The 115,343-nt window shown below is 61.9% G+C and carries 100 protein-coding genes (1 of these 100 running past the window's edge); 60 read left to right on the top strand and 40 right to left on the bottom strand.

The window, feature by feature from the left end; all coding sequences use genetic code 11:
• Nucleotides 1-928 carry the 3' portion of a beta-galactosidase BglA gene (bglA, locus tag AC0L26_RS21025; RefSeq protein WP_473634310.1) on the top strand. The gene continues 701 nt to the left of window position 1, outside the view, so the window shows 928 of its 1,629 coding nt (coding positions 702-1,629); its start codon lies off the left edge, out of view; it ends in the stop codon at nucleotides 926-928.
• A gap of 16 nt (nucleotides 929-944) precedes the next feature.
• Here bglA and AC0L26_RS21020 read toward each other — a convergent pair whose 3' ends face one another.
• The gene (locus tag AC0L26_RS21020; RefSeq protein ID WP_473634309.1) at nucleotides 945-2,729 is read right to left on the bottom strand and encodes a pilus assembly protein TadG-related protein; all 1,785 of its coding nucleotides are present in this window, start codon (nucleotides 2,727-2,729) and stop codon (nucleotides 945-947) included.
• Complete coding sequence (locus AC0L26_RS21015) at nucleotides 2,730-3,209, bottom strand: TadE/TadG family type IV pilus assembly protein (protein WP_473634308.1); 480 nt, start codon at nucleotides 3,207-3,209, stop codon at nucleotides 2,730-2,732.
• Nucleotides 3,210-3,586: 377 nt separating this feature from the next.
• On the opposite strand from AC0L26_RS21015, the gene AC0L26_RS21010 reads away from it, so the two are divergent.
• The 16 genes from AC0L26_RS21010 to AC0L26_RS20935 all read left to right on the top strand — a co-directional run bounded on the left by AC0L26_RS21010 (nucleotide 3,587) and on the right by AC0L26_RS20935 (nucleotide 23,431).
• Nucleotides 3,587-5,179, top strand: a complete 1,593-nt coding sequence (locus tag AC0L26_RS21010) for a peptide ABC transporter substrate-binding protein (protein ID WP_473634307.1) — start codon at nucleotides 3,587-3,589, stop codon at nucleotides 5,177-5,179.
• Nucleotides 5,180-5,358: 179 nt separating this feature from the next.
• On the top strand, nucleotides 5,359-6,282 hold the full coding sequence (locus tag AC0L26_RS21005; RefSeq protein WP_473634306.1) for an ABC transporter permease subunit: 924 nt from the start codon (nucleotides 5,359-5,361) through the stop codon (nucleotides 6,280-6,282).
• Complete coding sequence (locus tag AC0L26_RS21000; protein ID WP_473634305.1) at nucleotides 6,275-7,396, top strand: ABC transporter permease; 1,122 nt, start codon at nucleotides 6,275-6,277, stop codon at nucleotides 7,394-7,396. Before AC0L26_RS21005 ends, AC0L26_RS21000 begins: the two co-directional genes overlap by 8 nt.
• Nucleotide 7,397: 1 nt before the next feature.
• Complete coding sequence (locus AC0L26_RS20995; protein ID WP_473634304.1) at nucleotides 7,398-9,017, top strand: ABC transporter ATP-binding protein; 1,620 nt, start codon at nucleotides 7,398-7,400, stop codon at nucleotides 9,015-9,017.
• A gap of 368 nt (nucleotides 9,018-9,385) precedes the next feature.
• Entirely contained in the window at nucleotides 9,386-10,669 is a 1,284-nt protein-coding gene (locus AC0L26_RS20990) for a glycosyltransferase (protein ID WP_473634303.1), read from the top strand.
• A gap of 223 nt (nucleotides 10,670-10,892) precedes the next feature.
• The gene (locus AC0L26_RS20985) at nucleotides 10,893-11,924 is read left to right on the top strand and encodes a substrate-binding domain-containing protein (protein ID WP_473634302.1); all 1,032 of its coding nucleotides are present in this window, start codon (nucleotides 10,893-10,895) and stop codon (nucleotides 11,922-11,924) included.
• 91 nt (nucleotides 11,925-12,015) lie between these two features.
• Nucleotides 12,016-13,557, top strand: coding sequence for a sugar ABC transporter ATP-binding protein (locus tag AC0L26_RS20980; RefSeq protein WP_473634301.1), 1,542 nt, complete (start codon nucleotides 12,016-12,018; stop codon nucleotides 13,555-13,557).
• 19 nt (nucleotides 13,558-13,576) lie between these two features.
• Nucleotides 13,577-14,566: an ABC transporter permease gene (locus tag AC0L26_RS20975; protein ID WP_473634300.1), complete on the top strand. Its 990-nt coding sequence runs from the start codon at nucleotides 13,577-13,579 to the stop codon at nucleotides 14,564-14,566.
• Nucleotides 14,567-14,595: 29 nt separating this feature from the next.
• Nucleotides 14,596-15,576, top strand: a complete 981-nt coding sequence (locus AC0L26_RS20970; RefSeq protein WP_473634299.1) for a sugar-binding transcriptional regulator — start codon at nucleotides 14,596-14,598, stop codon at nucleotides 15,574-15,576.
• Nucleotides 15,573-16,568 (top strand): aldo/keto reductase, encoded by a 996-nt coding sequence (locus AC0L26_RS20965; RefSeq protein WP_473634298.1) that lies wholly within the window; start codon nucleotides 15,573-15,575, stop codon nucleotides 16,566-16,568. The genes AC0L26_RS20970 and AC0L26_RS20965 overlap by 4 nt, the downstream gene beginning before the upstream one ends.
• An 18-nt stretch (nucleotides 16,569-16,586) precedes the next feature.
• On the top strand, nucleotides 16,587-18,323 hold the full coding sequence (locus AC0L26_RS20960) for a glycerol-3-phosphate dehydrogenase/oxidase (RefSeq protein ID WP_473634297.1): 1,737 nt from the start codon (nucleotides 16,587-16,589) through the stop codon (nucleotides 18,321-18,323).
• Nucleotides 18,296-19,138, top strand: coding sequence for a class I fructose-bisphosphate aldolase (locus AC0L26_RS20955; protein ID WP_473634296.1), 843 nt, complete (start codon nucleotides 18,296-18,298; stop codon nucleotides 19,136-19,138). Before AC0L26_RS20960 ends, AC0L26_RS20955 begins: the two co-directional genes overlap by 28 nt.
• 25 nt (nucleotides 19,139-19,163) lie before the next feature.
• Nucleotides 19,164-20,678, top strand: a complete 1,515-nt coding sequence (locus tag AC0L26_RS20950; RefSeq protein WP_473634295.1) for an FGGY-family carbohydrate kinase — start codon at nucleotides 19,164-19,166, stop codon at nucleotides 20,676-20,678.
• The gene (locus AC0L26_RS20945) at nucleotides 20,675-22,297 is read left to right on the top strand and encodes a GMC family oxidoreductase (RefSeq protein ID WP_473634294.1); all 1,623 of its coding nucleotides are present in this window, start codon (nucleotides 20,675-20,677) and stop codon (nucleotides 22,295-22,297) included. Before AC0L26_RS20950 ends, AC0L26_RS20945 begins: the two co-directional genes overlap by 4 nt.
• 229 nt (nucleotides 22,298-22,526) lie before the next feature.
• Nucleotides 22,527-22,916 (top strand): antitoxin Xre/MbcA/ParS toxin-binding domain-containing protein, encoded by a 390-nt coding sequence (locus tag AC0L26_RS20940; protein ID WP_473634293.1) that lies wholly within the window; start codon nucleotides 22,527-22,529, stop codon nucleotides 22,914-22,916.
• Nucleotides 22,913-23,431 (top strand): RES family NAD+ phosphorylase, encoded by a 519-nt coding sequence (locus tag AC0L26_RS20935; protein WP_473634292.1) that lies wholly within the window; start codon nucleotides 22,913-22,915, stop codon nucleotides 23,429-23,431. Before AC0L26_RS20940 ends, AC0L26_RS20935 begins: the two co-directional genes overlap by 4 nt.
• 37 nt (nucleotides 23,432-23,468) lie before the next feature.
• On the opposite strand, the gene AC0L26_RS20930 is transcribed toward AC0L26_RS20935, so the two are convergent.
• The 9 genes from AC0L26_RS20930 to AC0L26_RS20890 all read right to left on the bottom strand — a co-directional run bounded on the left by AC0L26_RS20930 (nucleotide 23,469) and on the right by AC0L26_RS20890 (nucleotide 33,129).
• On the bottom strand, nucleotides 23,469-24,488 hold the full coding sequence (locus AC0L26_RS20930; protein WP_473634291.1) for an LLM class flavin-dependent oxidoreductase: 1,020 nt from the start codon (nucleotides 24,486-24,488) through the stop codon (nucleotides 23,469-23,471).
• 205 nt (nucleotides 24,489-24,693) lie between these two features.
• Complete coding sequence (locus tag AC0L26_RS20925; protein ID WP_473634290.1) at nucleotides 24,694-25,227, bottom strand: VOC family protein; 534 nt, start codon at nucleotides 25,225-25,227, stop codon at nucleotides 24,694-24,696.
• 32 nt (nucleotides 25,228-25,259) lie between these two features.
• Nucleotides 25,260-26,855, bottom strand: coding sequence for a GMC family oxidoreductase (locus AC0L26_RS20920; RefSeq protein WP_473634289.1), 1,596 nt, complete (start codon nucleotides 26,853-26,855; stop codon nucleotides 25,260-25,262).
• A 118-nt stretch (nucleotides 26,856-26,973) separates the two neighbouring features.
• Complete coding sequence (locus AC0L26_RS20915; RefSeq protein ID WP_473634288.1) at nucleotides 26,974-28,113, bottom strand: ABC transporter substrate-binding protein; 1,140 nt, start codon at nucleotides 28,111-28,113, stop codon at nucleotides 26,974-26,976.
• Between the two features lie 160 nt (nucleotides 28,114-28,273).
• Complete coding sequence (locus tag AC0L26_RS20910; RefSeq protein WP_473634287.1) at nucleotides 28,274-29,356, bottom strand: ABC transporter ATP-binding protein; 1,083 nt, start codon at nucleotides 29,354-29,356, stop codon at nucleotides 28,274-28,276.
• Nucleotides 29,353-30,156 carry an ABC transporter permease gene (locus AC0L26_RS20905; RefSeq protein ID WP_354491805.1) on the bottom strand — a complete coding sequence of 268 codons (804 nt, stop codon included), beginning with the start codon at nucleotides 30,154-30,156 and terminating at the stop codon, nucleotides 29,353-29,355. The genes AC0L26_RS20910 and AC0L26_RS20905 overlap by 4 nt, the downstream gene beginning before the upstream one ends.
• A gap of 2 nt (nucleotides 30,157-30,158) precedes the next feature.
• Nucleotides 30,159-31,037, bottom strand: coding sequence for an ABC transporter permease (locus tag AC0L26_RS20900; protein ID WP_473634286.1), 879 nt, complete (start codon nucleotides 31,035-31,037; stop codon nucleotides 30,159-30,161).
• A gap of 269 nt (nucleotides 31,038-31,306) precedes the next feature.
• On the bottom strand, nucleotides 31,307-32,170 hold the full coding sequence (locus AC0L26_RS20895; RefSeq protein ID WP_473634285.1) for a sugar phosphate isomerase/epimerase family protein: 864 nt from the start codon (nucleotides 32,168-32,170) through the stop codon (nucleotides 31,307-31,309).
• 134 nt (nucleotides 32,171-32,304) lie between these two features.
• Nucleotides 32,305-33,129, bottom strand: coding sequence for a helix-turn-helix domain-containing protein (locus AC0L26_RS20890; protein WP_473634284.1), 825 nt, complete (start codon nucleotides 33,127-33,129; stop codon nucleotides 32,305-32,307).
• 172 nt (nucleotides 33,130-33,301) lie between these two features.
• Here AC0L26_RS20890 and AC0L26_RS20885 point away from each other — a divergent pair, with 172 nt between their 5' ends.
• The 9 genes from AC0L26_RS20885 to AC0L26_RS20845 all read left to right on the top strand — a co-directional run bounded on the left by AC0L26_RS20885 (nucleotide 33,302) and on the right by AC0L26_RS20845 (nucleotide 44,409).
• Nucleotides 33,302-35,104, top strand: coding sequence for a thiamine pyrophosphate-binding protein (locus AC0L26_RS20885; RefSeq protein ID WP_473634283.1), 1,803 nt, complete (start codon nucleotides 33,302-33,304; stop codon nucleotides 35,102-35,104).
• Between the two features lie 91 nt (nucleotides 35,105-35,195).
• Nucleotides 35,196-36,506: a histidinol dehydrogenase gene (hisD, locus tag AC0L26_RS20880; RefSeq protein ID WP_473634282.1), complete on the top strand. Its 1,311-nt coding sequence runs from the start codon at nucleotides 35,196-35,198 to the stop codon at nucleotides 36,504-36,506.
• Nucleotides 36,503-38,026, top strand: a complete 1,524-nt coding sequence (locus tag AC0L26_RS20875; protein ID WP_473634281.1) for a GMC oxidoreductase — start codon at nucleotides 36,503-36,505, stop codon at nucleotides 38,024-38,026. Before hisD ends, AC0L26_RS20875 begins: the two co-directional genes overlap by 4 nt.
• 21 nt (nucleotides 38,027-38,047) lie before the next feature.
• Nucleotides 38,048-39,214 carry a Gfo/Idh/MocA family protein gene (locus AC0L26_RS20870; RefSeq protein WP_473634280.1) on the top strand — a complete coding sequence of 389 codons (1,167 nt, stop codon included), beginning with the start codon at nucleotides 38,048-38,050 and terminating at the stop codon, nucleotides 39,212-39,214.
• A gap of 15 nt (nucleotides 39,215-39,229) precedes the next feature.
• Nucleotides 39,230-40,312: a Gfo/Idh/MocA family protein gene (locus tag AC0L26_RS20865; protein ID WP_473634279.1), complete on the top strand. Its 1,083-nt coding sequence runs from the start codon at nucleotides 39,230-39,232 to the stop codon at nucleotides 40,310-40,312.
• A gap of 123 nt (nucleotides 40,313-40,435) precedes the next feature.
• Nucleotides 40,436-41,617 carry an MFS transporter gene (locus AC0L26_RS20860; protein ID WP_473634278.1) on the top strand — a complete coding sequence of 394 codons (1,182 nt, stop codon included), beginning with the start codon at nucleotides 40,436-40,438 and terminating at the stop codon, nucleotides 41,615-41,617.
• 102 nt (nucleotides 41,618-41,719) lie between these two features.
• Nucleotides 41,720-42,427 (top strand): hypothetical protein, encoded by a 708-nt coding sequence (locus AC0L26_RS20855; RefSeq protein ID WP_473634277.1) that lies wholly within the window; start codon nucleotides 41,720-41,722, stop codon nucleotides 42,425-42,427.
• A 494-nt stretch (nucleotides 42,428-42,921) separates the two neighbouring features.
• Nucleotides 42,922-43,929, top strand: a complete 1,008-nt coding sequence (locus AC0L26_RS20850) for a glycoside hydrolase family 3 N-terminal domain-containing protein (protein WP_473634276.1) — start codon at nucleotides 42,922-42,924, stop codon at nucleotides 43,927-43,929.
• Nucleotides 43,930-44,004: 75 nt separating this feature from the next.
• On the top strand, nucleotides 44,005-44,409 hold the full coding sequence (locus AC0L26_RS20845) for a VOC family protein (protein WP_473634275.1): 405 nt from the start codon (nucleotides 44,005-44,007) through the stop codon (nucleotides 44,407-44,409).
• Between the two features lie 160 nt (nucleotides 44,410-44,569).
• Here the strand turns inward: AC0L26_RS20845 and AC0L26_RS20840 are convergent, their stop codons facing one another.
• Nucleotides 44,570-45,952 (bottom strand): aminotransferase-like domain-containing protein, encoded by a 1,383-nt coding sequence (locus AC0L26_RS20840; RefSeq protein ID WP_473634274.1) that lies wholly within the window; start codon nucleotides 45,950-45,952, stop codon nucleotides 44,570-44,572.
• A gap of 142 nt (nucleotides 45,953-46,094) precedes the next feature.
• Here AC0L26_RS20840 and AC0L26_RS20835 point away from each other — a divergent pair, with 142 nt between their 5' ends.
• Genes AC0L26_RS20835 through AC0L26_RS20805 form a run of 7 tightly spaced genes read left to right on the top strand, consistent with a single transcriptional unit; the run spans nucleotide 46,095 to nucleotide 55,082 of the window.
• Complete coding sequence (locus AC0L26_RS20835; protein ID WP_473634368.1) at nucleotides 46,095-47,420, top strand: hydroxymethylglutaryl-CoA reductase, degradative; 1,326 nt, start codon at nucleotides 46,095-46,097, stop codon at nucleotides 47,418-47,420.
• Entirely contained in the window at nucleotides 47,417-48,424 is a 1,008-nt protein-coding gene (locus tag AC0L26_RS20830; protein ID WP_473634273.1) for an ABC transporter permease, read from the top strand. Before AC0L26_RS20835 ends, AC0L26_RS20830 begins: the two co-directional genes overlap by 4 nt.
• 37 nt (nucleotides 48,425-48,461) lie before the next feature.
• Nucleotides 48,462-49,478, top strand: coding sequence for a sugar ABC transporter substrate-binding protein (locus AC0L26_RS20825; protein WP_473634272.1), 1,017 nt, complete (start codon nucleotides 48,462-48,464; stop codon nucleotides 49,476-49,478).
• Nucleotides 49,479-49,492: 14 nt separating this feature from the next.
• Nucleotides 49,493-51,607 (top strand): ABC transporter permease, encoded by a 2,115-nt coding sequence (locus tag AC0L26_RS20820; protein WP_473634271.1) that lies wholly within the window; start codon nucleotides 49,493-49,495, stop codon nucleotides 51,605-51,607.
• Nucleotides 51,607-52,713 (top strand): SMP-30/gluconolactonase/LRE family protein, encoded by a 1,107-nt coding sequence (locus tag AC0L26_RS20815; RefSeq protein WP_473634270.1) that lies wholly within the window; start codon nucleotides 51,607-51,609, stop codon nucleotides 52,711-52,713. Before AC0L26_RS20820 ends, AC0L26_RS20815 begins: the two co-directional genes overlap by 1 nt.
• On the top strand, nucleotides 52,706-54,220 hold the full coding sequence (locus tag AC0L26_RS20810) for a sugar ABC transporter ATP-binding protein (protein ID WP_473634269.1): 1,515 nt from the start codon (nucleotides 52,706-52,708) through the stop codon (nucleotides 54,218-54,220). The genes AC0L26_RS20815 and AC0L26_RS20810 overlap by 8 nt, the downstream gene beginning before the upstream one ends.
• Nucleotides 54,204-55,082 carry a hydroxymethylglutaryl-CoA lyase gene (locus tag AC0L26_RS20805; protein ID WP_473634268.1) on the top strand — a complete coding sequence of 293 codons (879 nt, stop codon included), beginning with the start codon at nucleotides 54,204-54,206 and terminating at the stop codon, nucleotides 55,080-55,082. Before AC0L26_RS20810 ends, AC0L26_RS20805 begins: the two co-directional genes overlap by 17 nt.
• Nucleotides 55,083-55,126: 44 nt before the next feature.
• On the opposite strand, the gene AC0L26_RS20800 is transcribed toward AC0L26_RS20805, so the two are convergent.
• The 14 genes from AC0L26_RS20800 to AC0L26_RS20735 form a co-directional block, all read right to left on the bottom strand.
• Nucleotides 55,127-55,780, bottom strand: coding sequence for a nucleoside/nucleotide kinase family protein (locus AC0L26_RS20800; protein WP_473634267.1), 654 nt, complete (start codon nucleotides 55,778-55,780; stop codon nucleotides 55,127-55,129).
• The gene (locus AC0L26_RS20795; RefSeq protein ID WP_473634266.1) at nucleotides 55,777-56,670 is read right to left on the bottom strand and encodes a sugar phosphate isomerase/epimerase family protein; all 894 of its coding nucleotides are present in this window, start codon (nucleotides 56,668-56,670) and stop codon (nucleotides 55,777-55,779) included. Before AC0L26_RS20795 ends, AC0L26_RS20800 begins: the two co-directional genes overlap by 4 nt.
• Nucleotides 56,671-56,727: 57 nt before the next feature.
• Entirely contained in the window at nucleotides 56,728-57,498 is a 771-nt protein-coding gene (locus AC0L26_RS20790; RefSeq protein WP_473634265.1) for an SDR family NAD(P)-dependent oxidoreductase, read from the bottom strand.
• 45 nt (nucleotides 57,499-57,543) lie between these two features.
• Complete coding sequence (locus tag AC0L26_RS20785; RefSeq protein ID WP_473634264.1) at nucleotides 57,544-58,617, bottom strand: ABC transporter ATP-binding protein; 1,074 nt, start codon at nucleotides 58,615-58,617, stop codon at nucleotides 57,544-57,546.
• A gap of 45 nt (nucleotides 58,618-58,662) precedes the next feature.
• On the bottom strand, nucleotides 58,663-59,427 hold the full coding sequence (locus AC0L26_RS20780) for an SDR family NAD(P)-dependent oxidoreductase (RefSeq protein WP_352936408.1): 765 nt from the start codon (nucleotides 59,425-59,427) through the stop codon (nucleotides 58,663-58,665).
• Between the two features lie 36 nt (nucleotides 59,428-59,463).
• Nucleotides 59,464-60,288 (bottom strand): carbohydrate ABC transporter permease, encoded by an 825-nt coding sequence (locus AC0L26_RS20775; protein WP_473634263.1) that lies wholly within the window; start codon nucleotides 60,286-60,288, stop codon nucleotides 59,464-59,466.
• Nucleotides 60,281-61,213 carry a carbohydrate ABC transporter permease gene (locus AC0L26_RS20770; RefSeq protein ID WP_473634262.1) on the bottom strand — a complete coding sequence of 311 codons (933 nt, stop codon included), beginning with the start codon at nucleotides 61,211-61,213 and terminating at the stop codon, nucleotides 60,281-60,283. Before AC0L26_RS20770 ends, AC0L26_RS20775 begins: the two co-directional genes overlap by 8 nt.
• 98 nt (nucleotides 61,214-61,311) lie before the next feature.
• On the bottom strand, nucleotides 61,312-62,658 hold the full coding sequence (locus AC0L26_RS20765) for an extracellular solute-binding protein (RefSeq protein WP_473634261.1): 1,347 nt from the start codon (nucleotides 62,656-62,658) through the stop codon (nucleotides 61,312-61,314).
• A gap of 155 nt (nucleotides 62,659-62,813) precedes the next feature.
• Nucleotides 62,814-63,872, bottom strand: a complete 1,059-nt coding sequence (locus AC0L26_RS20760) for a LacI family DNA-binding transcriptional regulator (RefSeq protein ID WP_473634260.1) — start codon at nucleotides 63,870-63,872, stop codon at nucleotides 62,814-62,816.
• 444 nt (nucleotides 63,873-64,316) lie between these two features.
• Nucleotides 64,317-65,108 (bottom strand): N-acyl homoserine lactonase family protein, encoded by a 792-nt coding sequence (locus AC0L26_RS20755; RefSeq protein WP_473634259.1) that lies wholly within the window; start codon nucleotides 65,106-65,108, stop codon nucleotides 64,317-64,319.
• 3 nt (nucleotides 65,109-65,111) lie between these two features.
• Nucleotides 65,112-66,035, bottom strand: a complete 924-nt coding sequence (locus AC0L26_RS20750) for an NAD(P)-dependent oxidoreductase (RefSeq protein ID WP_473634258.1) — start codon at nucleotides 66,033-66,035, stop codon at nucleotides 65,112-65,114.
• 68 nt (nucleotides 66,036-66,103) lie between these two features.
• Entirely contained in the window at nucleotides 66,104-68,011 is a 1,908-nt protein-coding gene (locus tag AC0L26_RS20745) for a heterodisulfide reductase-related iron-sulfur binding cluster (protein WP_473634257.1), read from the bottom strand.
• A gap of 49 nt (nucleotides 68,012-68,060) precedes the next feature.
• Nucleotides 68,061-69,029, bottom strand: a complete 969-nt coding sequence (locus AC0L26_RS20740; RefSeq protein WP_473634256.1) for an electron transfer flavoprotein subunit alpha/FixB family protein — start codon at nucleotides 69,027-69,029, stop codon at nucleotides 68,061-68,063.
• A 3-nt stretch (nucleotides 69,030-69,032) separates the two neighbouring features.
• Nucleotides 69,033-69,812 (bottom strand): electron transfer flavoprotein subunit beta/FixA family protein, encoded by a 780-nt coding sequence (locus AC0L26_RS20735; RefSeq protein WP_473634255.1) that lies wholly within the window; start codon nucleotides 69,810-69,812, stop codon nucleotides 69,033-69,035.
• A gap of 257 nt (nucleotides 69,813-70,069) precedes the next feature.
• On the opposite strand from AC0L26_RS20735, the gene AC0L26_RS20730 reads away from it, so the two are divergent.
• The 15 genes from AC0L26_RS20730 (at nucleotide 70,070) to AC0L26_RS20660 (ending at nucleotide 87,766) form a co-directional block, all read left to right on the top strand.
• Entirely contained in the window at nucleotides 70,070-71,281 is a 1,212-nt protein-coding gene (locus tag AC0L26_RS20730; RefSeq protein ID WP_473634254.1) for a substrate-binding domain-containing protein, read from the top strand.
• 72 nt (nucleotides 71,282-71,353) lie between these two features.
• Nucleotides 71,354-72,895 (top strand): sugar ABC transporter ATP-binding protein, encoded by a 1,542-nt coding sequence (locus AC0L26_RS20725; RefSeq protein ID WP_473634253.1) that lies wholly within the window; start codon nucleotides 71,354-71,356, stop codon nucleotides 72,893-72,895.
• On the top strand, nucleotides 72,892-73,842 hold the full coding sequence (locus AC0L26_RS20720; RefSeq protein WP_473634252.1) for an ABC transporter permease: 951 nt from the start codon (nucleotides 72,892-72,894) through the stop codon (nucleotides 73,840-73,842). The genes AC0L26_RS20725 and AC0L26_RS20720 overlap by 4 nt, the downstream gene beginning before the upstream one ends.
• 2 nt (nucleotides 73,843-73,844) lie before the next feature.
• Nucleotides 73,845-74,813, top strand: coding sequence for an ABC transporter permease (locus tag AC0L26_RS20715; protein ID WP_473634251.1), 969 nt, complete (start codon nucleotides 73,845-73,847; stop codon nucleotides 74,811-74,813).
• A 38-nt stretch (nucleotides 74,814-74,851) separates the two neighbouring features.
• Nucleotides 74,852-76,525 carry a GMC family oxidoreductase gene (locus AC0L26_RS20710; RefSeq protein ID WP_473634250.1) on the top strand — a complete coding sequence of 558 codons (1,674 nt, stop codon included), beginning with the start codon at nucleotides 74,852-74,854 and terminating at the stop codon, nucleotides 76,523-76,525.
• Nucleotide 76,526: 1 nt separating this feature from the next.
• Entirely contained in the window at nucleotides 76,527-76,934 is a 408-nt protein-coding gene (locus AC0L26_RS20705; RefSeq protein ID WP_352929780.1) for a hypothetical protein, read from the top strand.
• A gap of 31 nt (nucleotides 76,935-76,965) precedes the next feature.
• A complete protein-coding gene (locus AC0L26_RS20700) occupies nucleotides 76,966-77,343 on the top strand; it encodes a carboxymuconolactone decarboxylase family protein (RefSeq protein WP_473634249.1) in 378 nt (125 codons plus the stop codon).
• Nucleotides 77,340-78,839 (top strand): aldehyde dehydrogenase, encoded by a 1,500-nt coding sequence (locus tag AC0L26_RS20695; protein ID WP_473634248.1) that lies wholly within the window; start codon nucleotides 77,340-77,342, stop codon nucleotides 78,837-78,839. Before AC0L26_RS20700 ends, AC0L26_RS20695 begins: the two co-directional genes overlap by 4 nt.
• 40 nt (nucleotides 78,840-78,879) lie before the next feature.
• The gene (locus AC0L26_RS20690; RefSeq protein ID WP_473634247.1) at nucleotides 78,880-79,794 is read left to right on the top strand and encodes an SMP-30/gluconolactonase/LRE family protein; all 915 of its coding nucleotides are present in this window, start codon (nucleotides 78,880-78,882) and stop codon (nucleotides 79,792-79,794) included.
• A 62-nt stretch (nucleotides 79,795-79,856) separates the two neighbouring features.
• Nucleotides 79,857-80,783 carry a LysR family transcriptional regulator gene (locus AC0L26_RS20685; RefSeq protein ID WP_473634246.1) on the top strand — a complete coding sequence of 309 codons (927 nt, stop codon included), beginning with the start codon at nucleotides 79,857-79,859 and terminating at the stop codon, nucleotides 80,781-80,783.
• A 219-nt stretch (nucleotides 80,784-81,002) separates the two neighbouring features.
• Entirely contained in the window at nucleotides 81,003-81,980 is a 978-nt protein-coding gene (locus tag AC0L26_RS20680; RefSeq protein WP_354491722.1) for an ABC transporter permease, read from the top strand.
• Between the two features lie 34 nt (nucleotides 81,981-82,014).
• Nucleotides 82,015-83,019 carry a sugar ABC transporter substrate-binding protein gene (locus AC0L26_RS20675; protein WP_473634245.1) on the top strand — a complete coding sequence of 335 codons (1,005 nt, stop codon included), beginning with the start codon at nucleotides 82,015-82,017 and terminating at the stop codon, nucleotides 83,017-83,019.
• Between the two features lie 24 nt (nucleotides 83,020-83,043).
• The gene (locus AC0L26_RS20670) at nucleotides 83,044-85,164 is read left to right on the top strand and encodes an ABC transporter permease (protein ID WP_473634244.1); all 2,121 of its coding nucleotides are present in this window, start codon (nucleotides 83,044-83,046) and stop codon (nucleotides 85,162-85,164) included.
• Nucleotides 85,161-86,276 (top strand): NHL repeat-containing protein, encoded by a 1,116-nt coding sequence (locus AC0L26_RS20665; protein ID WP_473634243.1) that lies wholly within the window; start codon nucleotides 85,161-85,163, stop codon nucleotides 86,274-86,276. The genes AC0L26_RS20670 and AC0L26_RS20665 overlap by 4 nt, the downstream gene beginning before the upstream one ends.
• A complete protein-coding gene (locus AC0L26_RS20660; protein WP_473634242.1) occupies nucleotides 86,273-87,766 on the top strand; it encodes a sugar ABC transporter ATP-binding protein in 1,494 nt (497 codons plus the stop codon). Before AC0L26_RS20665 ends, AC0L26_RS20660 begins: the two co-directional genes overlap by 4 nt.
• Nucleotides 87,767-87,849: 83 nt before the next feature.
• Here the strand turns inward: AC0L26_RS20660 and AC0L26_RS20655 are convergent, their stop codons facing one another.
• Genes AC0L26_RS20655 through AC0L26_RS20640 form a run of 4 tightly spaced genes read right to left on the bottom strand, consistent with a single transcriptional unit; the run spans nucleotide 87,850 to nucleotide 91,356 of the window.
• Nucleotides 87,850-88,587, bottom strand: coding sequence for an SDR family oxidoreductase (locus AC0L26_RS20655; protein ID WP_473634241.1), 738 nt, complete (start codon nucleotides 88,585-88,587; stop codon nucleotides 87,850-87,852).
• Between the two features lie 27 nt (nucleotides 88,588-88,614).
• Nucleotides 88,615-89,001: a carboxymuconolactone decarboxylase family protein gene (locus AC0L26_RS20650; RefSeq protein WP_473634240.1), complete on the bottom strand. Its 387-nt coding sequence runs from the start codon at nucleotides 88,999-89,001 to the stop codon at nucleotides 88,615-88,617.
• 28 nt (nucleotides 89,002-89,029) lie between these two features.
• Nucleotides 89,030-90,439, bottom strand: coding sequence for an MmgE/PrpD family protein (locus tag AC0L26_RS20645; protein ID WP_473634239.1), 1,410 nt, complete (start codon nucleotides 90,437-90,439; stop codon nucleotides 89,030-89,032).
• A gap of 23 nt (nucleotides 90,440-90,462) precedes the next feature.
• On the bottom strand, nucleotides 90,463-91,356 hold the full coding sequence (locus tag AC0L26_RS20640; protein WP_473634238.1) for an NAD(P)-dependent oxidoreductase: 894 nt from the start codon (nucleotides 91,354-91,356) through the stop codon (nucleotides 90,463-90,465).
• A gap of 210 nt (nucleotides 91,357-91,566) precedes the next feature.
• Between AC0L26_RS20640 and AC0L26_RS20635 the strand changes: the two genes are divergently transcribed.
• Nucleotides 91,567-92,493, top strand: a complete 927-nt coding sequence (locus AC0L26_RS20635; RefSeq protein WP_473634237.1) for a LysR family transcriptional regulator — start codon at nucleotides 91,567-91,569, stop codon at nucleotides 92,491-92,493.
• A gap of 45 nt (nucleotides 92,494-92,538) precedes the next feature.
• On the opposite strand, the gene AC0L26_RS20630 is transcribed toward AC0L26_RS20635, so the two are convergent.
• From AC0L26_RS20630 to AC0L26_RS20620, 3 genes are read right to left on the bottom strand one after another with little or no spacing between them, the layout of a single operon-like run.
• Nucleotides 92,539-93,552: an ABC transporter permease gene (locus tag AC0L26_RS20630; RefSeq protein WP_473634236.1), complete on the bottom strand. Its 1,014-nt coding sequence runs from the start codon at nucleotides 93,550-93,552 to the stop codon at nucleotides 92,539-92,541.
• The gene (locus AC0L26_RS20625) at nucleotides 93,549-95,096 is read right to left on the bottom strand and encodes a sugar ABC transporter ATP-binding protein (protein ID WP_473634234.1); all 1,548 of its coding nucleotides are present in this window, start codon (nucleotides 95,094-95,096) and stop codon (nucleotides 93,549-93,551) included. The genes AC0L26_RS20630 and AC0L26_RS20625 overlap by 4 nt, the downstream gene beginning before the upstream one ends.
• A gap of 34 nt (nucleotides 95,097-95,130) precedes the next feature.
• Nucleotides 95,131-96,060 carry a sugar ABC transporter substrate-binding protein gene (locus AC0L26_RS20620; protein ID WP_473634233.1) on the bottom strand — a complete coding sequence of 310 codons (930 nt, stop codon included), beginning with the start codon at nucleotides 96,058-96,060 and terminating at the stop codon, nucleotides 95,131-95,133.
• Nucleotides 96,061-96,484: 424 nt separating this feature from the next.
• Here AC0L26_RS20620 and AC0L26_RS20615 point away from each other — a divergent pair, with 424 nt between their 5' ends.
• Nucleotides 96,485-97,267 (top strand): SDR family NAD(P)-dependent oxidoreductase, encoded by a 783-nt coding sequence (locus AC0L26_RS20615; RefSeq protein WP_473634232.1) that lies wholly within the window; start codon nucleotides 96,485-96,487, stop codon nucleotides 97,265-97,267.
• Nucleotides 97,268-97,448: 181 nt separating this feature from the next.
• On the opposite strand, the gene AC0L26_RS20610 is transcribed toward AC0L26_RS20615, so the two are convergent.
• Both AC0L26_RS20610 and AC0L26_RS20605 read right to left on the bottom strand, forming a co-directional pair.
• Nucleotides 97,449-98,327: an N-acyl homoserine lactonase family protein gene (locus AC0L26_RS20610; RefSeq protein WP_352929732.1), complete on the bottom strand. Its 879-nt coding sequence runs from the start codon at nucleotides 98,325-98,327 to the stop codon at nucleotides 97,449-97,451.
• A 24-nt stretch (nucleotides 98,328-98,351) separates the two neighbouring features.
• A complete protein-coding gene (locus AC0L26_RS20605) occupies nucleotides 98,352-98,939 on the bottom strand; it encodes a hypothetical protein (protein WP_473634231.1) in 588 nt (195 codons plus the stop codon).
• 107 nt (nucleotides 98,940-99,046) lie between these two features.
• Between AC0L26_RS20605 and AC0L26_RS20600 the strand changes: the two genes are divergently transcribed.
• From AC0L26_RS20600 to AC0L26_RS20555, 10 genes are all read left to right on the top strand, one after another.
• Complete coding sequence (locus AC0L26_RS20600; protein WP_473634230.1) at nucleotides 99,047-100,027, top strand: LacI family DNA-binding transcriptional regulator; 981 nt, start codon at nucleotides 99,047-99,049, stop codon at nucleotides 100,025-100,027.
• A gap of 206 nt (nucleotides 100,028-100,233) precedes the next feature.
• Complete coding sequence (locus AC0L26_RS20595) at nucleotides 100,234-101,010, top strand: SDR family NAD(P)-dependent oxidoreductase (RefSeq protein WP_473634229.1); 777 nt, start codon at nucleotides 100,234-100,236, stop codon at nucleotides 101,008-101,010.
• A gap of 59 nt (nucleotides 101,011-101,069) precedes the next feature.
• Entirely contained in the window at nucleotides 101,070-101,870 is an 801-nt protein-coding gene (locus AC0L26_RS20590) for an N-acyl homoserine lactonase family protein (protein WP_473634228.1), read from the top strand.
• A 50-nt stretch (nucleotides 101,871-101,920) separates the two neighbouring features.
• Nucleotides 101,921-102,829: an NAD(P)-dependent oxidoreductase gene (locus AC0L26_RS20585; RefSeq protein ID WP_473634227.1), complete on the top strand. Its 909-nt coding sequence runs from the start codon at nucleotides 101,921-101,923 to the stop codon at nucleotides 102,827-102,829.
• Between the two features lie 32 nt (nucleotides 102,830-102,861).
• Nucleotides 102,862-104,250, top strand: coding sequence for an MmgE/PrpD family protein (locus AC0L26_RS20580; protein ID WP_473634226.1), 1,389 nt, complete (start codon nucleotides 102,862-102,864; stop codon nucleotides 104,248-104,250).
• A 185-nt stretch (nucleotides 104,251-104,435) separates the two neighbouring features.
• Nucleotides 104,436-105,476 carry a substrate-binding domain-containing protein gene (locus tag AC0L26_RS20575; protein ID WP_473634225.1) on the top strand — a complete coding sequence of 347 codons (1,041 nt, stop codon included), beginning with the start codon at nucleotides 104,436-104,438 and terminating at the stop codon, nucleotides 105,474-105,476.
• Nucleotides 105,477-105,559: 83 nt separating this feature from the next.
• The gene (locus AC0L26_RS20570) at nucleotides 105,560-108,100 is read left to right on the top strand and encodes an ATP-binding cassette domain-containing protein (RefSeq protein ID WP_473634224.1); all 2,541 of its coding nucleotides are present in this window, start codon (nucleotides 105,560-105,562) and stop codon (nucleotides 108,098-108,100) included.
• A 39-nt stretch (nucleotides 108,101-108,139) separates the two neighbouring features.
• Nucleotides 108,140-109,093, top strand: coding sequence for an ABC transporter permease (locus AC0L26_RS20565; RefSeq protein WP_473634223.1), 954 nt, complete (start codon nucleotides 108,140-108,142; stop codon nucleotides 109,091-109,093).
• Nucleotides 109,094-109,104: 11 nt separating this feature from the next.
• Nucleotides 109,105-109,821 (top strand): amidohydrolase family protein, encoded by a 717-nt coding sequence (locus AC0L26_RS20560; RefSeq protein ID WP_473634222.1) that lies wholly within the window; start codon nucleotides 109,105-109,107, stop codon nucleotides 109,819-109,821.
• Between the two features lie 31 nt (nucleotides 109,822-109,852).
• The gene (locus AC0L26_RS20555; RefSeq protein WP_354491676.1) at nucleotides 109,853-110,830 is read left to right on the top strand and encodes a sugar-binding transcriptional regulator; all 978 of its coding nucleotides are present in this window, start codon (nucleotides 109,853-109,855) and stop codon (nucleotides 110,828-110,830) included.
• Between the two features lie 43 nt (nucleotides 110,831-110,873).
• Here the strand turns inward: AC0L26_RS20555 and AC0L26_RS20550 are convergent, their stop codons facing one another.
• From AC0L26_RS20550 to AC0L26_RS20530, 5 genes are read right to left on the bottom strand one after another with little or no spacing between them, the layout of a single operon-like run.
• Complete coding sequence (locus AC0L26_RS20550) at nucleotides 110,874-111,551, bottom strand: DUF1028 domain-containing protein (protein WP_473634221.1); 678 nt, start codon at nucleotides 111,549-111,551, stop codon at nucleotides 110,874-110,876.
• A gap of 39 nt (nucleotides 111,552-111,590) precedes the next feature.
• A complete protein-coding gene (locus tag AC0L26_RS20545; protein ID WP_473634220.1) occupies nucleotides 111,591-112,880 on the bottom strand; it encodes an NAD(P)/FAD-dependent oxidoreductase in 1,290 nt (429 codons plus the stop codon).
• Nucleotides 112,877-113,536, bottom strand: a complete 660-nt coding sequence (locus AC0L26_RS20540) for a VOC family protein (RefSeq protein WP_473634219.1) — start codon at nucleotides 113,534-113,536, stop codon at nucleotides 112,877-112,879. Before AC0L26_RS20540 ends, AC0L26_RS20545 begins: the two co-directional genes overlap by 4 nt.
• Nucleotides 113,536-114,345, bottom strand: a complete 810-nt coding sequence (locus tag AC0L26_RS20535) for an ABC transporter permease (protein ID WP_473634218.1) — start codon at nucleotides 114,343-114,345, stop codon at nucleotides 113,536-113,538. The genes AC0L26_RS20540 and AC0L26_RS20535 overlap by 1 nt, the downstream gene beginning before the upstream one ends.
• Complete coding sequence (locus tag AC0L26_RS20530; RefSeq protein WP_473634217.1) at nucleotides 114,342-115,208, bottom strand: ABC transporter permease; 867 nt, start codon at nucleotides 115,206-115,208, stop codon at nucleotides 114,342-114,344. Before AC0L26_RS20530 ends, AC0L26_RS20535 begins: the two co-directional genes overlap by 4 nt.
• Between the last annotated feature and the right edge of the window lie 135 nt (nucleotides 115,209-115,343).

Genomic DNA, 115,343 nt, shown 5'->3' with positions numbered 1-115,343 from the left:
TCTTTATCAGGAGCATCTGTTCGACAAGACGCAGCCCGAAAACCTCGCTTTCCTCAAGCGTTTTCGGGCGCTGCTCGACGAATATAAGAGCCGCGCCGCCGTCGGCGAAGTCGGCGACGAGACCCGTTCGTTGCAGACGCTCGCCGCTTACACCGCCGGCGGCGACAAGCTCGACATGTGCTACACATTCGACCTGCTCGGTCCGCAATTCTCGGCGGCGCATGTGCGTGGATGCGTTGAGGGCTTCGAGAATGCGGTTTCCGACGGCTGGGTCTGCTGGGCGTTTTCCAACCACGACGTCGTTCGCCACGTGACCCGCTGGACAAAACCCGGCGGCGATCTGAAGGCGGTGGCGAAATTCTCGATCGCGCTGCTGTCCTGTCTGCGCGGATCGATCTGCCTGTATCAGGGCGAAGAGCTTGGACTGGAGGAGGCCGAACTGGCGTTCGCGGATCTGCGCGATCCCGTGGGCATCCGCTTTTGGCCGGGCGTCAAGGGCAGGGATGGATGCCGCACGCCGATGGTCTGGGAGAAAGGTGCCGACAATGCCGGTTTTTCCACCGGCAGGCCGTGGCTTCCGGTGCCGGATAGCCATCGCGCCTGTGCGGTTGACGTCCAGAACGGCGACGAGAAGTCGGTTCTAGCCAGCTACCGGGCGATGCTCGCCTTGCGCAGGCAGCATGTGGCCTTGGTGCAGGGCTCGATCCGGTTTCTCGATGCAGAGGGTGATGTGCTTGCCTTCATTCGCGAAGGCGGCGGCGAGAAGCTGCTCTGCGTCTTCAATTTCGCCGTCGAGCCGGCCAACTGGCCGTTGCCGCCGGATGTAGATGTTGCAGAGACAGTCGATCATGGCGGCACTGCTGCCGTCTTGCAGGATAAGATCCTGTCGCTGCCGCCCTTGGGCTGCTTCCTGGGACGAGCCGGCTGATCTCTCTACTTGGCCATCATTGAACGAGCACGGAGCGCCCGCAAGTCGCACCCAAGACCCGGACATCGGCCTCACCGACGCGCACGCCCAGTGCCGCAAGCACGTTATAAACCAACTCGTCGACAGGCGCAGTCACACCGTTCAGCAGCGCCACAACCGCGGGCTTCACCGTTCCAAGCAGGGCGGTTACATCAAGCCCGAGGCCCAGCGCACTGACCGAAAGCGACAAATTGTTGACCAGCGATGTGGTGAGGGATTGCGTCAGGTTTTTCGTGGAAGCTGTCTTTATCGTCTTGTTTGCGATTTCGGTGCTGTTGAAGGTCAGTATCGTCGGCTCGGTGTTGGCGATCTCAAAGGCCGCAGAGCCATTCACGCCGAGCAGACTCAGGGTGAGAAACAGAAGCTTCACGCTGACCTGCGCGATTTCGGCATTTTGAAACGACTGTGGGTTGCTGAAATCGGCGAAGGCGGAGGGACTGTTGTCGGCATCGCTGGCGCCAAGGTGCAGCGATGCTAGGCCCGGCCGCGCGGCTATAGTAACCTTCAAACTGTCGGGGCGCCCAGTTGGGCAACTGATGTCGGTCAGCTTGGCTTCGGCAGAGGCCACCTCGACATGCAGCGGCAGTTTGACGGATAGGAGGCTGATGCCGCCACCGAGGTTCGCGTTGGCGCCGCCGACGGACGCCACCAGCTTGACCCGCGTCTGCGCCGTACGCACCACGGCGCCCTTCTCGCCGATTGTCAGCCACGGCGAGAATTGCGCAGGTTCGCCGATGGCAATGGCAAGCGTGGTGGAGAGAAGCCCCGGAATGGTGGCTCCGAGATTGAGCTCGACCTGCTTCGAGCCGTTGGCCAGTGCAGCGGCGGTGGTCAAAATGCCCATGGCGCTAGCGTCGACCGAGAAACCAGCCGACTTTTGCCCGAGCCCCAATTGGCCCATTGATCCAAGGTCGACAAGGTGATTGAGCGGTATTTTGACCGTGCTGGTGGTCCTTGACGCGATTGTCTGCAAAGCAAGCTTGCTGGTGCTGCCAACGGGTGAAACATTAGCCATGGCGGTCGCTATCTGGCCCACCGTCGCTTTCGAAGCCAGCACCTCCGAATAGCTGACACCTGTCAGTTGCATCTCAACGGCAAGGGCATCGAAGAACGAAAGCAGGTTGACGTCGGCAGCGATCAGAGCGTTGTAGTCCATGACGCTGAGCGCGATGTTGCCGCCCAGGAACTTGCTGAGAAGAGCGTTGAGGATGCCGCCATTGACGCTGAGAAGCCTGGATCCGATCGAGAACATTGCCTGCGGCGCCACGCTGGCAATGGCTTGGGTGCCGATGACCGGAGTCGCGATAAGCGAACTTGCGAAATAGCGGGCAGGTATCTTCTTCAGCGTGACACGGGCCGCATTGTAGGGCGTCTTGCCGGCCTCGAAGCGCTTGTCGACGCCGAGCGACGATGCTGGTGAATATCGGCCGGCGGTGACCGACACGACGGTTTTTCCGAGGGCAGGAGCGATCGTCTGTCCTGCCTTCTGGACGACGATACCCGGCATCCCGTTGTCACCGAGTGCAGCCACCACCGCTGCCTCTATGTTGTTGATGTTGGAGGCGGCTGTGATTGCCGCCAGATCGGTCATTGCCTGCGCCTCCCGGCGCTCCACATAGATGGAACCTTCATCGATGGCGAACGCAGCCAGCGCCAGCCCAAACGGTGCGCACAGCGCCGTCATGACGGTGAAGTTCGCCTTCAGGTCGCCGAGCATTGAGCGGGCGCTCCGGCCGATCCTCCACAGCAAAGTGTCCGACATTCAGATGCCTCCGACCCGTATGGTCGAGTTGCGCGAGATTGTGGTTCCAGGCATGGGCAGCGCCGGGAATAGGTTCCAGATCGGCAGGTTGCGGGCATCGTATTGGACCGACACCACGAACTGATTACCGTCGGCCGTGCTGTCCTTTGCCTGATAGGTCAGCTTGCCGGAATCGACGAAAGGATATCCACCGGCATTGTTGTTGACGAAACTCGTCACCAGCGCCTGGCGCTCGGTTTCGTTCAGGCCGGCAATTGCCGTGCGAGCGGCGTCCGCGGCGATCTGCTGCACTGAATTGCTTGCACCAAAATAAATACCATATGCAACCATACCGAGTAACAGCAAGATAAAAATAGGCGAAAGCAGCGCAAATTCGATCGCGGAAGTTCCGGATTGGTCTCTAAATTGGCGTGGTTTGAGTGTTAACTGGTGTATTTTACACCACTTTATAGAGGTTTTCTTATTTCTTGTACTGTCCATGTCCTTCGTCCGTCGAGACATACCGGAGCCCATCGAGGAATATAACCCATGGTTGCTTAAAGGCGGCTTAAGACATTTCGGCAAAGTGGAATCGACGCCAGGTTTTTTCGCCTGGACCGAAAACCCTGTAGTGAAAAAAAATGCAAACCAAGCCCGCAGTTTCAATTGCTGTTCTGTCGGCCGCGAAGTGGCTGTCGGCGCGGCTTACTTTGGGTGACCCCTAGAGTCTGTTGAAATAAAAAATCTCCACGTTACTGTTTGCCCACCAGTCGCCGGAAAGGGAACCGGCGGCGCGCTCAAAGGGGCCATCTGATCGGTTTCGGGGCGTCAACACTCAAGAGGCGTAGCTGTAGGGCCGTCTCGACAGGGAGAACTTCATGCTGAAAAATATGCTGAAGGCGACGGTATTCGCCACAACCATGGCCTTGGCCGCCGGCACGTTCTACACGCCGGCTTTCGCCGAGACCGTCTATAACCGCGGATCCGCCGCCGAAGCGGAGACACTCGATCCGCACAAGACCTCGACGGTCTACGAAGCCGATATCATACGCGACCTGTTCCAGGGCCTCGTCATGCATGACCAGAAGACGAACCTCATTCCGGGCGCCGCCGAAAGCTGGACTGTATCCGACGACGGCACTGTCTACACCTTCAAGCTGCGCAAGGACGGCCTCTGGTCAGATGGCAGCCCGGTGACGGCGGACGACTTCGTCTATTCGTTCCGTCGGCTGGAAGATCCGGCCACCGCTGCCGAATACGCTTCCATGCTCTATCCCGTGAAGAACGCCGAGGAAGTCAACACCAAGAAGGGCAAGCCGGAGGATATGGGCGTCAAGGCGATCGACGCAAATACCCTCGAAGTCACGCTCAAGGCGCCAACGCCTTACTTCCTGGAGATGCTGACCCATCAGGCGACCTATCCGGTTAACAAGGCGTCTATCGAAAAGCTCGGCGCCGATTGGATCAAGCCGGGCAACCTGGTGTCCAACGGCGCCTACACGCTTGCCGAATGGGTTCCCAACGACCATCTCAAAATGGTCAAGAATCCGAAATTCTGGGACGCCGCTACGGTCAAGATAGACGCAGTCAACTACATCCCGACCGAGGACCGCTCGTCGGCGATGAAGCGCTTTGAGGCCGGCGAACTCGACAGTTACGGTGACCTGCCGACCGAACAGCTTGCAGATCTCAAGACCAAATTCGGCGACCAGATCCGTGTCGGGCCATATCTCGGCACCTACTATTATGCGATCAAGACGGACAAGGCGCCGTGGGACAATGTCGAGCTGCGTAACGCCATCTCCATGGCGATCGATCGTGACTTCCTGGCCGAAAAAGTCTGGCAGAACTCGATGCTCCCAGGCTATTCGATGGTGCCTCCGGGCATCGAGGGCTACACGCCGGCACTGGCCAAATACGCCGACATGTCGCAAATCGACCGTGAGGACGAGGCCAAGAAGGTGCTGGAGAAGCTCGGCTATACGCCCGAGAAGCCGTTGAAGATGGAGATCCGCTACAACACCTCGGAAAACCACAAGAACACTGCGGTGGCCATTCAGGAACAGTTGAAGCCGCTCGGCGTCGAAGTCACGCTGCTCAACACCGACACCAAGACCCACTATTCCTTCCTCGAACAGAAGGGCGACTACGACGTGGCGCGCGCCGCCTGGATCGCCGACTACAAAGATCCGGAAACGTTCCTCGGCATCTCGCGCAAGGCCAGCGGCAACAACTATTCGATCTACAATAGCCCGAAATACGAGGAGGCTATGGACAAGGCGGCGGCCGCCGGCGGCAAGCCCGAAGAGCGCATGAAGGAACTCGCCAAGGCCGAGCGCATCCTCGTCGATGAGGTCGGAAACATCCCGCTCCTCTACTACAGCTTTCACGACATCGTCTCCTCGAAACTGCATGGCTTCGACGACAATGTGATGGACATCCATCCGTCCCGCTTCATCTCCAAGGACTGACAATCATCCTTGGCTGGACCGCCGCGCTCCTCTCCGGGAGCACGGCGGGCCGGTCGGTCGTCGCACGGTCCGAAAGTCGTGGTCGATTTTCGGCACACACGATGCGAAGATTTGAAGGCGCTGGAGCGTGGTTATGCGTCCGCATGGACGCGTGTCGCTCTGGCCGAAGCGGGGCGCCGATGCTGCGTTATGTATTCCGGCGGCTTCTGACCGCCATCCCGACGCTGCTGGTCATCGTGACCGCGGCGTTCTTCCTGATACGCGTCGCGCCGGGCGGCCCGTTCAACCAGGAGCGGGGGCTCAGCCCCGAGATCAGGGCCAATCTTGAGGCTCAGTTCGGTCTCAACGACCCGCTCTGGCTGCAATATGTCCACTACCTCGGCAATTTGTTGCGTGGCAATTTCGGTCCCAGCTACAATATGCCGGACTTCACCGTCGGCGAATTGTTCAAAGAGGGCCTTCCGATCTCGGTCCAGCTCGGCGCTTCGGCCCTCATTCTGGCGCTGCTGCTCGGTAGCATGCTCGGCACCGTTGCCGCGCTCAATCAGAACAAGCTTGCCGACTATTCGGTGATCGCGCTGGCGACGGCAGGCAGCACCATCCCGACCTTCGTCACTGCCCCGGTGATTCAGCTCTTGTTCGGATTGACTTGGAAGCTTTTGCCGATCGGCGGCTGGGGAGATGGCGCGCTGATCAACAAGATTGGCCCAGTGCTGACGCTCGCTCTGCCGCAGATCGCGATCGTCGCCCGCCTGATGCGCGGCTCCATGATCGAATCGCTGCGTTCAAACCATATCCGCACGGCCCGCGCGCTCGGCCTGTCCGACTGGTCGGTGGTGGTGAAGCATGCTCTGCGCGGCGCCATCCTGCCGATCGTCTCCTTCACCGGTCCGGCTGCGGCAGCACTGCTCACCGGCTCGATCATCGTCGAGACGATCTTCTCCATTCCAGGCATCGGCCGCCATTTTGTCGTAGCCGCGCTCAACCGCGACTACACGCTGGTGATGGGAACGGTGGTGGTGATCGCTCTCTTCACCATCATCTTCAATCTGATCGTCGATCTCATGTATGCCGTCGTCGATCCGAGGGTGCGCTATGACTGACATCGCCGTCACCGCTCCGGCCGTCGTCGGTCGTTCGCTCTGGGGCGATGCCTGGGCGCGCCTCAAGGCCAATCGCGCCGCCATGTTCAGCCTCTACTATCTTGCTTTCGTCGCGGCCATCAGCATTTTCGGCCCCTGGTTCGTGCCGCATCAATACACCACCATCTACGCCGACTATGTGCGCACGCCGCCGAGCTTTTCGCCATATCCGAAAGCCGACATGATCGAGACCGCGCTCGACGAAGCGATCAAGCGCATGCGAGTCGACATCAAGGAGTGGCGGCAGGAAGGCAACAAGGTCTTCGTCACCGTCAAATCGACCAGGCCGATCGACGACCGCAACATCCGCTATCTCGACCGTTCCGATGCGTTTGACGGCACGCAGATCGAGAGCAAATCGTCGGACGGCCTCGAAGTGACGATGAGCGCCTCGGTCAAGCAGCAATATTTCGTGTTCGGTACCGACAACACCGGCCGCGATCTCCTGTCGCGAACGCTGATGGCGGGACGCATCTCGCTGGCCATTGGCCTGCTTGCCGGCGTAGTGGCGGTGGTGATCGGCGTGCTCTACGGCGCCACCGCCGGTTTTGCCGGCGGCAAGGTCGACGAGGTTATGATGCGCATCGTCGACGTGCTCTATTCGCTGCCTTTCATCTTCTTCGTCATCATGCTGGTGGTATTCTTCGGTCGCAACTTCGTGCTGATGTTCCTGGCGGTGGGCGCCGTGCTGTGGCTCGACATGGCGCGCATCGTGCGTGGCCAGGCGCTCTCGATCCGGCGTCAGGAATATGTCCAGGCGGCCGAAGCCCTGGGCGTCGGCCAGCGCGGCATCCTGATCCGCCATGTCATACCCAACCTGCTTGGGCCGGTGGTGATCTACATGACGCTGCTGGTGCCGCAGGTCATCATCCTGGAAAGCTTCCTGTCGTTCCTCGGCCTCGGCGTTCAGGAGCCGATGACCAGTTGGGGCGTGCTGATCTCGGTCGGCGCCCAGAACATCGGCACCGCCAACTGGTTGCTCCTGTTCCCGGCCTTTTTCCTCGTCTCGACATTGTTTGCGTTGAACTTCGTCGGTGACGGCCTGCGCGACGCGCTCGACCCCAAGGACCGCTAAGATGGCTGCTTCCGAAACGATCCTCAGCGTCAAGGACCTTCGCGTCCGCTTCCGCACGCTCGACGGCGCGGTCGAGGCCGTCAAGGGCATCAACATCCACGTCAATGCAGGCGAAACCGTTGCCGTTGTCGGCGAATCCGGATCCGGCAAGAGCCAGACCATGATGGCGGCGATGAGCCTGCTGGCCTCGAACGGCGAGGCATCAGGCGCTGTCGACTACCGCGGCCGCAACCTTTTGACGCTGAGCAAATCCGAATTGAACGAGGTTCGCGGCCGCAAGATCAGCATGATCTTCCAGGAGCCGATGACCTCGCTCGATCCGCTCTATTCGATCGGCAACCAGCTGATCGAACCGATCCGCCGGCATCGCGGCTTGAATGCGGCCGACGCGCGCGAAGAAGCGCTCAAGCTGTTGCGGCTGGTCCATATTCCCGATCCCGAACGGCGGATGAAATCCTACCCACATGAAATGTCGGGCGGCCAGCGGCAGCGGGTGATGATCGCCATGGCGCTGGCCAACGATCCCGATATCCTGATCGCCGACGAACCGACGACGGCGCTTGACGTGACCATCCAGGCGCAGATCCTCATGCTGCTCGCCGAACTGCAGCGCAAGCTCGGCATGGCGATCGTCTTCATCACCCACGATCTCGGCATCGTCCGGCGCTTCGCCGACCGCGTCTATGTCATGCGCTACGGCGAAGTCGTAGAGGAGGGCAACGCCGAGGCGATCTTCGTCAACCCGCAGCATGCCTATACCAAAATGCTGTTGGCCGCCGAGCCAACCGGCACCAAGGCGCCGCCACCGCCAAATGCGCCCGTCCTGCTCGAAGGCAGGAATGTCGAGGTGACATTCAGGATCGGCGGCGGGTTTCTTGCCGGAGAACCGCTGATCCTGCGCGCGGTCGATCACATTTCGATCCGGCTGAAACGAAACCAGACCATCGGCATCGTCGGCGAATCCGGTTCGGGAAAATCGACGCTTGGCCGGGCCTTGCTGCGGCTCCTGCCAAGCGATGGCCTCATTCGCTTCGGCGATCGCGATATTTCCAACGCCGACCGTCAGGCGATGCGGCCGCTGCGTCGTGAATTGCAGCTCGTCTTCCAGGACCCGTTCGGTTCGCTGTCGCCGCGCATGACCGTCGGCCAGGTCATTACCGAAGGGCTCCTGGTGCATGAGCCGACCCTGTCTGGCAAGCAACGCGATCTGCGCGCGGTCGAGGCATTGCGCGAAGTCGGGCTCGATCCGAATGCGCGCAATCGCTACCCGCACGAATTCTCCGGCGGTCAGCGCCAGCGCATCGCCATCGCGCGCGCGATGATCCTCAAGCCCAAGGTGGTTGTCCTCGACGAGCCGACGTCGGCGCTCGACCGCTCCGTCCAGAAGCAGATCGTCGAGCTGCTGCGCAAGCTGCAGGCCGACCATGAACTGTCCTACCTATTCATCAGCCACGATCTCGCTGTCGTGCGTGCCATGGCCGACTACATCATCGTCATGAAGCAGGGCAAGATCGTCGAGGAAGGACCGACCGAGGCCATCTTCAGCAATCCGCAGGCTGCATACACGCAAACGCTGATGGCCGCGGCGATCGACGTCACGCGGTTTCGCTTGAGCGCCTAGCGCCGCCGATCGCGGGCTGCAGCGGATAAGGTGTTTCGGAAGCAAACGAGCTCGCGCGCGACGAGCTGTCGGTTGAGCCAAGTCGCGTCGGAAGCCTGGGTATGTTCTCCGATCGAAAGGCACGTCCCTCAGTTGCCGATATCAAGAGACGCGCGGCAGTGCTGAAGCGCGAGGCAGAAACGGAAGCTCAGACTATCCGCGTTAACGTTCAGGGTGGTAGGGTAACCCTTGAGGGTAAGGTCAAGGCTTGGCCCGAGCGCCAGCTACCGAGCGTGCCGCCTGGTCGTCGCCGGCTCGACAAGCTGGATGCGGCGATTGCTTGAAGGCCGCCCCTTCCATCGATAGGCGCGGTACTCGACAGGCCCTGCATGAACATTGTGATGTTTACCAACACATTCGTCCCCCATGTCGGCGGCGTTGCACACAGCGTTGCATCGTTGTCGGAAATGCTTCGTGAGTTGGGGCATGCAGTCCTGATCGTCGCGCCGGACTATGCGGAAGCAGCTCGATCGGAAAGCAACATCCTTCGCGTCCCTGCGATCCAGAATTTTAACGGGAGCGATTTTTCGGTGCCGATCCCGTTCGCCCGCTCGCTCGAAAAGACATTGAACGGCTTCGAACCGGATATCGTCCATTCGCATCACCCGTTTCTTCTCGGCGACACCGCTCTTCGCATCGCGGCGTCGCGAGCACTGCCGACGATATTTACCTATCACACCCGCTACGAACTCTACGGCCACTACGTTGCGCAGGATGCGCCGGTTCTCCAACGGCTCGTGCTCAGCCTGGCGGCCGGCTACTGTGATCTATGCGACCATATCATCGCTCCAACCCAGAGCATTGCCGACCTCTTGCGCCATCACGACGTCACCAAACCGATCAGCACAATCCCGACAGGGATTGACCTAGCCAGGTTTGCCGATGGAGATCGGCTGAGATTGCGGAGCCGGCTGGGAATAGTGGAAACCGATTTCATCGTCGGGCATGTGGGCCGGCTGGCGCCGGAGAAGAACCTGACTTACCTCACCGAAGCAGTTTGCTTCTTTCTTTCGCAACATGAGCGCGCGCATTTTGTTGTCGCTGGCGACGGTGCGTCGGCGTCCGAAATGCGCCGAATGCTGGAAGAGGCGGGTCTTCAGGACAGATGTCATCTGCTAGGTATGGTCGAAGGCGCCGATCTGGCCGACGTCTATGCCGCGATGGACGTCTTCGCCTTCCCGTCGCGTTCCGAAACCCAGGGCCTTGTGCTCGTCGAGGCGATGGCGACCGGCGTTCCGGTAGTCGGGCTTGATGAACCTGGGGCTCGTGAAGTGGTACGCAACGGAAAGAACGGCTATCTCCTGTCAGCCGATGCATCCCCAGGTCAATTCTCCGAAGCTCTCGCCAGAGTCCGCGCGCTCACTCCGCCGAACCGAGCAGCATTGCAAGAAGAAGCCAGACTGACTGCGGCCTCCTATGCACGATCTTCGACCGCGCGCCAGACCGTCGATCTCTATTCGCATGCTGTCGCGAGCCTTGCCGGTGCCCGAGCTACTCGCACGCGTTCGTTTGAGGCGACGCTCGAAGGTCTCAAGCAGGAATGGAGAATCCTCGCCAACCTTGCCAATGCCGTCAAGGACGCGGTCGCGACGCGCAGTGACTCGGCAAAGTGACGGCTGTGCACGCTGCGTTGGCAAAGCGTTGTTGTCTCGGTCGGCCGGGTGCATTAAGTGGCATGAAATATATTTCAGATTATGAATTTTATTGACAGTTAAGCAAACCCCTGCCAATGATCGACCGCTGGGCCTCGGGAGGAGGTTCGGTGTCAGCAACCACAAGCGGCGGCATGGAAGTGTCCGACCGCCCATTGACCAGGCTTCGGCCGAGGGAGGATTCTTGCGCAAATTTTTGAGCATGCTCGCCATTTCGGCAGCAGCCACCACTGTGTTGGGGGCAAGCCACAACGCGGCCCAGGCCGCTAACCCGTTCAAATGCGAGCCGGGTGAAAAATACGTCATGAACGTCATGGTGTCCGGCGTCGAATATTGGTTCCCGGTCTACGAGATGTTCAAGCAAGCCGGACAGCAGTTCGGTTGCGAGACGGAATACACCGGAACGCCGGAATACGACGTGAACAAGCAGATAGCGACATTCGACCAGGCGCTGGCTCAGAAGCCGGCTGGTATCCTGGTGCATCCGATGAACTCCGACCCATTCATCGAGCCAATCAATCGGGCTATCGACCAGGGAACGGCGGTAGTCACCTTCGCCGCAGATTCGCCCAACTCCAAACGAGTGTCCTATATCACCTCCGACAACGTCGCCGAAGGCACCTATGCCGCCGATGCGGTTGCCAAGGCGATGGACGGCAAGGGTGAATATGCGGTCCTCGAAAATCCCGGACAGGATAATCACGACAAGCGCATCGCCGCTTTCATTGCCCGCATGGAAGCCAAATGGCCTGAGATGAAGCTCGTCGGCCGCGCGGCGTCGAACCAGGATGCGACGAAAGCCTATCAAGCCGTACTCAGCCTCGCCCAGGCGCATCCCGAACTGGGCGCAGTGTTCATGCCGGAAGCCAACTCGGCAATCGGTGCGGCGCAGGCCGCGAAGGAGGGCGGCGGCAAGATCCGAGTTATGCTGGCCGACGTCAACGCCAAGATCCTCGATATGATCAAGGCGGGCGAAATCTTTGGCTCGGTCAACCCGAACCAGGGCATGCAGGGCTACATGGGATTCATGCTGCTATGGCTGGCCAAGCATCCTGAGCTGATCGATCCGATGAACGACGCCCGGCGGTCCGGATTCAATGGCATGGGCGTGCCTTTCGTCGACAACGGCTTTTCCATCGTCACCGCGGAAAATGCCGATGATTTCTATTGGGATGCCTACCTCAAGCGCCGCGGCACCAAGGGCATCGAAGAATAAAGCTCTTCGGAAATGCTCGAACCGGACGGGGCGCGCTGGCGTCCCGTCGACCGGGCCATTATCGTCAATACCAACGCTGCAGGGGGACGGAGTGACTGCCGCCGCCATTCTTGAAATCCGCGACATCTCGAAATCCTTTGGCGCCATCAAAGCGCTGACCGGGGTCGATTTCACGCTGCAGGGGGGCGAAATTCACGCGCTGTGCGGCGAGAATGGCGCGGGCAAGTCCACGCTGATGAATATCATTGCCGGCATTGTGCAACCCGACGAAGGCACCATTCGGCTCGACGGCAAGGACGTCACCATCGCATCGCCATCGGCCGCGCAGCGGCTTGGTATAGGTCTCGTCCATCAGGAAATCGCGCTGTGCCAGGATGCCACGGTCGCCGAGAATATTCTCATGGCGGCCATCAACAACCGGCGCGCGCCGCTGATGAATTTTCGACAACTCTACGCCGATGCTCAGAAGATAATGGACCTGCTGGCGCCGATCCCGGTCGAGACGCCGGTCGCCGAGCTTTCGATTTCCAACCAGCAACTTGTGGAAATCGCCAAGGCGTTGACACTCGAATGCCGGGTGCTGATGCTCGACGAGCCGACAGCCGCCCTGACCGAGACCGAGGCGCGGCGCCTTTTCGCAATCATCCGCGATCTCAAGGCGCGCGGAATTTCAATCATCTACATCAGCCACCGTATGGCCGAGATCTTCAGCCTGTGCGACCGCGTCACAGTCTTTCGTGACGGCAGATATGTGGCGACTGATTTGATCGCTTCCGTCACTCCCAATGATGTCGTGCGCAAGATGGTCGGGCGCGAAATCACGCAGCTCTATCCGCAGAAGCTCTCGCCTGAACAGCGCAGCGATCGTCCTGTGCTGTCGGTCCGGAACCTCTCCTATCGAGAGGGTTCGGGCGGCGTCAGCTTCGCGCTCCGGGCCGGCGAAATTCTTGGCATCGGCGGTTTGATCGGCGCTGGCCGCAGCGAGATGGTTCAGACCGTTTGTGGCTTGCGCCCGAAAGTGTCGGGATCGGTCGAACTCAATGGCGAGCCGATCAGCATCAGCACCTACAGCGATGCGGTGCGCGCGGGCCTGGTCTACCTCTCCGAGGACCGCAAGGCGTCTGGCCTGTTCCTGGACCTGTCGATTGCGTCTAACATCTCCGCGCTGGACCTTAGGAAGCTGACCACACCCCTTGGGCTGCTCGATCGCCGCGCCGAGGCAAAGCAAGCCACCGACCTGGTGGAGCGCCACGGTGTGCGCATGGGCGGCATCGACACACAGGTGTCGACGCTCAGTGGTGGCAATCAGCAGAAAGTGGCCATTGCCAGGCTTCTTTCGGTTAGCCCCAAGGTGGTCATCCTGGACGAGCCGACACGCGGGGTCGATGTCGGCGCCAAAGTGGAAATTCATCGCCTGCTTCGCGATCTTGCCGAGCGGGGCGTCGGCGTCATCGTGATTTCATCCGAGCTTCCGGAACTGATCGGGCTCAGCGACCGGGTGCTTGTCGTGCACGAAGGGGCCATCGCCGGCGAATTAGGAGCGGACGAATTGACCGAAGAGGCAATCATGCTGCTGGCTTCGAGTGTCCCGCAGCAACGATCAAACGCAAGGCAGGCTCAGAATGTCGCTTAGACAGACCGGAGGAACCCTCATGGACGCTGAAATCAAGGCGAGCGCCCCGAGGCTTGGCGGGCGCAACTGGCTGCGTCTGGGGTCAATGCGCGAGGCCGGGCTGATCGCAATCATGCTGGCGCTGTGCATCGCCATGACATTTGCCTCGCCGCACTTCCTGACCTGGGGAAATTTCCGGGCGATGCTGATGAGCTTTTCCATTGAAGGCATCGTCGTGGTCGGCATGACGATACTCCTCATAGTCGGCGGCATCGACCTTTCCGTCGGGTCGGTGGTCTGCTTCTCCATGGTTGTCTCAGGCGCTCTCTTCCTGATGGGACTGGACCCGTGGACCGCTAGCCTTATCGGCATAGCCGCCAGCGCGCTGATCGGCGCGGTGATGGGCTTCTTTGTGACCGTCATCGGGCTCAATCACTTCATCACCTCGCTGGCGGCGATGGTGATCGTGCGCGGCCTTTGCCTTGTCATCACCAAGGGAACCCCGCTGTCGCTGTTCACCCTGCCGCCCGGGTTCAAGGCGATCGGCCAGGGCAGCTTCGGCAATTTGCCTTATGTCATCGTCATCTTTGTCGTGGTCGTGGCGATCTTCGATTTCCTGCTTCGGCGCGCTACCGCGTTCCGCAAGGTCTTCTATACCGGCAGCAACGAGAAGGCGGCCCAATTTTCGGGCATCAAGACCAAGCATGTCAAATTCTGGGTCACGGTCCTCTGCTCGACCCTCGCGGGTTTTGCCGGCGTCATCTATATGTCGCGCTTTGGCGCTGCGACCCCGACCTTCGGCGCTGGCATGGAGCTCAACATCATCGCCGCGGCCGTGATCGGCGGGGCATCGCTCAATGGCGGCTCAGGCACCATCTTCGGCGCCATACTGGGCATGGCGCTGCTCTCCGTCGTCACAAGTTCGCTGATCCTGCTCGACGTTTCCGTGTATTGGCAGGACATGATCAAGGGATGCATCCTGCTCGCGGCAGTATCGATCGACCATTTCCTGCATCGCAGGAAATCCTGAGCCGCAGCGCGAGAGTTGAGCATCCAATCATGTCACCAAGCAATCCGCGGGACGACATCACGATCGTCCGCCAGATGTACCAGGCGCTTGTGCTTCATTACATGGAAGCCAAGACGCAGGCTGAAATCGCAAAGGAGCTCGGCATCTCGCATGCGACCGTCAACCGGCTGATCAAACGCGGTCATCAACTCGGGCTGGTCGAGATCAAGATCAAGTCGCCGGTCGAGCAGCTGGTCGACATCGAGACGCGACTTGTCGCGATAGGCGGCATCCAAAGGGCCGTCGTCGTCCCTTCCGTTTCGGACAATCCGCAGACCGCGCTCCAGCGCGTCGGCGAGGCTGCGGCCAGGCTGGTGCTCGAGACGATCAAGGACGGCGATACGATTTCCATAACGGGAGGCAAGGGGGTGAGTGCCGTCGTCGCCGGTCTCAAGCCGAACCGCAGCTACGACGTCGAGGTTATTCCCGCGACCGGCCTGGTCCAGGGCAAGCATTACACCGACGTCAATCATGTCGCGTCGCTGATGGCCGACAAGCTCGGCGGGCGCGCCTTTCAGATTCACGCGCCGTTGTTTGCCGACAGCCCGGCCCAACGCGACATGTTGATGGGCGTCCGGGCCGTTTCGGACGTCTTCGGCAAGGCGCGGGAGGCAACGCTTGCGGTTGTCGGCATCGGCTCCATCCTGACCGACGATTCGAGCTACTACGATTTGCACCCGTCCTCGAGCGCCGACCGGCTGGCCATCGAGCGCTCGGGCGCGGCGGGCGAGCTGCTCGCCCATCTCATAGACGGCAGCGGCAAGCTCGCCGACTACCGCCTCAACCACTCACTCGTTTCGCTGACGCTCGAGGAATTCGCGACCATTCCGCAGTCGATCGGGGTTGCAAGCGGCGCAAGCAAGGTGGTTCCGATCCTCAGTGCCATGCGCGGTTCTCACCTAGATACCCTCGTCACCGACGAAGCCACCGGCTTGAAAATCCTCGAGCTCGCCGAAGGAAACGCAGCATGAATTCTCGACAAATTACCCGCTCGATCGGCAAGTCCGGCGTTGTCACGTCGGCAGTCGGGCTCGGCACCTGGGCCATCGGCGGCTGGATGTGGGGTGGCACCGATGAAGCAGAATCGATCGCTGCGATCCAGGCGTCCATCGATGCCGGCGCCTCGCTGATCGACACCGCGCCGGCTTACGGTCTCGGCCGCAGCGAGGAGATCGTCGGCAAGGCCATCAAGGGCCGGCGCGACAGCGCGGTCATCGCCACCAAATGTGGCCTGAACTGGCATTCGAAAAAGGGCAACCACTTCTTCGATCAGGACGGAAAGCCGGTGAACCGATATTTGGGCGCCGACGGCATCGCTTATGAAGTGGAGCAGAGTCTGAGGCGGCTCGGCACCGACTATATCGATCTCTACATCACCCATTGGCAGGATCCGACGACCTCCATTGCCGAAACAATGGGAGCGCTCGAACGCCTCAAATCAGATGGCAAGATCCGCGCCATCGGCGCAAGCAATCTCAACGCCGCCGAGCTGCAGCAGTATGTAGGAGCTGGCCAGCTCGACGCGATCCAGGAAAGGTATTCGATGCTGGATCGCGAGATTGAGCAGACATTGCTGCCGATCGCGCGCCAGCATCAGGTGGCTGCGCTCAGTTACTCGTCGCTTGCGCTCGGCCTGCTTTCGGGCGCGATCGATCCGGCGCGTGAGTTCAGCGGCGACGATCAGCGCAAAGACAATCCGCGCTTCTCTCAGGCCAACCGGCGCAAGGTCGCGGCTTTGAAGCATGCCCTGACCCCGGTCGCGGAGATCCACCAGGCGACCATGGCGCAGATCGTCATCGCCTGGACGCTGGCGCAGCCCGGCATCACCTTCGCATTGTGTGGAGCGCGAAACGCCAAGCAGGCGCTCGACAACGCCAGGGCAGGGGAGATTTTGCTGAGCGCTGCGGAACTGGCGGCCGTCGATGCGGCGGTGGCCGGGCATCTCGTGGCGATAGATGCGTGATCGAAAGCGCATCTCGAGATGAATCGCATCCAGACGATCGCCGGCTTGCGCGAGAACCCCAATGTTGACGTGCTCGTCATAGGCGGCGGCATCAACGGCATCAGCGTGTTTCGCGAGCTCGCTTTGCAGGGCGTCGATGTGCTGCTCGCGGAAAAGGGCGATTATTGTTCCGGCGCCAGCGCAGCCCTCTCGCGCATGGTTCATGGCGGCTTGCGCTATCTTGAAAATGGCGAGTTCAAGCTGGTCCGCGAGTCTCTTCTCGAACGCGATCGGCTGTTGAGGAACGCGCCGCACTACGTTGCGCCACTGCCAACCACGGTGCCTATCTTCGATCTGTTCTCAGGCATGGCAAATGGCGCAGTCCGCTTCCTTGGGCTAAGCCGTCGTCCGGGCCGGCGCGGCGCATTGGTCATCAAGACCGGCCTGGCGATGTATGACTTCTTCACCGCCGCACGGCGTGTCGTCCCGACGCACAAATTCAGAAGCCGCGCTGAAACGCTCAAGGTCTGGCCTGCAATCAATCCTGCTATTCGCAATTCGGCGACATATTATGATGCCTGGGTCAGCCACCCCGAGCGGCTGGGTACCGAGATGCTGCGCGATACCATGAAGGAGAAGCCGTCGGCCCGGGCGCTCAACTATGCACGCGTGTCGCTCGACGACGCCAGCCTGGTGCTTAACGACGGACTATCCGGCGAAACGATGGCCGTGAAGCCGCGGCTCGTCGTCAACGCCACAGGCGGCTGGATTGACTTGACCAATTCGGCGATCGGAGCCGTTGCACCGAAGCTTATGGGCGGCACCAAAGGCTCACATCTGATCGTCGACAATCGCGAGCTTCATGACGCGCTCGACGGTCACATGATCTACTACGAGAACGAGGACGGCCGGATCTGCATCCTGTTCCCCTATCTCGGCAACGTGCTGGTCGGCTCGACGGATATCCGTGTCGATGATCCCGACCAGGCGCGCTGTGTGGATGACGAGCGGCAATACATCCTGCAGTCGTTGTCCTTCGTGTTTCCTGAGATCGAGATCGCCGATACTGACATCGTCTTTCAGTTCACCGGGGTGAGGCCGCTGCCGATAAGCCAAGACAGTTTTACAGGGCGCATCCCCCGCGATCATTTCTGCGAACTCGTCGAGGGCGCCGGTACACTACCGCCGACGCTCTGTATGATCGGCGGGAAATGGACAACCTTCCGATCGTTTGGCGAACTGGCAGCGGATATCGTGCTTGAGCGATTGCGCCGACAGCGCGTCGTCGGCACCGAAAACATGCCGATCGGCGGCGGCCGGGATTTTCCCATTGCGCCGGCAAAATGGTGCGCAGAACGCGCAGGGGTGCACGGCCTGTCGCTTGACCGGATGCGCAGCCTTTTCAAGCGCTACGGTACCGCGGCGGATGCCGTCGCCGCCCATATGGCCGCGGGACATGACGAGCTCTTGCCCGGCAGCGACTACTCGGCCCGCGAGATTCAATATCTCATCGCCAATGAATATGTCGAGAAGCTGGAGGACCTGCTGCTGCGCCGCACGACAGTCGCCATCACCGGTGCTCTCTCGACCGACCTTCTCGATGTGGCTCTCGATATTCTCGCTGTCGAAAAGAACTGGGACGCCGCGCGCAAGGCATTCGAGCGCACCGATTTCCTTGCCCTGTTGCAACGCCGGCACGGCGTCGATCTCGACCAGCTATCCCAAAAAGACCAAGGAAGGAGCGCCGAATGCGCATCAACAAGAAAGTCCGCATGAACCGGTTGTTCGGCGGAGCGCGCTGTCTCGATGTCGCAGTCGACCATGGCGTGTGCAACGAGCCGTCATTTCTGGAAGGGCTCGAAGATATGGCCGGCGTCGTCACCCAGCTGGTCGCCGCGGGACCGGACGCCATTCAGATGAATTATGGCCAGGCCGATCTGCTGCAGTGCTTGCCTGGCAAGGACAAGCCAGCATTGGTCATGCGTATAGACATGGGCAATCCATACAACAAAACCCGCCATCGCTCGATGTGGGCGATCCTGCAGAACGAAGCCGAGCCACTGATCGGCGCGCTGGAAATGGACGCGGCCTGCGTGGTCGTCAATCTTTTCATGCTGCCCGATGAGCCGGACCTATTCCGGCAATGTGTCCACAACATTGCCCGCGTTCGCGCCGACTGCGAGAAATACGGCCTGCCGCTGATGATCGAGCCGCTGGCAATGCTGCCCAATTCGGAGCGCGGAGGCTATATGGTCGACGGCGACCCCGAGAAGATCGTCACCCTGACCCGGCTCGCAAGCGAGATGGGCGCCGACATCATCAAGGCGGACCCGACCACCGATCCGAACGACTTCCACCGGGTCGTGGCGGCGGCACGCTGCCCTGTCCTTGTGCGCGGTGGGGGCAGGGAGGATTTGCGCGCTGTCTTCGACAAGTCGGCGGCGCTGATGGCACAGGGCGCGGCCGGCATGGTCTATGGCCGCAACATATACCAGCATTCCAACCCTCGCGCCGTCGTGAGAGGATTGATGGCGATCATCCATGACAATGCGGACGGCGCGGCAGCCTGGGAGCTCTACCAACAAGAATAAGTTTGGCAGCTTGGGAGGAGCTTCAATGCAGCAATACATTTTGGGTCTTGATGCGGGCAACACCGTCATCAAGGCCATCATTTTCGACACCGCCGGTCGCGAGCTCGCGCTCGCCGCTCGGGACGGCCGCTCCTGCATGTCAAAGCCCGGCCATGTCGAGCGGGACCTCGGCGAATTGTGGCGCAACGCCGTCGAGGTCATCCGCCAGTGCCTCGACCAGTCGGGCATCGACCCTAGCGACATCGCAGCAATCGGCTGCGCCGGCCACGGCAACGGGCTCTATGCGTTGGACCGCGGCGGCGACCCGCTGCTCGGCATCCAGTCGCTCGACACACGCGGCGTCGGCATTGTGAGCGAATGGGCGGCCGCGGGCGTTGGCGACCGGACCTATGCCCACTGCCTGCAACGGCCCTGGGCGGCGCAGACGCCGACGCTACTGGCGTGGCTCAAGCGCCACGAACCGGCGCTTTTCGCCCGAATAGGCACCGTCTTCCTGTGCAAGGATTTTGTCGTCAACCGCCTCACCGGCGCACGCTCGACCGAGACCTCGGACATGTCGGGCTGCGGGCTTTTGCAGATGCCCGGCCGACGCTACGAGCATGAGTTGCTGGCCGCCTACGGTCTCGACGATTGCATGGAACTGCTGCCGAGCGTGCTGGAGGCCTCTGACATCGCCGGCCATATCACGCGCGATGTCGCCGCCGCCACCGGCCTTAGGGCGGGCACGCCTGTGGTGGCGGGCCTGTTCGACGTCGTCGCCAGCGCCATCGGTTCGGGCGTCACCAGCACCGGCGCCGCCTCCATCATTGCCGGCACCTGGAGCATCAATCAGGTTATCACCGACGAGCCGATCCGGGATCCGTCGATCTTCATGCTGTCGACATTCGATCCGGTGCGCTACCTCGCCATCGAATCGAGCGCCACTTCGGCCGCAAATCTCGAGTGGATCGTGCGTGAGTTCTTCGAGCATGCACCGCCGGCAGGTGGATCGCCATTCGATATCTGCAGCCAGCTTGTTGCTTCCGTCGATCCCGCGGGAGACATGCCGATCTTCCATCCATTCCTTTACGGCTCGCAGCAGAATGGCAAGGCGCGTGCAGGTTTCTACGGCATCGCCGGCTGGCACACGCGGGCGCATATGCTGCGCGCACTGTTCGAGGGCGTCGTCTTCGAACATCGGCGCCATGTCGAGACGCTGCGTCGAGCAGGAGCCACGGTCAGCCAGGCGGTTCTTTCGGGCGGCGGCTCGCGCAGCGCCATCTGGCCGCAGATATTCGCCGATGTGCTTGATGTGCCGGTGACCGTAGCGCGCAGCCGCGAGACTGGTGCGCTGGGCGCTGCAATTGCAGCTGGGACAGGCGTCGGCCTGTTTGTCGACTTTTCCGCGGGCGCCGCCGCGATGACCGCGCCCGACCGCTGCTATCAGCCTAATGGCGAGATCGCACCGGTCTATGAGCAGCGGTATCGTCTGTATGGCGAGATCAACCAGGCCATGGGTCCGCTATGGGACAGGATGGCAAGCGAACGGACCTTTAATTGACACAGACCGCTGCCGATTTTGGACAATATGACTTTATCATCGTCGGTGCGGGTTCAGCCGGCTGCGTGCTGGCCAACAGACTGTCGGCCAATCCAGGCATGCGCGTGCTGCTTCTGGAGGCCGGCGGCAGTGACCGCTACCACTGGGTCAACATTCCCATCGGCTATCTCTATTGCATGGGCAACCCGCGCACCGATTGGCTAATGAAGACCGAGCCGGAGACCGGGCTGAACGGTCGTACGCTCAACTATCCGCGCGGCAAGCTTCTGGGCGGCTGCTCGTCGATCAACGGCATGATCTACATGCGCGGCCAGGCGGCCGACTATGATGGCTGGCGGCAGGCCGGAAATCTTGGTTGGGGCTGGGACGACGTGCTTCCATATTTCCGCAAGTCCGAGGACCATTTTGGTGGCGCCAACGATCTCCATGGTGCCGGTGGCGAATGGCGCGTCGAGCGGCAGCGCCTGTCCTGGCCAATCCTGGATGCATTCCGCGATGCTGCCGAGGAACTCGGCATTCCCCGGACCGACGATTTCAACGGCGGAACCAACGAGGGGTCGGGCTATTTCGAGGTCAACCAGAGGAAGGGCGTGCGCTGGAATACCTCGAAAGCGTTCCTGCGGGGCGTGCTGCGGCGGCCGAATTTGCGCGTCGTGACCGGCGCCGAGACCGAGACCCTGGATTTCGACGGAGCTTGCGTCACTGGCGTTGTCTTCCGCATGGGCGGTCGGTTGCATCGTGCGTGGGCAGGCGAGACGATACTTGCCGCTGGCGCGATCAATTCGCCGAAGCTGCTCGAGCTTTCTGGCGTTGGCCGGCCTGACGTGCTTGGCGCCGCAGGTATTCCGGTTCGCCACGCGCTCGAAGGCGTCGGCGAGAACCTGCAGGACCATCTACAAATCCGCACAGTCTTTAAGGTCGCCAATGCCTCAACCCTAAACCAGCGCTACCACAATCTGTTCAGCCGCGCGGCCATGGGCGTCGAATACGCCATCCGTCGCACCGGACCGCTGTCGATGGCGCCGAGCCAGCTTGGCATCTTCGCCAGAAGCGACCCACGCCTGGAGACGCCCGATCTCGAATATCACGTCCAGCCGTTGAGCACTGACCGGCTGGGCGAGCCGCTGCATCGCTTCCCCGCAGTCACGGTTTCGGTCTGCAATCTCAGACCGGAAAGCCGCGGCACTGTCCACATAGGGGTGGCCGATCCGCAGACTGCCCCAAAAATCCGGCCGAACTATTTGTCTACCGAGGTAGACAAGACCGTGGCTGTAGCCTCGCTCCGCCATGTCCGTCGCCTGATGAAGGCGCGTGCAGTTGCGCCTTTCGCGCCTCAGGAAGTACTGCCTGGTACGCAATATGAAAGCGACGAAGATCTCGTCCGCAAGGCCGGCGATATCGGTACTACGATTTTCCATCCGGTTGGCACCTGCAAGATGGGCACAGGCTCGATGGCGGTGGTCGACGGCCGGCTGCGGGTGCACGGCATTTCCGGCCTGCGCGTCGTCGACGCTTCGATTATGCCGACGATCGTTTCCGGCAACACCAACTCTCCAGTGGTGATGATCGCGGAGAAGGCATCGGAAATGATCTTGCAGGACGTCAACCATGAGAAATGATCGTCGGTGGCGCATCTGAGCTAAACTGAAACGAATGAGCAGTGCATGCGATTCTCAGCGTCCCGCCGATCGATGTGTTCGACAGACGTACGACAAGTGCTTCGAAGCGCAGCACGTCACGTGGACACATCGGACGGCCCGTGGCGGCTTCCGGGACTTGAAGACGGTCGATAGTTGTCATATGTTTTGCACAGTGAATGCGACTATGGATATGACAAGAGAGAGATCTATGGGTCAGGCCCTTAAGAGACCGGTGCAGAATGAACCTCTGGTTTTGTCATATATGGACCGGGCCGGGAAAATTGCCATTGACCAGGTCGCGGGCGGTTTTGGAATGTCCAAGAGCCAACTGGCGGAGACCGCCGGTCTTGCCCGCGAAACCCTCTATCGGCTAGAGCGGAGCCGCACGGCCAAGACACAGGGGCGTCTACGGGAAATGCTCGAGATCATCAGCCGCGTGGTCGATTGGGCGGGCGGCAAGGAACAGGCCATGGCCTGGTACCGAGCCCAGCCGCTGCCGGCGTTCGGCGGACGCACCGCCGAAGCCCTCGTGAAGGAAGGCAAAGCCGCCGCCGTTCGCGACTATCTCGATCATATGGCTTTGGGTGGCTTTGCTTGAGGTTTGTCGGAACCTGCTACAGGGCGCATGATCCACGTTGGGCATTCAAGCCGACTTCCGGTGACGGAGCGGCGATCAGGGGTGCCCGATTCAATCCCAAAGGTGTGCCGGCGCTTTATCTGGCGCTGACCGTAATGACAGCGGTCAAGGAAGCCAACCAGGGTTTCGCGCATCGGATCGACCCCTGCGTGCTGTGCTCTTATGAGGTGGACTGCGGGGACATCACTGATCTGACGACGGAGCAGGGGAGGGGAGAATCTTCTGTCACGTTCGAGGACATGGCCTGCGTCTGGGCGACAGCTCTCAGCGGGGGAGAGCGTCCTGCATCCTGGTTCATCTATGACCGACTGCGGCCTCAAGGCATTGCCGGTATTCTGGTTCCGAGTTTTGCTCCAGGCGCCGAGACGGAGGACCGCAATCTGGTGCTGTGGGACTGGGGTCCGGATCTTCCGCACAAGGTGAACGTGTTCGATCCGAGCGGTCGGCTGCCGAAGGACCAGCTGTCCTGGCGATGAAGCATTCGCGGAAGGGCAGGGGCTTTGGCCGCAGGCGTCAGCGCCAGCCCAGGGCCGGGGCGACATGGGTCAGGATCGCCTCGATGACATGCGCGTTGTAATCGACGCCGAGCTGGTTGGGAACGGTGAGCAGCAGCGTGTCAGCCTCCGCAATCGCTTCGTCCTTCTTCAGTTCCTCGATGAGGCCGTCCGGCTCGGCGGCATAGGTGCGGCCGAACACGGCGCGCCTGTCCGCTTCGATGTAGCCGAAATGATCCTCGCTCTCATTGCTGCCGAAATAGGCGCGGTCGCGATCGTCGACCAGCGCGAAGATGCTACGGCTCACCGACACCCGTGGCTCGCGTTCGTGACCGGCCGCTTTCCAGGCCGCACGAAAGGCCCGGATCTGTTCGCCCTGCTGAATGTGAAAAGGCTTTCCGCCCTCGTCGAATTTGAGCGTAGAGCTCTGCAGGTTCATTCCCAGTTTCGCCGCCCATTCCGCGGTGGCATTGGTCGCGGCGCCCCACCAGATCCTGTCGCGCAAACCCTCCGAGTGTGGTTCGACGCGAAGCAGGCCAGGCGGGTTTGGAAACATCGGCCGCGGGTTCGGCTGGGCAAAGCCTTTGCCGCGCAAGACTTCGAGCAGCACTCCCGTGTGCCGCCGGGCCATGTCGGCGTCGCTCTCACCCTCTTGCGGGGCGTAGCCGAAGTAGCGCCAGCCGTCGATCACCTGCTCGGGCGAGCCGCGGCTGATACCCAGCTGCAGACGCCCGCCGGCGATCAGGTCGGCGGCACCGGCGTCCTCGGCCATGTAGAGTGGGTTCTCGTAGCGCATGTCGATCACCGCTGTGCCGATCTCGATGCGGCTGGTCTTGGCGCCGACTGCCGCCAACAGCGGGAATGGCGAGCCGAGTTGCCGTGCGAAGTGATGCACACGGAAATATGCCCCGTCGGCGCCCAGCGCCTCGGCAGCAACGGCGAGCTCGATGGATTGCAGCAGAGCATCGGAGGCTGATCGCGTCTGCGACTGCGGTGAGGGCGCCCAGTGTCCGAACGACAGAAATCCGATTTTTTTCATGAGAATGCCACGTCAGAGTGAAAGGCGTCCTCGTTATCTAGTTATTGAACCGCCCGCTTGCCACGCCAATTCGGACCGGCAGATGGGAAGAAGGATAGGGAGGGGTTTTTGCCCTCTGGAACCTGGAAGCATTGGTCAGGCTGCAAAATACTCCGAGACCTCTGCGGCTCCGAACGGCGCGTGCCCCAAATGCTGCGAGCGTCCGCTACCGAGCCGGCTTCCAGAGCAGCTTTGGTGCATCCGTCTCGTAGGCCTTGCCGTTGGGGTAGCTGATCAGTTCCATCTGCAATCCCCAGGGTGCCTCGAAATAAACCCAGGATTCGCCGGCTCCCGGTCCTTGCTTTTCGAGTTCGGGCCGGTCGAAGACCTTGACGCCCTTAGCTGCCAGATAGTCGGCGGCCGCCTCGACATCCTCCACATAGAAGCAAAGATGGTAGCCGCCGATGTCGCTGTTTCTCGGATAGATTCGCTTCTGGTCGGGCGCCTCGAAATCGAACAGTTCGATGTTGCTGCCGTTCCCGCAGCGCATGAAGACGACTTCCTTCATGTTGGCGCGCGGATGGATGTTCATCTTGTCCTGCATGAAGGTGCCATTGTCGTCCTTCATCGAGCCGCCGGAATAGATGAAGTCGCAGCCGATCACATCTCCGAAGAAGGCAATCGCCTCCTTCATATCGGGCACCACGAGACCGATATGGTCCATGGCGGCTAATGCCGGCATTCCTTTTCTGTCGTTCATCTATGCCTCCTGCATAAGAAAATCGCTTCGGTTTAACGCGCGTTGCGGCCGCGGCGAATGAAGTCGGCGACACGTTCTCCGACCATGATCGATGGCGCGTTGGTGTTGCCTGAGGGCACACTCGGCATGACCGAGGCGTCAGCGACGCGCAGGCCGCCGAGGCCGTGCAACCGCAACTCGCTGTCGACCACTGCCATCCGGTCGTTGCCGATCCGGCAGGTGCCGGTCGGATGCAGAGCGCCTTGCGCCATCTCCTTGACGTAATCGCGATAGTTCTCTTTCGTCTGCATCGGCCGGCCTGGGTACTGCTCGCGCTTGATCACGGGGGCAAGCGCCGCCTGCGCCATGATCCGCTGTCCTAGCCGAACGCCCTCAGCCATCGTGTCGAGGTCATAGGGATCGGAAAGATAGTTCGGCACGATGCGTGGCGGTGCGAACGGATCAGGCGAACGCAATTCGATGAAGCCCCGCGACCGTGGCCGGGTTTGGCAGACGTTCAACGTGCAGCCGTTTCCACTTTCAATCCGCGCAACGCCTTCCTCGATGCCGGAGCCGGCAAGGAAAGCATATTGCAGGTCGGGGTGCGGGTCGTCGGCGTTGCCCCACCAGAACGCACCGCCCTCGATGATGTTTGAGCAGACTGGCCCTTGTCGGAACAGTGCGTATTGAAGGCCGGCCCAAAGCTTCCAATGCAATTTCTTGTATTTGTCGTAGCCGTCTGGTCCGTTGAGTTCATAAATCAGGTAGCAGTCCATGTGGTCCTGCAGGTTGCGGCCGACGCCCGGTAGGTCATGCACGACGGGCACGCCGACCTGCCGCAGATGCTCGGCCGGACCGATGCCGGAAAGCAGCAGCAGGCGGGGCGAGTTGATTGCACCGGCCGACAATATGACCTCGCGCTCGGCGCGTGCGACGAGCGTGCGCCCACCTTGGACGTATTCGACCCCGACGGCGCGATTGTTCGCGACCAGGATGCGCATAGCTCGGGCGCCAGTCTGCACCTTGAGGTTTGGCCGCCTGCGCGCTGGCTTCAAATAGCAGATAGAGGCGCTGGCGCGGCGGCCGTTGCGCGCCGTGATCTGGTAAAGGCCCGCGCCGGCCTGCACGCCGCCGTTGAAATCGGCGACATAGGGGATCCCCGCCTGCTGGCAGGCCTTGAGCCAGGTCCGCGTCAACGGGCTGACATACTGCGGATTGGAAACCTTCAGCGGCCCGCCGGATGCATGCGCCTCGCCGGCTAGCGTGTCGTTGTCCTCGGCGCGCAGATAAAAGGGCAGAACGTCCTTGTAGGCCCAACCCTCGGCGCCTTGCTGGGCCCAGCCGTCATAGTCTGATGGAATGCCGCGGATATAGAGCATCGCATTGACGGAACTGCCGCCGCCCAGCACGCGCGCTTGCACCATGGTCGGCGGCGTTGCCTTTGGGTTCTCGGCGGTCGGCTCCTGTTCGAACCGCTGCAGCAGACTGCCGGTCGCGGTCTTATAGACCATCACCGGAAGATGGATTTCGATGGCGCGGTCCTCCGGCCCTTCCTCCAGGAGAAGCACGGAACTGCCGGCATCCTCCGAGAGCCGCGACGCGGCTACGCAGCCGGCGGAGCCGCCACCGATGACGACATAGTCTGGCATGAGGCTGTCTCTGTTGCACAAGCGGTACGATGGGCGGACGGGCAGCCGCGCAAGCGCAGCTGCCGTCCGTAGAGAGCGCCGGGGAGGATGCGCCTTCTGGCTGGATGTGACGGAAGCCTCAGCCCGCCTTGAATTCGTTCCAGGCGGCGACCCAGTCGGCATAGGTCGCATACTGCTCCGACTCGAGCGGCGGAATGCCGAGGAGCGGAGCAGCTTTGAAGATCCCTTCGACATCGGAATAGTCGAACAGCGCCTTGGTCTCGGGCGGCAGCAGATCGACCGCCTTCGACGAGACGACACCGGCTGCATTGCGGGTGACGACCTTGGCCTGCACTTCCGGCGAGATCGCCTGGTTGAAGAATTCGTAGGCGGCTTCCTCATTGTCTGCGCCAGGCGGCATGAACCAGGCGTCGCACCAGGTTGCGGCGCCTTCCTTAGGAATCGTGTAGATCGTCTCGACCCCTTGCTTGGCCGTCTCCGTTGGGATGCCGGTCCAACCCGCGAAACAGGCGGCGACCTCGCCCGAAACCATGAGCGACACCACGTCGCCGTAGGTCAGGCTGATGGTGCGGGCCTGATCGCGGTAGAGCTTCAGGTGCTCGAACGTCTTGGCCATTTCGTCCTTGGTTAAGTTCGGGAAACTTGTGAAGCCGGCCAGAACGGCAGCGACCGGCCACGTGACAAGCGTGTCGTCAACCAGAACGATTTTACCTTTCAGCTCAGGCTTGAGCAGGTCCTTGTAGCTGGTCGGCTTGTCCATCAGCTTGGGATTGTACACGATGGTGTTGAGGCCCCAGGCATAGGGCACACCATGGAGTTCGCCGTTCCGGAACCAGGTCGGCTTGTCGTAGAAGACGTCGAAGAGGTTGTCGGCGCTGTAGTTCGGCAGCTTGGACCTGTCGAGCGGCTTGGTGATCTTCAAAACGTCGAGATACAGGTCGGCGTAGCCCTGGTTGTATTCGGCGGCGTCGAAAGGCGGCGGGTTGGGCACGCTAAACTTCGTGGTGACGTCATCCTGGTTGCCCATCGCCGAGACTTCGACGTTGAGGCTATTTTTCGAAATCCAGTCGGCAAGCTCGTCGGTCAGCTCCCAGCCTTCCCAAGCCATGATCTGCAAGTCGCCAGAGGCGGCGTGTGCCAGATTGGGGATGAAAGGCGCGAGCATCGCGCCGCCGGCAAGGGCTGTTGCGCCGCCAAGAAATGATCGGCGGCTCGTTGCGAATTGCATGACTTCGTCGGTGGACCAGATTTTTCTCATTGTCGAATTCCCCTTTTTGAGATCCGTTAAGAATTTGATTGTGTTGGCATCCGCGCCGCCAAACAATTTCGCATGGTATCGAATGCCGGCGCTTCATGGCGCGTTGCGTGCGTCAATGTGCGAATGCCCTCGTCGGAAGGTGCACAATTTCGGCGCCGCGTCAGGCGTGCGGCAGCATGATGACATTGGCCGAATCCCAATAGATGCGGGTTCGGTCGCCAACTGACGGCAAGGCGAGATGGCCGTTGCGCTGCACCTGGATACGGACCGGCGACTGGTCGTCCAGGCGCACGGTGTAGAACGAGCGGCTGCCGATGAAGACGACATCCTCGACTGTGCCTTCGGCCGACTGCGCCGCCTCACCGCCCTGGAAACTCAAGGACTCCGGGCGAATGGAGACGATGATGCGCTCCGATACCTGGCGATGCTCAGTCTCGGCGCCGAGGAAGGGAATCCCGGCCGTCGTGACCGCAGTGGTGCCGATGCCATTGACCGCGCTGACGGTCGCATCGAACAGATTGGTTTCCCCGAGGAATTTCGCGGCGAACAACGATTTCGGTCTGGCGTACATGTCCTCGGGCCGGTCGATCTGCACGATGCGGCCCTTTTCCATCAGCACGACGCGATCCGACAGGATCATCGCCTCGTCCTGGTCATGGGTGACGTAGACGAAGGTGGCTCCCGTCTCGGCATGGATGCGCTTCATCTCGGCCAGCATGTGCTGGCGGATTTTCAAGTCGAGCGCGGCGAGCGGCTCGTCGAGAAGCAGTACCTTGGGGCCGTTTACCAGCGCGCGGGCCAGCGCCACGCGCTGGCTCTGGCCGCCGCTGATCTCGTCTATGTAACGGTTGGCGAAGTTGTCCAACTGCACGATGTTCAGCATGCGATTGACCCGCTCCTTGACTTCGGACTTCGGCAAACCCTTGACCTTCAGGCCGAATGCGACGTTCTCGAACACGTCGAGATGCGGAAAGAGTGCGTAGCGCTGGAACACCATGTTGACAGGCCGGCGTTCGGGCGGCGTGCCGGCGCAGTCGTTGCCGTCGATGCTGATCGTCCCCGAAGTCAGCGTCTCGAACCCGGCGATGAGGCGCATGAGCGTAGTCTTGCCGCACCCGGATGGTCCGAGCAGCGTCAGGATCTCGCCTTGGCGGATCGACAGATTGATGTCGGTCAGCGCGGTAAAACTACCGAAGACTTTCTTGCCATCGCGGATATCGATGATCGTCTTGGGATTGGTCATGGCAAAGGCTCCAACTGTTCCACGCGGCCGGCGATCGCGGAGCGGCGGCGCGCCTGACCGATCAGCCAGGACGCAACCAGGATTGCGATCGAGAAAAAGAGGGCGAGCGTCGAGATGGCGTTGACGAGTGGCGTCACCGTGCGGCGCATCATCGACCAGATATACATCGGCAGCGTGGTTTCTGTGCCGGCGACGAATGACGTCACCACGAATTCGTCGAAGGAAACCGCGAAGGCGAGAATCGAGGACGCAATCAATGTCGGCGCGATCAGCGGCAGCGTAACGCGGGCAAAGGTCTGTATCTGCGAAGCGCCCAGATCGCGCGAAGCCTCCTCCAGCGAAGGATCGAACAGGGCAAGACGCGCCTTCATGGCGACGATCAGGATCGGGATGGCGATGACGACATGGGCGATCACGATCGTGACGGTCGAGAGCTGAGTGCCTGACTGGGCGAAGAGGACGAGCAGCGACACGCCGACGAACAGGCCCGGCAGCGCGATCGGCGTCACAGTCAGCGCTTCGATCATGCCGCGGCCGGCACGGCCAAAGCGCAGCCAGGCCAACGATGCCGTAGCGCCGAGCAGCAGGGTCACCAGTGCTGTGAGAAGGGCAACCGTTAGGCTCTTGATCACCGCGGAAGCCAGTTGCGCATTGCCGAGCAACTCCTCGTACCAACGCAGCGAAAATCCCGCGAAGGGGAAGGACAGCGACGGCGACGCATGGAATGAGAACAGTACGATAATCAAGAGCGGCGCGAGCAGGAAGGCCAGGATGGCCCAGACGATGATCCGCAACAGCACAGTCAGATCTCCCGCTCGGTTTTCGCCCGCCGCTTGACGATCAGGCCGGTGGCGCGGCCAAACGCCGTGATGAACGCGTAAAGGACGATCGAAATACCGAACATCAGGAAGGCCTGCGCCGCACCGAGCGGCCAGTTGCCGGTTTTGCGGAACTGGTCAGCGATCAGGAGGCCCGTCGTCTGTCCAGATGAACCGCCCAGCATCTGCGGCGTCACGTAGTCGCCCGCGACAAGGATGAAAGTCAGCATGAAGGCGCCGATCAGGCCGTTGGCAGCGTTGGGGGCGATGACCTTGAAGAACGCGCCTATCGATGACGTGCCTAGGTCGCGCGCCGCATCGATCAGGTCGCGCTTGATCTCGCTCAATGAGGACACGACGAGCAGGATGCAGAACGGCAGGTAGATATGGACCAACGTGATCGTCACCGCGAACGGGCTGAACAGGAAAGCCGAGACCGGGTGATCGATGACGCCGAGCTGCAGGAGCACAGTGTTGAGCACGCCATTGGTGCCGAGCAGCGTGCGCCAGGCGTAGATGCGCACCAGATAGCTCGAGAACCACGTGATGAGGATGAGATAGAGGATGGTCTGCGAACGGCTGACATAGACAAGATAGTAGCCGACCGGGATCGACAGGATCAGCGTGACCGTGGCGGTGAACAGGCCGATGCGAATGGCGTTGAAGGTAACCTTCCAGAAGACGGGCGAGGCTAGCGAGCCGAGATAGTTGTTGAACTGGAAGTCCGGCACGATGCGGTAGGATGCGGACGACCAGAAGCTGTAGGCGAATAGGGTCAGGCTCGGTACAATGAAGAACACGAGCATGTAGAGTATCGCCGGCGTGGCCAGCAATGTCCCCGTTCTCGTGCGTGTAAGAATCATTTGCAGCACTCCCGCAGGGCTTCGTCCATCGCCGCCCATCCGAGCCGGCTCCGTCCGAGGCCGTCGGCGCCGATCAACGGCGCAGTCATGGTTCCCGTCGGCAGGTCGTCAGATTGACCGATCCGTCGCCTGCTCTTGCCAGGTGATAGTCCGCAGTTTCGCGCCGGTTAACAATTTCGCACGACAGGGTTTCCTGAAGCGATCTTGCGCACGCCGCGCGAAGTATTGCTTCCAAACCGAGGTATCTGCCACCGGGATAGATTGGGCCATCAGGCCCTTATGTCGGCCGCATCGAGAACTGCAGAGATCGAGGCCGCGGATTTCGTTGCGATCTCTTCGACCGACATGGCGGCCAGCATCGGGGAAAAGACCTCCGGTCCGACCTGGTTGAGGCCGCCGCCCTCCGCCAGGATCCGGATGATCTCCACATTGGGAAAGTCGCCGTCGCCCGGAAAGAGCCTGTTGTAGCAATCATCCTTGATCGAGATGCCGGCCGGAAGATCGAGCGGCCCGTCGTTCAGTTGCAGGCAGTGGATCATGCCGCTGGGAATCTGGCGAAGCGTGTCGAGCTTCGAGCGACTGCGGACGAAATGCCAGACATCGAAGACCAGACCGGAATTCGGCTGGTCCGCTGCACTGACGATTTGCCAAGCCATCTCCAGCGTCGGGACGCCCCACAATGGTATGAATTCGAGATCGCAAATTACCCCGTAGGTCGCGGCGCGACGGCATATGGCGGCGTATTGCTGGGTGATCTCGTCGATCGACATCGCATTCAACGGGAACGTGGCATTCAGGCTCATATGCGTGCAACCCAGTCCATCGATCAGCCGAAAGAAGGCGTCCGGCGCCGTGTCGACGGTGCGGATATAGGCTTCGTCCATGTTGTCGGGACGCCAGATGCGCGGCCAGGTGTTGAGCGGATCGAGCCGGGTGATCGAGATGCTGTCGTCGGCTGCTCGTGACTTCATCTCGGCAAAGCTCATGCCGCCTTCCAACAGCCGCTCGACCTCCAGCGGCATTAGCGAGAGTTCGCCGAATCCGGCCAAGCGCGTAGCGCGAAGCTTTTCCTGGAGTGGCAGGTGCGCCACGTTGGAAAACGGCATCATGGTCGAATTGACGGGGCCTGCCAAAATTCGCGCTCCTTCTGACCAGACGTTCGGCGCACTGCCGGACCGCGCCAATTGACACGGCCGCGCACGCTCCCGCAATTTCGTGGCGGACACATTGGCGAGCGTGTTTGACGCTTTGGCCGCGTCGGATTGCGTCAGCCGAGCTGGATCATTTCCGAGCCATCGCCGAGGAATTGCAAGGCCTCGCGTGGGATTGAAGGGTCGCCGCGATCGAGCACGGTCAGTGCGTTGAGGTGCTCGCGTTTGAGCAGCCCGGGCCCCCGGTAGTGCAGTGCCACCTTGGTCGAATAGGGCTGGCGGAACATGGTGGCGGCGATGCCTGTGGCGATGCCGAACATGAATTTCGATGAGCTGCGCTTGACCGGCGCATAGACGCCGAAGGTCAGCTCGTTACGTTGGATGCCCTCGAAGTCGGCGGTGAAAAGTCGGCCTGCGACCGGAAAAACGAAGCCATAATACTTAAAAACGTACTCCGTCTTCGTTGGATCGTCGTAGCTCGGAAACCGCTCGATGTAATAGTGCTGCAGGAACTGATTGTTCTTGTAGATGCAGAACGCCGAGCGCAGGACGAACCCCTTGTAGATCGACGAGTACTGGTAGCGGTCCCAGACGCCGAGTACCTCTTTCTGGTCACCGCTCGATTCGACGATCATCGCTTCGACGAACTTGTTGAGCTCGGGCGAACGGCGTACATTTTCCATGGCGTGGAAAAAATTGCCCTCCACGAGGGTGCGGAACTCATCCGGCTGCGAGAACAGAATCGGCACGCTGAGGCCGAAGTAATTGGCGATCAGCCGCAGGTTCTGCGGCGAGGGCATGTGCAGCCCGGAAAGATATTTGTTGAATTGCTGACGGTTAAGATTGATCTTGCGGCAGACGGCCGAGATCGAGCCGTGGCGCTCGCAGAGCAGGCGCAGGTTGGCCGAAAAGTGAGCTACCTGGTTTCCATCGTGTTCCATCAATCCCGCCCACTTTAAGTCACATGCCGCATATGTTGCGTCATGTCGCGTCAATATTCAAGTGTCTGCGAAATTGTGCGTCAAGGACAATTTCCTGAAACTCTGCCTCAATCCTGCTGCCGGGCACCGAGATCGAGCGGTCGCCGGCCACACGAAAAACGAGGTGGAATCCATGAAGTTGACGGGCGGACAGATCGTAGCACGAGCTTTGAAGGAATACGGCGTCGAATATGTCGCCGGCGTTCCCGGTCACGGCATCTGGTCGTTATTCGACGCATTCCTCGAGTCCGGCTCGCAGATCCCGTTTATCCAGGTCATGCACGAGCAGAGCGCGGTGCACATGGCTGATGGCTATTTCCGGGCATCGGGCAAGCCGATGGCGTGCTCGACCTCGATCGGCCCGGGCGCGACCAACACCATCATCGGTCTGGCGACCTGCTACACCGACTCCATTCCGGCCTTCTATGTTTCGGGCGGTCCGGCGACGCACATGAAGGGCCACGGCGTCATGCAGGAGCTGGAGCGCCAGCAAGAGAACGCGTTCCCGCGCATCACCGAGCAGGTGACGAAGCGCGTGTACAAGGCGGGCCGCGTCGACGAACTGCCCTTCATCATGCACCGTGCCTTCAACACCATGCTGTCGGGTCGGCCCGGTCCGGTGCATGTGGAAGTGCCGATGGACCTTCAGACCGAGGCGGCCGACGTGACCATCCACCCGCTCGCTTCGCGCATGGCGATTGGCGTCGCCTATCCCGATCCCGTCGCAGTCGAAAGAGCGGCGGCGTTGCTGTTGTCGGCCGAGCGGCCGGTCATCATCGCAGGCGGTGGCGCAATCAGCGCCAACGCCTCGGAGGCATTGCTTGCGCTGGCTGAGAAGGTTGGAGCCGCCGTCTCCTCGACCTGGAACGGCAAGGGTGCCTTCCCCGAGGATCATCCGCTGTCGATCGGCGCTGTCGGCCAGACCGGCACGGCCTGCGGCAATCGGATCACGGCCAGCGCCGACGTCGTCATGTCGGTCGGCTGTCGCTTCACCGACTGGTCGGCGTCCAGCTATCGCAAGGGCGCATCCTTCTCCATCCCGCCCGGCAAGCTTATCCATGTCGATCTCGACCATCATGAGATCGGCAAGAACTACCCGACCGAAGTCGGTATCGTCGCCGACGCCCGCGCCACGCTCGAGGCGATGCTGGCGCTGATCTCGGACCAGCAGGCTAGCCGCGCGCTCAGCCGGCGCGACCGCTTCCATGCCGATGTCCGCAAGGCTAAGGCGGAATGGGAAGAGATGCTGGCGCCGCGCCGCGACTCGAACGAAAGCCCCTTCACATCGCAGCGACCGCTCGGCGCATTGCGCAAGGTGATGGACCGCTCGGGCATCATCCTTGCCGGGTCGGGCAACACGCAGGGCGCAGTCAAGCAGACCTTCCCGGTTTATGAGCCGCGAACGCATCTCACTTCGGGCTCGTTCTCCCCGATGGGATGGGCGGTCCCGGCGGCCCTTGGCGCAAAGCTGGCGCAACCCGACCGCCAGGTCGTTGCAGTGGTCGGCGACGGCGATTTCATGATGTCGCTGCCGGAAATGGGCACGGCCGTCATGAACGACATCCCTGCCGTGTTCCTGGTCCAGAACAACCGCGGCTACATGTCGATCCGCGGCGGCCAGCGCAAATTCATGGGCCGCCACGTCGGCAGCGAGTTCAACCACCACAAGGGCAATGGCGAGCCATACACCGCCAACATTGCCGAAGTGGCCAAGAACTTCGGCATGGAAGCCTGGAAGGTCGAGGACTCGGCCGACCTGGAAAAGACGCTGAAGGCTGCGCTCGATTCCAACGCGCCGGCGCTGGTCGAGGTGACCACCTCACGCGATGCGGCCGGGCCGTTCGTCACTGGCTGGTGGGATTTCCCGTCGCCCGCCTACTACGAGAAGGAGCAGGCGGAATACGCCGCCGGCCGCGAACTCGAACAGCATATGTGATTTCGCAAAAGCGGTTGTCTCCCGAAAACGCGCCGCTCCGGCCTCACTCTCGAATGAGGGGCGATGAAACGCCTCGCCAAAAGGTCCAGACATGATCAGACGGCTGAAATCGTCCAAGGCTGCTGCGGGGTTTGCGCGGGACGCGAAGCTGACCGCGACCGTGGAGGCGCTGCTGGCGGATGTCGCGGTTCGCGGCGATGCGGCGGTTCGGGAACTGTCGATGAAATTCGACGGACTTGACCGGCCGTCCTACCAGCTGAGCGATGCCGAAATCCGAGCCTGTGTCGACAGCCTTACGACTCGCGAGCGTGACGACATCGGCTTCGCGCAGGACCAAGTGCGCAACTTCGCACAAGCGCAACGCGATTCTCTGCTCGACATCGAGGTCGAGACGCTGCCCGGCGTGATCCTCGGCCATCGACATATCCCGATCGAAAATGTCGGCTGCTACGTGCCAGGTGGGCAGTACCCGCTACTGGCCTCCGCACATATGTCGGTTTTGACGGCAAAGGTCGCCGGTTGCGACCGCGTCATCACCTGCGCGCCGCCGCTCAAGGGGCGACCGGCGCCGATGATCGTCGCCGCCCAGCATCTTGCCGGTGCAGATGAGATCTACTGCATGGGCGGGGTCCAGGCGATCGCGGCGATGGCTTATGGCACAGAGACGATAAAATCCGTCGATATGCTGGCCGGCCCGGGCAACGCTTATGTCGCGGAGGCCAAGCGATTGATGTTCGGCCAGGTCGGCATCGATCTCTTCGCCGGACCGACGGAGACGCTGGTGATCGCCGACGATACGGCCGACGGCGAGCTGTGCGCTACCGATCTGCTCGGCCAGGCCGAGCATGGCGTGAATTCGCCGGCGGTGCTTCTGACCAATTCCGAAAAACTGGCTCGTGACACGATGCGTGAGATTGAGCGGCTGCTGACGATCCTGCCGACCGCGGCCATTGCCGGCCAGGCCTGGCAAGACTGTGGCGAGGTGATCGTCTGCGACACACTGGACGAGATGGTCGCGGAAGCCGACCGCATCGCTTCCGAGCATGTCCAGGTGATGACCGCCGATCCTGACTACTTTCTCGACAACATGACCAACTACGGCGCGCTGTTCCTCGGCCATCGCACGACCGTTGCCTATGGCGACAAGGTGATCGGTACCAATCACACGCTGCCGACCAAGACCGCCGCGCGCTATACCGGCGGCCTTTGGGTCGGCAAGTTTCTGAAGACCTGCACCTATCAGAGGATCACGACTGACGAGGCTTCGGCCATGATTGGCGAGCGCTGCTCCAGGCTTTGCATCATGGAAGGCTTTGCCGGCCATGCCGAGCAGGCCAATGTCCGGGTACGCCGCTTCGCGCGCAAGAACGTCGGCTATGGGCAAGCGGTCGAGGCCGCATGACCAACATCCGGCCAGCAGAGCTTTCCGCCGACATCGTCATCATCGGATCGGGTATCGGCGGCGCAACGGCGGCTTCGGTGCTTGCCGATACGGGCGCCAAGATCCTCATCCTCGAACGCGGCGAGCAGCTTCGGGACACGCCGGAGACGCGCGACGAGCGCGCTATCTTTCAGCGCGGACATTTCCGCACGAAGGAAGTCTGGCTCGACGGCACGGGAGCGCCCTTCAGCCCCGGCAATTTCTACAATGTCGGCGGCAACTCTAAATTCTATGGCGCAATCATGTACCGCAACCGCGCGGAGGATTTCGCCCCGCAGCGGCATATGGAAGGCAGCACGCCCGGTTGGCCTTTTGATTACGACGAGATCGAACCGTGGTACGGCAAGGCAGAGCGCCTGTTCCGCGTGCGTGGTCAAATCGGCGAGGACCCGACGGAGCCGCCGCATTCAACGGCCTACGATTTTCCCGCCATTCCGGACGAGCCCTCGATCGGCAAGGCTCGGCAGCGGCTGAAGAACGTCGGCATCCACACAAGTTCACTGCCGGTCGCAATCGATCATGTCGCGTGGCTGAAGCGCGCACCGACTCCATGGGATGCCTTTCCCGACACTTTTACCGGGAAGATCGACGCGGAGACTGGCCCGCTCGCGGCAGCACTCGCGCACGACAATGTCGAGCTCTTGACCGGCGCGGAGGTGCTGCGCCTCGACACGGACGCCTCGGGCAAGACGATCACGCAAGCAACGATCCGCCACAACGGGCAGGACATGCCGGTGCGCGCGAAACGTTTCATCCTGGCGGCAGGCGCGGTCAATTCCGCGGCGCTCCTGCTGCGCTCGGCCAACGGGCAGCATCCGAACGGTCTCGCCAACGGCTCCGACCAAGTCGGCCGCAACTTTATGAACCACAATTGCACCGCGATGATCACGCTCGATCCCCGCCTGCGCAACACCGCGGTCCATTCCAAAACCTTCGGCTTCAACGACTTCTATCTGCACGATCCCAAGACCGGCTTTCCGCTCGGCAACGTGCAACTGCTCGGCAAGATATCGGGACCGATCTTCAAGGCCAACATGCCCAGCGTGCCGGAGTTCGTTACGGGGCTGATCGCCCGCTATTCCTTCGACTGGTACGTCATGAGCGAGGACCTGCCCAATCCCGCAAGCCGGGTCATGGTTGACGGGTCGGCGATCGTGCTCGACTGGCAGCGCTCCAACATGCTCGGCCACAGGACGCTGGTTGAGCGGGTGCGTGGCGTGTTCAAGGCGGCCGGCTTTCCAGTCGTGCTTTCGCGCGCTTTCGATCGTCGTACGCCGTCGCATCAATGCGGCACGGCCAAGATGGGTACCGATGGGGCGACCTCGGTCGTCAATACCCATTGCCGATCGCACGACGTCGAAAACCTTTACATCATGGACGCGAGCGTGCTGCCGACGTCGGCTGCTGTGAATCCGGCACTGACCATCGCCGCGGTCACACTGCGCGCTGCGTCAAAGCTGCGTGCCGAACTGGTCCGTTAATTCGAGTGGACAGGAGGACCAATGAGTAGATCCGTGAAAGTAGCCGTTCTGGGTGCCTGCGGCTGGATGGGCAAGGTCCACACTATGTCCTACCAGAACATCCCGTTCATCTTTGGCTCGGACAAAGGCACGGCAGAAATCGCCTGGCTCGTCGATGGAAGTGCACCCGCACTGGAAAAGGCCGGCAGGCTGGTCCCGAATGCGCAAACGTCGACCGACTGGCGCGCTGCCGTGGCCGACCCGTCCGTCGAGTTAATCGATATCTGCCTTCCCGATAGCCTGCACCACCAGGTCGCCAAAGCAGCGCTTCTCCAGGGAAAGCATGTCTATTGCGAAAAACCGCTTGCCAATACGGCGACCGAAGCGCGCGAGCTCGCCGACATCGCGGCCAAGAAGGGCGTCATCACACGCGTCGGTCACGCGTTTCCGCGCAATCCGATCCACGACGTTGCCAAGGACATCATCGATTCCGGCGAGATCGGTGACATTAAGCTGTTCAAGGCGTGCCAGCATGTCGATGTGCTGGGCGATCCGAACGCACCCTTCATGTGGCGCGCAGACGGCAAGCTCGCGCCGACGGGCATCGTCGGCGATACCGGCAGTCACGTCTTTTCGTTCATGGAGCGGCTGGTAGGGCGCGTGTCCGAACTCATCGCCGACTGTGCGATCATCACGCACAAGCGTCCCGTAGTCGCCGGGTTCAACTACGGCAGCGCTGCCGCGCTTTCCGGTACCGAGGACATGGCCGAAGTGACCAACACCGATGCCACGAACCTGCTCTGCCGCTTTGAGAACGGTGCGATGGGCATCGTCGATTTTAGCCGCGTCGCGACCGGCCGCAAATTCATGCAGACCTATGAAATCTACGGCACGACGGGCAGCATCGCCTACGACTATGATGAGGTAAACCGCCTGCGCTTCTACACCAACGAAGATCGCGTCGGCCGCCGGGGTTTTCGCGAGATCGACGTCGGGCCGGAGAACGCCACCTATGCCGCGTTCCTCCCAATCGCGAACTTCGCGCTCGGCTACAATGAATCAAAGCAGATCGAGATCGCCGAGGTGGTGCGCTCCATCGTCACCGGCGAGCAAATGTGGCCGACCTTCGAGAGCGGCCATCATATCACCCAGATCGTCGACGCCTGCCTCGATTCCTCGCGGCGTCGCCAATGGGTCGCGATCACCTGACTGGAGCGTGTTTCGATGGCCCTGCGAAAAGCGAAAAATACCATAGTGTCGGGTTTGGCCGCGGCTGGGCCGCGCCCTTCGACGGTTGAGGCCCTCGACGGCTTTGGCTGGGGCCTTATCGGAGCCAGCACCATCGCGCGCGAATACATGGCCGACGCGATCCGCCGCACCGGCGGCCGGCTGCTGAGCGTGATGAGTCACGACGGCGCCCGGGCCGCCACCTTCGCGCGCGACCTCGACATTCCGGGCTCCTGCTCCGATCTTGACGTGCTGCTCACCGACCCGCAGATCGCTGCGGTCTATGTCAGCTCAACCAACACCCAGCACCGGCATCAGGTGCTGGCCGCAGCGGCGGCCGGCAAACACGTGCTGTGCGACAAACCGCTGGCCACCCGTTCCGCAGACGCGCTGAGGATGGTGCGTGCCTGCGACAAGGCCGGCGTGGTGCTTGCCGTCAATCACCATCTGCGATCGTCGCCGGTGCACCAGACGATGCAGCGGATGATCGCGGCCGGGGAGATAGGCGTCGTCCGCTCGCTGATGATCGTCCATGCCGGTTATCTCCGGCCCGTTCTGCAATCTTGGCGCATCAAGGACGCGGCCGAGGGCGGCATCTATCTCGATCTCAGCGTCCACGACGTAGACCTGGCCTCGTTCCTGCTGGAGCAGATCCCGATGACGGCGGTCGCGTTGGGCGCGGGCGTGGCGCTCGGCTCCAACACCGTCCACGATCATGCGATGTATGCGCTGAAGATGAGTGGCGGGGCTTTCGTTCAGGTGCATGAGAGCTTCGTCACGCCCGACGTGGAAAGCCAGGTCGTAGCGCTCGGCTCGGAAGGAGCGCTGATCGCGGCCGGCACGCTGGCGCAGCGTTCCACGGGAACGCTGACGCGGCGCGTGAATGGACACAACGAGTCGATCCCGCTGCGCGCCAACGATCTCTACGCGGATACCGTCAATCAATTCCTGGGCGCCATCGCCGGAACCGGCAGCCCCCGCGCCACGGGACGCGACGGATTAGCGGCGCTCGCCGGCGCCGAAGCGGTGGCAAAGGCCGCCACGACCGGCAAGGCGGTGGCGGTCCGGCATTACGAATAGAGGAGCTGTGGTTCGACGGGTCCGGCTTGAGACGCCTCGGTCTTTGCGTCCCGGCCATGAATAGCGGCCGCGGCGCGACCAGCCATGCCGTCTTCCAGACGCGGCGCAGCTAAAGGGATTTAGATGACCTTCGCCGAAATCCGAGCACCGTCCCGCACGGCATCCTTCTTGATCTTTCTTGCTGGCGGCGTTGGCATCGGTGCGTGGGCTGCCAGCCTGCCGTCGATCAGTGCGGAACTTCAGCTCGACACGGGAACACTCGGGCTCGTGCTGCTCTGCTTCGCGGCAGGCGCCATTCTGACCATGACCAATGTCGGCCGGCTGGTGCCGCGGTTCGGCACGCGCACCCTATGCTCGGTAGCCTGTACCGGCTTCGGGCTGGCGTTGATCGTCGCACCGCATGCGCCGAGCGTGATGTCGCTGGCTCTCGTCATCGCCTTCGCTGGCGCCTCGTTCGGAACGCTGGATGTGGCGATGAACACCGAAGCGGCTTTTCTGGAGCGACGTGTCGGGCGTCATATCATGTCGTCCTTCCACGCATCGTTCAGTGTCGGCAACCTGGCGGGCGCCGGCATCTGTGGGCTGATCCTATATTCTGGCGGCAATGTGCAGGCGTGTCTCGGCGTTACGGGAATGAGCGTGATCCTGTTCGGTGCGGCCGGTTGTTGGCTGAGCGAACCGCACATGTCAGCTCACAAAAATGCGAACCAAGGCTCCGCGCGGCTTGACCCGATCCAGCGGAGACGGCTGTTGCTCGTCGGCGCGATCGCGTTCCTTGCGCTGTTTGCGGAAGGGGCGCTGATGGACTGGACAGCCGTCTATCTGGTTGGCAATGCTGGTGCGTCGGAGAGCATCGGCGCTTTTGGTTTTGCGGTCTTCGCCGGTATGATGGCGATCGGTCGCATGGTCGGCGATGCCATGGCCAATGCGTTCGGGCCGGTACGGCTGTTGCGGCTCGGCAGTGCAGCAAGCGCTGTCGCGCTGGCCGCGATCCTTGGCATCCCGACGGTGCCGGTTATCTTCCTAGCGCTCATCTTGTGCGGCTTCGGCATTGCCAATGTTGTGCCTGCACTGTTTGCCGCAGCCGGCCGGATCGGCGGCCATTCGGCGGGTTCGGCGATGTCGCTCGTCGCCGCGCTCGGCTATGCCGGCCTGCTCGTAGGCCCCGCTTTCATCGGCATGCTGGCCCAGGCCACCTCGTTGAGCGCCAGTCTGTGGGTCGTGTTCATTGCCCTTCTTGTTGTCGCGCTCGGCGCCCACGCAACCCGCCCGCAACAGCTCAGACCGACGCAAACTGACGCATGATGCGCTTACTTCCACGCCGGGAATGCGTTCGCCGCGAAATTGAACGGCGATGTGGAGCGTGGTTCTATTCACCAGCATTGAGTTTGTGGAATTAGGATGCCCATGGCTGATCAAGAGAACGCACGTCGCAATCTCGCTTTTGCCGACGATTTCATCTCTGCGACACTGATCGACAACGTGCGCAACTTCGCCGTGGAGGATGGCGTCGTTGTCAACCTTTCGCCGGAGCCGATGGTGACGTTGGGCTCGGCCGTGCCTGGCATCGTGCCGGCCTGGAAGTCGACCACGCTAAAAGGTGCGAAGATCGTCAGCGCAGAGCGCGTGGCGGTGCTGAAGATGAACAAGGTCACCAACCTCGGCGGCGTTGGCCTGCGTGGCTGGGACTGGCTCGGCAACCGGATCAAGAGCTTTCCGCGCGACACCCCCCTCTACAGTTCGGCACAGGACACGGTCGGCACCGTGATGACCGACCCTCTCGCCTTCACCAACGAAAACCCGGCCGTCGCGGCAAATCAGGAATTCACGCTGAAGCTGAACCTCTGGTGGTCGCCGGGACAAACCGACTGCTTCATCCACAACGAGCACCCCTTCCTCGAAGTGCACACCCAGATCCATGGCCTCGGCCGCATGCAGAAATTCCATGAGCGGGAACAGTCCACGCTCTACGAGGATGTCATGATGCCGGTCGGCTATACCCATGACCCGTTCTGCCGCGTCGCCGGCAAGAACCGGTGGGAGTATCCGTGGCATCGCTATTATGCGGACACGGACTCGATCTGGTTGGCTATCGAATTGCACCCGATTTCCTAGACGGCCGCCGCGGCGCCCGAAAGGCCTGATGGGGTCCGTGTTTTGCCTTTCGCATGGAAAAGCCAATGGTGAATCGAGCCCGAAAAAAGCGTTCAGTTCCAATCGTAGCTCTGGCGAGCCTGATGCTATTTTCGTTGGTGGGGTACTATTTTTTCGGAGGAAAAATCGTGGCTTTCATAAACCGCACAAATCAGGAGAACGTCGAGTTATCCAGAATTAAGTGCTTGGCGTATTCTGAAGTGTCCCATGCGTATAGCGCGCAACTTTGCGAAGCGGCCGACGACGCGGAATAAGCGCGAGAAGAAGTCTGCGGTCGACGCAAGGCCAGCGCCTCGGGACGGGATGGGTTGATATCGCTCAGACCTGCGGCTGCCACAATGCCGGGCGGAACCTCAGAAAACCCGTGACTGTATCCAAGCTTCAGGCCGAAGCATTCTTCTGTGCATCGGCCGCGGCAAATTCTCTGGTTCGAACACATTTGCAAGGGACAAGACGTGGACATTATCGAACGCAACGCCCGCGCGGTTCTCCTTCCCGCTATCGACGGTCTGGAATTGACTGATGATTTGAAGCGCTATCTCGATGAAGGTGGTCGATCTCTGTTGCTCGGCGAGACGCGGGCCGAATATGTTGCGCGTCGAATGAGCGATGCCAGACGCGCCTGTGAAACAGCGGAGGACTTCCACCGTCTGGCTGGCGAGGTGGCCAGCCACGCCGACGGGGTGATGATCGCGCTCGATCAGGAGCCGGCCGGGATCGAACGTCTCCATGGTCTGGCGCCGAGCTGTGGCGATCGGGCGGAACTGCTTTCGATGCCGGATCAAACAATTCGCCAACGGGCGCACGATATAGGCCGGAAGGCGAGGGAACTCGGGGTCGGAATGTTCCTCGGTCCGGTGGTCGATGTCCTCACTGGTCACAATCCTTGGCTGCGCGGACGCACCCTCCATGCGGATTCAGTTCAGGTCGCTCGCCTCACGAGGGCGTTCATCAGCGGTGTCCAGAGTGCTGGCGTCGTGGCGGTGGCCAAACACTTTCCCGGCCACCATGACATTACGGGCGACCCGGCAATCGAACTCGCGGACGTTCGAGGGACAGCACAAGACCTCCTCCCCGGATTTGAGGTTTTCCGCTCGGCAATCCAAGCAGGCGTCCGTGCGATCATGACCGGCCCGGCGCTGGTACCCGCCATTGATTCGGAATTTCCATCCTCTCGCTCGAAGAAAACCATCGACATGCTGCGCCACGATTTTGGCTTTACCGGCATCATCGTCAGCGACGATATAGATGCTGTTGCAATGCTGCGAGGCCTCTCTGATGGCGAAACCGCGGTCGCCGCGGTGAAAGCGGGGGCCGATCTCATCCTGCTTCCGGCAAGCAGGATAGACGAGGTCGCCAAGCACATCGTTGCAGCAGTTAGATCGGGCGATTTGCCTGACCACCGGTTGGCAGACGCAATGCGCAATGTGGAGATCAACGCCGATGCTCTGGTCGCCCAATAGACCGTGTTCGACCGTGGTGGTGAACGGACGTGACGTTTCAAATACGTTTGAGGCGTTTCGGTCCGGATCGTCGGCATGGCTGCCAATCCAATGAAGGTAACGCATGTCGCACTTTGGACAGCTGACCTGGAAACATCCGCAGCTTTCTGGTCAAAATATTTCAACGCCAGGATCGGCGAGCGCTATGAAAGTCGGCGACGCCCAGGCTTTGCATCTCGGTTCGTGGAATTGAACGTAGGACCATCCATCGAATTGATGACCGGCCCGTGGGTTCCCGACGACGTCGGGCGGGGCGCCCCAGAAATCCCAGGCTGGGCGCATGTCGCGGTTTCCGTCGGCTCACGTGAAGCCGTGGACACCCTTGCCAGGCGATTTGACGAAGACGGTTTATTGGTCTCGCAGCCGCGCATGACCGGAGATGGTTACTATGAAGCGGTGACACGAACACCTGATGGCTCGCTGGTGGAGATCACATCCTGACGGCTGGGAACCGTGTGCAAATCGCGGGCAGCGAACATGATGCCAGCGGTTACGTAGCTGTCGCGCGTGAAGAGCCGTTAGATTCCTATTCATGTGCATACCGCGAACGGGGTCCAAAGCGACAATTGGAGAAGGCCTGTTTTTTACGGGCGCTGTATCGTCACGGCTGAATTGGGTCCGCGGTTGTTGCTCGAAGCAAAAAATCAAAAAACTGAGGATCTGAGGCCCACGCGACGTTGACGCGGATACCTGCCTTGGCCGGTTGACGTTCCGGTGAAAACACCGTGCCCGGCGCGATGAAAATCCCCTCGCGAGCTCCTTCCCGAGCAAGTGCGATGTCGCTGATTTGATCCGGCAGTTCCAGGTAAACGTAATATCCGCCGGTCGGCTCGGCAAAGAGCTTCATGCCTGTCTTCTGGAGACGAGGTACGACCATCTCGGTCGCCTGGCGCACCCGCTGTCCAAGGCGCTTCAGGTGTCTGCGATAATGGCCCTGGTTGATCAGCTCATGGATTAGCCGCTCGACATGTCCCGAGCTGTTGACGGTCGTCAGCATCTTCAACTCGGCCAGTGAAGCAATAACGTCGGGACGCGCCGCGATATAGCCACAGCGCAAGCTGGCAGAGAGCGTCTTGGCGAAGGTGCGGACGCAGATGACGTTCTGCAACTGATCGAGCGGTGCCAGGCCAACGCCCCGCACCGTTGGAAGATCGATGAACGGATCATCCTCGACCACCAGCATGTCGTATCGCGAAGCGATGGTCAGGATCGAATGGGCCGTCGGAAGGTTGGTCGAACTGCCGGTTGGATTATGCGCAAGCGATTGCGTAAAAAAAAGTTTCGGGCGCTCACGCTCAGCCTTGCCGGCGAGATCCTCGGGGTCTGGACCGGTCGGAGTTCTCGCCACGCCCACCATGCGGACCTGCGCCAGCTTCAGTTTGGCGAACAGCGGATAATAGCCGGGATCGTCGACCAGCACCGTATCGTCGGCAACCAGGAAGCGGCGGATGATCAGGTCCAAGGCATGGTTGGCGCCGAACGTCAGCAAGATCTGCTCAGGCGTCGCCTGTACCTCGCGTTCAATGAGGTCGAAGGCCAGCCGCTCGCGTAACGCCGGCAGCCCCATCGCCGAACCATATCCGTCGCTGCTGGATCGATGATTTCTGCCCAGCAGCCCGAGATGACGCCGCACCTCCGATTCCTCCATCCACGACGCCGGAGGGCGCCCGTCGCCGACGCGAATGGAAAAGCTCTCCTCCAATTGTGCGTTGAGCAGCGAAGCGATGTCTACTGCCTCTGCAACATGACGCGGACGCTCGCCCGGCTTCTGTCGGCCGCGTTCCACGACGGTGAAGCCTGCGCCTGGCCGAGACAACGCGATTCCGGCGGATACCAGGCGGTCGTAAGCGTCGACAATCGTGTTTTTCGAAACGTCGAACTGCTCGGCCGCCTTGCGTATCGATGGAAGTTTGGCGCCGGTGGTGAGGGAACCCGTCTCAATGCGCCTTCTGATCTCGTTGGCTACGGCTTCGGCGCGCGTCATCTTCGATCCCTTTTTGACAGTGTGCCCGAAAATGCGCTGGTACGGCGCGCGACTGTTTCTTAAAACTGTACCTTGCCTGATGGTATCAGTTGGACGATAGCTGGCTCAACAAGAAAATAGCATTCCTAGGGAGGCGTAGGTGATGGGGACTGTCCAGGAAGGCGTTGAGCCGCGGCTGAATTCCCGCATCGAAAAGTTCCGTGATCTGTCGCCGGCCGATCGCCTGGGGACGGTCGGCGACCTTGCCGGGCTCTCTCGGATGGACCGCGATGCCTTGCGTGGGGGAGGCGCGCTGCCGCTTAACATTGCCGACGGCATGATCGAGAATGTGATCGGCACGTTTGAGATTCCGCTCGGCGTCGCCACCAACTTCACCATCAATGGACGCGATTGTCTCGTCCCGATGGCAGTGGAAGAGCCCTCCGTGGTCGCCGCTGCATCGTTCATGGCGCGCATCGCCCGCGGCTGTGGCGGTTTCGAGACGTCCAGCACCGCGCCGATCATGCGAGCGCAAATACAGATACTTGGGCTGTCCGATCCTCATGGAGCACGTGCCCGGCTTTTGTCGGGCCGCGACGAGATCGTAGCTGCGGCCAACGAAAACGACCTGGTCCTGATCGGGCTCGGTGGTGGTTGCCGTGACATCGAAGTGCAGGTGTTTGAAGACACAACCGTCGGGCCGATGGTGGTGCTGCATCTTCTCGTCGACGTACGCGATGCAATGGGCGCCAACACAGTCAACACCATGGCCGAAGCCGTTGCGCCGATGATCGAGAGGATATCCGGCGGTGTCGTGCGGCTGCGCATACTTTCCAATCTGGCCGATCTGCGACTGGCGCGAGCGCGGGTGCGCCTGACGCAGGATGCGCTGGCGACGAAGGAGTTCACCGGCGAGCGGATGGCTGCCGGCATTGTCGAGGCCTGCGCGCTCGCAATCGCCGATCCGTACAGGGCGGCCACGCACAACAAGGGCATTATGAACGGCATCGACCCGGTCGTGGTCGCGACTGGCAATGATTGGCGCGCGATCGAAGCTGGCGCGCATGCCTGGGCTGCGCGTAGCGGGCGATACACATCGTTGAGCCGTTGGGAAATCGATGCCTCCGGCGCATTGGTCGGCACGCTGGAGATGCCCATGGCGCTGGGCCTCGTCGGCGGTGCCACAAAGACGCATCCGGCCGCGCGCGCCGCACTGAAATTGCTCGGCGTGAAGACGGCGCAAGAGCTTGCCGAGGTTACGGTCGCCGTTGGTCTTGCGCAGAACATGGCAGCGCTCAGGGCGCTGGCAACCGAAGGCATCCAGCGCGGGCACATGGCGCTGCATGCCCGCAACATCGCGATCGTGGCCGGCGCAACCGGCGCGGACATCGATACGGTTGCGAAGGAACTTGCTGCCAACCATGACGTCCGTGTCGATCGCGCGAAGGAAATTCTCCTGCGACTTGGCAAAGGGAAGGCTGAGCGGTGAGCGAAGCAACCGCAAACCATGGTCCTGCAGGGCTAAAAAACCTGCTGAAAAGCCAGGAAGGCATCGTCCTTCTACTGGCCGTCCTGGCTTTCGTGCTGTTCTCGCTCCTGCTGCCGTCCTTTTTCAGCGCCGGCAACATTCTCACTCTGGTCAGGAGCGTCTCTATCCTCGGCATCTTGGCGCTGGGTATGGCGCTGGTCGTTGTTGCCAGAGGCATCGACGTCTCGATGATCGCGACGATGGTCGTGTCGGTGTCTTGGGCGTTTGTGATCGCACGCTCGGGCTATTCGCTAGAGTTCGCATTGCTGATCGGCGCCCTGTTTGCGGTCGGTGCCGGAGTGCTGATCGGGACGTTGATCGCTTTCGGCGAAGTCGCCCCCATTTTCGCGACACTTGCTGCCGGCTCCGTCATCTACGGCCTCGGCAGGACCTTTTTCTTCACGCTGGAGATGCAGAACGTACCGTCAGGCGCCGCATGGTTTTCGCTGATCGGCCAAGGCCGCATCCTCGGCGTTCCGGTGACGGTGGTGATCTTCGCCATGCTTTGCCTGGCGCTGCACCTTGTGCTCAGCCGCACGCGGTTCGGCTGGCAGACCTATGCCATTGGCAACAATCCGGGCGCGGCCAGGATCACCGGCATCTCCACCCGGCCGATGATCGTTGCGCAATACGCGATCAGCGCGCTGATCGCCTACGGCGCCGGACTGGTGCTTGCCTCGTCGGCATCGGCGATCAACGCCCGGCTTTTCAATTCGACGATGATCTACGACATCCTTTTGGTCGTCGTTTTGGGCGGGATCGGTCTGAATGGCGGCCATGGCAAGGTCCGCAACGTCATTCTGGGTACGATCTTCGTCGGCATCCTGCTCAACGGCATGACGATCATGAACATCGCCTACACGATCCAGAACCTCGTCAAGGGCGTGGTCCTGCTCCTGGCCATCGTCATCGATTCGCTCGTCAATCCGCGCGACGAGCAGACATCCCAACAAGGGGATCTCTGACAGCAATTTCAACGCCACAATGCAATGGGAGGAAACCATGCGACTTCTGAAAACGACAAAATGGCTCGCCGCGGCCTGCATCGCGCTTGCAGGCATCGTCGCTGCCAGCGCCCAGGACAAAGGCCTGGAAAATCCGCGCTCTACGACGTTCCGCAAGACGCTGGAAGGCAAGAAGGTCGTCTTCCTGCCGCTGTCGATGGGCTTCGATCTGACCGAAGGCTGGGCGGCGGTGATGCGACAGCAGGCCAAACGCCTGAAATACAGTTTCGAAATCCGCGACCCCGCCTGGAGCACCGATGCGGGAACCCGCGCGCTGCAGTCGCTGATCAGCGAGAAACCGGACCTGATCGTCGCGCATAATCCCGACATCCAGTCCTATGCCCGCCTGCTCGCGCAGGCACAGGCCGCTGGCATCAAGGTGGTGCAGATCAATCTGGAATCGAACACGCAGACCGATTCCTATGTCGGCGCCGACTGGACCGAGATCGGCGAGCAGGCGGCGCAGGCCGTGGTCGACAAATGCAGCCCCGGCAAGGGCGCTTCGACCAAGGTCGCGATCGACACCGGGGTGCCGACGGCGGCGTCCGACGTGTTCCAGCTCGACGGCATCTATCGCGTGCTGAACCAGCATCCCGACATTCAGGTGGTTTCGCAGCAGGCCACCGAATACAATCCGGAAAAGGCGCGCTCGATCATGGACACGGTGCTGCAGCAGCATCCGGATCTGTGCGGCGCCATCGGCATCTGGGACAATCAGGATACCGGCACGGCGTCGGCCATCCAGCAGGCCGGCAAGGGCGCCCAGGTCTTCCTCGTCACCAGCGGCGGCGGCAACAAGGTCGGCTGCGAGAATGTCGAGAAGGGCCTGTTCAATCTCTACATCAGCTACAATGTGCCACAACAGGGCGAGATCCTGAATGCCGAGATCGCACGGCTGCTGCTTTCCGACAGCGCCGCGGGCGAGACCAAGACGCTCTACTTCAATCCGCTGACCCAGATCACCAAGGCCAACGTCAACCAGCGCAATTGCTGGACGCTGGACGACCTGAAGTAGGGAATTCCTGATTTATGGCCACCAGCGATGCGCTTTCGCGGCTGCGGTACCGGCTTTTGCCCGACCGCCTGTTCGGCGAGTTGCTGACCAAGAGCTGGATCGACAACGTCATTCCGGCTTTGGCGCTGGTGGTCACGATTCTCGTCATGATTTGGATCATTCCCGGCTATCTCTCAGTCGGGAATCTTACCGATCTCGCACGCCAGGTATCGGAATTCGGCCTCATCGCATTGGCGCTCACCATCGTCATCCTGTCGGGCGGCATCGATCTCTCGGTTGGCTCGGTGTTCGCTCTGTGCGTGCTGGCCGCCCTGGTGTCGATGAATGTGCTCGGCCTGCCGGTCGGCGTCGCGCTGGTTGCGACGCTCGCCACGGGCCTCGTCTGTGGGCTGCTCAACGGGGTCCTGATCGGCTATCTCAGGCTGCGCGCCTTCATCACCACGCTGGTGACGCTGGTCATCTACAGGGCGCTCTACGACATCATCTTTCCCCGGCTTGCCAGCGCGATCGTCGGTTCGATGCCGGTCTCCCCGACATGGGACCTGATCGGCTTCGGCGCCTTCTCCGGTATACCCGTTTCTTTCGCCATTTTCGCCGTCATTGCCATCGGCGTGCATATCGTCCTGTCGCGGCTGAGGCCGGGATGGCGTTTGCGCGCCGTCGGTGGTGCGCGCCGCTCCGCCTACAATGCCGGTGTCAACGTCAAGCTGACCGTCTGCCTTGCCTATGTCGCATCGGGCCTGCTGACCGCGATCGCTGCCTTTCTCTTTTCCGCCCGCCTCGGCAGCACCGGAGCCGACACCGGCATCGGGCTTGAGATTTCCGTGCTGACCGCCGTGGTGCTCGGCGGCGTTTCGCTGGGTGGCGGCCGCGGTTCGGTCGGCAATGCGGTGATCGGCTCAATCCTGGTGCTGATCCTGACCAGCGGCCTCATCCGCCTGTCGATGCCGGGCTCGGTCAACCAGCTGATCCTCGGCCTGGTGCTGATCGCAGCGGTGCTGTTCGATGCGAAATGGGTGAAGAACCGCGGCAAGCTGCTGAGCAAGGTCTATGTCTCGCCGACCTATCTGAAGTTGCCGAATTTGACGCCGCAGACCGGAACCGACGTGCTTGCCGTCAACGACAGGCTTGGTGCAGCGCAGCTCATCGGACTCGGCGTAGTTGAGGGTCCCGAAGACGTCTTGCTCGACCGCGACGACAATCTCTATACCGGCACACGCCACGGTACGGTCGTCCGTTTTCTTGCACCCGACTATACACGGAACGAAGTCTTCGCCCGCATTGGCGGTCATCCGCTGGGTCTCGCCTTCGCGCCGAATGGCGATCTTCTCACCTGCGTCGGCGGTATGGGCGTCTACCGTGTCTCGCCGGACGGAAAGGTGGCGAAGGTCACCGATGAAACCAATCGCAGCCTGCTGTCGGTGATCGACGATTCGCGCCTGCGGCTTCCCGACGATCTCGACATCGCACCGGATGGGCGCATCTTCTTCAGCGAAGCGACGATCCGCTACGAGATGTCGGAATGGGCGGTCGATGCGCTGGAGGGCAGGGGCAATGGGCGGCTGATCTGCCACGATCCCAGGACCGGCTCTACCCGCACCGTGCTGCGCGGCCTGATCTTCCCCAACGGCGTCACCATTTGCCGCGACGGCCATTCACTGCTCTTTGCCGAGACATGGGCGTGCCGCATCAGTCGCTACTGGTTCGATGGACCAAACAAGGGCAAGCGTGAAATCTTCCTCGACAACCTGCCGGGCTATCCGGACAATCTCAACCGCGGCTCCGATGGCACCTACTGGATCGCGCTGCTCGGCATGCGCACCAGGACCTTCGATCTGGCCATGCGCAAACCGGGTTTTCGCCGCCGCATGGCCAAGCGCATCGCCGCCGATGAATGGCTGTTTCCCAACATCAATCGCGGCTGCGTGCTGCGCGTGTCGGAAACAGGCGAGATCATCGATGCGCTCTGGGACGAGACCGGCGAAAACCATCCCTCGATCACGTCGACCTGCGAGCACAAGGGCTGGCTCTATCTGGGCGGCGTCTCCAACAACCGCATCGGCCGCGTCCGCATCGCCGGCGCCGATCCCCAATGGACGGCGCATGACGATTATTGGAGGAAGCGCTGATGGCGGGCTTCAGCGCATTCGTCCGCCGGCTGTTGGCGGCTGATGATGCCGGCATCAGCGTGCCCGCCATGGACGGCGTCTTCAAGCCGGACAATCGGCTGGAAGAGGCGGAGCGGCTCGTGTCGCTCTCTGCGATCGACAATCTTGTCTCGTCGCCGGGTGGGCTGCTGTGCAGCAGCGGCGGCACGCTTTTCCGGGTCGACCTTGGCGGAGCGAGTGCTTTGCCTGTCACGATAGCGGAGTTCGCGGCGCCGATCAGCTTTGTCGCATCGTCGCTCGATGGCCGCCTTGCCGTAGGCATCGAGGGTGACGGCCTGCAGATCGGGCAGCCAGGCGCCTGGAAGCGCATCGATCTGCCGGGCGACGTCGCGTCCTGCCTTACCGCCGGTGTCTTTGCAGTGGACGGCACGCTCTTCGTTTGCGTCGGTTCACGCAAGCACCCGGCGCGCGACTGGAAGCGCGATCTGATGGAAGGCGGCAAGAGCGGCATGGTCCTCGCCATTGATCCGGCCGAGGGTTCCCATCGTGAGCTTGCGGCTGGACTCGCATTTCCAAACGGCGCGGTCATGCTCGGCAATGGCCGTCTGGCGGTCAGTAAAAGCTGGCGCCACCGCATCGTTGCCATCGATCCGAAATCCCCGCGTCCGGTGGCAATCCTGGAGGACCTGCCGGCCTATCCGTCACGCCTGTCGCCCGCCTCCGAGGGCGGTTTTTGGATGGCGCTGTTTGCGCCGCGCCGCCAGCTTTTCGAACTGGTGCTGCGCGAGGACGACTATCGCCGCGAGATGATGGCGACGATAGATCCCGGCGAGTGGATCGGACCGGAGCTCGCCGGGTCGGCGCAGCCGGACCAGCCGTTAAGCCAGGGCTCGGTCCGGCAGATGGGCGTGCTGAAGCCGTGGGCGCCGTCACGCTCCTATGGCCTCATCGCGCGCTGCGACGACAGCGGCCAGCCCAGGGAAAGTTGGCACAGTCGCGCCGACGGCAGCATGCACGGCGTCACTTCCATCTGTGAACATGACGGCAGCGCCTACGCCGCCTCGCGCGGCTCCGGCACGCTGCTGCGCCTGCCCGGCGCGACATCTGGCGGGGTTGCACATGACTGACCCTTGCGCGACCGACGTCGTCCATTTCCGCAGGGCCACCAAGGCCTTCGCCGGAAACGCGGCCGTGCGCGACGTCGATTTCACGCTGCAGCATGGCGAAGTTCATGCGCTGCTCGGCGAGAACGGCGCCGGCAAGTCGACGCTGACCAAGGTGCTGGCCGGCCTTTATCCGCTGACCTCCGGCGAAATGCTGATCGACGGCAAGCCGGTCAGCTTTTCGTCGCCGGCCGATGCCATGAAACACGGCATCGCCATGGTGTTCCAGGAGACCAATCTCATTCCGTCGATGAACGTCGCCCAGAACATCTTCCTCGGCGAAGAGAGCTTCTTCAACCGGCTGCGCGGCGTCAACATCAAGGCGCAGCAGCACCTGCAGCGGCTGAACTTCCATGTCGAGCCGACCGCGCTGGTATCGACGCTGGGCGCGGCCAAGAAGCAGATGGTCGAGATCGCCCGCGCCGTCCACCACAACGCCCGCATCTTCATCTTCGATGAACCGACGGCGACGCTGACGCCGGAGGAAAAGCAGCACTTCTTCGCCCTGGTCGAACGGCTGAAAGGCGAGGGCGCCTCCATCATCTTCATTTCGCATGCGCTGGAAGAGGCGCTGTCGATCGCCGACCGTATCAGCGTCCTGCGTGACGGCGCGCTGATCGTCACCGACGACGCCCGCAATCTCACCCGGGAGAAAATCGTCCAGGCGATGGTCGGCCGGCAATTGACCGATGCGCTCTATGGCGACGCCGCAGCCAAACGCGTCGCGCGCCGTCCGGGCGAAAAGGTGCTGGCGCTCGAAAACGTCTCGATGGGCAAGGCGGTGCGCAGCGCCACGCTGTCGGTGTTTGCCGGCCAGGTGACCGGGCTGTTCGGCCTGGTCGGCGCCGGCCGCACCGAGATGATGAAGATCGCTGCGGGCGTTTTAAAGCGCGATTTCTTCCATGGCGGCCGTATCATGCTGCGTGGCGAGGCGGTGCGCTTCCGCGTTCCGCGGCAGGCGGTGCGGCGCGGCGTCACCTACATCACCGAGGATCGCAAGCTCGACGGCCTGTTCGACACGATGGGCATCGCCCAGAACGTGTTCCTTGGCAAACTGGCCAAGGGCTCCAATCCGGTCTCGGTGATCGGCCTCAATGAGGCGCGCCGGCAATCGGCCGAATGGATCGAGACGATGAACGTCCGCTCGATTGGCGCCAATGCGCGCGTGGTCGAGCTTTCCGGCGGCAACCAGCAGAAAGTGGTCATCGCGAAATCGCTGATCCAGGCGCCGTCGCTGATCATCTTCGACGAGCCGACGCGCGGCGTCGATGTCGGCGCCATCGCCGAGATCCACCAGATCATCGAGCGGCTTGCCGATGCCGGCGCTGCCGTCGTCGTCATCTCGTCCTATCTGCCTGAAATCCTCAATCTGTCGGACCGCATCCTGGTGGCGCGCCAGGGCCGCATCGTCGAGGAGATGACCATCGACGAGGCTTCCGAAGAAAAGATCATGTATGCCGCCGTCCATTGAACCGCCCGGCAGCGACCGGCAGGTCACCATCGTCGAAGTCGGCCCGCGCGACGGGCTGCAGAACGAAAAGCGGCTGGTCTCGACCGATGGGAAGCTGCGCCTGATCGGCCTCCTGGCCGATTGCGGCTTTGCCCGCATCGAGGCAACAGCGTTCGTCTCGCCGAGATGGGTGCCGCAGATGGCCGACCACGACGCAGTCATGCGCGGTGCCGCGCGACGTCCGGGGCTTGCGCTGTCCGCACTGGTGCCCAACGAGCACGGTGCCCGCGCCGCGATCGCGGCCGGCGCACAGGAGCTTGCGGTGTTCACCAGCGCTTCGGAGACGTTTTCGAAGCGAAACACCAACTGCACCATCGAAGAGGGGCTCGCCCGTTTCGTGCCGGTGATGGCGCTGGCCGCTGAGCATGCCTTGCCGGTGAGGGGTTATGTTTCCTGCGCCGTCGACTGTCCCTATGAAGGCCCGATCGAACCCGGCGCGACCGCGAAAATCGTTGCCCGCCTGCGCGATCTCGGCTGCGCCGAAATCGCCGTCGCCGACACGATCGGCAGGGCGACGCCGGAGCGGGTGCATGCCATGGTTCTGGCGGCCCTCGAGGAAGCAGAGGCTGCACGGCTTGCTGGCCATTTCCACGATACCAGCGGCCTGGCGCTCGCCAATGTCGATGCCGCCTGGGACATCGGGCTCAGGGTCTTCGATTCCGCTGCCGGCGGCCTGGGTGGCTGCCCCTATGCTCCCGGTGCCGCCGGCAATCTGCGAAGCGGTGCGCTGGTGGAGCACTTCGCTTCGAGGCGCATCGCAACCGGAATTAACCGAGAGTTGCTGGCCGATATCGAAAACATGCTTGCCGGGCGACGTATTTGACCGCCTGAAGTCTTCTGCGAGCGCGGCCGCGTCCCGAAGGCCCGTCAAAAATTCCGCACCACGTAATTCGCTGGCCTGCTCCTGGCTATCACAAGATCTGCGTTGCGCAGATCGTTGGCCTCCACTTTGGCTAAGACTTCTTCGGGACAAAGCCCAAGGTTCTGCCATCGTGCCGTCAGTCGTTCGGCGAGTATCGACCGCGGAACGCTAAGCGATATCTCAACGTCGAACCGCGACATCAATGCCGCCCATTTCGGATCGTCGAGCAGCAGATAGTTGCCTTCGACCAGGATGATCCGCATTGAGGGCGACACAATCTCCGCACCCGCACGCGAAATCTCGAGTGCGCGATCGAACACGGGAATAGCGACGTCGGTGCCATCATCGGCGCGCAGCCGATCGAGCATGGCAAGGAGACCATTTACATCGAACGTATGCGGAGCACCCTTGCGTGCGCGATCCCCTCTCTCCTCCAAGACTCGGTCATCGAAATGGAAGCCGTCCATCGGCACGATTTGGCTGATCCCGCGCCAAGCAGTGTTGAGTTCCGCGCGCAGCCGGTTCGCGAACGCGCTCTTGCCCGACCCAGGTGCTCCGGCAATGGCCACCAGACGCCGTGCAGGCCCCTGGCTTTCGCGCAGGTAGCTGGAGAGCGACGGGAGATCGATGTCCACTGGCCGGAACGGCGCACTGTTCATGGCAGACGACTGCGCTCCGCCTGCCTCAGACTCTCCTGAGCGGATTTCAGCTGCGCGCGCGTGTACATCAGTGCGTGCGACGCCAAGTCGTGCCCGTCTTCCCAAAGGTTGCGCCAGATGCCCAGAATACCTTCGAGCGGCTGACCGACGACGCGTGATGAGAAACTCTCGAATGCGATCGGACCGTCATAACCGGCAGCCACTATGGCTCGGAACACTTCGGCGAGGTTGATACTCCCGGATCCCATGTAACCGCGATGCGAATCGCCGGTATGGAAGTAGCCGAGATAGTCGCCAGTTTCCTTGATCGCCGAGGGAATATCGGATTCCTCGATATTCATATGGTACACGTCAAGGTGCACCTTGACGTTGGGGGCGCCGATACGCTTGCACAGCTCGACACCCTGGGAAGCTGTGTTGAGCACGTTGGATTCGTAGCGATTGACCACCTCGAGACCGAGTGTGATGCTGCTCTTGGCGGCCGTTTCAGCGACTTGCCGGAGTATGTCGGCTGACATCGCGACACCGTCGGCGGTGGTCGGGCCTGCGTTCTTTTGAAAGGCCGAGTGGAGAATACCGCAGACATGCGTCGCGCCGACATCGCGTGCGACGCTTAGCGCCTGTTCCAACTTCGCCTTGCCGCGGGCCGCCTTTGCTTTGTCGCCGCTCGATATGTCGGTGTCGGCGTCCAGGCCCAACGAAAGATTGATGCCGATGCCGTTCTTCTCCAACTGGCGACGCGTAAAATCGACGTCGATGGAGCTCGGATCAAGCGCCGGCGCCTCGATGTAATCGAACCCAACCTCAGCAGTTTTTGCAATGGCACGCGCGCACTCGTCATGGCTCCAGCCTGCCTCCCAAACAAGCGCATGAACCCCCAGCTTATTCATTGTCATTCCTTTCGATGTTTCTTGAAATCAGGTGCTGTTTACTGCCGCGATACTGGCTCACCAGCAGGTGAAGCCGCCATCCACCGGCACGATCGCGCCAGTGACGAGACTGGCGGCATCGGACGCGAGAAAATGCACGACGCTTGCAACCTCGTGGGCCTGCCCGAAGCGGTGCATCGGTGTGTCCCGACGCCATATATCAGCCAGGCCACTCGCCTCGGCATGCGCTATCAGGGGCGTCTCGATGTAGGTCGGAGCCACCGCATTGACGCGGACACCACGCCCTGCCCATTCGGCCGCTAACGACTTGGTCAGGTGGTGAACGGCTGCCTTCGAGGCGTTGTAATGGGATTGTCCTTGCGGACGGTTCACGATCGATCCGGACATGGAACCGATATTGACGATCGCACCCCGTTGGCGCGCGAGCATATGATGGCCGAAAGCGCGATTGCACCAAAACACGCCATTGAGGTTCACGTCGTTGACGGCCAGCCAGTCTTCGTCCGAGACATCTTCGGCCGCAGCGGGCGGACGACCGATCCCGGCGTTGGCGACGAGGACATCGATCACACCATGTTTCTCGGCAATTCGATCCGCGACCTGGCGCACCGCTTCTGAATCGGTGACGTCGACGAGATGGGCTTCTGTTTCGAAACCATGTCCGGCCAATTCGGCACGACCGCCGGCGAGCACGTCGGGGTCGCGGTCCAGGAGAACAAGGCGAGCGCCTGCCTCTGACAGGGCGTGCGCGATCGCCAGCCCGATCCCGCGAGCGCCGCCGGTAACGACGGCCAATCGTTGATCTAGCCGAAGCTTCTCCATGTACATGTCTAGGACCTCTTCTGTGGTGGAATGAATGAAACAGCCGCGATGTTAGACTTCGCAATGCGACAGGGTTGCACCAGCCTCATCGAAGACATGACTGCGTGCAGCGTCCGGGGTTAGGAATATCATGTCACCTCGCCGGTAACCGCGCTCGCCAACGGCTCTGACGGTCAACGGGCCGAGTCCGTCGACCTCCACAGTGAAGAAGGCATCGCTGCCAAGCTGTTCCTCGATCAGGATTCGGCCGCGCCAAAGGCCGGACGTATTGCTGTAGCGCAGGTGCTCCGGCCGCACGCCGAAGGAGACCTCGCCCGCAGGGAGCGGCGATTTGAGGCGCGGTATGTCGACCGTGCCGCGCGCAAATTCCACCGTCCTCTGGCCAGCGGCGCGGGCCGGGATGAAGTTCATCTTCGGTGAGCCGATAAATCCGGCCACGAAGCTGTTTGCCGGCGTGTCGTAAAGTGCGATCGGCGTGTCGAACTGCTCGACGCGGCCGCCGTTCAGCACGACGATCCGATCCGCCATCGTCATCGCCTCGACCTGGTCATGAGTGACGTAGACCATGGTGGTCTTGAGATCATCATGGAGACGAATGAGCTCGAGGCGCATCTGCACCCGTAGCGCCGCGTCGAGGTTGGAGAGCGGCTCGTCGAACAGGAAAGCCTCCGGCTCCCTGACGATCGCGCGGCCGATGGCGACGCGCTGACGTTGGCCGCCGGACAATTGACGCGGATAGCGTTCCAGATAGGGCTCCAGGGCGAGCGTCTGCGCGGCCGCGCGGACCTTGCTTTGGAGCTCCTTCTTCGGGGTTCCAGCGACGCGAAGACCGAAGCCGATATTCTGCGCAACGGTCATGTGCGGAAAAAGCGCGTAGGACTGGAAAACCATCGCGAGGTGCCGTTCGGAAGGCGGCCTGCCCGAAACATCGACCCCGTCTATCAGGATGCGGCCGGCGGAAAGCTCCTCCAAGCCCGTGATCAAGCGAAGCAGCGAGGACTTGCCGCAGCCGGAGGGTCCTACGAACACGACGAACTCGCCGTCCTTCACCGTCAGGCTCACGTCCCGGATGACCTCTTGCGCTCCGAAGCGCTTGACTACGCCGTCCAGTGTGATCTCGCCCATTCCTGGTCTCCCTTATGCTGCCGGCCGACTCGACGAAGCCGTCGGTCAGTGGAAAATGATCCCGCCATCCACGTTGAGCGATTGGCCGGTGATGAAAGCAGCGTCGTCGGAGAGGAAGAACGCCACCGCGCCCACCACGTCGGCCGGGTATCCCAGGCGGCCCATCGCCGTCTTCTCCTCGACCCTTCGCAAAGATTCGGCGTCCCGGTAATTGTTGCGCCCCATATCCGTGTCGATGATGCCGGGGCAGACCGCATTCACCGTAATTCCGTCCCTCGCAACCTCCATCGCCAGAACATGGGTGAAGTTGATGACGGCCGCCTTCGATGCGCAGTAATGCGACTGGCCGGGCCCGCCGCGCTTTCCTCCGATGGACGCAATATTGACGATGCGGCCGGCGCCTTTCGCGCGGAAATGCGCGAGCAGCGCCTTGGTGACGAGGAACGTGCCCTTGACATTGACGTCAAACATCCGGTCCCATTCCTCGGGCTCGATTTCGTCCACGGGATGGACCGACAGCACGCCGGCATTGTTGACCAGGACATCCAAATTGCCAGCCTTGGACAGGCAGTCGTCTGCCATCGCGCTGACGGAAGCCGGATCGCTGACGTCGCAAAAAACCGGTTCGCATAGACCGCCGCTGGAGCCGACCGTCTTGACCAAGTCGTCGAGTTCCGCGCTGCGTGCCCGCAGGTCGTTGGCGAAAACGCGGTACCCCTCGGCAGCCAATCGTTCTGCAATGGCACGGCCGATGCCGCGCGAGGCGCCTGTGACAAGCGCCGATTTGTTCTTTCCGCGAATTGGGATCATGGCATGTCTTTCCGTTGCGTCGCTTGCTTGGATGGCTCAGTCCTTCACCGCGCCCATGGTGATGCCGGACACGATGTGTTTTTGCATGAAGAAGGAAAACAGGACGGGCGGCAGACACTGGATGACGGACGCGGCCGTGATGTACTCCCAGTAGACGCGGCCGGTTCCGATGAATGACGAGATGACGACCGGGAAGGTCTTGGCCTCTCGGGTGGTCAGGAACAATGCGAGCATGAATTCATTCCAGGCGAAGATGAAAACGAAGGTTGCCACCGCGGCGAGGCCGCTGCGGCTCAGCGGCAGCACAACCTCCCACAGCACACGCCACCAGGAGCACCCTTCGAGGCGGGCAGCCTCGATGAGCTCCTTCGGGACTCGCCGCACGAATGACATCGACATCCACACGGCGAATGGAAGATTGAAACCGGCGTAAGCGATGATCAGCGCAGGCAAGGTGTCGAGGAGGCCTGCGCCACGGAAGATGACAAATAGCGGAACAGCTGCGGCGATGGGTGGCATCATGCGCGTCGACAAGATCCAGTCGGCGATCGCCTCCCTGCCTGCAAACCTTGATATAACCAGACCGAAAGCAGTCGGAACCGCCAGCACCAGTGCGAGCGCGGTGGCGCCGACCGTCGCGATCAGTGAATTCAGAATGAAGGGCGAGAATTGGGTGAGGACATCGCGAAAATTCTGCAGGTAGGTGAAATCGGGAATCCACACCGGCGGAATCGCGATGATCTGCGCGGTCGGCTTGAAAGCGCCAAGCGCCATCCACAGCAGTGGTGCGATCGAGATGAATACGAAGAGGAGAACCAGAGCCAGCGGTGCCAAGTCGCGACGGCGAAGGGGACTATTCATCTTCGATCCTCCGTAGCAGCCGAACTGCGAATGTTGTGATGACGATGGAGATAGCGAGAATGATCACAGCCGCAGCCGATCCGACCCCTGCCTGGAAATACTGGAAGTTCTGCTGATAGGCATACAGCGTCAGCACCATGGTGGAATCGCCCGGCCCCCCTCTGGTGGTGACGTAGATTATGTCGAAGAAGCGCAGCGTATCGATTACGCGAAGAATGATGCCGAGCAGCACGATGCCGCGAATGGACGGGATCTCCAGAAACCGCAGCACATGGTGCCATTTTGCACCGTCGACGCGGGCGGCTTCATAGAGATCGGAGCGGATCGAGAACAGTCCGGCCATGATCAGCAGCATCATGAACGGTGTCCACTGCCAGACATTGATCAGGAGGATGGAGAACATCGCCGTCGTCGAGGCGCCGAACCAGGATACGGGGGCGATGCCGACGCCGCCCAGGATGTAGTTTGCTATGCCTAGAACAGGGTTGAAGATATAGGAGAAGATCATGCCGACGATCAGCGGCGTGACCATCATCGGCATAAGAAAAAGCGAACGCAGGCCGTTCGCCCATTTCAGGTGGGCCAGGCTTACAAACGCCTTCGCGACCACGAAGCCGATCAGGATTTCAAAGATGATCGAGACGACCGCCAGCAGCGCTGTGTTCCACATCGCCCGCAGAAAAAGTCCGTCCGCGAACAGGTTCACATAGTTGTCGAGACCGACGAAGACGGCACGCTTGAGGGCGGTCAGCTTCACAGAATGCAGGCTGAGATATACGGAATAGAGAAACGGCCAGACGGTCAGAAGCGCGAGGAACACACAGGTCGGCCCGATGAACGCAGCCATTTGAAAGCGATCGCCCAGGTAGAAGGCGCGACGGCTCGCATGGCTTGAGATTTTCACGTTCGATGGCGCCAGGGTCATGGTCGATGATCCTCATGTGGAAGATGGCGACCGGACCTTGAAAGGTCCGGCCGCCCGCTCTGCGGTCAGGCGGGAGACCCTGCCGCAGTAGCAGCAGGCTATTTCAGCAAACCGTTCTGCTTCAGCAGATTGGTGACCTGGCTGTTGGCGTTGTCCATCGCCGCCTGTGGGGTAACCTCGCCGATGATCGCCTTGTTGACATCTGCTCCGACCGTATCGATCAGTTGGAACGCCAGCGGGTGACGCGGACGCACCTCGACCCAGGAATCCTTCTGCGCCTCGAGCAGAACTTCAGTCCACGGATACTTCGCTTGGACATCCTTGTCGGCCATTGCCGAGAGGCGGCTCGGGGGTCCGCCCGCCAGCACGAAATCCTTGTGCACCTCCGGGCTGCCGAACCATTTGAGGTAGTCCCACGCGGCGTCTTTCTGTGCGCCGTGGGCATTGACGCAGGCGATCCAGCCGCCGACGGGCGAGACTGTCTTGCCGCCGTCCTTGTGTGGCATCAGGGCAGCCTTGAACTTGCCGGCTATCTGGCTCTGACTGGGATCGTTCGCGATCTGGGCGCGCACGGACCAGTCGTTGATCATGGCAAGCTTGCCAGCCGCAAACGCGTTGGCACGTTCATCCCACGCGAAGGATTCGACGCCCGGCGGCCCGTAGGCGACCATGTCCTTGAAGAACTGGACGAGGTCGACCGATTCCTTGGAATTGAAGAGCGGGGTCTGGTCTGCATAGGGTTCTGTGGAGCCGATGTCGTTGGAGGCCCAGGGCTTGCCGCCCGCGCTATAAATCCACTCGAACCACTGCTGTCCGGCAGCGGCGCCGCGCTTGTTGTTCATCGCGTAGCCATAGACGCCAGGAAACTTCGGGTTGTTCGTGAAGGTTTGTGCCGCCTTCTTCAGGTCTTCGAAGGTCTTGGGCACCTCGATCCCAGCCTGCTCGAAGAGATCGGTTCGATAATACATGAGTTCGTAGTAGATGCCGACGGGGACGCATATCCGCTGCCCATCCCAGCTCGCCTGGCCCGCTGCCGAAGGTGTGAAGTCGTCCCAGGCAAACACTTTGGGGTCGCCGCCGGAAATCTGCTCTTCGGCGCTGTCGATGCAGCCGGCCTCGACGAATTCACCGATCCAGATGCCGTCGATCAGCAGCACATCGTAGCTGCTGTCGTTCTGCGAGCAGACGATCAACTCCTTCTCGTGCAGCGCGTCGTAGCCATAGCCATCGATCTCCACTTTTGCGCCGGTGAGCTTGGTGAAGCCGTCGGTCGTCTTTTTCATGGAGTCGATGAACGGATCCGTGATCGTCATCACTCGCACGGTCTTTCCGTTGTGGTCGCCGAGTTGGCTTTTCCAGTCGATGCCCTGTGCCTGTCCCGTTACCGTCGACGCTGCTAGCAGCGCCGCCCCGGAAATCGAGCCGAACAGTGTCGCCTTCTTCATGTCATCCTCCACTTGCTGGCGCTTTGCGATTCAAGCTTCGCGACGGCGCCTCGGCGTCGGCAAAGCTCAGCCCTTCGCGGGAATCTCCCCCGCGTCCGGAATTGCTGATGTGTTCAGAGTTGGCTCGCCCGAGCACAGGCCAGGCGAGTGCGTTCTCAGTCTTGCGCCGGCAGTCTCCTTCCAGACGGATCTCCGCGCGCAGCTTGCGGTGCGCGCGCGGCCAGTTGCGCGGTTGACGCGCGTACCACAAGTTCGCAGCTCAATTTCAGACGGAAGCCCGGCTCGGTGGAGCCGCCGATCCGGGCCCTCAACCGGCTCCAGATTTCGCGGCCCATTTCCTCGACCGGCTGTCGAATCGCCGTCAGCGGGGGAACGACCGCACGCATCCAGGAGTAATCGTCGAACCCCAGCACAGATATGTCGCGAGGAACGCTCAGCCCCCATTTCTGGAGCGAGGCAAGAACCCCCAGCGTGCCGAAATTGGTCAAGGCGAGAAAGGCAGTGGGCTGCTGATCGCCCTCCATGAACCCGGCCAGCCGATCGGAGGCCGTTTCGAAATCGAGGCCGACCTCGATCAATGTCGGCTTCGCCAGGCCGCGCGACGCGAATACCTGCTCGATGCCTTCGCACCGCTCGCGGATGTTCTTTAACTTCAGCGTAGAAGCAGCGACGACGATGTCGCGATGCCCAAGTCCCACCAAATGTTCGGCAGCTTTTCGCCCGGCATCGATGTTATCGACGGTCACGGCGTCGCCGTCGAATAGATTGGGCACGCGATCTGCGACGACACATGGCACGCTGGCTCGGGCGATAAGATCCCGGCAGGCAAAATCGTCGGTGCAAGGCACTGCGACCAGGCCGGCCGGACGCCACGCCAGCAGCGCCGACAGGCGCGCTTGTTCCTCAAACGGATCTCCGTTCGAGCTGGCCACGATGATATCCATCCCGTCATCGCGAAGGCTCGCTTCGATGGACGCGATCAATCCGGTGAAAAATGGGTTGTTCAGGTCCGGCACGAGCGCAGCGACAACACGCGCCTTGCCGGCACGCAGCTGCGACGCAGCGCGGTCGGGCTGATAGCCAAGATCCTCGGCCGCCTTCCGCACACGAGCAACAAGATCGGGACGCACAGCGCGATTGCCGCTGAACACGTTCGAGACGGTTCCAGGGGAAACGCCAGCCTGTCTCGCGACATCCTTTATCGAAGCGGTCACGTTACCCTGTCTCCTCCAGGTCGCCTCTCGCACAATCGCGTAAAACGATTTCCGAAAATCGTTTTACACGAACGGAAAATCGACGCAAGGCGCTTTTTCGCTTGCTTCGCTTCAGTTGGCGATGAGACGGGTTGCCAGAGCCGCGGTCTGGTTCGGACGAACAGGGGGAAAGGCATTTTCGTGTGGGAAGCCCGGCTACCGCCTGTCGGAACGGACGCGTTTCTTGGCGTCGCCGACAGGGACCGATCGGTTTTTCCAACCTATTCCCATGCGCCGCTCCCAGGTTTCGATACATCCGAATACGGGCTCGCCGACTATACCCGGTTGCACACCGATATCATCGTGCGGCTGCCGACCAATGAAGAGGCACGACAGCTCGCACAATCTAAAACGTAGCCGATCGTGCTTCTGAAATCAGTCGAAAAATCATCGAGGCGAGCAAGCTCAGGGCGTGGGGTGAGCAAGGCTTACGATGTCTTCAACGTCGATGCGGGTGCGCGCGAAGCGCTTGAGCACCAGCGGGTCATGCCCTGGGACGATGTGAGCCGGGGAACTGGCAAGTTGTTTCATATGCTCGACCCCAAAGATCACGTCGCTCAGTCGATCGAAGACCGGGAAAGGCTTTTCGCGCTCCATATTGGCGTAGAAATGGGCGGCATCGGAAGCGACTACCACGGCGCCATTGTCGGTCTCCACGCGTACCACTTGAAGCCCGCGCGAGTGGCCTCCGATCTTGTGAAGCGTGATGCCAGGTGCGATCCGCGACTCCGGATCGTGAAAGCAGACCTTGCCGTTATAGACGCGCCGCACCATGGCGGCGACATCTTCAGCCTCGAATGGATGGCGCATCGCATGGTGGCACATGCAGCGGCCGGTCGCGAATTCCATCTCGGCATCCTGCAAGTGGAACATCGCGTTGGGGAACAGATGATGGTTCCCGCAATGATCATAGTGCATGTGTGAGATGATGACGTCGGTCACATCCGCATGGTTGATACCGATGACCGCCAAGCCCTCGTCGACAGGCCTGACGATACTGCGGCCGCGTCTGTCGCCGGTCGGCTTGTCGAAGCCTGTGTCGACGATGAAGGTGCGCTCTTCGCCGACGATCGCCCAGACGAAATAGTCGAGTGGCATGGGCACGTCATGCGTGTCGCCGCCGAGGAAATTCTCTCCTGAGCGGCGCTCGAAATGGCCGTAGCGTACGGCATGGATTTCATAACGTCCGGCGCTCATCGTTTAGCTCGCTTCGGCAGTATTCGGCTTCTCGGCCGAGCCAACCTCCACATGGGCCCATGTTTCGACGGTCTTTACCATGCAGGTGAAATCCGAGTCGGGCCCGTAGAGCTGGTTCGTTACGCTCAGCAACTGACGAACGGCACTGCCCACCACCATCGGCACGCCGATCGCCTCGGCCTCATCGACGCAAAGCCGCACGTCCTTGAAGGACAGGCCGGTCGCGAAACCGAAATCGAAGGTGCGAGGCAGCACCGACTTGGGGAACTTGTCTTCAGTCGCGCTGTTACGGCCGCTGGAGGCGTTGATAACGTCGATCATGACCTTGGGATCGAGGCCTGCCTTGACACCCATGACGATCGCTTCGGAAGAGACGGCGAGCGCTGCCGCCGCAAGCAGGTTGTTGGCAAGCTTCATGGTCTGGGCGGCACCTTGAACCTCACCCATGTAAAAGATCTTTCCGAAATTCTCGATCACCGGCCTTGCGATCTCAAAAGCCGGCTTCGGTCCTGATACCATCACGGCAAGCGTGCCGTTGCGGGCACCCTTCAAACCGCCGCTGACCGGCGCATCGATCATGGCTATCTTCTTCTCGGCAAGGCTCGTGGCAACTTTGGCTGCTGTGCGCGGGCCGGTCGTTGATATGTCGATAAAAATCCGAACCGCCTTACCCTCGGCGATGCCAGCCTCGCCGAGTGCGACCTTTTCAAGAATCTGCGGGCTCGGCAGGCTGGCAAAGACTATCTCGGCAATATCGGCGACCCCGCTCGCGCTGGTGGCGACCTTCGCCCCCGCGGCTGCAAGGTCCTGCACCGCCTTGCGGTCGACGTCATAGACCGTCACGTCACAGCCGGCATTGATGAGGCGAGTCGCCATCGGCGTGCCCATTTTCCCGACGCCAACAAAGCCGATTTTCATCGTCGACATGACCGCTCACTCCTCGTTCGGGACATATTGCCCATGGTACTTGCCTCGATCTCCGGGATCGCATTCCGTCAGGTCGTTCCCACCGCTACCTCTTCGAGCGCCGCGCCTGTGCGCAGCACTAGAAGTTCCGCTATGTCCACGACCTTCAATTGGTCGGCCACGCCGAGGGCATCGACCGCGGCGGTGTACATCACCTTGTCCTTCGGGCAGGCGACGGCGAAATATGCGACGTCTCCCAGGCTCAGCGCTTCGCGTATCCGGTTCTCGCTTGGCCGCTCGGTCACCCCGTCGTCGTTCTGCCAGATGCGGCCGCCGCCGGCGCCGCAGCAAAAGGAATTCTCGCGGCAGCGCGGCATGTCGTGAAGCTGATAACCGGCGGCGCGGATCAGTTCGCGTGGTGCATCGAAACCGCCATTGTAGCGCCCGAGATAGCAGGGATCGTGATAGGTAACTCTGGCGCCGTCGGCCACGACAAGGTCGAGCTTTCCTACCGCGATCAGTTCCGCGAGTAGCGCCGTATAATGCAGAACCTCGAACGCCGCGCCGAAGTGCCGGTAGTCGTTCTTCAGCGCGTTCAAACTGTGCGGATCCGTGGTCATGATCCTGTTGAAGCTGCACGCTTTGATCTCATCGATATTGGACTGAGCCAGCGTCTCGAACAGGCCCTCTTCTCCGGCGCGCCGCACATCGTTGCCGCTGTTGCGCTCGGCGTCGAAGAGAATGCCGAAATCAACATTGGCGGCAGTCAGCAGCTCGGCAACCTTGCGGGTGATCTCCTGAACGCGCGGATCGAAGGACGCGTAGTCGCCGACGAACCACAGGACGTCGACAGGTTCGCTGCGCGCGTCCTTGACCGGAAAGCCGAGCTCCCTGGTCCAGCGCGCCCGCATCTTCGACGGCTTGCCCATAGAGTTGCCGAGACGGGTCAGGTTCGACAACGCGTCCTGAAGCCCGGGGCTGACATGGCCCTCGTCAATCAGATGGCGGCGCATGTCGATGATCTTCGGCAGGTGCTCGATCTCTACCGGGCACGCCTCCATGCAGGCGCGACAGGTGGTGCACGCCCACAGCGTGGCCTCTGAAATCACGCCGCCGACCAGCGTGGCCTTCGACGGCACGCCGCCAAGGGCGTCGCGCATGTCGGTGATCAGCATCTTGGGACTGAGCGGCAGGCCCGCCGAATAGGCGGGACAGACTGCCTGGCAGCGTCCGCATTCGGTGCAGGAAAGAAGGTCGAGCTGCTGTTTCCAGTCGAACTGGGAGAGCTTGTCGACGCCGGGGCTTTCACGCTCGCGCGGTACCGCCGGCGCGGTGCCGCGCGGTTCAAGATTGCGGAAATAGATGTTCGGCGCGGCCAGGAACATATGCCGATGCTTGGAGCCGGGAATATAGACGAGAAAGGCGAGGATGGCGCCGACATGCAGCCAGTAGCATATCTCTTGCATGACATGCGCCGGCGCACCGGCGCGGCCGAGCAGGCTGGCAAGCCAGGAGGCGACCGGCCGCCACGAACCGTCCGCGCCGCCCAGAATGCGCGCCGCCGCTTCAAACAGCAGCGAGCCTACGATCAGCACGATCAGCACGTAAATGATCGCCGCGTCGCTGCCGCTCGATCCCTTGAACCGAGCAGGTCTCAGGACATAACGCTGATAGAGCGCAAGCCCGACGCCGATCAGCATCAGCACCGCGAAGAAATCCTGCAGGCTGGCGATCCAGGTCTCGCCCCCAATGGGCGTCAGTGAAAATCCCGGAAACAGGCGCGAGCCGAAAGCCTCGATCGTCGCGGTGAACAGGACGAAGAAGGAAATGAAGATGATCGCGTGCAGCACGCCGGCGAGCGGCTTGCGCAACATCTTCCTGTGCAGGCCGATGGCGGTTGCCACGCCCTCCAGGCGCCGCATCGGCTGGTCAAAACGGGCAGATTTCGGCGCATTGGCAAGCGCGGTCACGTAATGGCGCGCGCGCCAGCCTGTCATTGCGATTGCCGAGGTCAGTAGTATCCAGAGGACTAAAGTCGATGCCATCTCAACGGCCCGGCGGCGCCTGCAGCCTGTCGCTCAGGCTCGCGACGAGATCGAACAGGTCACAGGTTGCGCCGTAGTGAGCAACGTTGAAGATGGGCGCCTTCGGATCGGTGTTGACCGCGATGATCAGATCGGCATGCGACATGCCCTCGAGATGCTCGGGCGCGCCGGAGACACCGAGCGCCAGATAAAGCTTGGGCTTGACCTTCTGGCCCGATTTGCCGACCTGGCGCAGCTTCGGCAGCCAGCCATTGTCGACCACGGGGCGGCTGCCGGCGATCTCGGCGCCGAGGATCGTCGCCAGGTCGCGGGCAATGTCGATGCTCGCCTCGTCGCCAATGCCGCGACCCACGCAGACGATCCGTTCGGCGGTCGTCAGGTCGACATCGGCATAGTCCGGCACATCGATGGCCACCATCTTGACCTTGCTGCTTTCGATGGCAGGCATGGCATCGAATTGCTGCACCCTGGCGGCGTTGACAGGGCTTGGCACGGCCACCTCGAAGGCGCCCGGATTGACCATCAGGACCGCGGGGAGCTTGACCACGCATTCGGCAAGAACCTTGCCGCCATACATCTGCGCGACGACATTCAGACTTTCGCCGTCCCGCTTGATTTCATTGACATAAGACAGGAGCGGCCAGCCGGTGCGCGCGGCGATGTCGGCCGCGACATCCAGTCCGTTCGCCGAGTAGGGCACCAGCACCAGATCGGGCTGTTCGGCCGCGACCGTATCGCGCAACAGGCGCGCATAGGCTTCGGCAGGGATCAGATCGGATCCGACGGCGTCAGCGGCGATCAGCCGGTCGGCTGCCCCCAGGGAAGAAGCTGCCGCGTTGGCGGCCTGGCCGGCGAAGAAGGCAACCACCTCGTCGCCAGCCGCTGCCACGGAACGCGCCGCGGCGATCATCTCGAGGGAGAAGGCTTCGATCTTGTCGGAGCGGCCTTCGGTGCAAGCTATCATCTTCATGGCTTACTTCCTTGCCAGACCGTTGGCGGTCAGACCGTTGACGGCCAGGATAGTGACCAGTCGATCGGCGACATTCTCGGCGTCGTTGCCGAGGTCTTCACCCGAGCCGCCCTGCGCTGGCAGGCGAAGCTCACGAATCTCTGCGGAACGCGCGAAGCCGGACGGCTCGATCGTGGCCCGACCGATCGGAGTTTTCGACGCTTCGCGCAGCTTGCTGCCGGAGACGTAGCGCGGCGCCTTGGAAGCGGTCTGCACGCCGAGCACCGCGGGCAAGGCCATCTCATAGGTGACGGCAACGCCCGCGCCACGCTCTTGCGTCACCCGCAATCCGGCACCGTCGGCGACAACACGGTTGGTGCCGGAGACATGCGGCCAGTCGAGCAGCGCGCCGACATAGGGTGCGAGCTGGCCGAAGACATCCTCGGTCGACTGCACGCCGCAGAGAATGAGATCGGCGGATTTGCCGCGCGCCGTCGCTGCGATCGTGGCGGCTATAGTGCGCGAGGAGATCATCGCATCGTCCTCGGTTTGAAGGGCGATGACTTCGTCGGCGCCTCGGGCGGCAGCCATTTGCAGGACCCGGTTGGCCCCTTCGCCAATGGCAACCGCCGTCACAGTCGCGCCGCTCGCTTCCTTGAGCAAAATCGCTTCTTCGAGTGCATGATCGTCGAAATCGTTGAGCTGGAAATCCAGCCACTCGCGATCGATGCCGCGCCCGTCCTCGGCAAGCTGAAGCTCGCCGGCGGAATCCGGAATCATGCGCAGGACAACGAGAATATTCACGGCCTCTCCTCCGACGGAACGCACCTCAAGCGCCCGGCACCCGTTTTAGATCGTATTTTCAATCCTTCCCAACAGGCAAAAATGTAATAGCAGCTATTACAAGACCGAAGGTTGACCTTTCCCGGCTATCAATTGTTAATTTGAGCCCAATCGTGGTCAATCCGCAATGTTCTGAACGGGAGAGGATTCAGAATAATACTTCAATTATTATCAGGATAACTACCAACATTCTATTGAATGTTCAGGAGGAGGAACAAATGTCAGTAAAGAGCATACTAGATCAAAAAATCTCGCGCAAAAGCTTCATCAGGGGCATGCCGGCCGCAGCCGCGGCCATCGTCGCGGCGCCGGCCATCCAGCTCGCCCAGACCAGTGCCGCCGTCGCCGCCGAACCGGAAACCAAGCCCGGTTACTATGGCGCGCCGCGCACCTGGATGTGGAATCCCAATGCCAACACCATGGTCGACACATCGAAGTGGAAGAAGGACGGTCCCTATACGATCGGTTTCTCCAACGCCTCGATCTCGAATGCCTGGCGCGTCGCCTTCCAGCATGGTGTTCTCTGGTCCGCCGGCCAGCATCGCGATGAGATCGCCCATCTGCTGGTGACCGACGCCAATGACGATCCTTCCAAGCAAATCGCCGATATCCAGGATCTGATCAGCCAGGGCGTCGACATCCTGCTCATCGCCGCTTCGACCGAGGACGCGCTCGATTCAGTCGTCGGCCGCGCCATGGAGCAGGACATTCCCGTCGTCATGGTCGACCGCAAGGTGAAGACGGCGTCGAATTACATCACCTATGTCACCGCGTCCGACTGGGCGCTTGGCCGCCTCGAGGCTCAGTGGCTGTGCGAGACGCTCGGCGGCAAGGGCAACATCGTGATGCTGCCCGGCATTGCCGGTTCCAGCGTGGCGGAAATCCGCATCAAGGCCAACGAGGAAGTGTTCTCGAAATTCCCTGACATCAAGGTGCTCGAGAAGCAGTATTGCGACTGGAATCCGGCCACAGGCAAGTCGGTCATGGCGGCGCTGATTCAGAAGCACGGCAAGAACATCAACGGCGTCCTGGCCGACAGTGCGCTCCAGGGTTATGGCGCGATCGAAGCGTTCCTCGACGCCGGCTACAAGGCCGGCGAATTCCCACCGATGACCGGTGGCGACGTCGCCCGGATGTATCAGCTGGCCAACCAGCACAACATCAAGATGGTCGGCATCGACTATCCGACATCGATGGGCATCACCGGCATCGAGACCGCGCTCGACGTGATGAAGGGCATTTCGGTGCCGGACAAGGTCGAGGTGAGCTTCCAGGTCGTCACGTCGCCGGGTGCGGACACGGTGTCGGTCAAGGGCGACAGGCATCTGCTCGATCACGTCAGCATGGACGATCCGGGCGACCTGTCGCCAAGCAACGGGCTGCCCGCCGGCTATAATCCGAGCACATTCAATCCCGACTATCCGAAGTAGCCTCCCAAGCGACCCGGTGCGCGCCAAGCTTGGCGCGCACCGGACGTGAATTGAACAGTTCGAGCGCCGGATATGTCAGCGTCTGTTATTGAGCTCAGCCAGATCGAGAAGGACTATCCTGGAGTCAAACCCCTGGACAAGGTCGATTTCGCCGTGCAACCAGGCGAGATCCACGCACTTCTGGGCGAGAACGGCGCGGGCAAATCGACGCTGATCCGCGTCATGGGCGGCGTGACCAAACCCAATTCCGGCACCATCACCTATCTCGGCAAGCCGGTTTCCTGGCAGTCGCCGAAGGCAGCGCGCGCTGCCGGTATCCATGTCATCCATCAGGAGCTTGCGCTCTTTCCCGAACTTTCGGTTGCCGAAAACATTCTGGTCGATGCCCAGCCCCGCGGCCTGCTGGGGCTCATTTCGAACCGCGCCCGCCACGCTCGTGCCGCCGAAATCCTCGCACAGCTCGGCGTCGATATTCCAACCCACGCCAAGATCGACGAATTGCCGCTTGCCGATCAGCAGATGGTCGAGATCGCAAAAGCCCTGGTCGGCAAGGTGCGACTGCTCATCCTGGACGAACCGACAGCGGTCATCGCCGGCCGCGAGGTCGATCTTCTGTTCGAGAATATGCGCAGGCTGCGCAACGAAGGCGTCGGCATCGTCTACGTCTCCCATCGGCTCGACGAGATCTTCGAAATCGCCGACAGGGTGACGATCCTCAAGGACGGCCAGCTCGTCGGCACGAGCCCGGTGAGCGCGCTCACGCGCGAAGAGATGATCACCAAGATGGTCGGTCGCCGGCTCAGCCAGATCTATCCGCCGCGGCGTGCAGCACCTGCGGACGGTCCGGATGTGCTCACGGTTCGCAATCTCAGGGCCGGCCCGCGTGTCCGCGACGTCAGCCTCAACGTCAGGGTTGGCGAAATCGTCGGCGTGGCCGGGATGGTCGGCTCGGGACGCACGGAGGTTGCCGAGGCTATCTTCGGCACGCGGGCCGTCGAGAGCGGCGTCATCGAATTCGATGGCAAGCCATTTGAAAGAAAGCTTCCCAAGGGCTCGATCGGCCATGGGCTCGGTTTTCTGACCGAGAGCCGCAAGGACGATGGCCTGTTTCTCGGTCTGCCGATCTCCGCCAATATCGTGGCGCCCGATCTCGACGCCATAACGAAACGCGGGCTGATCGACCGTAAGCAAGAACGTGCGGTGGCCACGCGGCAGATCCAGGATTTTTCGGTGGCGACACCGTCGCCTGACGTGAAGATCGGCAATCTCTCGGGTGGCAACCAGCAGAAGGTGCTGTTCAGCCGCTGGTCGCGGATCGCCAGCAAGCTGCTCATTCTCGACGAACCGACGCGTGGCGTCGATATCGGTGCCAAGGTGGAGATCTACCGCATCGTGCGTCGGCTGGCGGATTCGGGCGTCGGCGTGCTGATGATCAGTTCGGAGCTGCCCGAAATCGTCGGTCTCTCCGACAGGGTCTTCGTGATGGCGCAGGGCCATATCGTCGGCGAGATCAAGGGCGATGCCCTCGGCGAGGAGGCGATCATGGATCTCGCGGTGCGATCGGTCGAACACCGCAAGACAGACATGGATCAGCATGCGGAGCCGGTCGGATGAGGGCGATCGCCATGGACATTCGCCGCAACCGGCTGATGCTTTCCTACCTGATCGTGGCAGTGCTGCTGGTGCTGCTTGCCGTTGCCGGCGGCTTTTTGTCCGACCGGTTCCTGACCTGGCGCAACATCGGCAATCTGCTCCAGCAGCTCATCGTGCTCGGCATGGTCAGCCTTGGCCAGACTTTCGTCGTGTTGATGGGCGGCATCGATTTGGCGATCGGCTCGCTGGTCGGCGCGCTCACCGTCTTTCTGGCCAACTTCCTGGAATGGCGCCCGGATCTGGTCTGGCTTGCCTTGCCGCTGGCGCTGATCGCCGCGACCGGGGTCGGCGCGATCAACGGCCTGTTGACCGTCGTGCTGCGCGTCCATCCTTTGATCGTCACACTCGGCATGTCCTCGATCATCTTCGGCGGCACGCTGATGTACCGCAAGGAGCCCGGCGGCTCGGTACCGCGCGCCTTTGCTGACATCGCCTATACAAAAATCGGCGGCATTCCGATCAGCGCCATCGTGCTCGTGGTGATTTTCGCGCTTGCCGGGCTTTGGTTGCAGCGGACGCGCACCGGCCGCAGCATCTACTTCGCCGGCGGCGACCGGGAAGCGGCGCGGCTGAACGGCCTGCCTGTCGACCGCATCGTGGTGCTCGCCTATGCGCTGTCGGGCCTATGCGCCGGCATAGCGGCGATTTTCCTGACCGCGCGAACCGGCGTCGGCGACCCGCGCATCGGCGTCGCGCTGACATTGCAGTCGGTGACGCCGGTGGTGGTCGGCGGCACCATCCTGGCGGGGGGCAGGGGCGGCGTGCTCGGCACGTTCCTCGGCGTGCTGCTTGTCACTATGCTCAACAGCCTGCTGAATTTTGTGAATATCTCGTCCTACTACCAGTGGGTCATTCAGGGTCTCATCATCCTCATCGCGGTCGGCATTCACAGCGCGAGGCGGAAATAGCGATGACGCCTCTCGAGACCCCGCTGCAGCGATCGCAAAGCATTTCCATAGCGTCCGTTTTCGAACGCTATGGACTGGTGATCTTCCTGGTCGCGCTTATGGTCGTTGCAGCCATCGCTTCACCGACCTTTCTGCGGCCGGCCAATTTGGTCAATGTGCTGACGATCGCCGCACCCCTCGGCATGGTGGTCGTCGGCCAGACTTTTGTCATCCTGGTGCGCGGCCTAGATCTTTCTGTGGCTTCATTGATGGCGACGGTGGCCGTGCTGGCGACCGCATTCAAGGCCACGACCAACGAGGCGATCCCGATGATCTTCATCGTCGCGATCGCCCTGTCGGCGGTGGTCGGCCTGGTCAATGGCTGGCTCGTGGCCAAGCGCAATGTCAGCCCGTTTCTCGCGACGCTGGCGATGATGATCATCCTGCAGGGCGCACGCTTCGCCTACACCGGTGGCGCGCCGATTAGTACCCTGCCGCCCGGCATGGGCTTTTTGGCCTCCGGACGGATTTTCGGTATTCCGGTCAATCTGATCACCCTGGCCTTTCTCGCCATTGCTTTTGGCATTGTGCTGCATCGGTCGCGCCTCGGCCGGGAAATATTCATGGTAGGCAGCAATCCAAAAGCCGCGTTTCTGAACGGGGTCGCGCCGGACCGCGTCGTGATCCTCTGCTACGTCATCTGCTCGGTCTGTGCCGGGATAGGCGGGCTCTTCCTGCTCGGTTATGTCGGCACGGTGTCGAACTGGGTCGGACAGGGCTACGAGCTGGATTCGATCGTTGCGGCGGTGATGGGCGGGGTCGCGCTTTCCGGCGGGCGCGGCAATGTCTTCGCCGCCCTGCTCGGCGTTGCCGTGCTAGTGGTGATCAACAATCTCGTGCTGCTGCTCGGCTTCCCGATCGAGATGCAGCTCATCATCAAAGGCATCATCATCATCGGCGCCGCGGCCTTTTACCGAACGCGGCTCGCCTGAGAAATGATGTGGTCGTTGGACCTCGAGGGAGGAAAAGAATGACGGTTGAAATTCTGGCGGACCGTAGTGCACGGGCGAGACGTGATGAGGAGGTGGATGTCGTGATCGTCGGTGCCGGACCTTCCGGTTCGGTCGCGGCGCTTCATCTGGCGCGCGCCGGCATCTCCGTCGTCGTGCTCGAGCAAGGAGAATGGCCGGACTATGCCGACTATACCGGGGCGCGGCCGGAGCACGAACTGGTCAGCACCAAGCTCTGGCATCCCAATCCCAACGTCCGCGATAATCCGAACGACTATCCCGTCGATACGTCGACGACGGACATCAACCCGTTGATGTTCGCCGGCGTCGGCGGCAGCGCCACGCTCTACGGCGCGCAGTGGATGCATTTCCTGCCGTCCGATTTCCGGGTGCGCTCGATGGATGGCGTGGCCGAGGACTGGCCGTTCACTTACGAGGACCTCTTGCCCTATCAGCTTGAGATAGAGCGCGAGGTGGGCGTATCGGGTCTTGCGGGCGATCCCGCCTTTCCGCCGCGCGGCGCTTATCCCTTTCCGGCGCTGCCGATGGGGTCCGTCGGCCTGCGCGGCGCGCTCGGGATGGAGAAGATGGGCTGGCACTGGTGGCCCGGCAGCAACGCCATCCCGTCGGAGAAGTTCGGCGAACTCAATCCGTGCGTGCGCCGCGGCACCTGCCTTACCGGCTGTCCCGAGGGGGCGAAGTCGACGACCGACCGGTCACACTGGCCTTTGGCGCAGAAAGCCGGCGCACGACTGATCACCCGGGCCCGGGTCAAGGAGATCGAAACCAATGACCAGGGGCTCGCCACCGGCGTAGTCTATGTCGACGCCAATGGTCGCGACCGACGCCAGCGCGCCAAGGTCGTCATCCTGTGCGCCAACGGCGTCGGCACGCCGCGGCTGCTGCTGATGTCGGGCGGCTCAAGGAATCCGGATGGGCTCGCCAATTCCTCGGGCATGGTCGGCAAGCGGTTGATGATGCATCCCTTCGCCAGTGTGCTTGCGTCCTACGAGGACCCGCTCGATTCCTGGCGCGGCCCGTTCGGTCAGCAGGTCTATTCGCTGGAGTTCTACGAGACCGACGAAAGCCGCGGCTTCGTGCGCGGCTCGAAATGGAACTGCATGCCGTCGGGCGGACCGGTCGGCGTGTCCGGCGCGATCGGCTCCAAGGTCTATGTCGCCGAGGAAGGCCGGTTCCAGGATTTCTGGGGCGCCAATCTGCATGAGAATGTCGCCCGCCGCTTCGGTCATTCGCTGATCTGGGGCATCGTCGGCGAGGACCTTCCGGAGGAGAGCAACCAAGTGGTGCTGTCGAAGGATCTGGTCGATTCAGATGGCCTGCCGGCGCCGCAGATCATCTACAAGGTCAACGAGAACTCCAACCGGCTCTTGCAGTTCAATATCGATCGTTGCCTGGAATCGGTGCGTGCCGCCGGCGCCATCGAGACGCTGGTTTCGACACCGGTGCGCGAATCCGGCTGGCACCTGATCGGCACCACCGTGATGGGCGACGACCCCAAGCGTTCGGTCGTCGATCAATGGGGCGCCTGCCATGACGTGCCGAACCTCTATGTCATGGACGCCTCGACTTTCCCAACCTCGGGCGCCACCAATCCGACGGCGACCATCATGGCCGTCGCGCTGCGCAACACGCAGCGCATGATCGCCGAGCGCCGCAACCAGAAGGTGGCCTGAAATGTCGAAAGAGAACGCCTTCTTCGCGCTCGCCGATTTCCTGATCCCGGCGCATGGCAAGATGCCGAAGTTCAGCGATGTCTGCACCTATGCCGATGTCGAGAAATCCCTCGATTTCCGCATCGATCTCAAGGAAGGCTTTGCCCGCGCCATCGCCACCGATCCGTCCACCGGCGCGGAGGCACATCTGGAAAAAATCAACAGGCAAGACGGCGAAGCCTTCTCCGCGATCACCACCATTGCCATCGCCACCTACTACATGAACCCGCGCGTGCGCGAGCTGATCGGCTATCCCGGACAGGAAAATGTCCAGTACGATTCCAAGGCAACGCAGATCTACCTGACCAATGGTTCGCTCGGTCATGTGATCGCGCGCGGCCGCAAATATCGGCCGACCCCCGGCCTCTGACCTCCCAAGCAAACAGGAAAGGACTACCCAGATGGGCAAGGACGTATTCGACAAGGGTTTTGAGATCCGCAAATCGGTTCTGGGCGCGGAGTTCGTCGAGAAATCCTTTGCCAGCGCCGACGATTTCAATCGCCCGATGCAGGAACTGGTGACGGAATATTGCTGGGGCGCTGTATGGGGCCGCGATACGCTCGACAGGAAGACGCGCAGCATGCTGAACCTTGCCATGCTCGCTACGCTCAACCGTCCGCACGAGCTGAAAATGCATGTAAAGGGCGCGCTTCGCAACGGCGTCACCAAGGACGAGATCCGCGAAGTGCTGCTGCAGGTGGCGATCTATGCCGGCGTGCCGGCAGGGGTCGACGCCTTCCGGCTCGCCCGCGAGGCCATGCAGGAAGCCCAGGCATGATTGCGCGTCCGCAGCTCGCCGCGGAAGAACTTTCAATGCTGGTAGGCGGTCGCTCGGTCGCTTCGGCATCGGGTGATCGGTTCGAATCCTTCGATCCCTTCACCGGCAAGGCCTGGGCGCTGGTTCCTCGCGCCGGGATTGCCGATGTCGACGCGGCCGTTCAGGCCGCCGTCGCAGCTTTCCGCGGCGAGTGGCGGACAATGAGCGCGAGCGCGCGCGGGCAGATCATGACGCGCTTTGCCGACCTGGTCGCAGAGGAAGCCGAAAACCTGGCCGTCCTCGAAACCCGCGACAATGGCAAGCTGATCAATGAAATGCGGATGCAGTGCAAATACATCCCGCAATGGTTCCGCTTTTTCGGCGGTCTCGCCGACAAGATCGAAGGAAGGGTCATCCCGATCGACAAGCCGGGCGTGTTCAACTACACGCGCCAGGAGCCGCTCGGGGTGGTGGCCGCGATCACCCCGTGGAATTCGCCGCTGATGCTGGCAACCTGGAAGCTGGCGCCGGCGCTTGCCGCCGGCAACACGATCGTCTGGAAGCCGTCGGAATTCTCCTCCGTCTCGGCCCTGTTCTTCGGCCAGCTCTTCGAAAAAGCCGGTTTCCCCAAGGGCGTCGTCAACATCATCACCGGCTTCGGCAACGAGATCGGCGACCGCCTCGTGACGCATCCCGACGTCGCGAAAGTGGCCTTCACCGGCGGCGACGTGACCGGCCGCCGCGTCTATCAATCGGCGGCGGGCGGGCTGAAGAAGGTGACGCTCGAACTCGGCGGCAAATCCGCCAACATCGTCTTCGCCGACGCCAAGATGGAGGCGGCCATTCCCGGCCTCGTTTCCGGCATCTTCGCAGCGACCGGCCAGACCTGCATCGCCGGCTCGCGCGCGCTCGTGCAGCGCTCCGTCTACGACCAGGTGACGGAAAAACTGGTCGAGTTCGCACGGACCGCAAAAATCGGCGATCCGCTCGATCCCGAAACCCAGGTCGGTCCGATCACGACACTGCCGCAGCGCGAGAAGGTGCTCGACTATATCGGCATCGCCAATGGCGAGGGTGCGACGCAATTGCTGGGCGGCAAAGTTCCGGAGGACAAGTCGATTGCCGACGGCTGGTTCGTCGAACCGACGGTCTTCGGCAACGTCAAGCAGTCCATGCGCATCGCGCAGGAGGAGGTTTTCGGACCGGTGCTCGCGATCATTCCGTTCGAGGATGAGGACGAGGCGGTGGCGATCGCCAATGACAGCATTTACGGCCTTGCGGCCGGTCTGTGGACGCAGGATCTCGGCCGCGCGATCCGTTTGCCCGAACGGCTCGAAGCCGGCATTATCTGGGTCAACATGTATCGTGCGACCAGCTATCTCTCGCCCTTCGGCGGCTACAAGCAATCGGGCTTCGGCCGGGAGAACGGCCAGACCGCCATCTACGAATATCTCCAGGAAAAAAGCGTCTGGATCGATAGCGGGAATTCCATTCCGGCGCCGTTCGTCCAGCGCTGATCGGACAGGATCTTCGAGGAAGCAGCCATGAGGGCCGTCGATGTCGTGCTATGAGATCATCGATGCGAGGTTCGGCGAGCTGATCGATCCTGTCGCTTTCCTCGAAACCATCCATACGGGGAATCGCTGGGCGGAGGGGCCGGTCTATTTTGCCGACCACCGGTCGCTGGTGTGGAGCGACATTCCCAATGACCGCATCCTGCGCTGGGATGAAGAGACCGGCGCGGTGTCACTCTTTCGTGGCAACATCGCCAACCCGAACGGCAACACGCGCGACAGGGAAGGGCGGCTCGTCACCTGCATGCAGGGCGAGCGCCGGGTGGTGCGCACCGAATGGGATGGCTCGGTCACGGTGCTGGCCGACGCGTTCGACGGAAAGCGGCTGAACTCGCCGAACGACGTGGTGGTGAAGTCGGATGGCAGCATCTGGTTTACCGATCCGAACTACGGAATCATCTCCGACTATGTTGGTCGCAGGAGCCTTCAGGAACAGCCGGGCTGCCGCGTCTATCGGATCGAGCCGCAATCGGGAAAGGTCACCGTCGTTGCCGATGATTTCTCCATGCCGAACGGGCTTGCTTTCTCGGCTGACGCAAAACAGCTCTATGTCTCAGACTCCGGTTTTCTCACCGACCGCAGCGCGCCCCACCACGTCAGGTTGTTTGACGTCGAGGACGAGAAACTGATAAATTCCCGTGTGTTCGCAGAGATTTCACCGGGCATTCCGGACGGTTTCCGCATTGATGCCGTGGGCAATCTCTGGATCAGTGCCTGGGACGGCGTCCAGTGCCATACACCGGATGGCGAACTGATCGGAAAGATCCAAGTGCCTGAAATGGTGGCAAATCTAACCTTCGGTGGGCCGCGCAACAACAGGTTGTTCATTACGGCGACCACGTCGGTCTATGCAGTCTTCCTGAATGTCCGGGGTCTGAAATATCCATTCGGGAAGTGAGAAGGTACTACCGAAATTCAACCTGGAAGTTCTGCCGCAGCGGATGGTCAGATGGGTGAGAGTTGGACACGAAGCAGCTACAGGTGTTCATCGCCGTTGGCTCAGCGGGAAGCTTCTCGAAAGCCGCACTTGACCTGAATGTGACGCAGCCGATGGTCACCCGTCATATCCGCGGGTTGGAGGAGGAACTCGGTGTTGAGCTCTTCTATCGGAACGGTCGCGGGGTGGTGCTGACAGAGGCCGGCGTGCTTTTGAAGGCGCATGCCGACGAGATCATTGAGCGGATGCGGCTTGCGCAGAATGCAGTGTCTAATCTCAAGACCTCGCCGAAGGGCCGGTTGGTGCTGGGGGTGCCGCCGTCGGTCGGCACGGTGCTGACGGTGCCTCTGGTCAAGAAGATCAAGAATGAATTCCCGAATGTCGTGCTGCAGGTGATCGAAGGCTTCAGCGGCCACATACTGGAATGGCTGATCGCCGGCCGTATCGACGCCGCCGTGCTCTACAACTCGCCAAACCATCCCTCTGTTCTCACCGAGCCGCTTGCCGACGACGAACTCTTCCTGATCGGACCGGCCTTGCGCGAGCGCGTGCTGCTGCTGGGGCCGGTCGGCCTCAACGTCTTTGGCGAACTGCCGATGATCCTGCCGAGCCGCCCGCACGGGCTGAGGCGCCTGCTCGACAACATCCTGGCCGAGCACGGCATCTATCCGCGCGTCGAGATGGAGCTCGAAGCGATGCCCTCGACACTGCTTTTGGTGGAGGAGGGGGCGGGCTACACTGTCTTACCCTACGCCTCGGTCCATCTGCTGGTCGAAGCCGGACGCATCGAAGTTTGGCCGTTCGATCCGCCGATCACCCGCAAGTTGATTCTTGCAACCTCCTCGCAGCGACCGATGTCGTCGACCTTTCGCCCTCTGTTTCGGACAGTGCGCACGGAGCTGCGGGATATTATATCCACCCACATCTGGAAACCGCCGACTCCAGCCTAAGCAGCCGCGCTCGCCCAATGCCAGACGCGGTCTTGCGACCGCCTCATTTGCCAACGCTCAACTGTTCTTCGCGATAGAACCGGTAGCCAGCATAACTGATATTCCACCAACGGGTCTGTCTCGGGTTCTCCAAAAAAGGGATGTTCGTTCCAGCTCGATGCCGATCGCGCGCAGGTCCGCATCCGTGGAACGACATCGGCCGGTCTGGGAGGTCGGAGAATGGGGAAGGCGCGATTGTCGCAAGAGGGCGTGGTGTTCGCGCTGGCCGTTGCGATGTTCGCGGTGTTCGCGGTCACGCTCAACAATTTCCTGACCGCCGGCAACCTGATCGCGCTCGTGCGCAGCGTATCGATCCTCGGCATTCTCGGCCTCGGCATGGGGCTGGTCGTGATCGGCCGCGGAATAGACCTCGCGATGGTGGCCACGATGGTGGTGTCGCTGTCGTGGGTTTTGTCCATGGCGCAGACCGGCACGCCGTTCGACACCGCGCTCGTGTATGGCGTCCTGCTCGCCCTCGCCATCGGCCTGGTAAGCGGCATTCTGGTCGCCTACGCCGACATCCCGGCGATCTTCACGACGCTCGCCATGGGCCTTGTCGCCTATGGCTCCGGGCGCGCCTTTCTGTTTCAGATCGACGTGCAGAACACCCCGGTCGGCGTCGCCTGGTTCGACTTTCTCGGCCGCGGTTTGTTGTTCGGCCTGCCGATGCCGATCATCGCCTTTGCCGTGCTCGCGGCGCTGATTGCGCTGCTTTTGCTACGCACCCGCTTCGGCCGGTTTGTCTATGCGGCAGGCGACAATCCGCTGGCCGCCCGCATCACCGGTTTGCCGCTGCGGCCGCTGATCGTTTCGCAGTACGTGGTGAGTTCGCTGATCGCCTTCCTCGCCGGTGTCGTCATGGCGGCGGCCGTGTCCGGCATGAGCACACGCCTCTACAACTCGACCATGATCTACGACGTCCTGCTCGTCGTGGTGCTGGGCGGCATAAGCCTGAGCGGCGGTCGCGGCGGCGTGCGCAATGTGCTGGTTGGAACGCTGCTCGTCGGCGTGCTGCTCAACGGCATGACCATCCTCGACATCACCTACACCACGCAGAACCTGATCAAGAGCCTGATCCTTCTGCTGGCGATCATGGTGGACAGTTTCATCAATCCCAGGGACGAGCAGACCTCGCAGCAGAGCCAAGGGGACATCTGAACCACATCTTGTTTGTGATCAACGGGAGGAAACCATGAAGATTCGCAACATTCTGGCGGCAGGCCTGATGGCCCTCGGGCTGGCGGGCGCCGCACATGCCGATGACGGCCTCGACAACCCGTCGCGCAACCCTTTCTATGACGGCCTGAAGGGAAAGCGCGTCGTTTTCATCCCGCTGGCGATGGGTTTCGACCTGACGGAGGGCTGGGCCGCGATCATGCGCAAGCAGGCGGCCGATCTCGGCTACACGCTCGAAATCCGCGATCCGAACTGGAGCACGGATGCGGGCACACGCGCTCTGACCGCGCTGATCGCCGAAAAACCCGATCTCATCATCGCGCATAATCCCGATGTGCAGTCCTACGCACGGTTGCTGAAACGCGCCATGGATGCCGGCATCAAAGTGGTGCAGCTCAACCTCGAATCCGTGGTCCCAACCGACGCCTATGTCGGCGCCGACTGGTCGCGGGTCGGCTACATCGAGGCTGACGCGCTGGTGAAGCAATGCGGAGCAGGCTCCGGCAAGTCCGGCAAGGTTGCCATCATCCGCGGCCAGCCTACGGCTGCCTCGGACCTATACGAGCTTTATGCCTATAAGCAGACCTTCGCCAAGGATCCGTCAATCAAGGTCGTGTCGGAGCAGGCCGCCCAGTACGATCCCGCCAAGGCGCGCGCGATCATGGAGACGGTGTTGCAGCAGCACCCGGATCTGTGTGGTGTCGTCGGCAACTGGGACAACCAGGACGTTGGCGCAGGCGCGGCGATCCAGGCGGCCGGGAAGGCCGACGACATCTATCTCGTCACCTCCGGCGGCGGCAACAAGATCGGTTGCGACAACATCGAGAAGGGGTTGCTCGACCTGATCATCAGCTACGATGTCCCGCTCCAGGGCAATGCGATCAACCAGCAGATTGTGCAGACGCTGCTGGCGCCGGCCAAGGCCGGCGAGAGCAAGACCTCCTACTACACGCCGCTGACGCTGCTGACGAAGGACAATATCGGTCCGCGCACCTGCTGGCAGCTGGACCAGCTGAAATAGATCGACCGAGTACCTGAGATCATCATGGCCAGCAGCGACACCTTCGCGTATCTGCGTTCGCGTTATCTCCCCGATCATCTGATCGGGGAGCTTCTGTCGAAGCGTTGGATCGACAATGCGATCCCGTTCTCCGCCCTCCTGCTCACGATCGTGGTGCTGGGCTCGATCATTCCGGACTTTCTGTCCCTGTCGAGCCTTTCCGACCTCGCCCGGCAGTTCGCGGAATTCGGGCTCGTGGTGCTTGCCCTGACGGTGGTGATGATTTCAGGCGGCATCGACCTTTCGGTCGCTTCCGTCTTCTCGCTCGCGGTGCTGTTCTCGCTGATCGGCGTGAACGTCTACGAACTGCCGGTGCCGGTCGTCCTGGCCGGCATCCTGGTCATGGGCATGGGGTGCGGCGCCATCAACGGCGTCCTGGTCGGCTATCTGCGCCTGCGCGCCTTCCTGACCACGCTGGTCAGCCTGATCATCTTCCGCTCGATCTACGAGATCGTCTTCGTGAAGATGTCCACCTCGATGATGGTGGGCTTTTCCATGTCCGACCTCTGGCTGTTCATCGGCGAAGGCACGGTGCTTGGCATTCCGACCTCGCTGGTGATCACACTGGTGATCGCTCTTGCCTGGCACCTCGTGCTGTCGCGCATGCGTCCCGGTTGGCGGCTCACCGCCGTGGGCGGGGCACGGCGTTCGGCTTTCAACGCCGGTATCGACGTGCGCTTCATGGTGTTCCTCACCTATGTCGCGTCCAGCACGATGTGCGCGCTGGCCGGCTTCCTGTTCGCTGCCCGGCTGGGCAGCACAGGGTCCGACACCGGCGTCGGGCTCGAAGTGCAGGCGCTTACCGCGGCCGTGCTCGGCGGAACGGCGATCGGCGGCGGCCGGGGTTCGGTGGCGAAGGCGATCATCGGCAGCCTGTTGGTGCTGATGCTCACCAACGGCCTGATCAATCTCGGCATCAGCGGCCCGATCACCTCGACCATCCTCGGCGCGATCCTGCTGTTCGCCGTCTTCGTCGACATGCGCTGGCAGAAGCACCGCCACCGCATTCTCGCCAAGGTCTATGTCTCGCCTGCCTACCTTTCCCTGCCACCGGCGCCAAAGGTTGACGCGCCCGGCTCGCCCTATGTGCTGAACGACCGCTTGCGCTCCGTCGAGATCATAGGGCTCGGCGAGATCGAGGGGCCAGAAGATGTCATCCTCGACCGCGACGACAATCTCTATTGCGGCACAAGGCACGGCGACATCGTCCGTTTCTTCGGTCCCGACCACAAACGCTCCGAAGTGTTCGCGCATATTGGCGGCCATCCGCTCGGCATGGCGTTCGACCGCACCGGCAACCTGCTTGTCTGCATCGGCGGCATGGGTCTGTTCCAGGTTGCGCCTGACAAGACCGTCACCAAGCTCACCGATGAGACGAACAGAAGCTGGACCTCGGTCGTCGACGATTCCAGGCTTCGACTTGCCGATGACGTCGACGTCGCACCTGATGGACGCGTCTATTTCAGCGAGGCGACGATCCGCTACGAACAGGAAGACTGGGCGACCGACGCGCTGGAAAGTCGGCCGAGCGGACGCATGATCTGTTACGATCCGCGCACGGGCAAAACGCACACCGAGATTCCGAAGCTGGTCTTCGCCAACGGTGTCACGATGTGTCCCGACGGGCAGTCCTTCATGTTCGCGGAGAGCTGGACCTGTTCCATCAGCAGATACTGGTTCGACGGATCCAAGAAGGGCACGACCGAACGTGTCATTTCCAGTCTGCCCGGCTATCCCGACAACATCAACCGGGCCTCGGACGGCAACTACTGGCTGGCGCTGCTTGGCATGCGCGGGCCGGCGCTCGATCTTGCGATGCGCATGCCCGGCTTCCGCAAGCGCATGGCTCGCCGTGTCGCTCCGGATCAGTGGCTGTACCCGAACATCAACACCGGCTGCGTGGTGAAATTCAACGAGAAGGGCGAAATCCTCGACAATCTCTGGGATCTCGGCGGCCGCAACCACCCCATGATCACTTCGATGCGCGAGCACAGGGGATGGCTCTATCTCGGCGGCGTTTCGAACAACCGCATAGGCCGCTACAGGCTGCCGGACGCAGATCCCGACTGGTGCGGGCAGGATGCCTATTGGGGGCCGCGCCCATGATCGGCGCCGTCAAGCGCGCCTGGGCGAATTTCCGCGGCTTCGATCTCACAGGCAGCACGGTGCCGCCGATGGATGGCCCGTTGCGGCCGAATGCGAAGCTCGACGCCGCACCGCTGCTGCTCGATCTCGCCGAGGTCGACAATCTGGTGCTGTGCGGGCAACAGATAGTCTGCTCGGTCGGCCATGAGATCCACACGCTGGCGCCGTCGGCCGCCAAGAGCGGGCAGGCGCTTTCAATCATCGGAACGCGCAGTATGGGCAAACCGGTGACCAGCATGGCGGCGATTGGTGACCTGCTGGTTGTCGCCGTCGAGGGCGAGGGCATCCGCGTGGGGAGGCCAGGCGGCGCATCCGCGAAATTGATCAGGCCTGAAGGGCTCAACGTGGAGTGCATCACGGCGATGGCTTTCGCCGATCCGTCCACCTTGTTCGTCGCCGTAGGATCGGCCAGCAATCCCGCGCACCGGTGGAAACACGATCTGATGACGAAGACGGCACAGGGGTCGGTCTGGCGCGTCGACCTCGGCGCGCGCAGTGCCGGTTCAATCGCCTCGGGGCTGGCATTTCCATCCGGGATAATCGTGTCGAAGGACCGCGTCTTCGTCTCTGAGGCTTGGCGCCACCGTGTCCTTTCGATGGGCCTCGACGGCTCACGCCAACAGATCGCCCTCGGCTCGCTGCCCGCCTATCCCGGGCGCATCGCGCCGGCAGTGAAAGACGGCTTCTGGCTGGCGATGTTTGCGCCGCGCAATCCGCTTGTCGAGTTCGTCCTGAAGGAGAGCGAATACCGCAGCCGCATGATCGAGACGATCGATCCCGAATATTGGATCGCTCCTTCTCTCGTCACCGGCAGGAGTTTCCTCGAACCCATACAGGGCGGCGCACGCAAGAAGCTCAACATGCTGAAGCCTTGGTCGCCGACCTGGTCGGCGGGCCTCGTCGTGCGCTGTGACGAGACCATGTCCATGTTGCGAAACTATCAAAGCCGTGCCGATGGCGATGTGCACGGCGTGACGTCAATGTGCGAAGCCGATGGCCGGCTTCTGATCGGTGCAAAGGGATCGGGAAAGATCGTGGCGATCGACGAACTGGCGGGGCACGCCGCGCGATGACACCGCTCATTCAATTGCGCGGTGTCTCCAAGGACTTCCGCGGTGTTCTGGCGATCTCGAACGTGGATTTCGAGATCCGTCCCGGCGAGATACACGCCATTCTCGGCGAGAACGGCGCGGGAAAGTCGACGCTCATGAAAGTGCTGGCCGGCGTGTACCAGCCAAGCTCCGGCGAGATGCTGCTCGACGGCCAGCCCATCACCCTGAACTCGCCGTCAGACGCGCTGAACCGCGGCATAGCGATGGTCTTCCAGGAAACCAATCTGGTGCCGTCGATGTCGGTGGCGCAGAACATCTATCTTGGCGACGAGAAGCTGTTCAACCGGCTGCGCGGCTTGAACATCCAGGCGCAACGCTATCTGCTGTCGCTCAACTTCTACGTCGATCCCACCGCGCAGGTCTCCTTTCTGGGCGCCGGCAAGAAGCAGATGGTCGAGATCGCGCGCGCCGTTCATCACAATGCGCGGCTCATCATCTTCGACGAGCCGACCGCGACGCTGACGCCAGAGGAGAAGTTCCACTTCTTCAACCTTGCCCGCCGCCTCAAGGAGGAGGGCATTGCGATCATCTTCATCAGTCATGCGCTCGAAGAAGCGCTGCAACTGTCGGACCGCATCACGGTGATGCGCGACGCCAAAGTGGTGGTGACCGACGAAACGAGCAAGTTCGATCGCGACCGGATCGTGCAGGCGATGGTCGGCCGCAGCCTGTCCGGCGAGCTCTATTCCGGCCAGACGCGCGTGGCGCGGACCATGGGCAGAAAGATACTCAGCGTCGAAAACCTGTCGATGGGAAACACCGTGCGCAACACATCGTTCTCCGTGTTCGCCGGGCAGGTGACCGGGATGTTCGGCCTTGTCGGCGCGGGACGCACCGAAACGATGAAGATCGTTGCCGGCGTGCTGAAGCGTGATTACTTCCATGGCGGCACGGTGCGCTTCGAAGACAGGCCGGTTCGCTACCGCACGCCGCGACCGGCGGTGCGCGACGGCATCGTCTATGTCACCGAGGACCGCAAGATCGAAGGCTTCTTCGAAACCATGACGATCGCCGGCAACATCCAGCTTGGGCAACTCGCCAAGGGTAATAATCCGCTGACGCCGGTCGCGCCGCGCCAGGGACGAGAACTCGCCACCCAATGGACCAAGCGGCTTGGGGTCAAGGCGATCGACGCCGATGCCCGCGTCATCGAACTTTCCGGCGGCAACCAGCAGAAGGTGGTTCTGTCCAAGGCGCTGATCCAGAAGCCCAAGCTGGTCATCCTCGATGAGCCGACACGCGGCGTCGACGTCGGCACCATCGTGGAGATCCACAACTTCATCAACGAGCTTGCCGACAGCGGCATGGCCGTGGTGGTGATCTCGTCCTACCTGCCTGAGATCATGTCGCTGTCAGACCGGATACTGGTTGCGAGGCAGGGACGGATCGTTGAGGAGATGGATATCGCCGAGGCGACCGAAAGCGGGATCATGTATGCGGCGGTCCACTGAGCCTGTGGTGGCAAGAGCGGCGGGTCACAGAACTGAAGTTGCGGCGAAACGCGGCGGCGCTAATGCTTAGGCCTGGCTGGTTTCTACCACCTGTTCGTCGGCAGGACGAACATCTGCGCGATCTGGACGTGGGGCGGCTGATCCAGCGCGAATGAGACGCAGCGGGCGATGTCCTCGGGGTCGAGCGCCATGCCGAACTTCTCGAAGTATTTTCGGGACGCTTCCTCGTCACCGCGGTGGCGGGATTTGACGATGTTGGTGCGGGTCAGCCCCGGCAGTATCTCGATCACGCGGATGGGTGTCTCCGCCAGCTCGCCGCGGATGATGTCGCTCAGCATGTGCACGCCGGCTTTGCTGGCGGAGTAGGGCGCTTGGTCCGGCACCAGGCGCAGCGCGCTGATGGAACTCATGTTGACAATGTCGCCACGGCCGCGTTCGACCATTCCAGGCAGGATCGCCCGCGTCACGCGCATGAGGCCGATCAGATTGGTCTCGATGATCGCCGACCAGTCGTCGGCCGATCCGACGTCGAAGCGGGTACGTCCGCCGATGTCGTGACCGGCATTGTTGACCAGTATGTCGATGTCGCGGAATTCCGGCGGCAGCCGGTCGAGGCAGTTGGCGACGGCGGCGCCGTCGGTGATATCAAGGGGAAGCGGAAAGACGTTGGCGCCGAGATCGCCAGCCAGCGCGGTGAGATGGCCCTCCTGGCGATCCGCCAGCACAATTCGGCAGCCCTTGCCGTGGAGGCTCAGGCAAACCGCGCGCCCGATGCCGCTGGCAGCGCCGGTGACGAAGGCGATCCTTTGCCGATCCATCATGTCAGGCCGTCCTCCTGGAAATGTCGGTCAGGCCTTGGCAGCATCGAGCTCGGCGAAAGTTTCACGTCCGATGCGGAACGAATCCACCCCCGCGGGCACACCGGCATAGATCGCCACCTGCAAGAAGATCTCGCGGATCTCGTCGCGGCTGACACCGTTGCTCAAGGCGCCTTTGATATGCATCTTGAGCTCATGGGGCCTGTTGAGGCAACTGAGCATGGCGAGGTTCAGCATCGAACGCGTCTTGCGCGACAGGTCTTCGCGCCCCCAGACCGCACCCCAGCAATACTCCGTCACGAGTTCCTGCATAGGGCGGTTGAAGTCGTCTGCCGCTGAGAGCGATTTTTCGACGAACTCCTTGCCCAGCACATCCTTGCGGATCGCCAGGCCACGCTCGAAGACATCCTTGGACATATGAAATTTGCTCCTGTTTTGGGATCGGTTACGAAGCTTGCCTGGACGCACGCGTAGCTTTGCCGGCCTCTTGGCGGGGCACTCGCGTCGTTTGCCTTTTGGCTGTCGCACAAAGCGACAGGAGCCGGCCGGCATCCTTCTTGGTGTCCAGCCTGTCGACAAATTCTTCGATAGCCTCCGCCCCGGCAACGCCAAGGATGCCTGCAGCCGCCGACCGGAAGCGCTCGCGCACCTCCGCCTCGGTGGCGGGCACAACATCGGGCAGGCCCATCGAAAGCTGGCGGCCGTCACCGAGCGTCACATCAATCGCCGCACCCTGCTGGCCAGGGAACAGCGCGGTCAGATCCGGGCTGGAAACCAGTTCGCTGGCACCGACCATGCGCAGCGTTTCAGCATGAGCGAGATCGCTGTAGATGTCCTCGGACAGCCGGCCGTGCGCAAACACGGCCCCGACACCAAATGGAATGCTCATCTTCGCCTGGAGGGCTCTGTCGAATGGTCCTGTCCGGTCGCAACCCGGATATGCGGCCGCCGCGGCGGGCACGCTGATGCGGATGCGCTCGACCGGCGCGGCGTCGGCGCCGATCATCTCGACAAGCTTCAATGCAGTCTGGCAGGCGGTCTGGGCGAAATTGCAGGCGGGCGCCGCCTTGTGATAGACATTGAGAATATCCGCCTCTCCATCGGGAAAGAGTTCGATCGGGCCAGGCATCGGCCGCCGCGCCAGCGCGGCAAAGTATCCCGATCGGCCTTCAAGTATGTCAGGACTGCCAAAGGCTCCGGCGTCGGCCAGCCGAACCGCCATCCAGGCATTGCGCGCGGCAAAGCCCGGATGGAAGAACATGTCGGAGCCGCCGCTGTGCGGCCACTGGTTCAGCCCGGAGGCGGTGTTCGCCGCCAGGGCAATCGCCGCGGCTATTTGCTCCCGGTCGAGCTTCAGCATCCAGGCGCCGCCGCATGCCGATCCGATGGGAGCGACCAGTCCTGTCGGTCGGAAAAGTGACGACATCGCCGGATCGATCAGCATCCTTCCAAGCCGTCCGCCGACCTCATAGGCGACCACCGCCGACCGGATCAGGTCCATGCCGGCAACAGTTTTCGTCTCCGCCAAAGCGAGAAGCAGCGGCCAGACCACCACGCCGTGGTGGCAGACCGATGCGGCATGCATGTCTTCCCTGACGAGGCCGTGGCCCTTCACGGCGTTGACAAAGGCGGCATCCGCTTGTGTCGCCGTCGCGCTTTCGCCAATCATATGGCCGCCGGGCGCTGCCGCCACGGCGGCGACCGCCTGTCGGCTGGGCTCCAATGCCGAAGTCTCAAACGCACAGCCGAGAAAATCGAGCAGGCACAGCTTGGCCTTGATCACGACAGCAGGACTGAAAACCGGCGCAGCAAGGTTCGCCAAGGCGTCTGCCAGTTCCATCGAGCGCGTGGTCATATGCTGCTCTCCACAAGGCAAGCCTAGGCGCGTATCTCCACGCCGGCCCATTCCTCGACGATGCGGACCATCGAGGTGAAATCCGAATCCGGCCCGAAGCGGGCATTGGTGGCGGCGAGCATCTGCCGCACCAGGGAGCCGCCGACCATGGGCACGCCCAGGTTCTCGCTTTCATCGACGCACATGCGCACGTCCTTGTACGACAGCGCCGTGGAGAAGCCGAAATCGAAAGTTCCCGGCAAGACGGCACGGGGGAACTTGTCCTGCGTCGCGCTGTTTCGCCCGCTCGAAGCATTGATGATGTCGCACATCACCGTGGGATCCAAGCCGGCCTTGACACCCATTGCGAGCGCCTCTGCCGACAGCAGAATGACGCCGGCGGCGATCATGTTGTTGCCGAGCTTTGCAACCTGAGCGCTTCCCGGCGTTTCTCCGCAATAGAACCTGCGACCAAAGTTGGCCAGGACAGGTTCGATTTCCTCGTAGATCTGCTTGGGGCAGGAGACCATCACGGCCAGCGTGCCGTCGCGCGCGCCTGCGATGCCACCCGATATCGGTGCGTCCACCCACGCAATGCCCTTGCTGGTCAGGGCTTCCGAGATGGTCTTTGCCATGCTCGGTCCGGTGGTGGACACATCGACAATGATCCTGGCCTTCGCGCCGGCCGCGATTCCATTCGCGCCCAGCACGACTTCCCTAACGACCTGAGGCGTCGGCAAGCTGCAGAATACGATGTCGGCCTCATCGGCGACCGCCTTGGGAGATGCGGCAAATTTCGTGCTTTCGGCAGGCAACTCTTTCGCCGCGTCCGGCCGCGTGTCATAGACGACCAAATGGTGGCCGGCCTCGATCAGGCGGCGCACCATCGGCGCGCCCATGCGGCCGAGGCCGATGAACCCAAGCGTTTGACGCTGCAACGACTTTTCCTCTCAAATCTATTGAATTCAGGCGATTTTTGGTTGGTTTTAGATTAGGCCAGTTCCTGCCCGCGCGATAAGGTTCGCGACGCGCATAACAGCTTTGCCGCGGGCTCGACGCGTGCTTGTCAACGGCTTCGATGTACCCCAAACTCCGGCATTCGTTGCATGCCAACGGAAATTCTCCGCATTTGCGACGAGGCAATGTTCATGTTCGACTTACGGCAGCTCCAACTGTTCACGGCAGTGGCGGAGTTCGGCAGCTTTTCGCGGGCCGCCGTTGCACTGTCGGTCAGCCAGCCGGTGCTCAGTAGGCAAATCAAAGCGCTGGAGGAAAGCGTCGGGATCGCACTTCTCTATCGAAACGGTCGTGGCATTGTGCTCACGGAGGCAGGCAAGCTTCTCCGGGACTACGCGTCGGCAATCCTGGAGCAGGCCTCGCGGGCCTCGACTGAACTCGGAGCCTTGCGATCGAATCCGCGCGGAACGATTGCTCTCGGAATGCCGCCATCGGTCGGCGTTGTCCTGACCTCGCCTCTCGTCCAGCATTTCCACGAGCAGTTCCCGCAGGTGAGCATGCGCGTCGTCGAAGGGTTCAGCGGCCATCTCCTCGAATGGCTCGTGATGGGAAAGATCGACGTCGCGGTGCTCTACAATGCGCCGCGCATGAACAACCTCCTGTCAGAGCCGATCCTGCGTGACGAACTGTTTCTGCTCGGTGCGACGAACGACCCCAGCAAGCTCGGCCCCGGACCGGTCGATGCCGAGGTTGTCTCACGTATCCCCATGATCCTTCCGGCTCGACCGCACGGGCTGCGGGTGCTGCTGGATCAAATCTTCGGTTCTGTAGGCATCGAGCCCAAGATCGAGGTCGAGGTCGAGGCGATGCCTTCGACGTTGCGCCTGGTCGAGGCCGGCATGGGCTATACGATCCTGTCCTATTCGAGTTGCCACAATCTGGTCGCGGAAGGCAGGATCAAGTATTGGCGTATCCAGAATCCATCGATTGAAAGAGAGCTGCTGCTCGCCACCTCGACCCAGCGGCCAACCACTACCGTCATCCGGGCGCTGACCACCCTCATAAGGGAGGAGGTGCGCGCCTTGCGCAAAATGGGAATCTGGGACCCGAAACCCTAAATTAAAGCCGAGCACATCCTCGAAGAGGTGGTGCCCGGCCCTCGGTCATACCGAGGCGGCATAGCGCCGAGCCAGCGCGGACATGCCGACCGCGAGCACGAGGATGCCGCCTTTGAAGATCGGCTGGAAATGCGTGGGGGCGCCAAAGATGCTGAGCCCGTTGAAGCCGACCGCCAGGATGAGCACGCCAACCAGCGTCCCACTTATGTGGAATTCACCTTCCTTGAGCGTAGCAGAGCCCAGGAAGACGGCGGCGAAGGCGTCCAGGAGATAGCCGTCGGCCGCTGCCAGCGTGCCGCTGCCCAGCAGCGAGGACAGCAGCGTTCCCGTCAATGCGGCGCAGAAGCCGGCAGTGGCAAAGGCAAAGATCTTGATGCGGTCCACCCGGATGCCCGAGAGCCTTGCCGCCTCCAGGTTGCCGCCGACAGCCTGCATCTTCTGGCCGATGTCGGTCTTGTTCAGGATGACCCAAAGCGCAATCAGCACGACCACCATGATGATCACCGGATTGGGCAGGCCGAAGACGAGGCGGCCGAGCGAAATGTCGGTGAAGGCCCGAGGGATCCCGGTGGCGATCGGGAAGGAGCTGTAGGTGAAGCCTATCCCCGTCAGCATTGTCCCGATGCCCAGCGTGGAGATGACGGCATTGATCCTCACCTTCGTCACCAACACGCCGTTCAAGGCGCCGATCGCGGCGCCCAGCAGCAGGGCGCAGACGATGCTGAGCCAGATCGGAAAACCCTGGTAGGCCATCAGTCCGGTAACGATCAGACCGACGAAGCTCGCGACATAGCCAATGCTGAGGTCGAACTCGCCGACAACGAGCGTATAGGTCAGCCCGGAAGCAATGATCGCGGTCAGGGACGCTTGGCTAAGGATGTTGAGGAAATTGGCGCGGGACAGGAAGATTCCTGGCGCGTTCGCCGAGAAGAAGATCACCATCAGCAATAGCCCGACTATCGTACCGTAGCGGGAGAGCCAGATCAGCGCGGTCCGCTTCCACGAAGACTTGCGGAGCTGTGGCGCGTCCTTCGCCGCGGTTCCGGCCTGGGCCATCATGCGATGTCTCCTTCTTCGTCATTGGTATCATGGTAGCTGAGTTCGATGATCCTGGCTTCGGTGACATCGGCGCCGGTCAGTTCGCCGGTGACGCGGCCTTCGCGCATGACGAGGACACGATCAGCCAGCAGGGTCAGTTCCTCGACATCCGACGAGATCACCAGGATGCCGACGCCGGACCGGGCGAGCGCCCGGATCGCGTCATGGATCTCTTCACGTGCGCCGACATCAACCCCTCGCGACGGCTCGTCGAGGATGAGGAGCTTGGTTCCGGCATTGAGCCAGCGGGCGATCAGCGCCTTTTGCTGGTTGCCGCCTGAAAGACCGCCGATCCTGGCCTCGACGCTGGGCGTCTTGATGCCCAGCCGGGCCACGAGGCCCTCCGCCTGCCGCCGAGCCTTTTTGTCGGAGACGAACGGGAGCCCCGGAATGGCGCGCAGCTTCTTCAAGGTGGATATGTTGATGTTGAAGCCCACCGACTGCTGCAGCATCACGCCTTGCGAGCGGCGCTCTTCCGGCACCAGCGCTATGCCGGCCCGCACCGCCTCGGCCTCGTTGGCGACATCGAGGCGTTTGCCGCCGAGCTCGAATTGGCCGGCATCCGGCCGGGCGACGCCGGCTGCGAGATGGGCAAGTTCGGTCCGCCCCGCGCCGACAAGGCCGCCGAGCGCCAGGACCTCACCCTTATAGAGATCGAAACTCACGCCCTTCACCGCGCTCTTCCAGGCAATGTCGCGGACGGAGAAGATCGGCGGCCGGCTGCGGTCGGCGGCGAAGCGGGCGCGTGCGTCCGGCGGGCGTATGTCATGGCCGATGATGGCCCTGACCAGGCCCTTCTTGTTGAGTGCGCCGCGCTCGGCGCCATCGACGATGCGGCCGTCGCGCAGCACGGTGATCCTGTCGCAGAGCTGGAGCACCTCTTCGAGCCGGTGCGAGACGTAGAGTATAGCTACGCCCTGGGCGGAGAGATCGCGGATGATAGCGAAGAGCTGCTCGCTCTCCGGGCCCGAGAGCGAGGCGGTGGGCTCGTCCATCGCGATCATGCTGGCTTCGCCCACGAGCGCCTTGCTGATCATCACCAGCCAGCGTTGAGCCACCGAAAGTTCTGAGATCTTCGTCTCGAGTGGAAAGCGGATGCCGACGCGCTCGGCGGCAGCGCGAGCGGCAACGCCGGAACGCTGCCAGTCGATTATCCCGAAACGGGTGACCTTGGGTGCGCCGAGCAGCATATTCTGCAGCGCGTTGAAATGCGGGATCAGGTTCAGTTCCTGATGGATGAAGGCGAGCCCGGCCCGTTCGGAAGCCTGCGGCGACCCCTTTTGCAGATCCTCGCCGGCAATCGTCACGCTGCCCTCGTCAGCGACCGTTACCCCGGCAAGACAGCGGATCAGCGTCGACTTGCCGGCGCCATTGGCGCCGACCAGGCCATGCACCTTGCCTTGCTCGATGTCGAGATCGGCGTGGTCGAGAGCAAGTTCTCCCGCAAAGGATTTGGTCAGGCCGCGGATGCGCATCCATGGCCCGGCCGACGCGGCGGGCGGCATCTAAAGGCGCCGCTCCGCGAGGCGCTGCAAGGTCTCACATTCCATTGGGATGTTCGGCCATGAACTTATCGACATTGTCCTTGGTGACCACGATCCCGGGGATCTGGATGTCCTTCGCCTGCCAGGAGGCGCCGGCCTTGATCGAGTCGAGGATGGCCTGGAAGACCTCTTTGCCCTCCTGGTAGGCCGGCTGCCAGACGGTCGCCGTCAGGTCGCCTTCCTTGACCAGTTGCAGCGCTTGCGGGCTGCCGTTGATCGAGACAGTGGTGACGTCGGTGCGGCCGGCCTGGCGCATTGCAGCAACGGCTCCCTGCATCGGCTCGTCCCAGCAGGCCCAGATGGCGAGCGGCTTGTCGCCGCCGGCGGGATGCGCGGTTAGCCAGGCGGCGGCGGTGGCGTTTCCGAACTGGACCTGTCCGGGCGCCACCACTTCGCTATAGTCCACCTTGACGTCGGACTTGCCCTTCACGCCCTCGTCGAAGGCGATGCCGCGATCGATGCAGAGCTTTCCGGGGTGGAAGGTCATCGCCAGCACGTCGGCCTTTCCAGCAACCTTGTCGAGCAGGAACTTAACCGAGTCGTCGCCGACCTGGCGACCGCTTGTCGTCACCACGATACCGGGAACGATCTCGCCACCCCAGGTGGCGACGGGAATGCCCGCATCGCGCGCCGCGGCAAGACCGGAGCCAATGGAGCTGCTGGCAAAGGCAAGCACGAAGATCGCGTCGACTTTTTGCGCGGCGAAAGAATTCATCGCGGCGTTGGCCTGGTCGGCGCTGGCCTGGGTGTCTGTTACCTTGACATCCCAGCCGGCAGCCTTGGCGGCTTCGGTCGCGCCGCCAATGACGGCTATGTTGAGGGCATCATTGGCCAGAAGTGCAACGACGCCAAGCGTCTTGGCCTGAGCGACACTGGCAACCATCATGGCGCCGGCCGTCAATGCGGCAAGCAGCAGTTTGTGCATTTTGAAATCCTCTCTCCCTGTCGACCGTCCCCACGATGGGGCCGGCGCCTTCCTTCACGAGGCATCAGTGCTTTTCGTCTTCCCCTCGCGCCCAAAAGATCACCCTCAGGCCAACAGCCTCGAAAGGGTAGTCCTCCCTGTCCGAGCAGCCCCTGCGGGCCAGGCTCTAGGCCTTGCTCGGACGTTTTGATCCATCATCTCTGATACCGGTACCATAATGCACATTTAAAAGGGCGGCAATAGGCGGCTCGTGCCTCTCCGAAATTTCGCTTCTCTGCCGAAATCCGCACGGTTCTAGGTCGCTGCCCTGCGTCGGGTCCTATTTTCTCTTGTTATCGGTATCACGTCAAGGTTATGGAATAGCCATGCGCGAGCGATCCTTGCCGCAAATGACTTGAGGCCGCGAGCCATAGGAGGACCAACCATGCAAGTGAAGTATGATTTTTCCGGCAAGAACGTCATCTTGATTGGTGGAACAACCGGCATTGGCCGCGCCACGGCGCTGGCCTTTGCCCAGGCGGGCGCAAACCTCTTCGTCGCCGGCATCGGCGCCGAATTCGGCAAGAGCCTCAAGGAAGAGGTGAAGCCGCTGGGCGTCGAGATCGAGTTCATCGAGACCGACGTGCGCGATAGCAGGGCGATGGCCGCGCTGCACCAGAAGGCCTTCGATCGCTTCGGCAGGATCGATGTCGCCTTCAACAATGCCGGCGTGCCCGGCAAGACGGCGCCCGTGCACGAGCTCGAAGATGCCGACTACGATCTCCTGATGGACGTCAATCTGCGCGGCATGTTCAACGGACTGAGACATCAGATTCCGCACATGATTGCCAAGGGCGGCGGCGCGATTGTCAACACGTCTTCGCTCTTCGGCGTCATGGGTTTCGCCACCACCGCCGTTTACTGCGCGAGCAAGTGGGGAGTGATCGGACTGACCAATTCGGTGGCGCTGGAAGTGGCCCGTAAGAACATCCGCGTCAACGCCATCGCGCCGGGCTCGGTGATGACGCCGCTGCTGCGCGGCATGTTCGGCAGCGAGCAGGGGGCAAAGGATACGGTGTTGCCGATGATCCCCATGGGGCGCATCAGCGATCCGTCGGAGATCGCCCAGCTTGTGCTGTTCCTCTCATCGGATGCAGCCTCATTTATCACCGGCCAGGCGATCGTGATCGATGGCGGCGGCTTCGTCGCCGGCGCGGACCAGCTCTGAATTTTTCAAGGTGCAGCTTGGCAGGGCGTGCGTGCGCCCTGCCGCCTAGAGCATGATGCCGAAAAGTGTGAAGCGGTTTTCGGACGACATTATGCTCTATCTCTTTGACTTAGAGGCGGATTCAGATTTCAGGTCGATTCGACCTGAAATCATCCGCCTCTAAGCTCAGTCGACCAGCTTCTCAGCCGGCCCAGCTTTGCTCGCCCTTGGCGAGCGCGATCTCCACCACCTGCAGGCCCTTGTCGGTGAGCCGCGACGGAAATGTAGTGCGCAGCCGATCCTCGTGGACGGGAATGACCCGCCGCACCTCGCCGCCCACCGATTTCAGCATCTCAGCGCTTGAGAAGATCAAATTGTGCTGGCTGCCGACGGCAAGGCCGATCGGTACGATCTGCGGCGCATCCGCATCGAGGCCGGTCAGATTGTCGTACGTATAAATCAGGTCGCCCGCGAAGATCCACTTGTCCTCGCCATCCTTGGCGCCGTCGTTGCGGATGGTGACGTACATACTTCCATAGGTGTGGGTGTCCGCTGCCAGATGGACGTCGATGCCCGGCAGGACATCTTCCTGGTCGCCATCGATGCAGATCATCCGGCCTTCCTTCGCTGCCTCGACGGCGCGCACGATGTCGGCTGGATCGCCGCCACCAGTCAGGAAACGATATTCAGGACCTAACGTGAGAGCCCAGACCCATTTGTCCAATTCGCTCTTCTGGACGTAGAATTTCGCGTTTGGAAACAGATGCATGGCGCCCATGTGGTCGAAATGGGCATGGGTGATGAAGACGCTGGTCACGTCTTCCGGCTTGACGCCGCATTCGGCCAGAACCTCGCGCGGCCCGTGATAGTTCGAGACCCCGTAGGCGGTCGCCAATTGTTCTCCATAGGCGACGTGGTCGTAGCCGGTGTCGATCAGGATCGTCTCGCCTCTTCCCTTAAGCAGCGCATAGGCATAGGGCAGTTTGCGCGTGCCCTGATGCTGAGGCCCATACATCATGACGCTGAAGGGGAATTTCTCCACCGCCGCATATTCGAGCACCCAAATCGAGTAATCTGCCATTCCATCCTCCCTGATACCGTTGGCTTATGTTGCTTCCTGCAGCAGGCGCTGCGGGGCATGAGCCGCGCAGCACGCCTGGCTGAAATCGACAAGTTCGAAGCCCGGCAACAGACGGGCCGTAGCTCGCAGGTGATCGCTTGACGCCCGCAGCGTCCGGACGAGTGCATCACTTTGCTCGGAGGTGTCGATCCGGCGGGAATCCAACGCTGCGACGCAGGCCTGGAGGAGCGTCTCGGCGGCGCCGCGCAAATGATGATGGTGGTGCGTAGCGACTTCGGGGACTGTGAGAGCACGTAGCTCCTCGGCTGCTCGCGTTGCTGCCTCCTGTGCGCTGGCGAGCGCACCTTCGGCGAGCACGGCCCGGCGCGGCGAGGTCATCAGCAGCAGCGCGAAGCCCGCGACTTGCGTCAGCGTCTCGCTGATCTGCTGCTGCACCGGTCGGGCAGTCGTCACATAACGCAACACCGCCTGTTCCGCTCCGCTGTTGGCTTTTCCATGCATTGCGATCTCCGCAGAACCCTTGAAGGCGCAAACCCCTTTCAGGCAATACTGGATTTTGGTATCGGTAACAATACTATTGCGGAATTCTGCCGTGAAGGCTTGTTTGCGCACTCACGCAATGATTTGATTTCTGCCGCCACATCGGGCTGTGATGGGAAATGCCGAAGAGATCGTCTGGAGACGGAAACCCACATAGCGGAAGCGCGAGGATGCGGGACGTGGCGGTTCGCGCCGGCGTCTCCACCATGACCGTGTCACGGGCGCTGAACGAGCCCGGCAAAGTCTCCGAGGAGATGCGCGAAAGGGTGCTCCGGGCGGTGCGCGAGATCGGCTATTTGCCGAACCATCTGGCCGGCAGCCTGTCGTCGAACCGCTCCACGACGATCGGGCTGATCGTGCCGAGCATCGACAATTCGATCTATACGCAAACGGTCAAGGGCCTGTCGGAAGTACTCAAAAGCTCGGGCTTCCAATTGATGATCGCCGAAACGGGCTATGATCCCAACGAGGAGGAAGAACTGATAACGGTCTTCCTCAGTCATCGTGTGAGCGGCCTGGTTCTGCACAGTACTGAACATACACCGCAAGCCACGGAGAAGATCCGGAAATCAGGCATACCGGTGGTCGAAAACGGCAATATACCTAGAGAACCGCTGGATATGGTGGTCAGTTTTTCCAACTATGACGCATCCTACGCGATGACGATGCATCTCGGCCGGCTCGGATACCGCAAAATTGCTTTCGCCAGTCTCTACTCAGTCCATAACGACCGCTCGCAGGACCGGTTGCAAGGCTATCATGCTGCACTCAAGCAGCTTGGCCTCGATCCCGACCCCCGCATCGTGCTGGAGACGGAGCGCGGGCTCGCCGCCGGAGCAGAGGTGATGGCGCGCGTTGTGCAGAGCGTACCGGAAGTCGATGCGCTGTTTTGCGCGGGAGACGTGCTGGCCGTGGGCGCGCTCTTTGAGTGCCAGAAGCGCGGCTGGACGGTGCCCGGCCGGATCGCTCTGGCAAGCTTCGACGACGTGGACCTTTTGCGCCACGTCAGTCCATCGGTCACCACGCTGAGGTTGCCACGCTATGACATCGGCGAGCGGACGGCGCGCATCCTGCTCAGCCGAATCATGGACGGGGCCGAGCACCTGCGCGGCAGCGTGGTTGATCTGAAATTCGAGTTGATCCAGCGCGAAAGCACTTGACCGCCAGAACCCGTACCAGCGGTTGCACCGCTGACGGCGCTGCTCTATAGTCCATTTCTGTTACCGGTACCAAAAATGAACATGGCGCGACGCTGCGTCCGGACCAGGACCAGGACTTTGGCGATGCTCACGAAGCGGCAGGGCAGGATATGAGCGTGTCGAAGGAAACAGAACAAGCGATGCTTCCGATCTCGGCAAAAGTCCTGATGGGGCGCCGTGCGCTGATCACCGGTTCCACCGCGGGGTTGGGACAGGTGATGGCCGCTCGGCTTGCAGAGGCCGGCTGCAATGTGATGCTGCACGGGCTCGAAACGCCCGAGGCGGTCGAGCCAGAGCGCGAAGCCCTGGCCCGCAGGACAGGCTCACAGATTGCCTACCACAGGGCAGATCTGTCCACGCCAGCAGGGGTGGATGGGCTTGTCGCAGCGGCCCGTGCTGAACTTGGCGGGGTGGATATCCTTATCAACAATGCTGTCGTGCGGCATTTCGCGTCAATTATGGATTTCCCGCCCGATCAATGGGATATGGCGCTGGCCGTGAACCTATCGGCGATTTTCCATGCCGTCCGGCTGTTGCTGCCGCAGATGCGAGAGCAGAACTTCGGGCGCATCTTCAACATAACCTCCGTCTACGGCCTGCGCGGCACACCAGGTCGTGTCGGCTATGTGACGACGAAATCCGCCATCCTCGGCCTCACAAGGGCAGTGGCGTTGGAGAACCTGGACGTCGACGTCACCTGCCACAGTCTCTGTCCCGGCTCGGTGCTGACACCGGGTACGGAGAGCCGGGTGGAAGAGCTGATGGCGGATCGAGGCATTGAGCGCAGCGAGGCAGAGCGCCTCTTTCTGGAAGGCAAGCAGCCGGGCGGCAGCTTCGTCTCACCACAGAGCGTGTCCGATCTCCTGGTCTTTCTCTGCGGGCCGATTGCGCGCGATATGACGGGAGCCATGCTGCCGGTCGAGGGTGGCTGGCTTGCGAGCTGAGCGGATCTGGATCGAGGTAACTCCGCCCCACGGCGTCATGGCAGCGAAAGGAGGCACGCATGGATGACATCTACGAACTCTACGCGGTTCGCTACGGGCACCACGACCGCAATGCGGCGGCGAACTTCATCGGCGGCGATCCGCACGACGGACCAATGCCCCTCGACTATTTCGTCTGGGCCATTGTCGGCAGGACGCGGACCTTCGTGTTCGACACGGGCTATGACGCCAAGGTGGCTGAGAAGCGGCAAAGGCAGTTGCTGCGGCCGGTCGGCGAAGGGCTGAAGATGATCGGGATCGATCCGGACAAAGTCGAGGACGTGATCCTGTCGCATATGCATTTCGATCATGCCGGCAACCACGAACTGTTCCCGAATGCCCGCTATCATGTCCAGGACGTGGAGATGGCTTATTGCACCGGACGTTGCATGTGCCATGACTATCTGCGCCACCCCTTCGCCTATGAGGACGTGGCCAGCATGATCGCCAAGCTCTTCGCCGGGCGGGTGACGTTCCATGACGGGGTCTCTGAGATCGCCCCGAACCTCACCGTGCACCGTGTCGGCGGCCACTCCAAGGGATTGCAGGTGATCCGGGTGAAGACGGCGCGCGGCTGGGTGGTGCTCGGCTCCGATGCCTCGCACTTCTATGCCAATTTCGAGCAGAACCGGCCCTTTCCGGTGTTGGAGAGCGCCACCGACATGCTGGAAGGCTACGCCACGATGCGCAAGCTCGCGAGTTCGCCCAAACATGTCATTCCGGGCCACGACCCGCTTGTGCTGACGCGCTATCCGCCCGCGCTGCCGGGGGTCGAGGATATCGTGCGCCTGGATCTCAATCCGATTGCGGCAGCGCCGTGAGCATTCGCCCGCGGAGCTGAGCTGCACTGGCCTTCAAGCAGGAGATCACAATGACCAACTTCAAGCTGGGTTTTGCCGGCGTAGGACGCATGGGAACGCCGATGGTGCGACGGCTGATCGCCGCCGGCTACACCGTCACCGTCTACGATACCAACATCGTCGCCGTCTCCGCGCTGGCGGGAGAGGGAGCGGGCAAGGCCGCGACCCCGGCTGAGCTGATGAGCCTGTCGGATGTGGTGCTGTTGTCGCTGCCGACGCCTGAAATTGTGAACGCAGTCGCGCTCGGGCCCGATGGGCTTGCATCGGGGAAGGGGGCCAAAATCGTCCTCGACCTGTCGACCACTGGCCCGCGCACCGAGCGGCAGGTGGCAGAAGGTTTGAGGGCGGCTGGCATTACTACGGTCGACTGTCCGGTAAGCGGTGGCGTCGGTGGCGCCGAGAAGGGCACGCTGGCGATGATGGTCGCCTGCGACACGTCGATGCTTGAGACGGTGCGGCCAATCCTCGAAGTGCTCGGCAAGCCAATCCATGTCGGCGCAGAGCCGGGCATGGGGCAAATGATGAAGGTGATCAACAACCTCATGTCGGTGACGGCCCTGTCCATTGCTTCCGAGGCGCTGGTGCTCGGCACCAAGGCCGGGCTCGATCCCGACGTGCTGATCGAAGTGGTCAATTCGGGCAGCGGCAGCTCCAATGCGACGATGACCAAGATTCCGAAATTTGTCCTGACCCGCAGTTTCGATTTCGGCTTCTCGATCGGTCTGTCGGCGAAGGATATCCGGCTCTGCCTCGAGGAAAGCGACGCGCTTGGCGTACCGATGATCGTCGGCGGGGCGGTACGGCAACTTCTGACCGTGGCGAAGGGCGATCTCGGCGCGGATGCGGACCTGACCGAAATCATCAAGCCGATCGAGGACTGGGCCGGCGTTATCGTCGCCGGCGACAAGGCGAGGGGCTGATGCCTCGCAGTTCCAGATCGGAGACCTCGCGCATGAACGGCGATGTTCTACAGCCTTCCGCCGCAGGCCTCTCGCGCCGGCTCGCGGCCTTCGTACACCGCTCTCGCTGGGAGGACGTCCCGGAGCCAGTCCGCGCGCACGCGCTGAGATCAGTCTTCAATGGCTTTGGAACGGCGCTCGGCGGCTCGTCCGATCAGGCGGTGCTGCGGCTGACCGAAAGCCTGGCACCCTTTTCGGCCGGCGAGACCGCGACCGTCATCGGCCATAGCCAGCGAAGAGATGCATTGACGGCCGCTTTCCTCAACGCGGCGGCAATGAACGTCTTCGACTTCGACGATACCCACGCGGGAACGATCATCCATCCTACGGCGCCCGTCGCTCCTGTTGTCCTGACTCTTGCCGAAATCCGCCGGGTGAGCGGTGCGGAACTCCTCCACGCCTTTACTCTGGGGGTGGAGGTCGCCTGCCGTATCGGCAACGCAGTCTCGCCCAGCCACTACGACCGCGGCTGGCACATCACGTCGACATGCGGGATCTTCGGCGCCGCCGTGGCCGCCGCGAAGCTTCTCGATCTCAGCGAGAACGAGATCCTCTGGGCGCTCGGCAATGCCGCCGCGCAAGCTTCCGGCCTCGTCGAGACGCTCGGCTTCATGGCCAAGAGCACCGGCGTCGGCAATGCGGCCCGCGGCGGTCTCGCCTCGGCCCTGATGGCGCGGTGTGGTGTCGAAGGGCCGCCGCAGCCGCTCGAAGGGCCGCGCGGCTTCCTGAAAGTCTGCTCGGACCCGCCAAAGCCCGAATTGATCGAGGCAGGGCTGGGAAAGGATTGGGAGATCTTGCGTAACATGTTCAAGCCTTATCCTTGCGGAGTGGTGCTGAATCCCGTGATCGACGCCTGCCTCGCTGCCCGCGCCGACCGCAATTTCTCCGCCGACCGGATCGCAGAGATCGTCGTGCGCGGCGCCCCCTTGCTCAAGGCTCGCGCCGACCGGCCCGAAGTCACCACCGGGCGCGGGGCGCAGGTGAGCGCCCAGCATGCGGTCGCCGTCAGCCTGCTGCGCAGCCGAGCGGGTGCGGAGGAATTCAGCGATGCGGCGGTGAACGATCCCGAGGTAAAGGCCCTGCGCGCCAGGGTCCGCCCGGTCGAGATCGATGCCGGCACGCCGGTCGAAGCCGCTCATGTCTTGATCCGATATACGGACGGCTCTTCGGTCGAGGTGTCCGAGAGGGTCGCGACCGGCAGCCTCTCTCGACCGATGTCGGACACGGCGCTCAGAGAGAAATTTGCCGCGCTGGCGCGTTACGGTTGCCCGACTTTGGCGGCGGAGCCCCTTGCCGAAACGCTTTGGACCCTTGCCGACCTTACAGACGCTGGTGCTCTTCTGGCGCTGGCTCGACCTCACACTGAAGTTGCTTACACGTAACAGGTCCAAACCCGTGTCCGAAAGTGCTGGGGAGGCAGGGATACAGTCCCGGCCGGCAGCGGCTCAAGGCGGGGATCGAGGTCGCCGGCGTTTCCAAAAATACCGACCGGCATTGACATGGGGAGGTGTGCGAGCAATTATTCAGCTATCGATCAATTGATCGAAGGTGAGTTTGGGAGGAGACAATGAAGTTTCTGCATTTGATAGCGATGGCCACAGCCTTATTGGTGGCGGCACCCTCGAAAGGGGATGCACAAGACCTCGCAGGAAAAAAGATCGGCATAGCCGCACGCGAAATAACCAACGACTACAACCGCGACATCATCGCCGGCGCGACGAAGGTGATTGAGGCCGCTGGCGGCCAAGTGGTGGTTACCGATGGTGGAGCCGATCCGCGCAAGCACAATGAAAATATCGAAAACCTCGTCAACTCGGGCGTTTCGGGCATCATCGTGCAACTCGGCGATGCGCAGCAATTGGCGCCAGTCGTCAAGAAGGCCAGTGACGCCGGCATTCCAGTGGTGACAACGTCCGTGGGCGCCAAGACCGAAGGGGCGCTTGCCGATGTCGGCGGCGACGACGCTCTCATGTCGGCCATGATTAGTCGTGCGCTGTTGTCGAGCATTGACTACAAGGGGGACGTCTACGTGGTTTGGGTGCCGGGCGCGCCGCTTCTCGAGACGCGCAAGCGTATCCTGCAGGCGATCGCGGCCGACTACCCGCAGGTCAGGCTGCACGAGGTCCCCAGCGAACATAGCGCTGCCAAGGTGCAGACGCAGATGGAGGACATCCTGACCGCCAATCCGGAACCGGGATCGATCGCCGCCGTCTGGGGCGCTTACGATCTTCTTGTCTCGGGTGCGGTGGAAGCCATTCGCCGCAACGGTCGAAACGAGATCAAGGTCGCGTCGATCGATGGCGACCGGGTCGGCTTCCAAATGCTTCTCGACGAAGGGAGCCCATTCGTTGCGACGGTTGTGCAGGATGTGAACCGCATCGGCTCGCTGGCCGGCGAAATCATCATCCAGAAGCTTGGTGGGAAGTCAGATTTTCCAAGCACGCTCTTCACCGACGCCTGGCTGGCGACTCATGCCAACGGCGTGGCGGCGGCTGAGAAGCGTTGGGGCGCCAATGTCTGGGCCGATCTTGCCATCGACAAGGCCACCGTCGAAGGACGCTGGCCGCAGGACGGCGAGCTGCAGGTCGTTCATCCAGTCCTCCCGTGATGAACGCGCGGGGGGGGGGGGGGGCGCCGCGCCCCCCCCCCCCCCCCCCCCCCCCCCCCCCCACTCTCAAGAGTCAAATTACGATGTCGAACCAATACGATGCGATGAAACCCTCAGGCGCAACGATCCTCGAATGCCGATCGATCCGCAAGGAGTTTGCCGGGATCGTCGCGCTCTCTGACGTCTCGCTTGCTGTCGAGAAAGGCGAAATCCATGCGCTGGTCGGACAAAACGGGGCCGGTAAGTCGACATTGGTGAAAATACTGACCGGCGTATATCAGCCCGACGCCGGCACGATCGAGATCGCCGGCAAACCCATCCGTATGCGCGGCCCCAATGACGCCGAAGCCAACGGCATCGTCATCGTGCACCAGGATCAGGCACTGGTCGCCCAGTTCGATGTCACGCAGAACATCTTCCTCGGCCAGGAGCGCACAAGGGGCGCCGGCATCCTCGATTTTGCGACCATGCGCGCCGCCACGCAGGCCGCGCTCGATAGGGTGGGCGCCTCGTTTCCGCCAGACGTGCTGGTGGGGGACCTGACCGTCGCTCAGCGCGAGCAGGTATCGATCGCCGCGGCACTGATGCGCGACCCGCGTGTCCTCATTCTCGACGAGCCCACAGCATCGCTGAGCGAGGCTGAGTCGGAGCAATTGTTCCAGGTGGTGCGCGCGCTTCGCGATGGCGGCGTCACCATCATCTACATCTCGCACTATCTGGACGAGGTTCTGGATCTCGTTGACAGGGTCACCATTCTTCGAGACGGCAAGCTCGTTGCAACCCTCCCGGCAAACGAGACTTCGCGTGGTGACATCATCGGCATGATGGTGGGGCGCGACATCTCCCAGCTGTATCCCAAGGAGGAAGTAAGCATCGGCGAACCGATCCTGATCGTCGAGGGACTTTCGCAGGGCAACGCACTTGGCGGTGTCGATCTGACGCTTAGGCGCGGCGAGATTCTCGGCCTCTCCGGACTGGTCGGCGCGGGCAGAACCGAGCTCGCAATGGCACTTATCGGTGCACTGCCGCGAAGCGCCGGAACCGTCACCTTGCATGGCAAGCCTTCGACGCCGTCGTCACCGCGCCAGGCCAAGCAGGAGGGCTTTGCGTTGATCCCGGAGGATCGACGCCATGAGGGGCTGGTGCTCGACATGAGCGTGCGTGACAACCTCACCCTGCCGAACATCTCGCGATGGTCGGCGTTCGGGCTGCTCGATGTACGGCGCGAGAACCGGGATGCGGCGGAACTCGTGCGCCGGCTTGCCATCCAGCCCCCGCGTATCGGACAGATCGTGCGCTACCTCTCGGGTGGCAACCAGCAGAAGATCGTCATCGGCCGCTGGCTGATGGGTGATGCGGAGGTGTTCATTTTCGACGAGCCAACCACTGGCGTCGACGTGGGCTCGAAGGTTGAAATCTATCGGCAGATGGTCGAGCTGGCCAAACGCGGCGCGGCGATCATCTTCATCTCCTCCGATTTCGAGGAGATAGCGGGCATGTGCGACCGCGCCGCGGTGATGCACAAGGGCAGGATCAGCAAGTTTCTGGAGCGCCCCGAAATCGATGCCGCCGCGCTGCTGTTCTGGGCGTCCGGCAACACCACCCCGTCCTCCGCTGCAATGCCCGGCAACGCACATTCGCTGTCGGCGAACGACGGCCGCACCGACTGGACGATGACCAGCCTTCTCACCCGATGGGGCACCATCGCCGGAATGCTGGTAACGCTTGCGCTGATTGGCGTGGTTGCGCCACATTTCTTCAGCCCGGGCAATGTCTTCGACCTTTTGAAGCAGGGAAGCGTGCTTGGCTTTATCGCTCTGGGCCTGACGGTGGTGCTGATTGCCGGCGGTTTCGACATGTCGGCAGGCGCGATTAGCCAACTGGCGACGAATTTGGCGGCCGGTGCTCTGATCGGCGGCATGAGCGCGGCCATCGGTATTCTGTTCGGAGCCCTAGCCGGACTCGCCGCAGGGATGTTCAACGCGCTTGTGGTCCTGGTGTTTCGCATGCCCCCCTTCGTGGCGACGCTGGGAACCATGTTCGTGGCCATGGGCGCGACGCTCTTGTACAATGGCGGCCAGGCACTGACGCTGGCAAGCCAGCCCGGCTTCTTCTTCATCGGACAGGGTTATGTCGGGCCGGTGCCTTTCGTTTTCATCCTGCTGATTGCGTCGACGATCTGTCTGCACGGTGTGCTGCGCAGGACCCGGCTCGGATGGCGTATGTACGCGGTCGGTCAAAACCTGCCGGCGGCGCAATTGCGCGGCGTCGACCAGGCGCCCTACGCATTCGCCTCTTTTGCGCTTGGCGGTCTCATTCTTGGCGTTTCGGGTGTCGTGCTGGCGTCCTACAGCTACGGCGCCTCCGCGCTCGCGACCGGCATCGACTTTCTGATCAGCGCGCTGGCGGCAAGTTTCCTCGGCAGCACGCTGTCGCGCCGACGCGACCTCAACGTCATTGGGACCGTGGTGATTGCGCTCTTCCTGGCGTCGCTGTCCAATGGGCTGATCCTGATGGGGATATCCAGCCAGGCGCTGCCGGCAATCCAGGGCATCGTCCTCGTCATGGCGACAGCGGTGGGTGTCGTGCGTCGCCGGGAAATCGGCCAGGTTACCATTTTTTAAGGTGAGATGACCGTGGCCGCCACTCTGACACAGTCCAACATGAATAGGCTCATTGACTTTTTGCGCACCTACGGCCCCATCTTGGGCATGATCCTGGTGCTGGCGATCGTCTATCTGCTCAAACCGTCTTTCCTCAGCCCGAACAACGTCGCCAATGTGCTTCGTCAGAGCACCATTCTCATCATCCTTGCGCTCGGCCTGACAGTCGTGATGTCGATGCGCGGCGTCGATCTCTCAATCGCCCAGGTCGCCGACGCCGCCGGTCTGATCGCCGCTATCGCGATCATCAATCACTACCCGATCTGGGTGGCGTTCGCCGCGCCTGTCGCATTCGGGGTGATCATCGGCGCGGTCAATGCGGTGCAGATGGCATATCTGGGCATACCTGCCATCATCGGCACACTGGGCATGATGTTCGTCATCCGGTCAGGCGAACTCATGGCGACCAATGGCTCGGAGCCTCAGATCCTCTTCACGCTGCCGCGCGGCCTGACGGCGCCCTTCCTGTTTCTCGGGCAAGGATCGATAGGCGGCATAGGAGCGCTCATCATGCTAGCCACAGTGGTGTTCCTTTTCGTCTTCACACTGATGCGCTACACGCCGTTCGCTCGGCAGGCGCGAGCGGTCGGTAATAATGTCCGCGCCGCCTTCCTGGCAGGCATTGATATCCGGATGGTTTTCGGTGCGGGTTTCGTAGTGGCGTCGACCCTTGCCGCGATCGCCGGCGTCGCACTGGTTTCGCGCACCGGCATCGCCATGCCGCGCGGCGCCGAACCGTATCTGCTCGATGCGTTCGCCGCCGCCTATCTGGGAACGCTCGCTTCAAGGCGCGGTGAGATGAACGTGTTCGGTACATTGCTCGGCGCGCTCTTCATCGCTTTCATCGGCAACGGGCTTACGATCCTGGGCATGGGCGCGCCGTGGCGCTATGCCTTCAATGGCGGCTTGATCCTTCTCGCCATGGCGGTTGGCGGCCTGAAACGAAAAGAATAGAGGTCCTTCGCATGCTTGTCATTGATGCACACAACCATCTCGGAATCCGGTCGGGCGCACGTCAGACCGGCGCTGAACTGGTCGCCAAGATCGACGCAGTTGGTGTCGACAAGGCCGTCATGTTTCCTTTCGTTGAAGGCAATTTCAGCAATGAGCCGATCAAGGAGGCTTTCGACCAGTTCCCAGACCGGCTGATCCCTTTTTGCGCAGTAAATCCCTGGCAGCCGGACGCGGCCAATGAAGTTCGCCGGTGCGTCGTCGACTGGGGCTTCAAAGGGCTGAAGCTGCACCCGACGATCAATGGTTTTCATCTGTCTGACCCGACCCTGGTGGACCCCCTGTTTCAGGTGGCCGAGGAACTCGGCATTCCGATCATCGTCCACGGCGCCAGCGATCTCTACAACAGCCCACCCGAATTCGCGCTTATGGCGGCGCGCTTCCCTGCCGTGCAATTGCTGATGGCCCATATGGGCTTCTTCTGGTCGGTCGATCAGGCGATATCGTTCGCCCGGCAATATCCCAACCTTTATCTCGAAACGTCGCGGGCGCCGATCTTCGAGATCCAGACCGCCGTGCGCGAACTCGGTCCAGACAAGGTCATCTGGGGCACCGACTCGCCCTTCGTCGACTATGAATGGGAGTTCAAGAAAATGGAGCGTGCTACGGCCGACCACGACGGCTACGCCAAGATCGTCGGCGGCAACATAGCCAGGCTCTTGAACCTGTGATGCTGCATTATTACCGGTCTGGGCCGCGTTCATGAGTGACACCGGCGATCGTATCGACATGCACGGCGACCGCCGTATCGACCTCGCGGCGCGTGCCGCCTGGCTCTACTACGAAAAAAGCCGCACGCAGGATCAGATAGCGGCGCAACTCGGGGTGTCACGCCAGATCGTGCAGCGGTTGATCGCATTGGCCCAAAGCGAAAAGCTCATGCGGTTCCAGCTTATTCACCCGATGAGCGAGTGCATTGAGCTTGCCGAGAAACTGACCGACAGGTTTGGACTGCAGTATTGCGATGTTGCTCTCAATGAATCAGGCAATGTCGAGGATATCCCGTCCGTCGGTCTCCTGGCCGCCTTGTATCTGGAAAATTTGCTGCAGCAGAAGGCCCCGGTGACAATCGGTATCGGCAACGGCAAGGCGATGCGCGAAGTTGCGCGGCGCTTGCAGCAGATGAACCGGCCACAGCACAAATGCGTCTCGCTGATGGGCAATCTCACGCGGGATGGCCGCGCCAGTCACTACGATGTGGTCACCTGGCTTGCCGAACGCATCAACGCGCAGTGCTACCCATTGCCTATGCCGGTTGTGACCAATTCGATTGAAGAGCGCAAAGTGCTCCAGGCTCAGCCTGGCTATAAGATGCTGAGTGCACTTGTCGATGAGGCGAGCGTCCTGATGATGGGGATCGGTTACTGGGGGGCGGAAGCGTCGCTCCTCATGGACGGCTTCATCACACCTGCCGAGACACGCCAGGCAATGGAAAGGGGCGGCGTTGGAGAGTTGCTGGGCAGTGCGATCGACAGCCGGGGAAGACTGGTTGACGCGGATTATCATCCGCGTCTGACATCGTTCTCGCCGACGCCGTCTGTTTCGCGTCCGACGATCATCGTGGCTTCGGGCGCCAACCGCGTTCAGGCGGTCCAAGCAGCTTTCGCGGGGAGCTTGGCCAATGGACTGATCACCGACGAGAATACGGCGCGCTTGATCCTGAAAGATCAGCACCGGTGAGCGAAGCAGTCGAGTAGGGCGGCGGCGATGGCACAGCTTCGGGTTAGACCTGAAGAGGGCTGTTGATGAGCGGCTTCAACTCTGCCGGCCGCAGCACCTGGGTCACGAACCTGTCAACGAGCGGCTCATAGGCCCCCCAGAGCGCACGCAGGCCCGTCGCCGGATTTGGCACGAAATCAACTCTGAGATCGACCAGCGGCCAGGCATGTCGGTCGACGATCAACAGCGCTGCCGCCATCGCCGGCTGCGTCTCTCCTCCGGCAGCTACGCCAGCATCCAGCGCATCCAGCAGCCTTGCCGCAAAGCTTGCGCTCCGCGATTTTTCGTAGCCGCTCACCATTTTGGCTGTGACGCGATCGTTTGCCAGGAAATTGCCGACCGAGACGCAGGCGTCGCCCTCGTGCGCCGTGGCAATGGATTCTATTTTGGGACCGTTGAAAAAGGCGGTTCGCCCGTCGCGGTCGACCACCGAAAACTGTCGCAGATCCGGGTGCTCACTGCCGGCCACGAGGAGATTGACGACCTCGATCGCGGAAAAACCTTGGCTGAGGAGCTCGAGGCCCAATGGTCCACAGCGGATATCCGTTCGGTGCTGGGTTGCAACGACACCCGCACCAGCCCGCGCCCATGGACAGCGATTGCCGACGGCAATGCTGGAACTTGCAACCGCGATGCCAAACATGCCGGTTGCTCGATCGAATGCGGAAAGCGAAAAGGTCATGCTGTCTCCTCGCGCCGGGCCGCGCGTCATCTCGGCAGGTTAAATTTCGCGGCTGTCCTTGAAGCGGTACCAAGGCAGGATGAAGCGCGCGATGCGGGAGGTGATCGCGTGCAGCGGTACTGCGCGTGGCTCGCTTGGCTGCAAGGCGAGCTCATCGTCGGGCACGCCGTCAATGGCGTCGGCCAGCACTGGTGCCATCGCGCAAGCGAGTGCCAGCCCGCGACCATTGCAACCGACCCAGGCGCAGAGGCCGTCGGTGCGTCGGTGAAGATGCGGCAGCCTGTCGATGGTCATGGCGATTCGGCCGCCCCAGAAGAACTCCATTCGCTTCTTTCGAAGAGCTGGAAACATGTTGTGCAGTCGCTTTGCCACGAGGGCGGGCAGACGTCGTGACGCGCCGATTTGCAGCGCCAGCGCACCGCCGGAGACCAGCCGGCCATCGCGATCCTTACGGAAATAGCGAAGATCCATGCGGGTATCGGATGCGGCCTCATTGCTAGGGAGAATCCGGGTTGCAAGCTCCCCCAAAGGCTCGGTTGCTGCCTGATAAGAGGTCACCGGCACGATAGACCGGCGGAGCGCCGGCCAAAGATTGCCAGTATGCGCTGCTGTGGCGAGCGCAATCTTCGGCGCGCTCACCCTGCCTTCCGGCGTCTCGACCAGCCAGCCGTTTACCACACGTCCAATGCGCAATGCCGGGCTGCCTTCGAAGATGAAAGCTCCTTCCTGTGCCGCCGCCCGGGCAAGACCGAGGGTGAAGGCATAAGGGTTGATATGGCCGCCGCCGCGATGCTCCCAGCCACCATGATAACCGCCGGCGCCGAGACGCGCCTGCATGGCGTGCGAAGAAAGAGCAGCGGTCGGTGCGCCGACTGCAGCCCACTGCTTGGCAAGATCCGTAGTGCGGCGCGCGCGTCCTTCGCTATGGGCAGGCTGCAGCCAGCCGTTTCGGCAGGCATCGCAGTCGATGGCGTATTTATCGACAAGGGTGAAAAGCACATCGGCTGCGTCTCGCACCAGCGCAATGAGACGATGGCCTCTCTCGCCCGGCTCAAGAGCCCGGATCGCCGCCGGTCCATGACGCGTGAGGGCCGATATCACTTGGCCGTTGGCGCGCCCGGATGCTCCATAGCCGATCTTCGCTGCCTCCAGCAAAACCACCTTCCGGCCGCGCCGCACCAGCTCTAACGCGGTGGCCAAACCGGATATACCGCCGCCGACCACCACGACATCAGCCTCGATCTCACTTTGTAAGGCCGGCGCTTCGAAGCGCTCGCGCGAAAGCGCCATCCAGAGCTGCGATGGCTTGTCCAGGGGCCAGGAGGTCATTGGCCGACCACCTCGATTTCGACGCCGCATGCGCCGCGCAGATCGAGAGAGATTGGTCTGGGCCCCGTCAAGACCAGCCGGTTCCCGCTGCCTGAGGAGACGGCGACGCCGTCGTCGTTGAACGCGGCCGCAAGGCGATACAACGTGGCAATTTCCGGAACATCCAGGGATTGCAGGCCGACAGCGCCGTTCGGATGGCGCATGCTTTGCGCGGTCCACAACCTTTCGGCAGTATGATGCTGGCAGACAAGGCATTGCAGGCCAGGCGTCTCCGCTGGGTCGATCCGCACCACGGAAAACCGAAGCTCGCCTAGCGGCGTCTCTCTGGAAAAATGTCGGGTCTGCTCGATGGCTATGTTGGCCTGGGTCAGCTCTTTCCCGGAGGCGCTGATGTCGGTGCTGCGAAAAGCAAGACCGCGAATGCCCTGGCCCATGTCCAGGAGCGTGCGCCACGGAAGGTTGGACGGCGTTTCCGTCACTATTCCCATCAGCTCGATATAGGTCCCGTCGAGCATGATGCAGCGATTGGCCGTTCCCATCGCGGTGCTATGAGCGGCCTTCTCCGTGACGTGGAAGCCCGCTGCCTCGAATGCCTGGCCGGCACGGTCGAGGTCGGGAACCACCAGAACCACGTGATCGATCGGCAGATGCAGCATCAAGCGGAAACCGTCATCTTATCGATGCCGTAGAGACGATCGACCGCCAGCAACGCGATGACGGCCATGACCAGCTGCAATGTGCTGAGGGCGGCGATCGACGGATCGAACTGGTTTTCCATGTAGCTCAGCATGACGACCGGCAGCGTGTTGGTGCTGGCGCTTCCGAAGAAGTAGCTGATCGGCAGGTTGTCGAAGGAGGTGAGAAACGAGAACAGCGATCCCGCCATGATGCCCGGCCTTATCAGCGGCAAGGTAACGTGCCAGAACACCTGGAAGGGACCGGCACCAAGGATGGAGGCCGACTCCTCATAGGCTCTCGGAATCCCATGATAGACGCCAGCCACCGTGCGCACGACGTAGGGAAGGCAGACAACCGTATGCGTTATCAAAAGGGCAGTGAACGAAACGCCGATGCCCAGCCAGGACAGGAAGAACAGAGAGGCGAAACCGATGACGATCATCGGCATTGAAAGCGGCGACAGCAGAAACGTCATCACCGCGTTTGTCCAGCCGGCGCGCGAGCGCGCTAGTGCCAGGCAAGCCGGGACGCCGAGCAGGCAGGACAATAGCGTCGCACCGATCGCCACCTCGATGCTGACGATGAGCGCGTCTATGAAGGGCTGGTATTCGAAGATCCTCGCAACCCATTTCAGCGACCAGCCAGGGATCGGAAAGGCGATAAAGCCGGCGGACGTGAAGGAGACGACGACGACGACCAGGATGGGCGCAAGCATGAAGATGAAAAACAGAACGACGAAGGCGAAAAGCCAGAGATTGATCCAGTCCCTTTGTGCCTGACCCATCATGCTCCCTTTCGGCGCACGAGGCGCAGTTGAAGCCAGAGGCACAGAATGGCGATGACGAGCAGGATGGTGCTCATCGCGCTCGCCATTCCAAAATCGCGGGTTGTGTTGAACTGCTGATAAATCATAAGCGGCAGCGTCTGAAATCCGCCGCCGAGCAGCACCAGCGTTACGAAGCTGCCGTTGGCGATCATGAAGACGAGGATCGCGCCGGTGCCGACACCGTCGAGAGACAGCGGAAGGGTGACTTCCCAGAACGTACGAAACCGTCCTGCACCAAGGATCTTGGCGGACTCCTCGATGTGACGATCAAGCCCCTGCAGTACCGAGCTGATCGAGAGGACCATGAAGGGGACGAGGACGTGGACCAGCGCAGCAATGGCGATCTCGGGAGAATTCGTCAGCCGCAATGGCGCCGAAATGATGCCGAGTTGCTCGACAAGCAAATTGTTGACCAGGCCGCGGCGGGCAAACAGCACCTGCCACCCAAAAGTCCGCATGATGATCGACGTCAATAGCGGCGCGATCAGCAGGAATATGACCAAGCCGGACCATCTCCCCGCCTTGCGGACGAGGAAATAGGCGACCGGATAACCGATCACGATTGAAATGACCGTCACCGCCGTCGACAGCAGGATCGTTTCGGCGACCACGCGAAAATAGAATGGATCCGTCAACAGCGACACATAGCGCGACAACGTGAAGCCGCCGGTTTCCGCGTCCGCAAAGCTGCGCATGCCGTTGTCGATCAGCGGCAGCACAAAGAATGCCACGAGGAAAAGCACCACCGGAATAGCCAGAAAGAACGGCTTCAGCATCGGCTGTGCTCTCGCTCGCGAATTGGCAGGCGCCTTAGTATCGGCCATTGACTGTTTCCGATGCGAAAATCGTGGGGGCGGGGCCCCCCGGCGCGGCCCCCCCCCCCCCCGGGGTTTGGGCCCCGAACACCCCGGGACCCCGCCCCCCCCCAAAATGGGGCCAAAGGCCAAAGATGGGGAAAG

It is taken from the genome of Mesorhizobium sp. WSM4823 (genome assembly GCF_055811195.1).
The sequence above is the reverse complement of the archived record's forward strand: the minus strand, read 5'-3'. Positions and strand labels throughout refer to the sequence as shown.

Coding starts and splice junctions, on each gene's coding strand:
- AC0L26_RS20780 (WP_352936408.1), bottom strand. CDS start 59,427: ATGATCCCAATTCGCGGAAAGAACAAATCGGCGCTTGTCACAGGCGCC.
- AC0L26_RS20755 (WP_473634259.1), bottom strand. CDS start 65,108: ATGAGCGCCGGACGTTATGAAATCCATGCCGTACGCTACGGCCATTTC.
- AC0L26_RS20870 (WP_473634280.1), top strand. CDS start 38,048: ATGAGTAGATCCGTGAAAGTAGCCGTTCTGGGTGCCTGCGGCTGGATG.
- AC0L26_RS20645 (WP_473634239.1), bottom strand. CDS start 90,439: ATGACCACGCGCTCGATGGAACTGGCAGACGCCTTGGCGAACCTTGCT.
- AC0L26_RS20720 (WP_473634252.1), top strand. CDS start 72,892: ATGAGGGCGATCGCCATGGACATTCGCCGCAACCGGCTGATGCTTTCC.
- AC0L26_RS20925 (WP_473634290.1), bottom strand. CDS start 25,227: ATGAACGACAGAAAAGGAATGCCGGCATTAGCCGCCATGGACCATATC.
- AC0L26_RS20715 (WP_473634251.1), top strand. CDS start 73,845: ATGACGCCTCTCGAGACCCCGCTGCAGCGATCGCAAAGCATTTCCATA.
- AC0L26_RS20620 (WP_473634233.1), bottom strand. CDS start 96,060: ATGCACAAACTGCTGCTTGCCGCATTGACGGCCGGCGCCATGATGGTT.
- AC0L26_RS20530 (WP_473634217.1), bottom strand. CDS start 115,208: ATGGCCGATACTAAGGCGCCTGCCAATTCGCGAGCGAGAGCACAGCCG.
- AC0L26_RS20555 (WP_354491676.1), top strand. CDS start 109,853: ATGAGTGACACCGGCGATCGTATCGACATGCACGGCGACCGCCGTATC.
- AC0L26_RS20630 (WP_473634236.1), bottom strand. CDS start 93,552: ATGATGGCCCAGGCCGGAACCGCGGCGAAGGACGCGCCACAGCTCCGC.
- AC0L26_RS20570 (WP_473634224.1), top strand. CDS start 105,560: ATGTCGAACCAATACGATGCGATGAAACCCTCAGGCGCAACGATCCTC.
- AC0L26_RS21005 (WP_473634306.1), top strand. CDS start 5,359: ATGCTGCGTTATGTATTCCGGCGGCTTCTGACCGCCATCCCGACGCTG.
- AC0L26_RS20940 (WP_473634293.1), top strand. CDS start 22,527: ATGGGTCAGGCCCTTAAGAGACCGGTGCAGAATGAACCTCTGGTTTTG.
- AC0L26_RS20970 (WP_473634299.1), top strand. CDS start 14,596: ATGTCACCAAGCAATCCGCGGGACGACATCACGATCGTCCGCCAGATG.
- AC0L26_RS20650 (WP_473634240.1), bottom strand. CDS start 89,001: ATGTCCAAGGATGTCTTCGAGCGTGGCCTGGCGATCCGCAAGGATGTG.
- AC0L26_RS20745 (WP_473634257.1), bottom strand. CDS start 68,011: ATGACAGGCTGGCGCGCGCGCCATTACGTGACCGCGCTTGCCAATGCG.
- AC0L26_RS20960 (WP_473634297.1), top strand. CDS start 16,587: ATGAATCGCATCCAGACGATCGCCGGCTTGCGCGAGAACCCCAATGTT.
- AC0L26_RS20580 (WP_473634226.1), top strand. CDS start 102,862: ATGAACGGCGATGTTCTACAGCCTTCCGCCGCAGGCCTCTCGCGCCGG.
- AC0L26_RS20805 (WP_473634268.1), top strand. CDS start 54,204: ATGCCGCCGTCCATTGAACCGCCCGGCAGCGACCGGCAGGTCACCATC.
- AC0L26_RS21010 (WP_473634307.1), top strand. CDS start 3,587: ATGCTGAAAAATATGCTGAAGGCGACGGTATTCGCCACAACCATGGCC.
- AC0L26_RS20670 (WP_473634244.1), top strand. CDS start 83,044: ATGGCCAGCAGCGACACCTTCGCGTATCTGCGTTCGCGTTATCTCCCC.
- AC0L26_RS20810 (WP_473634269.1), top strand. CDS start 52,706: ATGACTGACCCTTGCGCGACCGACGTCGTCCATTTCCGCAGGGCCACC.
- AC0L26_RS20540 (WP_473634219.1), bottom strand. CDS start 113,536: ATGCTGCATCTGCCGATCGATCACGTGGTTCTGGTGGTTCCCGACCTC.
- AC0L26_RS21000 (WP_473634305.1), top strand. CDS start 6,275: ATGACTGACATCGCCGTCACCGCTCCGGCCGTCGTCGGTCGTTCGCTC.
- AC0L26_RS20665 (WP_473634243.1), top strand. CDS start 85,161: ATGATCGGCGCCGTCAAGCGCGCCTGGGCGAATTTCCGCGGCTTCGAT.
- AC0L26_RS20700 (WP_473634249.1), top strand. CDS start 76,966: ATGGGCAAGGACGTATTCGACAAGGGTTTTGAGATCCGCAAATCGGTT.
- AC0L26_RS20710 (WP_473634250.1), top strand. CDS start 74,852: ATGACGGTTGAAATTCTGGCGGACCGTAGTGCACGGGCGAGACGTGAT.
- AC0L26_RS20860 (WP_473634278.1), top strand. CDS start 40,436: ATGACCTTCGCCGAAATCCGAGCACCGTCCCGCACGGCATCCTTCTTG.
- AC0L26_RS20635 (WP_473634237.1), top strand. CDS start 91,567: ATGTTCGACTTACGGCAGCTCCAACTGTTCACGGCAGTGGCGGAGTTC.
- AC0L26_RS20740 (WP_473634256.1), bottom strand. CDS start 69,029: ATGAAGATGATAGCTTGCACCGAAGGCCGCTCCGACAAGATCGAAGCC.
- AC0L26_RS20680 (WP_354491722.1), top strand. CDS start 81,003: ATGGGGAAGGCGCGATTGTCGCAAGAGGGCGTGGTGTTCGCGCTGGCC.
- AC0L26_RS21015 (WP_473634308.1), bottom strand. CDS start 3,209: ATGGACAGTACAAGAAATAAGAAAACCTCTATAAAGTGGTGTAAAATA.
- AC0L26_RS20615 (WP_473634232.1), top strand. CDS start 96,485: ATGCAAGTGAAGTATGATTTTTCCGGCAAGAACGTCATCTTGATTGGT.
- AC0L26_RS20975 (WP_473634300.1), top strand. CDS start 13,577: ATGGACGCTGAAATCAAGGCGAGCGCCCCGAGGCTTGGCGGGCGCAAC.
- AC0L26_RS20775 (WP_473634263.1), bottom strand. CDS start 60,288: ATGAATAGTCCCCTTCGCCGTCGCGACTTGGCACCGCTGGCTCTGGTT.
- AC0L26_RS20855 (WP_473634277.1), top strand. CDS start 41,720: ATGGCTGATCAAGAGAACGCACGTCGCAATCTCGCTTTTGCCGACGAT.
- AC0L26_RS20750 (WP_473634258.1), bottom strand. CDS start 66,035: ATGTCGACGATGAAAATCGGCTTTGTTGGCGTCGGGAAAATGGGCACG.
- AC0L26_RS20770 (WP_473634262.1), bottom strand. CDS start 61,213: ATGACCCTGGCGCCATCGAACGTGAAAATCTCAAGCCATGCGAGCCGT.
- AC0L26_RS20545 (WP_473634220.1), bottom strand. CDS start 112,880: ATGACCTCCTGGCCCCTGGACAAGCCATCGCAGCTCTGGATGGCGCTT.
- AC0L26_RS20845 (WP_473634275.1), top strand. CDS start 44,005: ATGGCTGCCAATCCAATGAAGGTAACGCATGTCGCACTTTGGACAGCT.
- AC0L26_RS20955 (WP_473634296.1), top strand. CDS start 18,296: ATGCGCATCAACAAGAAAGTCCGCATGAACCGGTTGTTCGGCGGAGCG.
- AC0L26_RS20655 (WP_473634241.1), bottom strand. CDS start 88,587: ATGATGGATCGGCAAAGGATCGCCTTCGTCACCGGCGCTGCCAGCGGC.
- AC0L26_RS20535 (WP_473634218.1), bottom strand. CDS start 114,345: ATGATGGGTCAGGCACAAAGGGACTGGATCAATCTCTGGCTTTTCGCC.
- AC0L26_RS20595 (WP_473634229.1), top strand. CDS start 100,234: ATGGGGCGCCGTGCGCTGATCACCGGTTCCACCGCGGGGTTGGGACAG.
- AC0L26_RS20800 (WP_473634267.1), bottom strand. CDS start 55,780: ATGAACAGTGCGCCGTTCCGGCCAGTGGACATCGATCTCCCGTCGCTC.
- AC0L26_RS20560 (WP_473634222.1), top strand. CDS start 109,105: ATGCTTGTCATTGATGCACACAACCATCTCGGAATCCGGTCGGGCGCA.
- AC0L26_RS20825 (WP_473634272.1), top strand. CDS start 48,462: ATGCGACTTCTGAAAACGACAAAATGGCTCGCCGCGGCCTGCATCGCG.
- AC0L26_RS20875 (WP_473634281.1), top strand. CDS start 36,503: ATGACCAACATCCGGCCAGCAGAGCTTTCCGCCGACATCGTCATCATC.
- AC0L26_RS20695 (WP_473634248.1), top strand. CDS start 77,340: ATGATTGCGCGTCCGCAGCTCGCCGCGGAAGAACTTTCAATGCTGGTA.
- AC0L26_RS20890 (WP_473634284.1), bottom strand. CDS start 33,129: ATGGAACACGATGGAAACCAGGTAGCTCACTTTTCGGCCAACCTGCGC.
- AC0L26_RS20765 (WP_473634261.1), bottom strand. CDS start 62,658: ATGAAGAAGGCGACACTGTTCGGCTCGATTTCCGGGGCGGCGCTGCTA.
- AC0L26_RS21020 (WP_473634309.1), bottom strand. CDS start 2,729: ATGTCGGACACTTTGCTGTGGAGGATCGGCCGGAGCGCCCGCTCAATG.
- AC0L26_RS20990 (WP_473634303.1), top strand. CDS start 9,386: ATGAACATTGTGATGTTTACCAACACATTCGTCCCCCATGTCGGCGGC.
- AC0L26_RS20885 (WP_473634283.1), top strand. CDS start 33,302: ATGAAGTTGACGGGCGGACAGATCGTAGCACGAGCTTTGAAGGAATAC.
- hisD (WP_473634282.1), top strand. CDS start 35,196: ATGATCAGACGGCTGAAATCGTCCAAGGCTGCTGCGGGGTTTGCGCGG.
- AC0L26_RS20590 (WP_473634228.1), top strand. CDS start 101,070: ATGGATGACATCTACGAACTCTACGCGGTTCGCTACGGGCACCACGAC.
- AC0L26_RS20915 (WP_473634288.1), bottom strand. CDS start 28,113: ATGAGAAAAATCTGGTCCACCGACGAAGTCATGCAATTCGCAACGAGC.
- AC0L26_RS20660 (WP_473634242.1), top strand. CDS start 86,273: ATGACACCGCTCATTCAATTGCGCGGTGTCTCCAAGGACTTCCGCGGT.
- AC0L26_RS20965 (WP_473634298.1), top strand. CDS start 15,573: ATGAATTCTCGACAAATTACCCGCTCGATCGGCAAGTCCGGCGTTGTC.
- AC0L26_RS20575 (WP_473634225.1), top strand. CDS start 104,436: ATGAAGTTTCTGCATTTGATAGCGATGGCCACAGCCTTATTGGTGGCG.
- AC0L26_RS20865 (WP_473634279.1), top strand. CDS start 39,230: ATGGCCCTGCGAAAAGCGAAAAATACCATAGTGTCGGGTTTGGCCGCG.
- AC0L26_RS20995 (WP_473634304.1), top strand. CDS start 7,398: ATGGCTGCTTCCGAAACGATCCTCAGCGTCAAGGACCTTCGCGTCCGC.
- AC0L26_RS20610 (WP_352929732.1), bottom strand. CDS start 98,327: ATGGCAGATTACTCGATTTGGGTGCTCGAATATGCGGCGGTGGAGAAA.
- AC0L26_RS20790 (WP_473634265.1), bottom strand. CDS start 57,498: ATGTACATGGAGAAGCTTCGGCTAGATCAACGATTGGCCGTCGTTACC.
- AC0L26_RS20675 (WP_473634245.1), top strand. CDS start 82,015: ATGAAGATTCGCAACATTCTGGCGGCAGGCCTGATGGCCCTCGGGCTG.
- AC0L26_RS20550 (WP_473634221.1), bottom strand. CDS start 111,551: ATGACCTTTTCGCTTTCCGCATTCGATCGAGCAACCGGCATGTTTGGC.
- AC0L26_RS20835 (WP_473634368.1), top strand. CDS start 46,095: ATGGGGACTGTCCAGGAAGGCGTTGAGCCGCGGCTGAATTCCCGCATC.
- AC0L26_RS20900 (WP_473634286.1), bottom strand. CDS start 31,037: ATGATTCTTACACGCACGAGAACGGGGACATTGCTGGCCACGCCGGCG.
- AC0L26_RS20785 (WP_473634264.1), bottom strand. CDS start 58,617: ATGGGCGAGATCACACTGGACGGCGTAGTCAAGCGCTTCGGAGCGCAA.
- AC0L26_RS20910 (WP_473634287.1), bottom strand. CDS start 29,356: ATGACCAATCCCAAGACGATCATCGATATCCGCGATGGCAAGAAAGTC.
- AC0L26_RS20585 (WP_473634227.1), top strand. CDS start 101,921: ATGACCAACTTCAAGCTGGGTTTTGCCGGCGTAGGACGCATGGGAACG.
- AC0L26_RS20950 (WP_473634295.1), top strand. CDS start 19,164: ATGCAGCAATACATTTTGGGTCTTGATGCGGGCAACACCGTCATCAAG.
- AC0L26_RS20730 (WP_473634254.1), top strand. CDS start 70,070: ATGTCAGTAAAGAGCATACTAGATCAAAAAATCTCGCGCAAAAGCTTC.
- AC0L26_RS20625 (WP_473634234.1), bottom strand. CDS start 95,096: ATGCCGCCCGCCGCGTCGGCCGGGCCATGGATGCGCATCCGCGGCCTG.
- AC0L26_RS20690 (WP_473634247.1), top strand. CDS start 78,880: ATGTCGTGCTATGAGATCATCGATGCGAGGTTCGGCGAGCTGATCGAT.
- AC0L26_RS20930 (WP_473634291.1), bottom strand. CDS start 24,488: ATGAAAAAAATCGGATTTCTGTCGTTCGGACACTGGGCGCCCTCACCG.
- AC0L26_RS20565 (WP_473634223.1), top strand. CDS start 108,140: ATGAATAGGCTCATTGACTTTTTGCGCACCTACGGCCCCATCTTGGGC.
- AC0L26_RS20840 (WP_473634274.1), bottom strand. CDS start 45,952: ATGACGCGCGCCGAAGCCGTAGCCAACGAGATCAGAAGGCGCATTGAG.
- AC0L26_RS20795 (WP_473634266.1), bottom strand. CDS start 56,670: ATGAATAAGCTGGGGGTTCATGCGCTTGTTTGGGAGGCAGGCTGGAGC.
- AC0L26_RS20725 (WP_473634253.1), top strand. CDS start 71,354: ATGTCAGCGTCTGTTATTGAGCTCAGCCAGATCGAGAAGGACTATCCT.
- AC0L26_RS20920 (WP_473634289.1), bottom strand. CDS start 26,855: ATGCCAGACTATGTCGTCATCGGTGGCGGCTCCGCCGGCTGCGTAGCC.
- AC0L26_RS20820 (WP_473634271.1), top strand. CDS start 49,493: ATGGCCACCAGCGATGCGCTTTCGCGGCTGCGGTACCGGCTTTTGCCC.
- AC0L26_RS20705 (WP_352929780.1), top strand. CDS start 76,527: ATGTCGAAAGAGAACGCCTTCTTCGCGCTCGCCGATTTCCTGATCCCG.
- AC0L26_RS20815 (WP_473634270.1), top strand. CDS start 51,607: ATGGCGGGCTTCAGCGCATTCGTCCGCCGGCTGTTGGCGGCTGATGAT.